Origin of the sequence: Victivallis sp. Marseille-Q1083, assembly GCF_903645315.1 — a bacterium.
Classification (GTDB): Bacteria; Verrucomicrobiota; Lentisphaeria; order Victivallales; family Victivallaceae; genus UMGS1518.
The window spans coordinates 1922058-2035669 of record NZ_CAHJXL010000001.1; the positions used below are offsets into that span (position 1 = coordinate 1922058).

The following is a 113612-nucleotide window of genomic DNA, read 5'->3' on the forward strand; positions in this document are numbered from 1 at the left end:
GTGGCGCACGGCCAGATGGAGGAAGGGGAACTGGAACTGATCATGGCCGATTTCCTGGCCGGCGTCATCGATGTGCTGATTTCGACGACGATCATCGAGTCCGGCTTGGATGTGCCCAATGCCAATACGATCATCATCGAACGGGCTGACCGTTTCGGCCTGGCGGAGCTTTATCAACTGCGCGGCCGGGTGGGGCGCTGGAGCAACCAGGCGTATGCCTATCTGCTGTTGCCGCCGCAGGAGGCGATTACCTCCGACGGCCGGAAACGGATTGCCGCCATCCGGCGTTACACGCATCTGGGCGCCGGGTTCCAACTGGCGTTGCGGGATCTGGAGATCCGCGGAGCCGGCAATATCCTGGGCGCGGAGCAGAGCGGCCATATCAACGCGGTCGGCTTCGAGTTGTACTGTCAGTTGCTGCGCAACGAAGTGGCGGCGCTGAAAGGGGAGAAGGTGGAATTCCTGCCGGATGTCGAGCTGGCGATCGATTTCATCCGCTTTGCCCACCGGGCGCCGGAACGTTATCTGGCGGTCGGCATCTCGCCGGAGTTTATCCCGAGCGAGCGGCTGCGGGTCGACGTTTACCGCAAGTTGAGCGTACTGTCCGGCGAGGAACAATTGGAGGCGTTCAGCGAAGAGCTGTCCGACCGGTTCGGCCGGCTGCCGCGCGAAGTGAAGGATTTGCTGACGGTGACCAGAATCCGGATTCTGGCGGCGCGGGCCGGGTTCGTATTGGTCAATGTCGTGGATGGCAAAGTGACTTTGCAGAACGCCCAGGGCAGTGTTTACCGCCATAACAATTTGCTGCCGGTGATCAATCCGGCGCTGCCGCCGGCGGCCCAACTGCTCAAATTGCTGGATATTCTGCAGCGGATTGTCTGGCACGGCTGAAAAGCCGGGGACGGGTGGCGGCCGATGATGAGCGGGATTTTTTTTCAAAAAAATTTCCGGCCGCGGCGGATTGAAAGTGGCGGCGCATTCTGGTATAGTTTGTAACTGCCGGAAAATTCCGGCAGGAAAGTCGATACCGGAAGAAGACAAATAAGGATTTTCTATCATGAGTCAAACCGCCCGCGAGATGGCCGAACAGTTCCTGAACGGGGAGAAACAGTTCCATCTCGGTATGCTGCCGACGGAGCAATCCAATCCGAAAACCCGTAATCTGGACCGCATTTTCGCTGCCGATCCGGCCCGGGGAATTCAAACCTTGCTCGCTGTCGATTTCGATATCGTGCCGATGGCGAAACGCGTGTTCCGGAGCCGGGAATACCGGCAGTTGGTCGATGATGGTTTGCGGACGTTGCGGAATGGCGGCCGGCTGGGATTTTCCGGCTGCGGCGCCACCGGCCGGCTCAGCATCCTGCTGGAATCGATGTGGCGGCAATTCTTCATCGGCCTGCGCCGGGAGCATCCGGAATTGGCCGCGAAGTGCGGCGCCTGGGAGGATCAGGTATTCAGCATCATGACCGGCGGCGATTTCGCGTTGGTCAAATCGGTTGAAAGTTTCGAGGATTACAGCATATTCGGCCGCCGGCAGGCGGCTGACCTGGCGATTTCCGGCCGGGATATGCTGGTCGCCATCACCGAGGGCGGCGAAACCAGTTCGGTGCTCGGCACTGCGGCGGAAGCCGCCGACCGGGGAGCCAAAGTCTATCTGCTGTTCAACAACCCGGCCGAGGTATTGTGCCGTTATATCGAACGCTCCCGGCAGGCGATCGAGGACGAGCGGATCACCGTGCTGGATTTGTTCTGCGGTCCGATGGGCATTGCCGGTTCGACCCGGATGCAGGCGACCACGTCCGAGCAGCTGATTGCCGGCTTTGCGCTGGAGGAGATCATCCTGGCGCTGCTGGGGGAAAAATTGTCCGCCGCGGAATTGGCCGCGCTCGGTTTCGACGCCTATGAGCCGGCGGCAGCCTTCGAAGCGATGGTGCGGCAGATTTCCGGCGACGGCAATGCTGCCGAGCTGGCCGGATATCTGAAATTCGAAGCGGATATTTATGCGAAACACGGTCTGGTCACTTATTATGCCGCCGGCCATCTGCTGGACATCTTCACCGATACGACGGAACGCTCGCCGACCTTCATGCTGCCGCCGTTCCGGAAATACGATGAAACGCGGCAGGTTCCCTCCTGGGCGTTCGTCAAGGACCCGCGCTTTTCGACCCGGGAAGCCTGGTTGCGGGTATTGGGCCGTCCGCCGCGCTGCCTGGAGTGGCGCGCCGACGATTACCGGGCGATGCAGGCGCCCGAAGCTCTGGCGGCCAACCCGCCGGCGATCGGCCGGGCGGAATTGTACAAATTTCTGATCGGCAATGAACCGGATGACTGCCGTTACGAACGGACGCCGAATGTCGCGGTCCGCTTCAATGCCGGCAGTGAATGCGGGCAATTGCAGGAGTTCTTGACCGCTTTCGAGCGGGAAGCGGCGCATTATCAGCAGACGAAGGCGCTCTGGGTCGGGGAACCGCCCGATGCCGCCGGCGCCGACTTTCGAATCGCCTGCCGTTCTCCGCGTTCTCCGCTTCATTTGATTGAGCGGCTGGCGGTAAAACTGGTGTTGAACACGATGTCGACCGGCACGATGGTCATGCTCGGCCGGGTCAGCGGCAACTGGATGAGCTATGTTCAGGTTTCGAACAAGAAACTGCGCGACCGCGGCATCCGGCTGGTGGCGGAACTCTGCGGCGTCGATTATCCGACTGCCTGTTATGCACTGCACGAGACGATCGAGGAATTCGGCCGGACCGATTTCAGCAACCGGGAAATGCCGTCGCCGGTCCAGTACACCATTGAGAAGTTGGGCCGCCGGAGCTGAGCATAAATCCCCTGAAAAGTATTCGCCCCGCGGCGGACAGGCCGCGGGGCGACGGTTGCTCCGGTTCGGCGGCCGGAAAATCGTTCGATTTTCCGTCGGCTTCGCTTAAACCGGTTCTGTCGGTGAAAGTTTTTTTATTCCGTCATTTTCTGGTGGTTGTCGCGCAGGAAATCGAGCATTTCCCGGATTGCCTCATCGGCGGCCGCCCGCCATTCGTGCGCCATGTCCGGCACGTCGATCATCTGTTTGTGCCGGGACGGAATGTTGTTATAGGCGGCGTAAACCGAACTCGGCGGGCAGACCGGATCGATCCAGCCGACCAGTACGACCACCGGATTTTGAATCCGTCTGGCGAAATTGGCCGCATCGACGTAACTGACGGCCTGCAGCACCGCCTGTTTCTCCTCTTCCGGCGCGCCCTGCGCCACCCGCGGCCAGCCGGAGGCACGTCCGGCCAGATAGCCGCCGTGGTCGCAGAGGGCGGGGACGTTGGCGACCGTGTACTTGGTGTCCGGATTCATGCCGCTTAAGATCAACGCCGAAGCGCCGCCCTGGCTGCTGCCGAAGATCCCGAGGTTTTCACCGTCATATTGCGGCAGGTGGCGGACATAATCGATCGCCCGGTTGATGCCGAGATAAGCGTCGCGGAAAAAGAATTTTTTCCGGTCGGTTTGGCCGATCGCCGGATAATTCCGGTGCTCATAAGTCGCGTCATGGCGCTGCTGGTTGGCGTCGCGGTCCGGCAATGCCTCGTATTCGTGGACGTTCATGAACAGGGTGATGATGCCGGGATAACGGAACGTCGGGCTGAAATTGGCCGGGCCGGCCCCCGGCACGGACACCACCGCCGGGAAGGTGCCTTCCGCTTTGGGGATGTTCAGGAACCCATAGATGCGCTTGCCGCCGACATTGGCAAAGCTGACTTGATAGGCGTTGAATTCCCCGTCGGAGAATTCCGGCAGCGGTTCAATCCGGGCATCGACCGGTATTTGCTGCAGTTCGGCCAGGCTCTCCTGCCAGAACTGATTGAAATCGGGCGGCATCGGATAACCCTGCTTGATTTTTTCCGGTTCGACGGCGGCTGCGGCTGCCGCCCGGGCGACTTCCTTGCCGTCCACGGTCAAAACCGCATCGCAGCGCAGAAAACCCGGCTGGGTCAACCTGGCGCTGAGGGTTGCCGGTTCGACTGCCAGCTCGTAGTTGCCGGTTTCCAGCCGGTCCAGATCGTCGTTGGTGACGGTCAGGGCAATGCTGCCGGCGCGCAGCGGCGCGCCGTCCGCGGTGGCTTGCGCCTGGAAGGTGGTCAGTTGGCCGCAGCGCAATCTGGGCTGGTCCGGTTCGACCGTCAATTGGTATTGGACATCGGCCGTCAGCACGATGCCGCAACAAAGAAGGAAAACAATCAGAAAACTACGCAACATTTTTTCATCCTCAATTGCTTGTTGGGAAAAACGATCGGATAATCCTTCGGGTCAATCGAACACCACCGGCGCGAATGACTCCGGCGCGTGAAAGTTGAGCTCTTCGACCAATTGCCAACTCGCCCAGTGCGGATGGCTGGTCTGGTCGCCGCATTTGAAGAGGTTGGCCCGCCAGGTCTGGTTGTGGACCGGCCGGGTGATGCCGACCCGGCCGGCAATCAGCGAGAAGGGAATGAAGAAGCCGAGACGCCAGGTAACCGGTTCGGCGAGTTCCGGCTCGACGCGGTCGGGCAGGGTATGGAATACCTTGACTTTCGCTCCCTCTTCGGCGGTCAGAGCGGAATAGTCGGCAAAGCCGGAACTGGTGCGTCTGGCATCGCGGACGTGGTAGATCAGGTATTGGCCGTTGCCGCTGAATTCAAAGTTGAAATATCCCTGGCTGCCGGGCGGTTCGATGAAAAGTTCGACGCAACTGTCCTGGCAGACGCTGTCCTGGAAATGGTCGGCCACACAGCGGACAAAACGGTCCTGCACCTGAAACAAGCCGTAGAGGCCGAAATCGTCGTGCTGCAGCTTGCAGCGGACGACCGGCCGGTGATCGCTGCTTTCGGGACGGAAATATTCGATTTTAATCGGTTCGACATCGGCCCAGCACGGACTGTCCCAGCCGGCGGAGAGTTCAACGATGTTGCGGGCGTTGCGAATGTGGTAGCTCATGGCGGTACAAGACTCCTTTATCTTTGGCGCTGAAAGACACGTTGCTTCAGCGGTTATTCATTGAGGTGCGGGACGGTGACCAGCTCATCCAGAACTGCTTCCGGTTTGCCGTCGGCGTCGACGATTTTTTTGATGATGACGCCGGCGGCGGCGTTGCCGTCCGGCAGCATCGAAATCCGGCCGGTCAACGCGTCGAAGTTGCGGATGCCCAGAAACGCTTCCAGCAGGCTTTCCCGGTCGGCCTTGCCGTCCAGCACACTGCCGACCAGACTCATCACGTCGAATCCCAGCGCCTCGCAGTTGCTCGGGACCCGCCCGGTCCGGTCGAACATGGCGGCATTGAAAAAGTTCAGCTGCGGACTGAATTTGAGCTGGGAACTGAACATGGCGGCATGGTAGAGCGGGCCGTCGGCCGCATGGGTCAGATTGTTCAGAAATTCCGGCTCATCCCAGCCGTCGGCGCCGAAGATGGTGCCGGTAAAGCCCTGTTCACGGGCCTGGTTGACGATTTGCGCCGCATCCTCCGGATAAACCGGGGCGAAAATGGCTTCCGGCTTGGCGGCGATCGCTTCCCGCATGACGTTGCTGTAGCCTTCGCCGTCGCGAAAACCGACCGTTTTGACCACGGTGCCGCCCTTGAGGGTGAAGAAACGACTGAACAGCCGGGCGAGCATCCGGCTGTAAGTGCCGTCGTCGTCCAGATCGAGCAAGACGGCGACGGTCCGGATGTTGCGTTTGTGCAGCGTATAGTCGGCCAGCGCTTCCGCCTGGTCGCGGTCGGAGAAGCAACTGCGCATCATGTAGCGGCTCCGCTCGGTCAAATCCTCGCCGGAAGCGCTCGGCGTCACCACCGGCAGTTTCAGCGCGTTGGCCTGGCTTCTCATGCTCAATGCCGTATCGGTCGTGTAACCGCCGATGACCAGCAGGACGCCTTCCCGGTCCAGAGCCTGCATTCCGCTGATCGCCTGGACGGACCGGCTGCCGTCGTCCTCGACGAACAGCCGGATCGGCTTGGCCAGAAACGGCTCCTGGCCGTTGAGCTGGTCTTTGGCCAGTTCGATTCCCTGCAGGATCCGCTGCCCGTAGGCGGCATTTTCCCCGGACAACGGCAGCAGTACGCCGATTTTGTAAACATCGGTTTGCTCGTCCTGCGGTTCGGAGCTCAGACAGCCGCCAAGCCCGGCGGCGCAACAAATTCCGAGCGCAGCGGCCCAGTGGCGGCAGCGCCGGCGGAAAGAATGCAATCGTTTCATATTTCGGTAATCCCCCTGTTTTCAGTTCCGGTTTCGATAAAATAATGCCGGAAACGGGACAATGCCAGACTGCCAACGCTTTTATATTAAAAAAAACGGCGGAAGACGTTAATATGCGTCCCCGGCCGATTGCAAAGCGCCGACTGGGGTGCTAAATTACTGAAATTTTGCAGTTTCCGTAGAAATCGGGCGGGGCTTTCGTTTTGTAACTGCCCGGCGGACGGTGCAGAAAATCTGGAACAGTTGAGAAAAAAATGGCTGAATATCGAAGCAACACATGTGCTGAACTGCGGAAAGCCGATGTCGGCAAGACCGTAAAACTGGCCGGCTGGATTCACAGCGTGCGTGACCACGGCGGCGTTATTTTTATCGACCTGCGCGACCATTACGGCCTGACCCAGGTGGTGATCGATCCGGAGCGGGAGTTTTATCAGGAGCTGGAGCGCTGGCGGGTGGAGACGGTCGTCTCCTTTACCGGCAAGGTGGTCGCCCGCGCCGAAGGAACGGTCAATCCGAAGCTGGTTACCGGTGAAATTGAAGTGGTGGCCGAGGCGATGGAAGTGCTCGGCGAGGCGGAGGTGCTGCCGTTCCTGATCGCCAAGGACGACCATGCGCCGGAGGCGCTGCGGCTGAAATACCGTTTCCTCGACCTGCGGCGGGAGCGTCTGCACCAGAATATTCTGCTGCGTTCCCGGGTGATTGCCGAGATGCGCCGCTATATGACCGGCATCGGCTTCAATGAGTTTCAAACGCCGATTCTGACCGCCAGTTCGCCGGAAGGGGCGCGGGACTACCTGGTGCCGAGCCGCCTGCATCCGGGCAAGTTCTATGCCCTGCCGCAGGCGCCGCAGCAGTTCAAGCAGTTGCTGATGGTGGCCGGTTTCGACCGTTATTTCCAGATCGCCCCCTGTTTCCGGGACGAGGACGCCCGTGCCGACCGCTCGCCCGGCGAATTCTACCAGTTGGACATGGAGATGAGTTTCGCGACGCAGGATGAGATCTTTGCGGTGGTCGAAGGATTGTTCGTCGATGTTTTCAGCAAGTTTTCCTCGAAGAAATTCGACGGCGCGCCGTTCGTCCGGATTCCGTACCGCGAGGCGATGCGCCGTTTCGGCTCGGACAAGCCGGATTTGCGCAACCCGCTGGAGATGATCGACGTCACCGAACTTTTCCGCCATTGCGACTTCAAGGCTTTCGCTTCGACGGTGGCGGCCGGCGGCGTAGTGCGGGCGATCAAAGCGCCGCAGGTGGCCGGCAAGCCGCGCAAATTTTTCGACGACATGATCAAATTTGCCCAGGAAAATGGCGCCCGGGGCATGGCTTACATCATCTGGACCGGCAGTGAAGAGAAGAGCCCGATCGTCAAATTCCTGAGCCGTGAAGTGCTCGACGGTTTGAAGGCGGCCGGCGGAATCGCCGACGGCGATGCGCTGTTTTTCCTGGCCGATCAGGAAAAGGTGGTTCAGAAACTCGGCGGCGCGGTGATTCCGGAATTGGGTCGCCAGTTGGGATTGATCGATCCGGAGGTGTTCAAATTCTGCTGGATCGTCGATTTCCCGATGTTCGAGACCGACGAGGAAACCGGCGAAATCTGTTTCAGCCACAATCCCTTTTCGATGCCGCAGGGCGGCATGGCGGCGTTGGAAAAGCAGGACCCGCTGGAAGTGCTCGCTTATCAATATGACATCGTCTGCAACGGCATCGAACTCTCTTCCGGCGCGATCCGGAACCATCGGCCGGAGATCATGTACCGGGCGTTTGAAATCGCCGGTTACGACCGTTCGGTGGTCGACGAGAAGTTCGGCGGCATGATCAACGCCTTCAAACTGGGAGCGCCGCCGCATGGTGGCATCGCGCCGGGGGTGGATCGCATGGTGATGCTGCTGGCGGATGAGCCGAATATCCGGGAAGTGATCGCCTTCCCGTTCAACCAGCAGGCGCAGGATTTGATGATGAACGCGCCGGCGGAAGTGACGGTCAAGCAGTTGCGGGAACTGCATCTGCAGGTGGTATTGCCGAAAAAAGAGAAAGAAAAGCTGGAAAAAGGCGGCGAATGACCGTATTGTTTCCAGTCGTTTAAATGAGAGGGGTGAAGCGGTTGATTGGAAGGAACAACTTATTGTTTTGAGTTGTCTATTTCCAAGTTAGCTGTTTTACCCCTGATAAATTTATTAGGAGATAGATGATGAAGAAAGTTTTGCTGGGTGCCATGGTTGTCGCTCTGGTGGTGATCGGTGCGTTCGAAGGACGTGGCAGCAATTCCGAATTGCTTGATTTCGTGCCTCGTAATTCGTCGGTGTTGTTTTTTATCAATCTGGAAGATTTCTTTCAGTCCCAGGCGGTTCAGGGCGTGCGCGATGAAAATATCGAGGTGGAGGCGGCGATGCAGGACCTCGAGAAAAAACTGGCACCCTTCCAGGTGACGCCGGATCAGCTCTGCCGGCAGGTGCTGATCGGCGCCAATGTGGCGAACATGAACGTTGCCGCACTGTTCCTGACCGATTTGCCGGAGGACAAGTGCAAGGATGTGCTCAACGCCATGCAGGCCGACGAGTCCGGACGGACGGTGTCGGAGATGGAGACCAATGGCCGCAAAGTTTTTGTTTCGACCGTCAATCCCAACGATCCGGCCGAGCTGGCGAATGCCCCGGCTTTGACTTACGTCACGCCGAATATCGTTCTGGCGACGCAGTACAGCCAGGTTGGCGCCGTGCTTTCCGGGCTTGGCAAGGTTCTGCCGCGCGACCGCGAGGTGCTGGAAGTGGCGGAGGATATGCCGCAGGAGGCGTTGTTCTTTTTCGTCCTGAAAACCCCGAGCGGCGCCCAGCGGGAAGCGATGCCGCCGAATCCGCTGTTCAACATGGTCGATTTGTTGCAGCTGTACGGCAAACTGACCGGTGACAACGGCCGGGATGTCGAGTTGGATTCCACCATTTATTGCCGTGATTTGCGCGGTTCCTCGACGCTCGCCACCCAGTTGCAGGCGTCGGCGGCGATGATTACGACGATGGTTTTCAGCGATGAGCCGGACTTGGGCAGGCAGTTGTTGGAGTGCATCAAGATCTCCCGCGACCGGGAGGATGTCACGGTAAAAGTCAAAGTGCCGGAGGCGCTGGGCAGCGAAGTGGCGGATTATATCGCCTACAAGGGCACCCAGATGCAGAAAAATGGGGAAAATCCGCTCCAGATGATGCCACTGCCCGGGTTGGCGCCGGCGGAAAATGCCGGAGAGGCGACGGTTACAGTCGAAGGCGACGGCACGGGCGAGATGAAGCTGGAAGATTTGCTGAATGAAATTCCGGTTCAGGATGCGCAATGAGTTTATCGAATCCTGCCGGTAGAAGATGAGGATCGGCGTCCGTCAGCGCCGCCGGTCCGGCAAACGGCGGTTCGGCTGCCTTTTTTATCTGCTTATGCTGACGTTGCTGGGCGGAATGGGCGTGGCCGGCTGGCTGGTCGCTCGTGATCTGCTGGATTATTGGGTGGATGACGACCGTTTCGATTCTTATATTCAGGCCGCCGCCGCCAAATACGCGGTGGACAGCCGGTTGATCAAAGCGGTGATCTTCGAAGAGAGCCGTTTCGATCCGGCGGCGGTCGGCAGTTCTGGGGAAATCGGTTTGATGCAGGTGTTGCCGTCCGGCGCCGTGGCGGACTGGGCGGAGGAGCAGCGCCAGGCGCCGCCTTCGACGGTGATGCTGTTTTCGCCGGAGTTGAATATCGAGATCGGCAGTTGGTATTTGGGAAAAGCGTTGCGGCGCTGGCAGCAGTATGAACACGGCACCGAACTGGCGCTTTGTCAGTACAATGCCGGCGGCTCGCGGGCCGAGAACTGGAAGCCGCCGACGCCGGATGGCGAGGTGTTGGACCGGATTGATTTTAAAAGTACGCGGCGATATGTGGAAAACATCATGGCGCGTTATCGGGATTATTGTGAAGAAGCCGAGCAATGAGGAGTAGATGGCGATGAAAGGCGGAAAGATTTGGCCGGGGCTGCTGACGGCGGCGTTGGCGTTTACCGGTGTTCTGGCGGCGGAAAGCGCCGCCTGGCGGGAGAATTTTGCCGATACCGAGAAAAAAGACGGCCGGCTCGAAGCGGTAGGCTGGAAACTGGATGCGACGAAGTTCGGCGTGCCGAAGACCAAATTTTACGTCGAGCCGGAGGAGAGCGCCGAGGACAAGCAGGTTCTGGTCATCGACAGTGAAAAGGCGACCGGCTGCATTTTGTATGATTTGTCCGACAAGGTCGATTTGCAGAAGACGCCGATCATGCGCTGGCGCTGGCGGGTCAAGACGCTGCCGGACGGCGCGGACGGCCGGGACGAGGACAAGGATGACCAGGCGGTGGCGATCTATATCGGAACCAATGCCCTGCTCGGCAAACGCAGCATCGCTTACCGCTGGGAAACCGATACGCCGAAGGATTATGCCGGGGAAGTCAAATATGCCGGCGGTTTGATGCGGGTCAAATATTTCGTCGTGGAAAATAAGGAGACGCCGGCGGGGGAATGGGTGACTGAAGAGCGCAACGTGGCGGAGGATTTCAAGGCTGCTTACGGGTCGGTGCCGAAGAAGTTTGCGATCAGCGTTTGCGGCAACAGCCAGTATACGAAGACGGATACCAGAGCCGAGATTGATTATATCGAATTTGTGGCGAAATCGGACCAGAAATGACGGGGCGTTGTTCCACGGCCGGGCGATCGGCCGTTTTTTGTATCGCAACAATCGTTCCCGAAGGAAGTTGAGGGCATGGACGACGGTGAAATGACGGAAGGGGCGGCGTCCGGCGCGGCTCCGGCGGCGGAATTGAGCCGGTTGGGCAAGCTGTGGACGCTGTTTTTCGTTTTTGCGAAGATCGCCACCTTCGTCATCGGCGGCGGCTATGCGATTCTGCCGGTGGCCGAGCGGGAGTTTGCCGAGAAGCGCGGCTGGATCAAGGATGAAGAGCTGTTGGATATGCTGGCGATCGTCCAGACGGTGCCGGGGATCATCGCCGGCAATACGGCGATTTACATCGGGTACCGGGTGGCCGGTTTCTGGGGCGCGCTCTGTTCGCTCATCGGTATTGCGCTGCCTTCGGTGGTGATCATCACCTTGATTGCGGCGTTTTTCTCGCGCACCCCGATGGATAACGTCTGGCTGCAGGGGGCTTTCATCGGCGTGCGTGCGGCGATTTGCGGCCTGATGCTTGCGACCGCCTGGAAGATGTGGGGCAAGGTCATGGACGGAGTCGTACCCTATCTGCTCGGATTGGGCGGGGCCGCCGGGATTGTCATGTTCTCGTGGAATCCGGCGCTGGTGATCGTGGCCGCCGCGCTGGTCGGTGCGGCGTATTATCCGGCCTGCTGGTATTGGACCGCCCGCCGGCGGGCGGCAGGGAACGGCGGCGAATGAGCTATCTGGAGATTTATCTTTGTTTTGTCAAGCTGGGCTGTCTGTGTGTCGGCGGCGGCAATGCGATGCTGCCGTTGTTCATCGAGGAGATGGTCAACAAGCGCGGCTTGCTCACCATCGAACAATTCGGCAACCTGGTGTCGATCGCCCAGATGACGCCCGGCCCGATCGGTGTGAATACCGCAACTTACGTCGGTTATCTGCAGGGCGGTATTCCCGGCGCGGTGATCGGAACTTTCGGACTTTTGACGCCGGGAGTGCTGCTGGTGATCGCGGCGGTCTATTACATCCGCCGCTGGGAGCACAATGCGCTGGTGCAGGGAGTGCTGACCGGCATTCGGCCGGCCTCGCTGGGGCTGCTGGTGGCGGCGATCGTCATTTTTTCGGAAATGTCGGTGTTCAGCGCCCGGCTGCCGTGGTCGTGGGTGTGCGATTGTTTCACCGGCACGATTCGCGCTTTTCCGGCCGTGAAAGTTCGTTTCCCGGCGCTGCTGATCTGCGTCGGCGCGGCGGTCGGTCTGTTGAAAACGAAAATCAATGTGGTGTATTTTATCATCGGCGGCGCGGTGCTGGGGGCGCTGATCTGCCGGTGAGCGATCAGGAACAAAGGAAGCAGTTATGAAGATCACGTATGGGATTTCCCTCTATGACTACATCGAAATTCCGGCGGGAGAGCTGGTGGCGATCTTGCGGGAAAACCGGGTGGAAGCGCTGGAATTCTTTCACGGGATGTTTGCACAGGGCGACATCCTGGAGACGCTGGAGTTGTTCCGGCAACTGGTCTTTTCCGGATCGGTCGTCAGAACCAGTTGGCATATGCCGTTCTGCTGCGGGTATGATTTGTCGACGGTGCCGGAGAATTACTGGAACCAGGAACGGCTCAACTTCGCCAGCCAGCTCGGGCTGGCCCGGCTGCTGAATGCCGGAATCGCGGTATTTCATTCCAGTTTGGAGCCGATTCTCAATTACGAACGAACCCGGAAGATCGGCAATGTGATCGCCAATTGCGAAGCGCTGGCGCCGGTGTTGAAGGCGAACCGGGTCAAGGGTGCCTTGGAGCTGCTGCCGCGCAGTTGCATCGGCAACACGGTCGAGGAACTGCAGTATATCATCGAGCGGCTCGACCCGGAGGTCTATGGAGTTTGTTTGGATTTGAATCATTGCATGGATCGTTACCGGGAACTGCCGGATGCCATTCGCGCGTTGGGCGGCCGGCTGCTGGAGCTGCACGTTTCGGATTACGACGGCGTCGATGAAAAGCACTGGGTGCCGGGGGAAGGCGTCAACGACTGGCCGGCGATCATGGCGGCGTTGAAGGAGATCGATTATGACGGCCAGTTTGTTTACGAAACCCGCTCGAAAGGCGGTACGGTACGGGACCGCATTGGAAAATTAACCGAAAATTATCGTTGGCTCAGTACATTATCGAAGTGAGTGACAGGAAGAAAAGATGCAGGAACGCGAAGTGACCGGTTCCACCCGGTTTCAGGGGTTGTCCGCCGCTCAGGTCGCGGACAGCCGTCGGGAACATGGCAGCAATGTTTTGAATCCGCCCGCCCGCCAGGTGTGGTGGAAGCAATTTCTGGGAAAATTCGACGATCCGGTCATCCGGATTTTAATCATCGCCGCCGTCGTGGCGATGGGCACCGGCGAGCTTATCGAAGGCGCCGGAATTCTGGTCGCGATTTTTCTGGCCACCGGACTGGCTTTCCTCAATGAATTCAAGGCGGAAAAAGAGTTTGACATCCTGAACAAAGTCAATGATGACGTGCCGGTCAAAGTGATCCGCGACGGCCGCTTCCAGGTGATTCCGAAAAAAGAAGTGGTCGTCGGCGATGTGGCGTTCATCGAATTGGGCGAGGAGTGCCCGGCCGACGGCAGGGTGCTGGACGCGGTCAATCTGCAACTCGATCAATCCCGGTTGACCGGGGAATCCGATCCGGTCGCCAAGCTGCCGTTCGACAGTCCGGAAATCGCGGCTGACGACGGCGATACTTATCCGGCTTATCTGGTGTTGCGCGGCACCCCGGTGGTCGACGGTTACGGTTATATCGAAGTGACCGCCGTCGGGGCCGGCACCGAAATCGGCCGCACGGCGCTGGCGGCCTCCGAAGAGACCGACGGCGATACGCCGTTGAGCCGACAGTTGAAAAAATTGGGCAAATTGATCGGGGTGATCGGCTTCGGGGTCGCGACGGTGACTTTTGCCGCCTTGGTCGTTCGCGGCGTGGCGTTGAAAACGTTGACGCAGAGCGCCGCCCAGTGGAGCGTTTCCGCCATTCTGCTGGCGGCGATCGTCGTCGCGCTGGCGCGGGTTTGGCTGCCGGTCTGTTTTGACGGCTGGGAGTTGTGGAAAGGCCGCGACGCGGCGCCGGGCTGGTTGAAGAAAGGAGCGGCGCGCGGCTGGGGACTGATGGTGGCGTTGGGCGCCGGCATTGCCGCGCTCGGTCTGGCAATCCTCTGGATTGGCGGCGTTCTGCCGGCGTCCCCGGCCGGCTGGATCAACGCGGCGGCGCTGCCGCACTTCATCAATTTCTTCATGATTGCGGTGACGCTGATCGTCGTCGCCGTGCCGGAAGGGCTGGCGATGAGCGTGACGCTCAGCCTGGCTTACAGCATGCGCAAGATGACCGCCGCCAACAATCTGGTCCGCAAAATGCACGCGTGCGAGACGATCGGTGCGGCGACGGTGATCTGTACGGACAAAACCGGCACTTTGACGATGAACCGGATGACGGTGATGACGGCGGAATTCGCGGCTCTGCAGGGGAAAACGCCGGAGAACGCGTTGAACTTTGTCGCCGTTGCGATGGCGGCCAACTCCAGCGCCAATCTGTCGCGCGCCGGGGATGGCCGGGCGACGGCGGTCGGCAACCCGACCGAAGGCGCGTTGCTGTTGTGGCTGGAAAAGCAGGACATTGATTATGAACCGGTGCGGGAGTCGTTCCGGATTCTGCACCAATGGACTTTTTCGACCGAGCGGAAATTCATGGCGACCAAGGGAATTCGTCATGGGGAGCAAACGGAACTGCTGCTGGTCAAAGGAGCGCCGGAAATCATCCTGAACCGTTGCGTGGCGATCGAACACGCCGATGCTGTGGCGGAGTTGACGGACGCCGAGCGGCAGGATATCCTTCGCCGGCTGCTGGAATTCCAGCAGCGCGGCATGCGGACCCTGGGATTTGCCTGGAAGGAGAATCCGGCGGCCGGCGATGAACTTGCCGACGTGGCGGTTGGCTTGACCTGGCAGGGGTTTGTCGCCATTGCCGACCCGGTCCGGCCGGATGTGCCGGCGGCAGTCCAGGCCTGTTACGACGCCGGCATCAAGGTGAAGATGGTTACCGGCGACAATCCGGAAACCGCCCGGGAAATCGGCCGCCAGATTCACCTGTGGGATGACCGGGAAGCCGGCGAGGGCGAAATCATCACCGGAGCCGAATTCGCCGCGCTGCCCGACGGGGAGGCGGTGGCCGCCGCGGTGAAATTGAAGATCATGGCCCGGGCCCGGCCGAACGACAAGTTGAAACTGGTCAAAGCGTTGAAGAGCGCCGGCGAGATCGTCGCCGTCACCGGCGACGGCACCAACGACGCTCCGGCGATGAATTATGCCGACGTCGGCATCGCGATGGGCAAAACCGGTACGGCGATCGCCAAGGAGGCGGCCGACATCATTTTGCTGGACGACTCGTTCGGCAGTATTGTCAATGCGGTGATGTGGGGGCGTTCGCTCTACCGCAACATCCAGCGCTTCATTCTCTTTCAATTGACCGTCAACGTCGTGGCGTTGTCGATTGCCATGCTGGGGCCGTTCATCGGCATCGAATTTCCGTTGACGGTCATCCAGATGCTGTGGGTCAATCTGATCATGGATACCTTTGCCGCGCTGGCGCTGGCGACGGAGCCGCCGAGCCGCGAGGTGATGAATCTGCCGCCGCGGCGGAACGACGCTTTTATCGTCACGCCGGGCATGTGGCGGGGTATTTTTGGGGTGTCGGCGATTTTTCTGCTGATGCTAGTCGGTCTGTTGAGCTGGATGGATTGCCGGGATTATGAAAATGACCGGTACTGGCAATCGATTTTCTTCAGCTTGTTCGTCTTTCTGCAATTCTGGAATATGTTCAATGCCAAATGTTACGGCAGCTGCCGGTCGATTTTCAGCCGTTTGTTCGACAACCGGGCCTTTCTGCTGATCGCCGGCGGTATTCTGGTCGGCCAGGTCATTCTGGTGGAAATCGGCGGCGAGGTGTTCCGGACGACGCCGCTGGGCTGGAAAGAGTGGCTGGCGGTGATCGGCGCTTCTTCGGTGATCCTGTGGTGCGGCGAAGCGGTGCGGTTCGGCGGCCGGCTGAAACGGCGAAAGACGGGACGGAGCGCATGAGCGGTCGACTGCAAACAATCAATTTTTTTTCGGAGAGAAACTGGTAACGATGGATATTACCGATTATTCGTTTACCCGGCCGCCGCAGGCCAGGGCATTGATCCCTTTCGGGGTTTTTCTGTTGTTTTATTTCGGTGTGTCGCTGGCGACCGGCGACTTTTACAAAGTGCCGATGCCGGTCGCCTTCCTGGTGGCTTCCGCGACGGCGCTGGTGATGAATCACAAGGCATCGTTGCGCAGCAAAGTCGAACTGTTCGCCCACGGCATGGGCAATGTCGACATCATGTCGATGTGCTTGATCTTTATTCTGGCCGGCGCATTTGCCAACACCGCCAGAATGATGGGCGCGGTGGACGGCACCGTCCACCTGGCCATCGCGATGATTCCGGGCAAATGGCTGCTGCCGGGGCTGTTCCTGGTCGGCTGCTTCATTTCGCTGGCGATCGGTACATCGGTCGGTACCGTGGTGGCGTTGGCGCCGATCGCGATGGGCTTGACCCAGAGTCTCGATGTTTCTCCCGGCCTTTGCCTCGGCGTGGTGGTCGGCGGGGCGATGTTCGGCGACAATCTGTCGATGATTTCCGATACGACGATTGCGGCGACCCGGACGCAGGGGGTGGAAATGCGGGAAAAATTCCGGGCCAATTTGAAAATCGCCCTGGCGGCCGCTGTGCTGACTCTGGTCATCTATCTGTTCCTGTCGCCGAAGGTGACGCAGCCGCTGCCGTCGGACCAGGCCGGTTCGGTTTGGGCGTTGCTGCCGTATCTGTCGGTGCTGGTGCTGGCGCTCTTCGGCGTCAACGTCATGGCGGTATTGCTGGTGGGGACGGCACTGGCCGGCGCCATCGGCATCGGCAACGGCAGTTTTTCGGCATGGGGGTTCCTGGACGCGATGGGGAAGGGCGTGCTCGGCATGTCGGAAACTTTGATCGTCGCGTTGCTGGCCGGCGGGCTGTTGAAGGTCATCCGCTACAACGGCGGCATCAGTTATCTCCTGAATGCCATCGAACGCCGGATTCACAACCGGCAGGGCTGTGAACTGGGCATTGCCGGCCTGGTTGCTGTCGTCAACGTTTTTACCGCCAACAACACGGTGGCGATCGTCGTCGCCGGACCGATTGCCAGGGACCTTTCCGATCGTTTCGGCGTCGAACCGAAGCGTTCGGCCAGCATTCTGGATGCGACCAGTTGCGTCGTTCAGGGAATTCTGCCGTATGGCGCGCAGATCCTGGCCGCCGCCGGCATCGCCGGCAGCACCCTGGTCAGCCCGCTGGATATCATGCGGTATATGTTCTATCCGTATCTGCTGGCGGTTTGTCTGCTGGCGGCGATTCTGTTCGATTTCAAATTGCTGTTCAAACGAGTGAAGGATGAAGGAAAATGAAAAAAATCTGGCAGGCTCTGTTGCTGTTGGCGCTGGGAATCGGCGGCGTGACCGCCGCCGAAGTGACCGATTTGATTCCGCAGGGCGCCGACGGCGCGATCTGGCTGCGCAACGAACGGCTATACGGCCACCCGGCGCTGCAGAGTTTGATGGCGTCCGGCGATATCAGCGGTTTTCGCGACGAGCTGCAGTTGTTCCGGTTCAATGCCGCCGGCACTTTGCCGGATGTCGTCGTCGCGTTGTTCGGCGCCCAGCGGACCGGCGTCGTTCTGGCGGCGATGGAGTACTCGCCGGAACAGTTGGCCGCCTGGCTGAAGCAACGCTATGCGGCGGCGAAAAATGTTCAGGTCAAACAATATCGGCAAGCGGACAAGCCGGTGGTGGAACTGGTGTTTCAGCGGCCGCAGAAAGCGGACAAAAGCTATTACGTCGTCTATCTGGCCGGGGACGTCGTTTTGCTGGCCGGCAATAAAAATCCGGTGCCGTGGACGGTGTTGAACGGTCAATATGACGAGGCTCTGGGCAGGCAGTTGGCCGCGATCGGCCGGGATGATCTGATTTTTGGCGTTTCCAACCGGCCGTCCGGTATGAACTTCGACCCGTTGGGCCTGACCCGGCAGATGGATCGATTGACGTTCCGGGTCGGCAGCGCCGAAAACGGCCAGGGGTTGAATGCCGAGGCGCTGGCGGCGTTTCAGGATGAGAAAGCGGCGCTGAATGCTGAAAAACAGGCGCAGATGCTGACTACGATTTTATTGGTGGCGCTGTTGGGACAGCAGCCGGAATTGTTTCGGGCGGTCAATGGCAGTTTGCAGTTTCAGCAGGAGGACGCCGGTCTGAAGGTGACTGGAAAATTGTCGGCGGAAGACCTTCGGCGGCTGCGGAATTTGTATGAGCGCGATCCGGAGCTGGGGGACAAACTGAAAACATTGCCGGGGAATCCGGTTCGGCAATGAAACCGGAAGCGTTCAGGAAGCGCCGGCGGAAATGGCGGTGGATTCCGGCCGGCGGCGGTCTGCTGCTGCTGTTGCTGCTGTTTCTGGGGCTGGGATTGCCGCGCGACTATCGGCTGCCGCCGGCGGACGAGGCGGAGATTGCCGCCGCCCAGTCGGTGGTGGAAAAATTGCATGGCGCGATGACCGACCGTGACGGCTATGTCGCCGAAGCGGGGCGTATCGTCCTGACCGGCGAAGAAATCAACGCGCTGCTGCGTGGGGCGGTGCGGGCTTACCAGTGGCGGAACCGGCCCAGTTTCGGGGTGGAATTTGAGGCCGGGATTTTTTATTGCCGTTTCAGTCAGCCGCTGGCGATTGGCTTGGCTGCCAATGGCGAATTGCGATTTACGCCGTGCCTGGAAAATCGGCAATTGCGCGTCGACTGGTTGGGCGGCCGAATCGGCTGGCTGCCGGTCCCGGCCGGTTTGATTCAGTCTTCGGCGGACCGGGCGATCGCGGAATTGACTGCTTCGGAAGAGTTCGCATTGGCCTTGCAAGTGGTCCGCACCATCCGGCTGAACGACCGGCGGGAGCTCGAAATGGAATTCAATCCGCGGGAAATCGGCCCGTTGCTTCAGTTGCTGAGCCGCCGGTGAGTTGCGGATTTGCCAGTTTTCGGGCGGAGTTTGCATGCTGGATTGCGTCCGGGTACGAGCAGCCGGAGCGGTTTTTATTTTTGGGTATTCAACTGCGATAACGACGGCGTACTGCAGTCGGCGTTTTACCGCAATGCTGGCGGATCAGCGCATTCAGATGGGTGACATTGCGCATGCCGGCGGCGAAGGCGATCTCCTTCAAGCTCAAATCACTGTAAGCGAAAAGGTGAAGGATTTTTTTCAGCCGCTTCTGAATCCGGTATTCGCCGGGGGTGATCCGGTAACGTTCGAAAAAGAGGCGGCGCAGATGGTCGCGGCTGCCGCCCGCCTGCCTGCTCAATTCTTCCAGTGAATGGTGCCACTGTTCGTCGGCGTCGATCAGCCGCCGCAGCCGGGCGGCCGGCGTATCCACCTCCGGTTCTTCCAGGAAGCGGGCCAGCAAACCGGCCAGCAGCAGATCGGCTGCCGCCAGATGACGCGGCAGCGAACTGTGAATGTAGTCGGTCAGCCGCTTAAAGGCCATGCGCAGCGTTGGAATTTCATCCGGTGCGATGGCGAGTTCGGCGGGAACCGGCAGCGGCCCGCTCGGCGTATCGATTCGGAAACAGTGCGACGCCGCGTCGAAGCCCAGCGCCTCCCAATCCAGCATCACGACCCAATTTTCCCGTTCCGGACCGTATTCGAAGTCGGTTTTCATGCCGGGGAAAGCCAGCGAGAGCCGGGCGCCGGCATCGGCGGAAAAAATATTTTTCAATTTGCCGTCCGGCCCGTAGACATAATCGCGAACCACCCCCCTGACATAAAAAACCAGCCAGCGGCAGGGGATGGTCTGGCAGGCTTTCTCCGGCTGCCGGTAGACGCCGGCGGCGATAATATGAGGCTGGAGCAACATGTCGCAATTTTATAATATTTGGTTTTATTCTGTAAATATAAATCGCTTCCGGCGGATTACAAATCTTTTTTCCGGAACTATAATGAATGACAAGCGGGAAGAAACGACGATTTCCCGTCTGCAATGCGGAACCATAAAAACGGAGTGTGAAATCATGGCAGGAAAAATCAGGGTTGGCGTTTTCGGCGCCGGTCGCGGGGCATATCTGGGTACCACCGTTGAACCGGCCGGCATGGAGCTGGTGGCGATTTGCGATCTCTTCGAACCGTTGCTGGCGCAGGCGAAGCGGACGTTGAAAAACAGTGCTGTAACTTTCTACACCGACTACGGTAAATTTCTCGAGCATGACCTCGATGCGGTGATCGTCGCCAATTATGCCACCGAACACGCGCCGGCGGCGATTCGGGCCTTGCAGGCCGGCAAGCATGTCTTGAGCGAATGCATGGCGGTTTTCACGCCGGCGGAAGCCGTCGCGCTGGTCGAAGCGGTAGAGACTTCCGGCAAGGTTTACATGTTTGCCGAAAATTATCCGTTTGCCGCGGCCAACCTGGAAATGCGACGGCTTTACCAGTCCGGCGAACTGGGTGAATTCCAATATGGCGAAGGAGAATACATTCACCCGATCCCGTTGTCGGAATCCGTCGGCCTGTGCTCCGGGCCGTCGCATTGGCGCGCCTGGCTGCCGATCACTTATTATTGCACCCATTCGATGGGACCGGTGATGTTGATTACCGGCACCCGGCCGACCCAGGTCGGCGGTTTCGTCGTTCCCTATGATGAGCACGATCCCCGCCGGACCGAACAGATCAACAAAATGGATACGGCGAGCATCCTGATGTGCCGGATGGACAACGGCGGCTGGGCCAAGATCATCCCGTGGGCCTTTCTGCGCGATCACGGCAACCGGGTGCGCATCTGCTGCAGCCGGGGTTCGATGGAGTGCAACCAGGCCGAGGACGGTTTGCTCCGGGTCCGGCGCGAACCGTTTGATTTTCCGGACGCGAAAGCGAGCACCGAATTTTACCGGCCGCGGTTTCCGGCCGAATTCGCTTCGGCGGCCGGGTTTTCGCACGGCGGCGGGGATTTTTTCACCGGTTACTATTTCGCCAAGGCGATTCGGGAGAACAGCCGGCCGATCATCGACGTCTATATGGCGCTCGATATGACTCTGATCGGCATCCAGGGGTACCGTTCGGCGCTGGCCGGCGGCATGCCGATGCCGATTCCGGATTTCCGCGACCAGGCGGTACGGGACGCCTACCGGCATGACGACTGGAATCCGGACCCGGCCCGGCCGTGCCGCGACAAGCCGTCGGCAAGCATCCGGGGCGACATCGCCGTTTCGCCGGAAACGGAACGGCATTTCATGGACTTGCGCCGCGACTATGAAAAGTCATTGGCGGAATGAACGGCCGATGCTTTTCCGGCCCGGCGGCGGTTGGAATGGGAAAAATGCTGGTGCCGCTGTGAAATCCAGGCTGGTTCAGAAATAAAACTGCTGCCATGTCAGGGCATGACTTGAGAAAATGCCTGGCCGGGGGGCGATGGGGCGGACGGAACATTGTTTCCGTCTGCCTTTTCAATTTTCCGCGCCGGGGAAAGTGAATAACAGGTGAAAACGGCTTTACGGTTTCGACGGCTTGAATATCGACTGGGAATATCCGGAAAGCCGGGAAGAGTGGGATAAGTATGCCGTCTATCTGGCGGAATTAAAAGATGAACTGCGCAAACACGGCAAACGGCTGGGCATTGCGGCGTCGAGCTGGGGAGTGAAGCAGCCTCATTCCAGCTTCCTGTACCACCGGCGGCGGCGCGGCGGAAAAGCGGCAGGCCGGAAATTTTGTTTTCCGGTCCGCTCTGATTTTTTGCCGGAAGAAGACTGGAATGCCGAAAGGGAAAATGATTGGAAAATGTGGAAAGTGGTTGTAGAGTAGAAGAGAAGAGATTTCTTTTTCGGAAATGGTGGGGGAAATAAGCGGATGCTCCAAGTATAAGGGGCCTGCCGGGAAGGAGCAGTGGGTGGTGGAGACGGCGACGACACGGGGTTTCTGGCGTCGAATCATGGTGGTCGGTCTCATCTGGTTGGCGATGGGAGCGATGACATCGTTGCGGGGAGAAGCGGCGGCCGGGGAGCCGGAGCCCAAACGAATCTTGTATCTCTGCTCGTACAATGCCTTTTTCCGGTGGACCCGTGACATGGTGGAAAGTTTCCAGCAGTTTTGGCGCGGGGAGGACATTCCGGTCGAAATCGATGTTGTCGAATTGAACGTCGCGCGCAATCCGGACTGGAAACCGCTGGCGCGTGATGTGGAATGGAGCCGGGAGCGGATTTTATCCGGCAATTACGATTTGGTGGTGGCCAGTGGCAATGCGGCCGTCGAAATGTGCCTCGAACATTACGAGGAGCTGCCGGAAACGACCTCGCTGTTGGTTGCCGCCTGCATCGGCGACGTCGGGAATTTGCCCCGGCTGCCGCGTATGACCGGGCTGTTGTTGGATTTTTCCTCGGTGGAGCGCAATATCGAGCTGGGAATGCGGTTGCTGCCGGAAACCGGGCGGGTGGTGGTCGTCACCGACGGCGGTCCGGACGGCCTGGCGGTTGCCGGGCATGTCGAATCACTGCGCGGCCGCTGGGGGGATGCCATTGAGCTGGAACAGATTAACGGCGCCGATTGCACGACCGGGGAAATGCTTGAAGCGTTGGAATCGTTACCGTCGAATGCCCTGATTGTGTTCGACAACTGGTGGGAAGAGCGGACGAAATCATTTCAACCTTTTTCCGCCGTCGGCGGCCGGGAACGGCCGGCAATAACCTCTCCGGTACTGGTGTCCCGGGATACGGCTTTTGACGAAGGAGTGCTCGGCGGCATCATGACCACCGGCCGCAATTACGGCCGGGAAACCGCCGCGCTGGCAAAACGCATTCTGGCCGGCGGGCGTGCCGATGATATTCCTTTTGAAGTCGGTTCATCGCAGGCGGTGTTCCAGTGGCCGCAGGTGGAGCGCTGGCGGCCGGATCCCGCCGCGCTGCCGTCCGAAGCAATATTTCTGAATCGTCCGCCGTCGTTTTTGACGCTCTATTTCTGGCCGGCGGTCGCCGGAGCGGCGACGATCGGCGGTCTGGTTTTGGCCGTGGTTTTCCTGGCCGTACATTACCGGAACAACCGCAAATTGCAGGCTGTTTTCGACTTGCTGCCGGTCTGCGTGACGGCGGTGGACGCCATGGGACGGGTGCGTCTTTTGCAGGGCCGGGATAGGCCCGTCCGGAATGAACCGGGGCGAATCGGCCATTTGACGGATCTGCCGGCCGGCGGCGAAATTTTTCAGGCGCCGGTCCGGCAGGTATTGGAGACGATGCAGCCGGTCTCGAAGGAATACCGGCGCGATGGTCGGTACCGCTATGCCGAATTCCGCCACTTGCCGAAAAAAATTTTCGGTGTGGAAACGGTTCTGTGGGTGTCGACCGACATCACGGAACTGCACCTGGCCCGGGAGGAGATCGTACGCACCGCGGAGCGTTTCCGGTTGACGCTGAATTCGATCGGCGACGGCGTGCTGGCCACCGATGCCGAGGAAACGGTGACGATCTGCAATCCGGTTGCCGCCCGGCTGACTGGGTATCCGGTCGAAAAGATCGTTGGCCGGAAACTCGATGAAATTTTCCGTATCGTCCATTATCCGGACGACGGGCCGGTCGAATCGCCGGTGGCCCGGGCGCTGAGGACCGGCCGGACCGTTGAATTGGCCAACCATACCGATCTGCTTGCCGGCGACGGCCGGCGGTATCATATCGCCGACAGCGCCGCGCCGATCGTCGACCGGGCGGGACGGATCGACGGGGCGGTGCTGGTATTCCGCGATGTGACGCAGGAATACGAAGGGCGGGACCGGATGCAGATGAACAATATTTTCCTGAACAGCGCCGCCGACATTGCCGCTTTGACTTATTTTCGCTGCGATGCCGACGGCCGGGTGCTTTCCGCCCGGGAAGGGTATGAGGCGCTCTGGCGGAAATGCGGCGACCGGCCGGCGGCGGTCGAGGACTGGGTGCTGCCGGAGGATTTGCCGGAATTTCTGGACGGCTGGCGCCGGCTGCTGGCTGGCGAGAAACATGAATTGCGGATGGTCTACCGTTCCGCCGCCGAGGGGAAAATGCGTTATTTTGAAATGCGGGCGGTGGAGGACGAAACGCCGGTTGCCGGCCGGAAAGTCTATTTCGGCATCATTCAGGATATTACCGCCGACAAGGAGAATGAACTGAAATACCGCGATACGCTGACGTTGCTGCAGAATATCATGGCCAATCTGCCCTGTTACATTTTTGTCAAAGATGTGGATGCCGGATTGCGTTACCTGATGTGCAACCGGGCGTTTGCCGAGATCGTCTCCCATCCGGAGGAGGAGATCATCGGCCGGACCGACGCGGAAATCTTCGGCCAGCCTGAAAATGCGGAAAAATTCCGGGAGGACGACCTGAAACTGGTGCAATCCGGCCGGTTGCTCGATGAACGGGAACAGTTCATCGCCGGTGACGGCAGTCCGCATACCGTGCGGATCCTGAAATGCACCTGGCGCCAGGCCAGCGGCCGGCGTTTGCTGCTCGGCATGGGGTTGGATATTTCCACGCAAGTCAGGATGGAAGAGGAGCTGAAGGAGAACAACGCGCTGCTGTTGGGAATACTGGATCATCTGCCGGCGCTGATTGCCACGAAGGATATGCGGGATTTCCGCTACGCGCTCTGGAATAAAAAGGCCGAGGAGATCACTGGAATTCCGGCTGCCGAGGTGATTGGCCGGACTGATTTCGAGATCGACCATTTCGTCGGCGATCCCGGACGGTTCCGGGAGGAGGATCTCGAAGTGCGTGCCAGCGGGCAACTGAAAAATATCGTCGGGGCGCTTCAGACGGTGCGGGACGGCAGGAAGTATGTTATGCAGACGATGAAAACGCCGCTGGCGCTCGGCGACGGCCGGTCGCTGCTGTTGACGATGTCGGTGGACATTACCGAACGGCAGCGCCTGGAGGAGGAGCAGCGGCGCCTGACCGAAACGCTGCAGTTGTATGCGGAGCAGCAGCGGCTGGTCAACAGTTGTCTGGAGCGGATTCTGCTGCGGGAGGATGCCGAAGAGGCCGTCTCCGATATCCTGAGCATCATCGGCAGCCAGATCGGTGCCGACCGCTGTTATATTTGCCGATACGATTACCGGCGTGCCGTTTGCGACAACACTCACGAATGGACGGCCGCTGGCATTCTGTCGGAACAAAACGAATTGCAGGGGGTCCCGATTGAGATGACCGAAGACTGGAACCGGCTGCTGCGTTGCCGGCAACTGGTCTGCTGTGGCAATCTGGCCGGAGAAGGAGTGCCGCTGAAAAGCGCGACGCTCGAATTGCTGCGCCGGCAGGGCATTCAGTCGATCATCGCCGCCGGCATCTGGCTGGATGAGGAGCTGTGGGGCTTTCTGGGCGTGGACTTTGTCCGGAGTCGCCGGGCGTTTTCAGAGGGCGACAGGAACATCATCGCCGCCGCGGCGCATATCATTGAAATTTATCTGGAGCGGCGGCACGGCTTGGAGGAACTGCTGCAGAGCGAAAACGAGAAACGGCAGATTTTCGACAACATCGATACGCCGATTCTGCTGTTCGACGCCGATTTCAATTTCATCCGGGCCAACCGGGCCGCCTATCGCGCCTACCGGGCGGAGGAGCGAGCGGGTGAACAACGGCCGTGCTATGAGATTTTCTGCAAGCAGTCGGCGGTGCCGGACTATTGCCCGGTCAGAAAGACGATCGAAACCGGAACGGTGCACCGGCGGTCGCTTCATGTCGACAATTCCGATTATATCATTGTCACCAAACCGATTTTCGATGCCGACGGCAAACTCGCTTATGTGCTGGAGAGTGCCATGGACGTTTCCGAACTGAACGCCCAGCAGCGGCGGCTGCAGGCGGCGATGGAGGCGGCGCAGGCGGCCGACCGCACCAAGAGTTCTTTCCTGGCGACGATGAGCCATGAATTGCGGACGCCGCTGAATGCGGTGATCGGTTTCAGCGAATTGATGCAGGCTGGCGGGATGACGCCGGAGGAACAGCAGGACAGCCTGAAAGCGATCAATTTCGCCGGCAATACATTGCTCAAGCTGATCAACGACATCCTTGATTTGTCGAAACTGGAAGCCGACCAGTTGGAAATTTCGCTGCAGCCGGTCGATCTGCGTAAATTGGTTCAGGAGACGGTGCAGTTGTTCAAACCGGGCTGCCGGGAGCACCGCAGCCGAATCGAGCTGGAAGTGCCGGAGCGGTTGCCAATGCTGCTGCTCGACCAGATCCGTTTGCGCCAGGTGCTGCTCAATCTGATCGGCAATGCGGTGAAGTTTACCGATGACGGCGTCATCCGCATCGGCGTAACGCTGGCAGGTCCGGCCGACGGCTCCGGCGGCGTGCTGACGCTATGGGTCAGCGATACCGGGTCCGGTATTGCCAAAGCCTACCAGGAGAGCATCTTCGAGCCGTTCAAGCAGCAGCATATTCCCGGCAACCGGATTTATCAGGGTACCGGGCTGGGTTTGCCGATCACCAAACGGATGGTTGCCAAAATGGGCGGTGAAATTTCGTTGCGGAGCGAGTTGGGCGAAGGCAGCACCTTTACCGTCGTGCTGCGGGGCGTACAGTGTGCCGAGCCGGCGCCGGTGGCGGACGCGCGGCCGGAAAAAGCCGCCCCGGCCGGCCTGCCGGGCGGGAAAATCCTCATCGTCGACGATGTGCCGATGAATTTGAAGGTATTGGCGGCAATGTTGAAAAAACTGGGTTGGGAAGCGGTCGCCTGCCAGTCGGCGGAGGAGGCGCTGACCCGGGCGGCCCGGGAAACTCCGGCAATGGTGCTGACCGATCTGTGGATGCCGGGAATGAACGGCGGCACGCTGGCGGCCCGGCTGGCGGCCCATCCGGCGACGGCGGGAATTCCGGTCGTCGTCATCACGGCGGACACCCAGATGGATTTTGTGCCGGCGGAGCGTTTTGCCGGCGTTCTGTTCAAGCCGCTGACGCTGGAAAAACTCCGGGCCGCCATCGGCAATGCCGCCGGCGGTATCGCTTTTGCCGAGCGTGCCGACCGGTAATGCCATTTCGTTTTCGCGATCATGACGGCTCAAAAGCGAAAGTCCGCCAGGAGGCGGACTTTCACAATACGCTTGAATGCCGGCTGGATCAGTAGCGGTAGGATTCCGGCTTGTACGGCCCTTCGGGCGGCACGTTGATGTAGGCTGCCTGTTCCGGAGTCAGAACCGTCAATTTCGCCCCCAGTTTATCGAGATGCAGCCGGGCGACTTCCTCGTCCAGTTTTTTGTCCAGCAGGAAAACGCCTTTGCGGTCCGGATGCCGCGCGATGTCGAGCTGCGCCAGCGTCTGGTTCGTGAAGCTGTTGGACATCACGAAGCTGGGATGGCCGGTGGCGCAGCCCAGATTCACCAGCCGGCCTTCCGCCAGCAGGTAGATCGAATGGCCGTCGGCAAAACGGAAGCGATGCACCGGGCAGCTGCTGCCTTTGATCTCCTCCTTGACGACGCCGGGTTCGCGTTCCAGCTTGGACACTTCGATCTCGTTGTCGAAGTGACCGATATTGCAGACGATCGCCTGGTCTTTCATATGGCGCATATGCTCGATGGTGATGACATTGCAGTTGCCGGTGGTCGTCACATAAATGTCCGCTTCCGGCAGCGCGTCCTCGACCGGACAGACCCGGTAACCGGCCATGCAGGCCTGCAGCGCGCAGATCGGATCGATTTCGCTGACCAGCACCCGGGCCCGTTCATTGCGCATCGCTTCGGCACAGCCTTTGCCGACGTCGCCGAAACCGCAGATCATCACCGTCTTGCCGGAAAGCATCACATCCATCGCCCGCTTGATGCCGTCGGTCAGCGAATGGCGGCAGCCGTAAATGTTGTCGAATTTGCTCTTGGTGACCGAATCATTGACATTGATCGCCTGAAACAGCAGCTCGCCGCGTTCGGCCATCTGCAGCAGCCGGTGCACGCCGGTGGTGGTTTCTTCGGAGACGCCTTTGACCTTGGCCGCTACTTTGTGCCAATGGCGCGGATCTTCGGCCAGCACCCGTTTCAGCAGCCGGTCGATCACCTGCAGCTCATAACTGTCGGACGCCTCGTCGAGGATATCCGGATTGTTTTCCGCCGCGACGCCGCGATGAATCAACAGAGTCGCGTCGCCGCCGTCATCGACGATCTGGTCCGGACCGCTGCCGTCCGGAAAGGTCAGCGCCCGGTAGGTGCATTCCCAATACTCTTCCAGCGTTTCCCCCTTCCAGGCGAACACCGGCACGCCGTCGGCGGCAATCGCCGCCGCCGCATGATCCTGCGTCGAAAAAATGTTGCAGGAGGCCCAGCGCACCTCGGCTCCCAGCGCCACCAGCGTTTCGATCAGAACGGCGGTCTGGATGGTCATATGCAGACTGCCGGAAATTTTGATTCCCTTCAACGGCTGCTGCGGACCGTATTTGGCCCGGGTCGCCATCAATCCGGGCATTTCCTGTTCGGCGATACTGATCTCCTTGCGACCGAAATCGGCGAGATTGATGTCTTTGATCTGATATTCCATAAAAATGTTTCCGTTGGTTCGAATTTTCAATTATTGTAAGGCTGGAAGCTCCGGCACAACGCTTCCCAGCGCTGTTCCGGGATCTTCGAGCCGACTACCTGCACCACTTCCCTGGCCGTCATCGACGCATAGCGGCCGCACTCACTCAGCGGCCGGCCGTGAAGGTAGCCGAAAAGAAAACCGCTGGCCCACAAATCTCCGGCCGCGGTGGTATCGACCGCCTTGACCACATCGGCCGGGACATGGCACAACATGTCGCCGGAGGCGATCAACGAGCCGCGCGGCCCCAGTTTTACCGCCGCGATTTCACAGAACCGCGCCAGTTCCCGCGCCTGCTGCTCTGCCGGTTTGTCTCCGAGCAGCGCCGTCGCTTCGTCCTCGTTGGCGAATACCAGATCGACGTATTCCTTCAACAGCTCCAGCAGCCGTTCCCGGAACAGGCCGACGACTTCGAACGACGCCAGATCCAGGCCGATCCGGCAGCCGGCCGCTTTGGCTTGCCGGAAAACCGCTTCGATCATCGCCTGATGAAACAACTGGTAACCTTCGATATAAACCAGGTCGTAAGCGGAGAAGTCCACCGTTTCGACCTCCTCGGCGGTCAAATCCGACGAGGCGCCGAAAAATGTCCGCATCGTCCGTTCGCCGTCCGGTGTAATCAAAGCCAGACAACGGCCGGTCGGCAGTTGGTCCGTCTCGAAGAACGCAGATTCGGAGCCGCCCAGCCGGACCAGGCTGCTGCGATAAATTTCGCCGTAAGCATCTTTGCCGGTTTTGCCCAGCATGCCGACCGGCACGCCGAGCCGGGCCAGGCCGAAAACCGTATTGCCGGCGGCGCCGCCCGGCACGACGGCGTATTCATCCGCCAACTGTTCGAGCAGCCGGTCCATCACTTCCGGCGCCAGCAGCTCCATGCCGCCTTTGGCACCGGGCACTTTCTCCAGAAACGGCTCTTCCACCCGCGCCAGCAAGTCCAGCAGCGGCGAGCCGACTCCCAACACCCGCATCGCCGTCGTTTTCACAGATATTTGGCCGCCGCGGCTTTGACGGCTTCGACCTTGTCGGTCTTTTCCCACGGAAACTGCGGCCGGCCGAAATGGCCGTAAGCGGCGGCATCCTCGTAGGACCAATGGTTGGCCGCCGGATATTTGAGCTGCAGCGCTTCCAGGATGGCGGTCGGGCGCAGACTGAACACTTCGCGAATGACTTTTTCCAAACAGGTGTCGTTCGACAGCTTGCCGGTGCCGTAGGTGTCGACATTGATGCTCAACGGTTCGGCGACTCCGATCGCGTACGCGACCTGTACTTCGCACTTGTCGGCCAAGCCGGCCGCCACGATGTTTTTGGCGATGTAGCGGCACATATAAGCGGCCGAGCGGTCGACCTTCGACGGATCTTTGCCGGAGAAAGCGCCGCCGCCGTGCGAACCGACGCCGCCATAGGTGTCGACGATGATCTTGCGGCCGGTCAGGCCGGTGTCGCCGTGCGGCCCGCCGATTTCAAACCGGCCGGTCGGGTTGATGTAATATTTGATGTGATCGTTCAGCAATTCGGCCGGAATGACTTTACGGACGACTTCGCGCACCAACTGTTCCAGCGCCTCCAGTTTCATCTCCGGGGTATGCTGGTGGGAAACGACGACGGTTTCCACCGCCACCGGCTTGCCGTTGCGGTAACGGATCGACACCTGGCTCTTGGAATCCGGACGCAGGAAATTGTACTTTTCCGGTTCGCTCTTGCGCAGCCGCGCCAGTTCTTCAACGATTTTATGCGCATAGAGGATCGTCGCCGGCATCAGCTCCGCAGTTTCGTTGCTGGCATAGCCGAACATCATGCCCTGGTCGCCGGCGCCCTGTTCCCGGCTCCGGCTGGTTTCCGCCGTAACGCCCATCGAAATATCCGGCGACTGCCGGTGGATGCAGACCATCACCTTGCAGTTGTCGGCGCAGAAACCGACATTGTGGTCGACATAGCCGATTTTGCGGATGACCCGCAGCGCCACGTCCTGCCAGTTGACGACGGCGTTGGTGGTGATTTCACCGGAGATGACGACCAGGTCGGTCGTCGCCAGCGTTTCGCAGGCGACCCGGCTTTCCGGGTCCTGCGCCAGGCAGGCGTCGAGGATCGCGTCGGAGATCTGATCGCAGACTTTATCGGGATGTCCTTCCGAGACGGATTCGGAGGTGAAAACGTGTTCAACGTTGATTTTGCTCATGAACCTTTCCTTTCAAGAAACTAAAATAACTGCCATGTCGTAGAGATTCGGCGCCGCAACGCCGAAGAAAAAACGAAAGCTTCGGGGAAGTATCGCCATACGGCGCCCCCGAAGCCAGAAAAAATCCTCATTCAATCCATGCGTCGGCGAACTGTTTATTTGATCTTTTTGGCGGCCAGCAGTTCGCCCCGGCGATTCTTCGCATAAGCGGCTTCATCGTGGCCGCTCACCGCCGGCTTGTCCTCGCCGTAGCTGATCGTCCGGACATGGTCCGCCGCCATGCCGCGGCCGGTCAGGTAATTCTTGACCGCAATCGCCCGGCGTTCGCCCAGCGCCCGGTTGTATTCGTTGGTGCCGCGCTCGTCGCAATGCCCCTCGACGATCAAATAAAGCTCCGGCGCCTGATTCATATATTCGGCCACCGCATCCAGTTTGGCCTGTTCGGACGGGTTCAGGCTGTCGGCGTCGAAATTGAAGTAGATGACCGGGAAATTGATGTCGGTCAGCACCGACAGATCCTCCATGCCGATGTAAGCCATGCCTTCCTCAGTCGGCTCGCCCCAGTCCGGACTGGGCGTTTCCGGATTGCCGGCGCCGCCCGGGCCGAAGGTGCCATTGCCGAAATCGTCGGGATTGAAGCCGGGATCCATCTCGGCCTGGGGCACCGGATAGAGGTCTTCCGTCGGCGTTGAATTATCGAACAGACCGCAACCGGCCGCAAATAACAGGGCACCACTCAACGTGATTCCGCGGAAAACTTTCGAAAAGAGCATTTGCCTTCCCCCCTAATAAAGTTTGGCTGAAAAGTTTTATTTTTAGTTAATTCATGTCAAATGCTATAAGATAAATGCCTTCAACACATTTTTCAATCAAATATTCTGCAATTGAAATATTTTTTTGAACTCTTTCTGTTGCGAAATCGCTTTCGGGCAATTATAGTACATTTCTGGTAAGTCAACCGGCGGCGAATAAGCCATCCGTTGACGGTTTTAATTTCAGTCAGGAAAGCAAGCAATGAACATTGAATGGGAAAAACTCGGATTTGAGTTTCGGCCGACCAAATCCAACATTCGCTATGTCTACGACGACGGCAAATGGGACGACGGCAAATTGTACACCACCTACGACATCACGCTTTCGGTAGCCTCCAACTGTCTGCATTACGGTCAGGCTGCCTTTGAAGGACTGAAAGCCTTTCGTTGCAAAGACGGCAAAGTACGAGTTTTCCGGCCGGAGGAAAACGCCAAGCGCTTGAATTCCACCTGTCGCCATATCCTGATGCCGGAAGTGCCGGAAGCACTGTTTCTCGATGCGGTCAAACGGGTCGTCCGCGACAACATTGATTATGTGCCGCCGTATGGTACCGGCGGTTCGCTGTACATCCGCCCGGTGATGATCGGGACGACGCCGCAGATCGGCATTTCGTCGAGCCGGCGTTATGAATTGATCCTTCTGGTCGTGCCGGTCGGGCCGTATTACAAAGGCGGCATCAAGCCGGTCAACGCGATGATTTCCGACGATATGGACCGGGCGGCGCCGCACGGTACCGGCCACATCAAAATCGCCGGCAATTACGCGGCCAGTCTCTATCCGAGCAAAGTCGCCAAGGAGCACGGCTGCCAGGTGGCGCTGTTCCTCGATCCGAAGACCCATGAATTCATCGACGAATTCGGCACCAGCAATTTCCTGGCGATTACCAAGGACGGCAAATACGTGACGCCGAAATCGGCGTCGGTGCTGCCCAGCGTCACCAACAAGTCGCTGATGCAGTTGGCCGCCGACCTCGGTATGCCGGTCGAGCAGCGCCGTATCAACAAGGCGGAACTGGCCGACTTCACCGAAGTCGGTGCCTGCGGGACGGCGGTCGTCATCACTCCGATCGGCAAAATTTTCTATCGCGACCAGGTTTTCGACTACGGCGACACCATCGGACCGGTGTTGAAAAAGTTGTACGAAGTGATGACCGGCACTCAATATGGAGAACTGCCGGACCGATACGGTTGGCTTATGGAGTTGTGAATCGGGAGCCATCCTTTCGAGCTATTTTTCTACCCGGCTTCCGCCGGGTTTTTGTTTTAAATTCAACCTTAATTTACCGGGTAAATTGAAATGGAAATTTTCAAAACCGTTTCGGAAATGCAGCAGTTCGCGCTGGCCGCCCGCCGGGCCGGCAGGACGATCGCCGTCGTGCCGACGATGGGGTATCTGCACGCCGGGCATTTTTCGCTGATCGACCGGGCGGTGGCGGAGGCCGACTTGGTCATCGTCACCATTTTCGTCAATCCGACCCAGTTCGGACCGAATGAAGACCTTGACAAATATCCGCGTGATTTCGAGCGCGATGTCGTCAATTGCGAAGCGCACGGCGCAACCGCCGTTTTCGCGCCGTCGCCGGAGGCGATGTATTGTCCCGACCACAGCGTCTGGGTTGCCGAGGAAACGCTCTCCAGGGAGCTGTGCGGTCGGACCCGGCCGGTTCATTTCCGCGGCGTCACCACGGTGGTGACGAAATTGTTCAACATCACGCAGGCGGAAATCGCCGTATTCGGCCGGAAAGATGCCCAGCAGGCGTTGATCATCCAGCGGATGGTCCGCGATTTGAATATGCCGGTCCGGATTATCGTCGCGCCGCTGGTCCGCGATGCCGACCAACTGGCGCTGAGCTCCCGCAACCGTTATCTGTCGCCGGAAGAGCGGAGCCGGGCCCTGAGTATTTCCCGGTCGCTTTTGGCCGCCGAAGCGAAATTGAAGGGGGCTGGGCCGGCGCTTGCCGAGGCCGCCGCGGCCGAAGTCGCCGCGGAGATCGCCGCCAACGGCGGCAGAATCGATTATGTCAGCGCGTTGGATGCCGACACATTGCAGCCGGTGACGCCGGCGACCCGCCGGCTGCTGCTGGCGGTGGCCGCTTATTTCGGCGCCACCCGTTTGATCGATAACATTTATCTGGAATTTTGAGGAGGAAAAGCATGCAGAAACTGGATTGTCGCGACCGGAATTTTGCCGACCGTTTGCAACAGCTTTACAACCGGCCGAGTTATCCGCCTGAAATTGAGGAGAGCGTTCGCAAAATCATTCTCGACGTCAGGGCCGACGGCGATGCCGCATTGTGCAAATATGCCAAAATGTTCGATCATGTCGATCTCGAACCGGCGCAGATTCCGGTCGGCGAGGAGGAAATCCGCAAGGCCGCGTCCAAAGTCGATTCCGAAGCCAAGCGGGCGATCAAGGCGGCGTTGACCAACATTACCGACTTTTCCCGGCAGCGGATTCCGCAGCCGTGGAGTCATTCGCCGCGTCCCGGCGTCGTGGTCGGCGAGCGGTTCGAGCCGATGGAACGCATCGGCGTCTACATTCCCGGCGGCACTGCGCCGCTGGTCTCCACCGTGCTCCACACTGCCGGTATCGCCAAGGCGGCCGGGGTCCGGGAGATCGTCGCGGTGACGCCGCCGAATGCCGCCGGCGAAATTCATCCGGCGGTGCTTTATGCGATGAGCAAAGCCGGCGTTTCCGAAATTTACCGGCTCGGCGGCGTCTACGGCATTGCGGCGATGGCTTACGGCACTGAAACGGTCCGCAAGGTCGACAAAATCGTCGGCCCCGGCAATGCGTACGTTACCGCCGCCAAGAAACTGGTGTACGGCGCGGTGGCGATCGATATGGTCGCCGGACCGTCGGAAATCATGATCATCGCCGACGCCAATTGCAATCCGGAATTCATCGCTGCCGACATGTTGTCGCAGGCGGAGCACGGCAGCGGGCTGGAACAGGCGGTGCTGTTGTGCGACAGCGAAGCGTTGATCGAAGAAGTCGAAGCGGCGATTCTGCGGCAGAAAGCGCAGTTGTCCCGCCTGGAGACCGTCGACAAGGTGTTGAATCACGGTACATTCCTGATCCGGGTGGAGGATTTCGATCAGGCGGCGGAAATTGCCGGGGCCTACGCGCCGGAGCATCTGGAGATTTCCTGCAAGGGCGCCGGCATGGTCGCCAAGAAGGTCAAGGCCGCCGGCGCGATTTTCATCGGCCAATGGACGCCGGAACCGATCGGCGATTTCTGCGCCGGTCCCAGCCATGTGCTGCCGACCGCCGGCAGTGCTCGCTTTTTCAGCGGCCTGACCGTCGAAGGTTTCTTTCGCCGGATGAGCATCATCAATTATCAGCGCGGCGCGATGCGCAAAGAAGTGCCGGTCGTCGAGAAATTCGCCGAAATGGAAGGCCTGGCGGCGCATGGCCGCAGTGCGGCAATACGGATTGAGGAATAGCGGCTGTCCGGCGGAAAATAGATTATTTTTGTTTTTTTCTCCGGCCAGGAACCAATCCATTGCTTGCAATGTCCAAAAGTGGTAGTATTTATTTTTTAACCGTCTTGGTCACAAGCGAAGCAATTTCGGAAAAATTTTTCGGGACGGTGAAAAAAGTGATGGTAGAAAACAGTATGGAAACAACAGCAATTTAGATTGCAGAAAAGGAAGTTCTTATGAAAAAATTCTCTTATGTTATGCTGACTGCCGGTTTTCTCAGCGCGGGCGGTTCGCTGGTGGCTGCCGAAGAAGCGGCGCAGACCGCCGTACCGGAACAACCGGTCGCCGCTCCGGCCGCTCCGGCCGCTCCGGCCGACCCGGAGGCGATTTGGAACGTGTTGCCGGAAGTGGTTGCGGAATACAACGGGCAGAAAGTTACCCGTGAAGATATCAAAAATATGATTTTGGGCGGTTCTCCGGACGGCAAGCTGCCGCCGGAATTGACGGCGGAAATGTTGGAACAGGCGGCATACCAGCTCGTCCACCAGTATGTCCAGACGCACTTGCTGCTGGAGGAAGCGGCCAAAGCCGGCATCAAGCCGTCCAAGGAAGCGGCGCTGAAAGTATTTTCCGAGCAGCTCGAATCGCTGTCGCCGGAGCAGTTGGAGCCGTTGAAGGCCTATCTCCAGCAGCAGGAGAAACCGCAGACGATCGATGAATATGTCGAAACGATTGCCGGCACGAAAGAAGCGCAGGAGCAGATTGCCATCAACGAATTCCTCCAGAAGGAAATCATCGACAAACTGCCCGATAGCGATACAGCCCTCAAGGAATTTTATGAAGCGAACAAGGACAAACTGGTTGAACCGGGAGATCCGGAAGGCTCGTTGCGCGCTTCCCATATTCTGGTGAAAGTGGACAAGGACGCTTCCGCCGAGGACAAGGCGGCGGCCAAGGCCAAAGCTGAAGATTTGCTCGGCAAAGTCAAAGGCGGCGAATCCTTCGAGGCGGTGGCCAAGGCGAACAGCGATTGCCCGAGCAAGGTGAAGGGCGGTTCGCTCGGCATGTTCAAGGAAGGCGATATGGTCAAAGAGTTCGAAGATGCCGTGAAAGAAGCCAAGGATGGTGAAATCGTCGGACCGGTGGAGACGCAGTTCGGTTACCACATCATCCGTCGCGATGCGTCGGTTGCCGGCGGAAAAACCATTCCGTTCGAAGAATTCAAGCAGAAGGCGGCCGATACTTTCCGGCAGCAGGAGCAGCAGAAAGCGGTCGGGGAATATCTCGAAAAGCTCGACCAGGCTGCCAAGGTCCAGTATTTCGTCGAAAAACCGCAGATGCCGATGTTCAACATGCCGCCGGCGGAGATGCAGTAAGCGAAACGCCTGTAGGACCGAAGCTGTAACAAGCGTTGCGGCTTCGGACTGTTGACAGAGTCCCTGATTTCTTCATGAAGTCGGGGATTTTTCTTTTGTGAAATTGTTCGATTGGCCGTTGAGCCAAAGCCCGGCGCGCAACCGGGGAGTCTCCCCCCTCGGAGGTTGGCATAGGCGATTGTTCTCAATATGATATTGCGAAAAATGCGACGATAAGTTCTGCGCATTTCCGGCGGCTTCAGCCGGAAAACGTTTCCTGCCGGTTTTCGGTGACGACGATCTTGAAGTCACGATTGGCCAGGGTCAACTGTTCCAGCAGCGTCGATTTGCCGAGCAGGCGGTCGAGCCACGAGAGTTTCCGGGCGGAAGGGCCGATCACGATATGGCCGACCCGGTGTTCACGCGCAAATTGCAGGATGGTTTCGACGATGTTGTCGCTTTTGAAGGTGAAAACCGTCGCTCCCACCTGACGCGCCAGTTCCAGGGTATTGGCTAACCGGCGCTGGGTTTCGGCGTTGATCCGGATGGCGCTCTCCTTTGATGTCTGTACGTACAGCGCGTACCAGTTGCGGTTCAGCCGTCCGGCCAGCCGCGAACCGTAACGCAGCAGCGCGTCGGCGTTCGGACTGTGCGAAGAGAGGCAGATCAGCACCTGATCGGGATTGGCGCTGTCTTCCCGTTCGACGCTGCCGGTTTTCTCGCGGAATTTCAAATCAAGCTGGGCGGCAAGCTCCCGCAGCGTCAGTTCCCGAAGCTGCTGGAGATTGCTGTCCTGAAAGAAATTCGCGAGAGCCGCATCGATCCGGTCTGCCGCATAGACGCGGCCGGAACGGATGCGTTCCCGCAGATCAGCCGTCGAAACATCTACATTGACCACTTCGTCGGCGCGGGTTACTACCCAGTCGGGAATCCGCTCCTTGACTTTGACGCCGGTGTTTTTCTCGACGATCTCATAGAGGCTTTCGAGATGCTGTACGTTCAGGGTTGAAATCACATGGATTCCGGCGTCCAGCAGCTCCTCCACATCCTGATAGCGCTTGAGATGTTTCGAGCCGGGCACATTGGTGTGCGCCAGTTCGTCGACCAGCACCACCTGCGGCCGGCGCGCCAGAATTGCCGGGACGTCCATCTCGGTGATCTCGATCTTGCGGTAGAGAATCTTCCGGCGCGGCACCGCTTCCAGATCGCCCCGGCAGGCGGCGGTTTCGGACCGCCCGTGGGTTTCCAGAATGCCGATCACCACGTCGAGCTTTTCCACGTCCCGGAGCCGCAGCGCTTCCTTGAGCATCTGACAGGTCTTTCCCACCCCGGCGCAATAGCCGAGGTAGATTTTGTGCCGTCCGCGCCGGGCGTTGCGGATCATGGTGAGAAATTTGTCCGGAACGTTATTCAATTCAGTTGATCCAGTTTGAGGTTGAGTTCAAGCACGTTGACGAACGGTTCCGACCGGATGAAACCGCCCGGATAAGATACACTTTCGCGCACGATTTTGCCAACCGCTTCTTCCGGAACCGAACGGGCTTCGGCAATGCGCGGAATCTGGCAGCGGGCGGCGGCAAGCGAGATGTGCGGGTCGAGGCCGCTTCCCGATGCGGTGACCAGGTCGGCCGGCAACGGATTCGCGGCCGTCGCTCCGTATTCGGCGATCAGTTTTTCGGCTCGTTCGCGCAGTGCCGGCGAAGTCGAGGCCAGATTGCTGCCGCCGGCTCCGGCACCGTTGTAATCCACCGCCGACGGACGGTTGTGGAAGTAACGGTCCGCGGTGAACTTCTGGGCGATCCGTGAGCTGCCGATCACCTCTCCGGCGGAATTGCGAATCAGCCGGCCGTTGGCGCTTTCCGGTACGAAGAGCTGAGCGGCGCCCCAGATGAACAGCGTATAGACCACACAGCAGACGAAGATTGAAAACAGTGCGAGCCGCAAGGCCCCGAAGATTGAAGAAATCATGACAGCTTCTCCTTAAGCCAGACCGGCGGCAGTCAGCGCCAGGTCGATGAGTTTGATGCCGATGAAGGGGGCGATCACGCCGCCCAGTCCGTAGATGAAGATATTGCGCGCCAGCAGCGCGTCCGCTCCGAGCGGACGGTATTTCACTCCTTTGAGCGCGATCGGAATCAGCAGCGGAATGATGATCGCGTTGAAGATCAGCGCCGAAAGAATCGCGCTCGCCGGGGTGGCGAGTTTCATCACGTTCAGCACCGCCAGTTCCGGAATCGCCAGCAGGAAGATTGCCGGGATGATCGCGAAATATTTCGCCAGATCGTTGGCGATCGAAAAAGTGGTGAGCGCGCCGCGGGTCATCAGCAGTTGTTTGCCGATCTCGATGACTTCGATCAGTTTGGTCGGATCGCTGTCGAGATCGACCATGTTGCCCGCTTCCTTCGCCGCCTGGGTGCCGGAGTTCATCGCGATGCCGATGTCGGCCTGGGCCAGTGCCGGAGCGTCATTGGTGCCGTCGCCCATCATGGCGACCAGGCGCCCCTGCGCCTGTTCCTTGCGGATATAGGCAAGCTTGTCCTCCGGTTTCGCTTCGGCGATGAAGTCGTCGACACCCGCCTCCGCCGCGATGGCCTGGGCGGTCAGCGGATTGTCGCCGGTGACCATCACCACCCGCAGGCCCATGGCGCGCAGCCGGGCGAAACGGTCCCGGATGCCGGTCTTCAGCACGTCGGAGAGCGCTACCACGCCGAGGATTTCCCGGTTTTCCATCACGACGATCGGCGTGCTGCCCTTGCGAGCGACTTCCTCCACGAGTTCCCGCAAATCTGCCGGTACCGCACGGGCCTGCGCGACAATCGCATCGGAAGCGCCTTTGCGGTATTCGCGGCCGTCGTCGGTTCCGGAGAGCCGGGTTTGGGCGGAGAACTCGATCACCTTGCCGGAGTGCCGGTCGAAGGGGGCGCGGGTTCCCAGCTCTTTTTCTCCGAGCCTGACGATGGATTTCCCTTCCGGGGTGGCATCGCCGAAGCTCGCCCGCATCGCGCTTTCAATCAGCCGTTCGCGGGAAACCTTCGCTACCGGGAAAAAGTCGCTGGCAAGGCGGTTGCCGACGGTAATCGTGCCGGTCTTATCCAGCAGCAGCGTGTCGATGTCGCCGGCGAGCTCGACTGCTTTGCCGCTTTTGGCGAGCACATTGGCGGAGAGCGCGCGGTCCATGCCGGCGAGGCCGACCGCCGCCAGCAGGGCGCCGATGGTGGTCGGAATCAGGCAGACCAGGAGCGCGATCAGCGTCGGCAGCGGAATCGTCACCTCGAAATAACGCGCAATCGGATACAGCGTCACCGTCACCAGCAGGAAGCCGAGCGTCAACCCGGCCAGCGTCACGGCCAGTGCCAGTTCGTTCGGCGTCTTCTGCCGGACCGCGCCTTCCACCAGCGAGATCATCCGGTCGAGGAACGATTCGCCCGCCCCGGCGGTGATCCGTACTTTGATTTCGTCGGACAGCACCCGGGTGCCGCCGGTGACGCCGGAACGGTCGCTCCCCGCTTCCCTGACGACGGCGGCGGATTCGCCGGTGATGGCGGATTCGTCGATGCTCGCGACCCCTTCGATCACTTCGCCGTCGCCGGGAATCGCTTCTCCGGCAGCGACCAGCACCACGTCGCCGGCCTTCAACTGATCCGAGTCGATCCGGCGGATTTCGCCGGATGGCGTCACCAGCCGGGCCGGGGTTGTCCGGCGGCTGTCCTTCAAGCTGTCGGCCTGCGCTTTGCCGCGCGCTTCGGCCAGTGCCTCGGCAAAGTTGGCGAAAAGCACGGTGAGCCACAGAATGAAGCTCACTGCACCGGTGTAAAGGCTGGATGGCTCCAGAACCCAGACCAGCGAGGTCAGAACCGCGCCGATTTCGGTGACGAACATCACCGGGTTGCGGGCCATTTGGGCCGGATTGAGCATTCGGAACGATTGTTTGAATGCCACACGCATCAGGGCGGGATCGAAAATCGTTGCCCGGCGGCTGTTTTTACGAGTGAGTTTGCTCATTTTCGTTACCATCCCATGTTAGTCAGATATTCCGCGACCGGTCCCAGCACGGCGACCGGCAGGAACAGCAGCGCTCCGATGAACAGGACCGTTCCGGCCAGAACGCCGCCGAAGAGCCCGGTATCGGTTTTCAGGGTGCCGACGGTTTCCGGCACGAATTGCTTGGCGGCGAGGCTTCCGGCGAGCGCCAGCGAGAGCACGATCGGAATGAAGCGTCCGAGCAGCATCACGACGCCGGTGGCGATGTTCCATGGCGCCGTGTTGTCCCCCAGTCCTTCGAAGCCGGAACCGTTGTTGGCCGAGGCGCTGGTGAACTCATAAAGCATTTCGGTGAAACCGTGGAAACCCGGATTCAGCACGGTGTCGCGGCCCCAGGCCGGAATCACGCAGAAGAGCGCTACGCCGCCAAGGATGCACAGCGGATGCAGCAGCAGGATCGGCAGCGCGAATTTCATCTCCCGCGTTTCGACTTTCTTGCCGAGGTACTCCGGCGTGCGTCCGACCATCATGCCGGAGATGAACACCGCGACGATAATGTAACTGAACATGCCGAGAAATCCCACGCCGATGCCGCCGAAAGTCGTATTGAACCACATGCCCGCCAGCGGTACCAGGCCGGTCAGCGGATTCAGGCTCGAATGCATGCTGTTCACCGATCCGTTGCTGGTACAGGTGGTAAACGTCGCCCAGATCGGGCTTTGCGTCACGCCGAGCCGCAGTTCCTTGCCTTCGAGGTTGCCGCACTCCGCGACCGCGAGGCCGCGCAGGGCCGGCGCGGGAGATTGTTCCAGCGAAATTGCCAGACTGATTTTGACCAGCAGAAACGCCAGCATCACCAGAAAAATCACCAGCGCATGGCGTTTGTGTCTCGTGATATGGCCGTACAGCCAGACGCAGGCCATCGGGATTACCACCAGTGAGACGCATTCGACCAGGTTGCTGTAGAAGTTCACGTTTTCCAAAGGATGCGTGGCGTTCGGGCCGAAGAAGCTGCCGCCGTTGGTGCCGAGCTGTTTGATCGAAACGAAAGCCGCCACCGGGCCGCGGGCGATCGTCTGCACTGCTCCTTCCAGCGTCCGTGCGATTGCCGCGCCTTCAAAGGTCATCGGAACGCCGCAGAAGACCAGCAGCAGCGCGGCGACCGCCGCCACCGGGAGCAGCACGCCGCAGGTCGAACGCCCGAGGTCCAGGTAAAAGTTGTTCGGTTGCCGCGAGCCGCCGAGCCAGCGCGCCAGCGCCGTCAGCGCCGCCATGCCGGTTGCCGCGCTGACGAACTGCAGCCACATCAGTCCGAAGAGTTGCGAACCGTAACTCAGCGCGGACTCCCCGGAATAGTGCTGCAGGTTGGTGTTGGTCACGAATGACGAAACCGTGTTGAACACCAGATCCTGATTCAGCGCGCCCATCCGGTCGGGATTCAGCGGCAGAAGCTGCTGGAATGACAGCACCAGCCAGACGAAGACGAACATTACCAGGTTGAACAGCAGCAGCGCGGCGCTGTACTGTTTCCAATTCTGATCGCTTTGCGCCGCCCGGCCGATGACGCCGTGCAGCAGTTTTTCGAATTTCGTATCCGTTTCGGGACACAGAACGCGGTACATCCATTTCCCGAGCGGGATGGAGAGCGCCACCGCGATGCCGATGGTCCCGATCATCAGAATGACATTCATCGGAACACCTCAAAACCTTTCCGGTTTGTAAATGACATAGCATAAATACCCGAAGCAGCCCAATGCGGCCGCCGATGCGATTAAGAGCATGATTGATCTCCTCCGGTTGGCAGGGTAAAGGTGAATACGGTACCGGTATTCTCTTTGCTCCGCACGTTGATGTTGCCGCCGTGGGCGGTGATGATTTCCTTGACGATCGCCAGTCCGAGGCCGACGCCGCTGACGGCATCCTGCCCGGGGCCGCGGTAAAACGGCTCGAAAACGTGGGTTGCCACCTCTTCGGACATGCCGCACCCGGTGTCAGAAACGGCGAATTCGACGGCATTGTCCCGCGCTTTGGCCGAAAGCCGGATTTTCCCGCCCGGGGGAGTGAACCGGACCGCGTTGCCGATCAGGTTGTCAAACGCGTAATTGATCCGGTTCAACGCCACCGGCACGGCCGGCGCCAGCGGATCGCAATCGGTTTCCAGCGTGATGGAATGCGATTGGCATTCCGCCAGGAAACGGTCCTTCGCATTCAGCAGCAATTCATTCGGCGCATGCGGTTCGGTGACGAGTTTGCCGGGTTTGGAGGCTTTGTTGAGGTCCAGGAGGTCGCCGATGATCTCGGTCAGCCGCTGGCTGTCGTCACGCATGGTCATGATCAGGTCGAGTTGGTCGGGATTGAGCGCGCCGCACTTTTCTTCCAGCAACAGGTAAATCGACATCTGCAGGCTGGTCAGCGGCGTTCTGAGCTGGTGCGACACGGTGGAAATCACGCTGCGCTTGAGTTCCTGCTGTTCGTGGGCCAGCGTGACATCTTTCAGGATCACCACGACGCCGGTGAGCTGTTCGACCTGGGCGTCGGCCGGAAGCGGCACGGCCATGGGCTGAAAGAAGAATTCCTTGCCGTCGATGAAATGCTGGATGATGCCGTCGTTTTTGCCGGAAATGCTGACGACGCCGTTCTGGCGGACCTGCCGGAATATGTCCGGCAGCCATTCGAAGGAAAATTCGCCGAGCTTCCGCCCCTCTTCCAAACCGAAATATTGGCGCGCGCTCCGGGTCGCCAGCTCGATCCGTTCGCTGCGGATATCGAAAACCGCGATCGGAGTCGGCAGCTCGCTGAACACATCCTTGTTCATCTGCTCGGAACGGTGGAGTCGCCCGACCAGCTGGCTGCGGGCGTTGCGCAGCGCGATCGCCATCGCGTTGAACGAACGCGCCAGCTGGCCGATCTCGTCGTTGGATTTTGAATCCGGCGCCAGTGCGAGATTGCCGTTGGCGATCTCGTTGGTCATATCGATCAGTTTCTGCAGCGGCCGCTGAATCCAGCGCGTCAGAAGCAATGAGAAGACGATGATGAACGCGAAACAGCCGATCAGCAGCCCGATCCCGCGCCGGAACAGGTGGTCCGCTTCCGTACGGGCGAGGTTGTTGGCTTCGGTCATATTGTTCTGGTTCACGGTCAGAATACCGCCGATTTCCTGTTTCAGTTCCTGAAAGAGCGGAAAGGCCTTTTCACGATAGAAGCTCATCCGCTCCGTCGAAGGGCGTTCCGGTTTCCGGAGCTCCGGCAGCAGTGCGATGTATTCGGCCAGCATCCTGGCGACTTTTTCCGCCCGCGCGCCCTCGGTCGGAACGGTGATGTTGTCCAGTTCCGCTTTCCACTCCCGTTCGATCTTGTCGACCTGCTCGGAGAAAAAGCCGGGGGCGGCGGTCTGGCCTGCGAAAGAGAACAGAAGACCGCTGTCAATGCGTTCCAGCGCCTCGTTGACATTCTGACAGATGATGACACTCTGGTAATTTTCGCGAAGAATGACATCCACGGCGCGGCCAAGCTTATCCACCTGGCGGAGCATCAAAATCCCCGGGACCGCGAACGCCAGCAGCAGGATTCCGAACGAGATTAGAAATTTCTGTTTGATATTCATATTCGAACCTTTGTTGAATCACCGGCAATAATTAGCAAAATTCATGCCATGTCTATTTTCCGGGGCAAGACGGACCGGAAACCGGCCGATCTATTGCAAAATGCAATATTCCCGGCTTGCAACCTGCAATTCACAACCCGTATTGTTTGCGTTTGCGCCACAGGGTCGTTTGGTCGATGCCGAGCTTTTCCGCCGCTTCCTGAAGCGAAGCGGTCGCTTCGATCATACGGCCGATATGTTGCTTTTCCAGCTCTTCGAGGGTGCAGGCTCCGCAATTTTTCGGCGGATTCCCGGCGGTCCGGAGCGTATCCGGCAACGCGCCGGGAAGAATTTCCGGGCCGTTGGAAAGAATCACGGCGCGTTCCACCGCATTGCGCAGTTCACGCAGGTTTCCCGGCCACGCATAATTCAGCAGCGCCTCCCGCGCCGCTTCGGAAAACCCGGCGACTTTCTTGTGATTGGTCCGGGCGAAAAATGCCAGCATGCTGTCCGCCAGCGTCCCGATGTCCTCAGGTCGTTCCCGGAGCGGGGGAAGCGTCAGTTGGAAGACGTTTAGCCTGAATGTTGCATGAAACTTTCGAATCGTCGAGAAATGTTCAGAAGATTCGGAAGTTTTTATTTTCAGAGTCGGATATTGTCGTTTTTTTGCAAATTGAGCATATTCCCCCTTTCCCCCGTTGTTGTTCGGCGAGCCGGGGACAGCTCTCCAAGGTTTTATTCCCAAGCGATGATTTTCGCAGCGATCAAGCGGAGGAGTTCCTGATTTGGACAAGCACTTGAAAGAGCAACATAAATTTTTCTGGTATTCCGCCGAATAATGGCACCGATTTTCACCAGGTATAAGCGAATGCTGCCGCAGGTAGCCTCGGCAAATTGAGTTCCTGTCAACAACAATGCCCGAAACCGTTCCATGAGAATATAAGCCAAACTTGAAAGCAGAAGCCGGAATTGATTTGCCGCAAAGTCATGGCAGCTCGTCCGATCAGCGAAAAGATCCAGCTGCTGTTCCTTGATCCTGTTTTCCATCTCACCTCGGGCGCAATAGACTTTTTCATAAAGATATTGTCCATCATCATCAAGATTGGTGACGATAAAACGATTATTCGGTCCGGGGGAGTTGAATTCCGCTTTGGCAATCACCCGGCGCGGGTATTTCCAAGTTCCTGCCGCATATTCGAACTGAGTAAACAGTTTTGCTTTTTCATGTGTTTCGTTGTAAAGTGCTTCCGCTTTCACTTGAAGATCTTTTGATAATTCCAGCAAACGTGGATTTTTCGCCAATCCGACAATATATTTGACCTCATTTTTATCACACCAGTTCAGCATTTTCTGCCGACAAAAGCCACTGTCTCCCCGGAAAATAATCTTAACCTTCGGCCATTTCTGCCGAAAGCGCTTTACCAGTAGCGAGAGAATCGCCCAAGCATGCTTGGCCGCATCAATTTTTGATGGACGCAAATAAGCCACAAGCAATTGATCCCCGCAGAAAACATACAACGGCAAAAAGCAATAGTGGTCATAATAGCCATGAAAAAAGCGATTTTCCTGCATCCCGTAAGTGAGGTCATCGGTAGCATCGAAATCAAGAATCAATTCTCGAGGCGGCGTGGAGAAACTTTCGATAAAGAATTCGACAAACAATCGGCTCAAATCTACGCAAGCACGACGATCGATTCCATTTTCGAATCGACATAAAGTGCTTGGAGTGGCGAGTTGACGATCACGACCGACAACAGTTTGAATCAGCGGATCAGTTCGCAATTCATGATGGTCATTGAGATCTTCATGGCCGGCAACCAAACCAAAAACTCGTTGACGAAGCATGCTCAGATAGGAATGCTCAACTTTTCCGGGCTGTCGAATATCAAAAGAATCCAGCAGGTTACCGGCGCGCCGGGTCAAACCGAGTTTGCGGTCGAATTCTTTCACAAAAAGCAACCCGCCGTCACTGCTGATATCTCCACCGGCGAAATTGAATTCAATTTTTCTGCTTTTCGGACCTTGAAAGACCGGAATCGAAACATTACATTTTGTCATTGGCAGACCTCGGCGTTATATTGTGATGTAAGATATTACAATATAATACGTTAGTCGAGAATCTGCCTCTTTGTTTTTGAAAATTTACGCAATATTCAGGTTAGCCGGAAAAACAGGTCTTCGCGGAACCGTTTTTCCCGCACCGCCTCCTCCAGCTCAAGGTTGGTCGCGGCGATGATCCGTACGTCGGCCCGGCGGGTCTCCGCCGCTCCCACCGGCTCGTATTCCCGGTCTTGAAGGAAACGCAGCAGTTTGGGCTGGACCGCCGCCGGCAGGTCGCCGATTTCATCGAGGAACAGCGTCCCGTGATCGCATGCCGCAATCCGTCCCGGGTTGTCCTTGACGGCTCCGGTAAACGCCCCCCGGATATGGCCGAACAGTTCGCTGGACAGCAGTTCCGGCGACAGCGACGGGCAGGAGATTACCCCGAACGGCGCATCGGCGCGCCGGCTCCAATGGTGAATGGCTTTGGCCAGTACGGTTTTGCCGGTGCCGCTTTCGCCGCGCAAAAGAATGATGGCATCGGAATCCGCCACCTGGTGCGCCATTTCAAGCGTGCGGCGCATGGCCGGATTGGCGGAGTCGAAGATGCCGTCCGGATACAGGGATTTCAAATCGGCGGCGAGGGATGATATCCGATTTTCCATCGAACGGAGTTTTTCGGCTTTACCGAGAATCACATCGATCTGCGCCGGATTGAACGGTTTGCCGATATAATCGAACGCTCCGAGTTTCATTGCCGAGACGGCGGTGTCCACCGAAGAAAAGGCGGTCATCACGACAATTTTGAGGTCGGGATTGTCGGCGAGCAGCACCGGGATCAGGTCTAGGCCGTTTTCCGCGCCGAGCCGCAGGTCGAGAAATACCGCGTCAAAGCGTTCCTTGCGGTTCAGACGCGCCGCCTCGTTCGCGCCGGAGGCCGCCGCCGAGGTGTGTCCGTTTGTTTTCAAGTACATTCCAAGCGTTTTGCGGATGTTCGCTTCGTCATCGATAACCAGAATATTCATGGCAGTTGCTCCTTAATTCGGATCATGAAATTAGCAAAATCCGTGCCAATCCTTTGGGGGAGGTCGCGGCAACCGGAACCGGCGCTTGTTGCATTGCATTTTGCAATACAATATAAAGCAGATCAATTCATTTTGCAATGTCATTCAAGACCGTATCGCCGGATTGCTTCTTCCGCCAGGCGGTTGATTCCCTGTCCCGGTTCGATCCCGATGATTTTGCCGTCGAATTCAGCGCGGAATTTTCCCAGCTCCCTGATCGACCGGACCGGAATATCCTCCGGGACTGCGATGCCGAGCCGGGCGCCATGCAGATTCGGACCGATTATTTCAACCCGGTCGGCGATGGCGGCGAATTCCTGTTGATAATAACGCGGCAGCCAGACCGACAAGTGGACATCCTGCGTTCCGCCGGCGAGTGCTTCGAAACCGATCGGCAGTGTGGTCGTGGTCAGCACGACTTCGCATTTGAGCCGTTCCTCCAGCAGCACTTTGATCAGATTTCCGGCGGTCAGTTCATTCAGAAAACCGTTGTTGACGATCCGGATTTCCGCCCCCGGCTCCGGCTGTACGCCGTCGAGGAAGCGTCCGATCAATTCGGGATGTTCGGCGATCCATTCCCGGGCATTGGCTTCGTACTCGCCTTTGCGCACGGTGCTCTTCCAGGTCAGCGACTCCAGGTCGGCCGGTTCCCAGCGGAATTGACGCAGGAATTTCATCACCTGCGGGTGGTCTTCGCCAAATCCCCGACGCACCACCGTGCAGATATCTTCCTCCTGTCCGAAGACGTTCAATGGATCGTCGAGGTAGCGTATTTTGAGTTTGCTGTTCATCCAGTGCGGCCGCCAGGCGGTTGCCGCCAGGTATTTCCGGTTTTTTATGGCATATTCCATCTCCTGGATCATGGCCGGAGTCGTGGAAGCGACCACCCGGAATCCTTTGGCCGCGGGAACGTTCCGGCCGTTCCGGAGGTTAAAATACAGCAGCGTGCCGAAACAGAGGATGACGAGAATCAAATCTGTTTTGTGACGTTTCAGAATGTTCATTTTTGCTCTCCTTTTTTTGATTGCCCGGCTTGATTTTCTGTCAATATCACGATATTTTATTTACGTTGCGAGTGGAATCGCGACTGCCGAAAAGTTTTCAGGTTTAGCAAACCAAAGCGGCATAAAACAGAAAACATTTTTTTTGTCCGGAAATTTTGGGCTTTTGTGTGAACCGGGTAACGGGTGCTGCCGACTCGGAAGGTGTTCCACCACCGACCACAAAAGCCCTCTTTGTTTCCGGACGGAGGAAATCACCATGAAAAACCATTTCCCCCACTGGCAGCCCTCGTTCCGGGAGCTGGTCGCGCTGAAAGCCGAACTGTCCAAACTCCGGAAGCAGACCGCGCGGCTCCGCGAACAGCTTGCGGCGCTCGGCCTGGCGGACGCGGAACTGCCGGAACTCTCCGACGTGCAGCCCGCATACGCGGCGATCGGCCGCGAAATCGTTTCCCGGAGGCTCTGCCCGTGTTTCAGCGTTTGCGCGAAAGCGCAGGGAAAGGCGGTGGCGAAATGAGCGGAAACAAACTCATGGAAGCGGCGCGGCTGCTGGACGACATCACGCCGGAAGAAAAGGCAAAACTGGAGGCGTTCGGCGACCGCCTGTCGCCGATATTGGAGCCAACCGGCCGATCCACTATCAAAATCACTTACCATTTCGCGCCGAAGTTGTCCGGTCATGGCAAGGCTTTGAAGCGGTTCCGCCGCAAAATCGCCGCCGCCTATCCCGGTTTGCGCGAGCTGCGCCACGATCAGTTGGCTGAACTGGCCGATCTGGTACTGCGCTCCTGTGCCGTCAACCGGAAAAATTTGGCCGACGCGGTTTGGAAATGCGACGAGTTGCCGGACAAAATTCGCGCTTATCTGTACGCGTTTCTGACCGATATCCGGGAGGCAAGGCATGAATGACCCGCTGGTGAAAGGCGGCTGCGGCCATTCGGACGCGGAAGCCGAGTTTTCCGGGCTGGCCGGCGGCTGGTGCCTGATCGCGGCGGCCGTGTTCGTCATCGTCGCGGCGTTTTTCTCCTGAAATTTTTCAATCAACCCCGGGCGGCCGTGAATGGCCGCCCTTTTTTTATGCGAACTCGAGCCCCAATCTCAATGTTTCGGCCGTCATGTTGACGGTGGTGATTTCCTGCGCGGCCGAATCGCCGATCCGGATGATCATGCCGGGCCGCAGCGCCGGCATGAACGCGCAGTCGGCCCCGGTCGCGGACAAATTTGTAAACACTTTTGGATCGAACCGCAGCACCTGCCGCCGCCGTTTGACCTCCGCGGCGCTGCCGAGATAGAGCGCTTTGTCCGGCTGCTCCAGCGCGATCCAGTCCGGCACTCCGGACAACTGCCCGATCAACTGCAAAGCCTCCCAGCCGGGGCCGAGGTTGACGAAATGCGGTACCGGCCGCTGCGGCCAGTCGCCGGCGGTGCGGAACGCGACGCCGGAAAGCCGCTGCAATTCGCCGATAATTTCGGCCAGCTTGGAATTGCGCCTGGCGATCGGCGCGCGGCCGGCCAGCTTTCCGGCCGCCGCCCGGATCACCAGCCGCTGCTGTCTGGCGTCGATCCGGACGCACTGTTCGACGTAGCCGGCGAAATAAAGCGCCGCTTTGCCGTTGATCCCGGCGTAAATCTGCACGTCGCCGGCCAACGGTTCCGGCGACTGCACCGCGACAATGCCGCGCCCCGGCGCGTCGCGGTCGAGCACCAGCGCGATCGAGACGATCGGCAATTCCCGCCCGTTTGCCTTGAAAATCTGGTGAATCTTCATTGCACCGCCTCTTCTATTGCGGCGTTAAGTTCGGCCGGATCGGTTCCGGGTAATACCGTTTCGCCGTCGGCGTCGGGTTCGACGGTTTCCGGCGCGGCGTTTTCCTCAAGCCGTTCCGATACCGACCGTACCTCCTGCAGCTTGAATGAAACGGAAAAGGCGCGCAAGCCGTCATGTTCCTGGACGTCGAGCGAGCCGGAAAAAATCACCTGGTGAATTTTCAGCAGCCCGGCCAATTCGTCGACGATATCGTAAACGACCGGATCGCCGGCGTCGTCGATCGCGGTCGCGAAGTCGAGCAGCTCGGACAGTCCGGTTTTGTCGGCGATCGGCAGCACCAGCGACACGGAAAGCTCCTGCGGCTTGTTGCCGGCGGCGGCCGTCGCGGAGCCGCTGCCCTGTCCGGACAGGTCTTTGCGCTCCAGCGGCAGCGACGAATTTATTTTGATGTTTTTACCGGGAACGGTCAGTTCCCGGCCGTTGGCCGACAACAGCATAAAAACCTCCGATTTTTGCCGATACGGCAGTTGCAATATATCAAATATGATATATATTGATTGTTGAAAGGAGTGCGGGAATGGCTTGGGAAGTCAAATACTACAATAATTCGGTGGCGGAGGAAATTTATAACCTGCCTGACCGTACGGTTGCGAAATATCAGCAGATTGTCGAGCGCCTGAGCCGTTTCGGCCCTTCGGAACAGCGCCTGCCGCACTTCAGGCATTTGACCGGAAAATTGTGGGAAATCCGGGCGATTGCCCATGATGGTTCGGCGCGGATTTTTTACTGCCTGGCGGATCAAAATTGTTTTATCATATTGCATTCTTTTTTGAAAAAATCGAATGCAACCCCCAAAAAAGAGCTTGAAAAGGCGCTGAAGCGTCTGAAGGAGGTGCAGAATGACTGAAGACAAGTACAATCCGGTGCCGCATGACCATGAAAAATTCATGAAAAAGGTGATGTCAACCGAAGAGGGACGGCAGGCATATGCCGAAGCGCAACGGGAATTTGCGATACTCGACGCCCTGCGTGAGGCCATCGCCGAATCCGGCTTGACCCAGGTGGAACTGGCGCGGCGCATGGGCACCAGACAATCCAACATTTCCCGTCTCCTTAACGGCAGCGTCATTCCCGGCTGGAAGACGGTTAACAAGGTATTCCGGGCGACCGGGCGCGCCATTGTGAAAATTGAAACCAAACCCATTGCGGATACTCCCGTCACTTCCCGATGACCGACACGCCGAGGCTTTTCCCCTCCGACCAGTCCGGCAACCCGTCATGGGAGGTTTCTTCCTGGACCGCGCCGTAAGCGCGGCCGTCGATCCGGGTCATGGTGACGTCGTTCGGCTCGTAATAGGTGCGGTGCGAAAACGACTGGCAGCCGGCCAGGAGCAGCACGGCGCAGAAAACGGCCGGCAAGAGCCAGAACTTGAATTTTTTCAGATGGTCGAGAAACAGCCCGTGCAGCAGCGCCAGCACGCCGCGCGCCGAGTATCCGGCCAGCGCGATCGCGGCGGTGCGGAGGTTCTCGCCGACGTCGTATTCAAGCAAAACGTAATGGATCAGCAGTCCGGAAAAAATCGCGATCACAATTTCGGAAATGGCCTTTTTCATATTGTACGGTTCTCCTTCCTTACGGTTGACCAGCGTCCCTGCAAAGCCGCCGAATGCGGCCAGCGCGATCACCGGCAGCAGCTCCAGAATTTTTCTCATTTTTCCCCTTTCAAAACTTTTTCAGCGTATTGCCGGGCGTGTTCGATCAGGCCGTTCTGATCGCTCCAGGCGAACAATGACGACGGGAACGGCGGCACGTGGATCATCGTCACATTGTCGAGTTCAGGCCAGCCTGCTTCGTAAATTTGCGTGGTTTCGCGTTCCATCGTCGCCAGCATTGCGGCGGCAGCCCGTCCGATTTTGTTGTCCGGCATGGCCGCGGCGACGGCGTCGTCACAGCACAGGATCATGTAAATCCGTTCATAGCCGCCGATTTCGGAAATCTTCGGCGTCGGGATCATATTCTTGACGCCGCCGTCGATAAAATAATCGTCGCCGATTTTGACCGGCGAGAAGATTTCCGGGAACGCGGCCGACGCCATGACGGTCGCCGGCGTCGCGTCGCACATCATTGCCGCGTAGTCCGGCAGCCGCGTCACCGCGACCCGGACATGCCGCAGCGGCCCGGCCGGCAGCCGGCTTTGCAATAATTCAAACATGCCGTCGGCGTCATAAATGTAATCGCGACGGCCGACCGGCAGCAGCGCCGAAACCGCCGGGCGGAACAGCTCTCCGACCGGCGTCGATCTGATCAATTTGGCCATCGCTTCGGCGGTCAGGCCGGAGCCGTGCAGCGCGGCGACGATCGCGCCGGCGGAGCTGCCGCGATACTCGTCAAATTTGACGCCGGAAGCGTCGAGCGCCAGCAATACGCCGGTTGCGCATTCGATCTGCCGGCAGCCGCCGCCGTTGATGATACATAATGTTTTCAAAACAACCTCCTTATGGTAAGAAAACGTAGCCTTCCAGCTCTTTGGGATCCGTCACCGGCGTCCTGGCGCTCCAGCTTGCCTCCGGCGTCCAGTTGTCGGCCAGCAGCGGCGCCAGCAGCAGCGTATTGATCGATACCGTTTCCCAGACGGTGAACTCGTTTTGATCCACCGCATAATCCTGGATCGGCACATGGCTGCGCCAGAGCGGCAGATTGTTTTGCAGGTAAACGGCGATGGCGCCGGCGTTGGGGCTGACCGTGGAGCGCAGCCGGCCGGGCATCAGGCTCTTGTTGACTGCGGAGAAATTGGCGTCGCCGCGGGCGCTTTTGTTGAGCATCCAGACGTATCCGACCGCGGAAGAGGCCAGGCCGTTGTTGCCAAAGGTGTATGCCGTAATGCCCGGCACCGGGTCGAAGGTGCCGTTGGCCCGGTTGAGTTCGTCGATTTTGGACAAAAACCGGCACGGCGAGACTTTGCCGACGCCGGTGGTCATGGCGCGGCCGAGCGCGTTGGCGCCGGTCAGGTTGTTGACGCTGTGCTGGATCGCCGTTTTGTATTTTTCCTCGCCGGTCAGGTAATAGGCGGCCGCCCAGAGCTGGCCTCTACAGCCCGGATGGCAATTGCCCCAGGCGACGGCGGCGGTGTAGTAGTTGCCGGGCGGAAAGGTGACGTCACGGTAGGCAAATTGCGCCTGGGCGGAAATCCAGTAGTCGGCTTTGGCGATGATCCAATTGCGCATATAGTCGCGGTACGCCGGCAGGGCGTCCAGCTCGGCCAGCTCCCAGAAAACGTTGCGGAAAAAAGCGTCGTCGATATCGAACAGCCGCTGGTATTCCGCCCATGCTTCCCCGGTCATATAGGTCAAATACTTGGCATCGCCGGTCAGCAGATAGAGCTGTCCCGCTGCCCAGAATTGATATTGCATCCGGTAGGTCAGCCAACCGCGATCCGGGTTGTAATTTTCCGGCTCGTCAAAAGTGTACGTCTGACCGCCGAGCGATACCTCGAAGTGGGCCAGGTTGTCAATTCCCCAGTCAAAGGCCCGGATGGCGCTGTCGGCGTACAGATCGGCCTGTTTGACCGCGCCGGCCAGCTTGAGCGCCCGCGACAACTGCGCGGCGGTCAGCGCATAGTGCAGCGAGCTGCAGGCGGTCGGCTCGGACATGCAGAACGGCTCCATTTCGGCGGCCGCGTCGGCCTGGGTCGGATGGCGCGAACACTCGATCCAGCCGGATATCCCGCCGTGCGCGCGCTGGGTGCGCCGCCAGACATCGCACCCCCACATCGCCTCGCTTAAAATATCCGGGATCCCGTTGCCGCTCTCCGGCAGATTGAGCTGGTTGTCGGTAAACTTATCCGGATACATCAGATAGGCGCCGGCGAGCGAGCGGACGCCGCCCATGTGCATATCGCGGCGGTCCCAGTCGGCCGCGTCCCACCAGCCGCCGTAAACATCGCGGTGCGGCACATTGCGCCACTGATAGCGGATGATGTTAAAGGCGCTCAAGCTCGCCCAGTTGCCGGCCGAATCCTTGAACGCCTCCAGGTTTTTGTAGTCGCCCGGAAACGGCGCCTCATAGGTGATATCGTGACTTTTCGCCATCGGCCAGCCGGTGTGCGGCGCGGCTTTGGCGATGCCGGACCGCTGGTGATACAGTCCCCGCGCGTGGATAAAAAACAACTTTTCAGCGACTTTCCGGCCGATCGAAAACGGCCAGGACCAGCCGACGCCCGGCACGTGGATGCGATAAGTTCCCTCCGTCGTCAGTGCCGAAAAATCCATCTCATAGACAATTTCGCCGCTGATTTTACGGGTGGCGCCGAGCGTATAGCCGCTGTCTTCGACGTCGCGCAGCACCGGCGTCCCGGTGTGGACGGTCTCGCCGGCGGCGTTGACGACGGCAAAGCCGGCCGCGCCGACCTGATAAGTCCCATACGATCCGAGCCAGGCGCCGAGGTAAGCGACTTTGGCGGCCGAATCGGCCGGATACCCCTCCTGGTTGACCTTGATTGCCCGGCTTGGCGTCGCCTGGCCGGCAACAAACGTCACCGTGTTGCCGTCGCCGTCGGAGATTGTGTAACCGGTTCCGTCGACCATGTCGAACGGCAACCGCAGATAGGCGAAATGGGTGATGTTGGCCGCCTCGATCCGGTAGCGCCGGGTCTGATCGTAAACATCGGGCACTTCCCAGGCGCCGGAGGCGCTGGACCAGCTGCCCAGCCAGGTTGTCGCCTGGTTGTCAATCTGAAAATAGTCGTCGGCGTCATAGTTGTCCAGGATACGCGGTTCGTAATCGGCCTGCAATTCGATCATCGAGTAGCGATAGTAAAAATCATGCAGGTATTCGGCTTTGTAGCCATTCCGGAAATTCTGCTCCATAGCCGGCAGCGTGCCGGTATACTCGGCCCGCAGCCTGGCGTTGTAAAAATCCTCATAATTGCCGCCGACGGCGACAGTGTTTTTGTCGATCACAAACACTTTCAGATCGGCGGTCAGCGGGACGGCGGCGATATCGGCCGGCTTGCCCTCGCGGGCGCGCGGCGAATCATTGAGCTGCGGCGGCTTGGGCGTCGTTTCGCCGCCGCCCGGATCGTCCTCGAAGACGTAGCCGGCCAGCGACGCCTCCGATTGCACCTCGGCCAGCGTCAGCGGCCGGTCAAAGATTTTCACTTCATCGATCAACACATTGTCCTGGGTTTTGTTGTCGTGCATGCCGATGCCGAACGAGTGATCGGCGCCGCCGATGTTGGTTAACCGCGAGGCATGGCTTTTATAAACCAGCACCCGGCTGGTCTGTTTGGCGACGCCGTTGATGTACAATTGCGTGTCGAAATACCAGGCGTTGTTGAGTTCTGCGGCGGTCAGGCCGTCCGCCTCGGTCAGCGGCGGAGTGACGGTCAGGCAAAGATGGCTCCAGGCGTTTTGCGTCGCCCAGTCGCCGGTATAGGTCGGCGAGGTGTTCATCCAATACAGGCAAACCGCCTGATAGCTGAGGCTCAGCCCCAGGCAGGTTGTCGCGGTCGTCCCGTCGTACCAGCGTACTTTGGTGCTGTTGTTGCGTCCCGCGGATGCGGTTTTGACGAAAAACGACAGGCTGAAACCGCCGGCCGAGGGATCGATTTCGACGCCGTCGGTCCAGATGCCTTTTTTGCCCGGATCGGTCGTGTAAAGTTTGGTCTGATAAGAGGCGCCGCGAACGCCGTCGAGCGAGTAGTCGATCGCTTCACCCTCGACGGCGTTGGCGCCGGCCAGATGGTGGACGATTTCCTCGGCGGAGTTGTTCAGCGGCCAGTGATAGGCCGGCTGCAAAGCGCTGGCGGCCCGGACCACCCGGTAAAAAGTCAGTTTGGCCGCTGCGTCGCCGTAGCCCCAGACGGTCGATTGGTCCGGCGTGACCGGCCTGGCGTAAAGATGCCCGAGATGGGCGCCGACGCCGAGATCGGCCGGCAGGTTGATTGTGACGGTCTGTGTCCCGGTATAGACCGTGGCCGGCAGATCAAAAAGATCGCATTCCAGCGTCCAGCACCCGGCCGGCGGGTACGGCGTCACGGTGACGGTAAAACTGTTTTCATCGACCGGAACGATTTTGGCCGGGTACTGCTCGCCCTCGACGGCCCGTTCGCCGGATACGCCGTCCAGCGACGACGACATCGACAACCGGTCATAGGCGGCCGGCGGGTACACCTGGGTATCGTCGTCGGCCTGTACCCGGACAACATCGCTGCGGATGCCGTCCCGGTAGATAAAAACATCGACAATCGGCCGGGCAATGCCGCCGGTAAACGCCAACAGCGCGTTTTCATCGGTGACGCCGGCGACCGAATAGCCTTTGCCCTTGCGGACGGTGCCCAGCGTCGCCCAGTCGCCGGCGAACCAATAGACGGCGCGGCCGCCGGCGCCGTTGACCAGCGCCGGCGCGGCGTCAAGATCGACGGTGATATCCAGCGGCGCGGCCAGGGTGATCGCCTGTCCGTCAACCGCCAGGTTCAGCCCGGAGCCGGCCAGGGTGATTTGTCCGGTCAGGTCGCTGCCGCCGCACCGGATCGCCGACATCGCCACATGGGTATGACCGGCCGCCGCTTTGCCGTCCAGCAACGTTTGCAGATTGGTCACATCGGCAATCGGATGATCATGGACGGCGTTCGCCAGGCCGAGCATTTCGGCCGTCAGCGTAAAATTGCCGTACTGATCGGGATAGTACCCTTTAATCGTATAAATACGCATCGGTCAACTCTCCACGATAAAAACTTGATACTTGACGCCGGCAACTTTGGCAAACGCCTCCCATTGCGCCGCGGTGCCGACAAAGACCTTGAGCGTCGTGCCGTCAGCCGTCGCCAGGTTCTGTACCGCCGCCGCCGCGCCGGCTGCCGCCGCGTTGACATTGATCGTGATGGTGTTGCCGACGACGTCAAAGGCGACATTATCGCCGGGCGCCACCTGCACCGCGCCGGATATCACGCTGTTGCCGATCTGAATGCCGGAGACCAGCTCGTGCGTATGTCCGGAGTCCGCCTTGCCGGACAGCGCCGCGGAGAGGCCGGTAATCGAGGTGACGGCGTGTTGATGTGCGGCCGGCGCCGCATTGAGCAGTTCGGCGGTCAGGTTGAAATTGCCGTTTTCATCCGGAGAAGTGTGATTGACCGTGTAGTCAAGTGTCCCGCCGCCGGTGGCGCTGATGATTTTGGCGCCGGTTTCGGCATTGTCGGAGATTGAGATGTTGGCGCCGGCTTCCAGTTTCGGCGCGGCCGTCAACGCCTGCTGCGCTTTGTTCAATGCGTCGCCCGATTCGGTTTTGGCCGCCTGGGCCACCTGGGCCGCGCCGGTCGCCGCCGTCACCGCCGCCGTCGCCTCCTGCCGGGCGGCGCGGATATCCGCTGCCGACTGTTCGACCGCCGCCGTCGCTGCCGCCGCTGATTGTTCGATTGCCGACAGATCCTCCGCCAGCCCGGATACCTCGCTGATAGCATGCCGGTGCTCCGCCGCCGCTTTGCCGGCCAACGCCCCCTCCAGGTTGACGATATCGCTTTGCGCGTGACGGTGGGCCGGGATCGTGCCATCGCCGGCAGTCGGGCCGCCGCTCGGCACTTCAAATTTTACATCACTGGCCATAAACAATCTTCTCCAAAGTAATTTTTTTTACGCCGGCCAGGCTGTCTTTTCTGGCCCAACCATCCTCGATAACACCCCGGATGAATTTAACCGCGGCGGCATAGAGCGCCAGGTAATCTGCCGGACAGTCGATCGTCAGATAGCCGTCCTGGGTCTTGATTTTGACCGGGTATATCAATGCATGGCGCAAATCGCATTCGGCCTTGAGATTGCATTGATTCTCAAGGCTCAGCCAAAAACGATGATCTCGATAAACAAAGCCGGATAGTATCTTGGCATCGGTTTCGGCGTCAATCCGGCCGGAGGCGCGGCGCAGCAGCTCCGCCCGGTCGGAGGTCCAGCGGCCGTTGGTCAGGCGGTGACAGTCCGACGGCGGCGGTTCGGCCGAGCAGTCAGCCGGAAGCGGCCCGGGCGCATCGATGACGATGCCCTCCCGGTGTTCCTCGGAATAGACGGTTTTACCGCGGTGGTCCTCCTCCTGCAGCCATTCCCGGCCATTCCACCGCGCGACGTGTCCCACCTTGCGGCGCGGACGGACGGTGACGGCGTCAGGCGGAATCAGGTAACATTCCCGTTTCTCAACCCGGCTCAGCTCCGGATCGGTCGCGGCGTCACCGGAGCCGGAATAATACCCGTTTTTGTCAAAATAATAGAGCTTCATATTAAAAAAGCCTCCTTCAGTAGCGGATTATGAATTTAACAGCGGCGTAGGGCGGCAGCACTTCGGCGGAATTTTCTTGGAGTGCGACATCGAAAGCGTACGCGTTCCCCTCGCGCCCGGTTGGGATGTGCGCGGAGCGGCCGCCGCCGGACGGGACCGTGACGACGCGCCCCGGGGAATACCCGTATTCGGCGTCCAGCTCGCGGAAGGTCAGATCCAGCCCGGCTCGCGGCGACTGTCCGCCGCCGGTTTCGCCGGAAGCGGCGCCGCCGCGCAGAAACCGGGTTCGCAGATTCGGCAGATTGAAGGTTGTGGCCCCGTCTCCCGCACCCCATGCCGTACCGATTGCGGTGAAAAGCGCCGCGTAAAGTGTCCGCGACACCGCCGCGCCGGCACACTCGAGGAAACCGGCCGGGATAACGTTCCCGGCGTAAGGCATGATCGCGCCTGGCGGCATGGCCGAGAGCGGAGCGTAGAGGTCGCCGTGGGTATGCCCGATTGGCGAATAGCGGCTATCATGGCCGTGCCCGATTGGCGAATAGCGGTCGTCGTGGTTATGATTGAGCGGCGCGTACAGTCCGGACAAATCCTGCTGCCAGGTTTCAGCGTTTACGGTGATTCCGGTCAAGTCTGCGACGTTGACGATCTGCAGCCCGAAATTTTTGATGATTACATTGCCGGTTGAAAAGCCGGAAGTCTTGACTTTGTGCTGCGCCGGCTGCACCGCCACCGCCACCAGCGTCGAACCGGAAGCCAGGCCGACGATATTAAACGAGAAATCGCCGACCGCGGCGTCCAGCACCGCCGACCAGACCGCGCAATCCGCCGCCAGCAGCCCGGAAGTAAGCGCCGTGGCGGTGTGTCGGGTCTCCGCCGCGGTCAGCGTGAAATCGGCCGGCGGCGCCGCCGAGACGTCGAGGCCGTCGCGATAGCCGAACAGCATTTTGTCGATGGCCAGCGCCTGGCGGTTCGCCTGGCACGCGGCGATCAGCGCCCGCCCGGCGGTGGTGATAATACAGTTACTCATATTGGCTCCCCCAAAAGTTGCCGCCCATCGGCCCGGTGCCCCGGGTCTTTTTTTCGCTTCGCGTCAAAAAGCCGCGGGTACTTTTCGCGGCCCCTGCGAGTATGGTTTCATTCATATTCTTTCACCTCGAAATTAAACTTGAATTGCAGATTTTTCGGCAAACGGCTGTTCAGATCCAGATAATTCTGGGCCAGCGCCACCACTTCGGTCGAGACGTACACTTTCGCCACCTTGACCGGGTCGCCGAGGCTGCCGGCTCCCTCCGGAGCCAGCCCCATCAGCACCGGCGGCACCCGGTGCGCGGCCCGCACGTCGTCGGCCGAAATGTTTTTCACATTCGCAAATTCGTCTTTCTGCGAAATGTCGCCGATGTTCATCAACTGAAAAGCGTTTTCGCCGCCGTTCGGAATATGCAGAAAAACCGATTTGAAGTTGCCGACGCCTTTGCCGTCGCGAAATTTTTCCAGCAAAGCATCGCGCAGCGCCGGCTGCAGCTTCGGATCGCGTGAGTAGAGGATATACCCCAAATGAGCGCCGTTGACGAAATAGCGACGCCGGAACAATGTGGCGTCTTGATTCAGCAGCGCCGACTGCAATCCGCCTATCCAGTCCGGAATCCCGTAAATCTGCTGGCAGGGATCGTACTCTTTCAGGTGCAGCACCTGGTCGGGCGTATAGTCCTGATACCGGCCGCCGTTCAGCAGCCGGCGCAGCTTCACTCCGTCGGCCTTGACCCGCATGTTCAGTCCCGGCAGATGGCGCAATCCGGCAATGCCGCCCAGCCGGTTGCGTTCCACCAGCAAGTATGAATTGCCGAACGTCAATAAATCAATCAAGTTCGCGCGCAAATCCGCCACCGGCAACGGCCCGGAAATATAGGTTTTTGCCGTTTGATTGCGCCGGAACACAATGCAACTGCCGTGCTGGCCGTTGGCGCTGCGCATTTTCGCCAGGCCCCACAGGTCGATCGGCGGCACGTAGTATTCGCCGCACGGCGTCGGGAATACCCCCAGATAGTCCAGGATCCGTTCGCCGTGCACCGGCTCCGGCTCCCCGAATGTGAAACACGCCTTGTCAATGTCAATATCCATCAATCAAATTCCTTTCCCGCAGTTGCGGGTACGGCGCAAGCCGCACGCAATGACGGAGGGTGTGGCCTCCGAAAAGTACCCGGAGCTTTGCGGAGCAAAGACCCGAGCCTCAAATGGCGAGGGCAACTTTTTGGGAGAATCAATATGAACATCCATTCTCGAAGTTGTGAGTACGGCGCGAGCCGCACGGAACAACGAAGAGCGAGGCTCCGAAAAGTACCCGGAGCTTTGCGGAGCAAAGACCCGAGCCTCAAATGGCGAGGGTGGCAACTTTTTGGGAGAATCAATATGAACATCCATTCTCGAAGTTGTGAGTACGGCGCGAGCCGCACGGAACAACGAAGAGCGAGGCTCCGAAAAGTACCCGGAGCTTTGCGGAGCAAAGACCCGAGCCTCAAATGGCGAGGGTGGCAACTTTTTGGAGAACATCAATAAACCGCCTTGAAATTATTGGTTGTGCAATCAATAACGAACGGCCGGACGCCGAGCTGCCCCGGCGTCGCCGGCTGTTCAAGGATATAACGGCGGCAGGTGCGGCCGTAAAGCGCCACCAGCTGTTCAAACAACCCACGGTACGGCGCGAATTTCGCGTCGTCAAGCTGTACGACGATCACGTCCCAGTCCCGGCCGTCGGTGCGCTCATGCTGCACCAGGCTGCCGAGCTCCAGCCGTTCCCAGATCCGCATGAAGCCGACGACGCTTCCGGCGTCCAGCGAATTGGCGAACGCGTGTTTGACCCGGCGCCGGAAAAGCGCGTCGCCTTCACCGGACAGCCTGGTGACGCCGCGGTGCCAGGCGAGCAGCGCCAGCACCGGCTGTGGACAACTCTCCGCATCGGCCAGCGCCGACAGCCGATCGAGCGCCGCCCGCAACCGGTCGAACATCGCGCCGGCGACCGCCGCCACGTTCCGGAGCACCGGCCCGTTCTGCCAGAATTTCAGTTTGATATCCACTATTCAGCCTCCGTCACCGTTACGCTGGACAGCTTCGGCAACTCCAGAGCGGACGCAATGTCGCCGCGGTTGAATTGGATGCTCAACAGCCCCGGTACCGCCGCATGCAATTCGCTGGCCAGCCGGGAAAAACTGAACGTCGAGAACGGCCAGCAATGAGTCATTGTAAAATTTGAATTATCCCAGAACGCGCATTTTATCCGCTGTTGAATTTCGGTCTTTGCCGCAGCAGCGGCGGCGGCGTCCAGCGCGGTGTCGAGCCGGACGGTCGCGGTCAACTCGTAGTACGTAACCGGGATGGTCTTGCATTGCAAATCGTCGCCGTGGCCGTGGTTGCCCCGGGCCGCGATGTAATCGTTGAGATCGGCCAGATAATCGGTAGGCACGGTGCCGGCGTCGAAAATGATAAAACAATCCGCCGAGCCCGGCCCGCGCGGCGCCGAATGGTCGAAGTACACCCGATCCGGCCGGACGCCGGCGCGTTCGGAGATCATCGCGCGATACTTCGCGTCGGTGTGCCAGTCGCCGACGCTCAAAAACCGGTCGCGGATCCGGAGCCGCAGCTCCCCGTCGGTCTCCTCGTCCGCCCCCGGCTGCGCCAGATAGTCGGCCGCGTTGGTCACGGCGCCGAGCCGCGGCACGTCCGAATCCAAAATTGAATAATAACCGGCGCCGAGGTTGTAGCCGCTGCCGGCCGCTTCGGCTTCGACCGGCACGACGGCCGTTTCGGCGTCTTCGGCGATCACCGCCGCCGCGGTGGTGGCGACGCGGTAAATTGTGCCGTTTACGGCAATCGTCCGGACACGGGTTCCGGCCGGGATTTCGACGGGGCCGACCGCGCCGGCCGCGCGTGAAAAGGTAATTTTGCCGGTCATCTTGACCGCCGGCTTGCGGGTCAGCCCATGCAGCCAGGCGTGCAGGTCAAGCGCCGCGCCGGTCGCGGTCTTGACATAAAAGCCCGGAACCGCCGCCGTCACCAGATAGCGCGCCAGTTCGCGCGCCGGCGCCGCGACCGCCGACCGGACGAAACACCAGAACGCCGAATATTTCGACGGGTTGGCGATCGGCAGATGCGCGGCGTCGGCCAACTGCCGCATGTCGGATTCAAACGCCGCGTCGTCGGCCGGAAAGCCCGCCGCGATCACGCCGTCGAAAAAGATTTTCTGCTCCGGCGTCAATTTGCTTCGATCAATCATGAAAAAAACTCTCCTTTCCGCACCGTTGCGGCTTGACAAATCGCCGATTCAGCGTTAATTTGCTGTATAAACCTAAACGCTTGGGTTTTAATTATTATGTTTTGCAGGAAAGGTTTTGAGAACAATGCCGACGATACTGCGGATCGGGCCTTATCGGTTCTTCTTCTACAGCAATGAGGATGGCGAACCGATCCATGTTCACGTGATACGCGATCAGGTCGAGGCGAAATTCTGGATAAAACCGGCGCGTCTTGCCACAAATAAAGGCTTTCCCGAGCATGAATTGCAGAAAATCGCCCAACTGGTTGCAGAAAATGAGGAGACCATAGAAAATGAGTGGAATTGTCGAAAAAGCCGCTGAAGTGCGGTTCATCAGCCCCGAAGGGCTGTATCTCATCGTGGAGGGGCGCGGTTATTTCGCGGCTTTCCGCGACTTTCCATATTTGGCCGACTTGCGCGGGCGTGAAGTGTTCGACCTCGAATATTGCGGAAACGGCCATATCCGCTGGGATGCCGCCGATATCGACTTGAGCACCGAAATTTTGTCCGCGCCGGAGAAATTCCCGCTGGTGATGCACCCGGCGGCGAATCCCGCCGCGCAACTTGGGAAACGCGGCGGCGCCGTCCGTTCCGGACGCAAAGCTGCCGCCAGCCGTTCCAACGGGGCCAAAGGGGGCCGTCCGGCTAAAAAGAAAATTCTCGCGTAACGCCGCATAAAAAGCCAGTCCCAACCCGACGGCCAGCAAAACGGCCGCCGCTTTTCTTTTATTCATATTGTAAAGCCTCCGAAAAAGTTCCAAATTCATACGTGCGCCCGGCCAGCAGATAGCCGCCGGCTTCGGCCGTCAATATCACTGAACCGGGAACAATCCGCTTGTCATCTTCGGCCAGCGCGACAATCTTCTGCTCCGCCAGCTTGCGCCGCGCCGGCGACCGTTCGCCGATCAGCGCCGTCAGCAGCCCGCTTTCCCGCAGCGCATGTTGCAGATCCTGCAAAATCACGTCGCGGTCGTAGATGATCCGCGCCTGCACATCGTCCAGCGCCAGGTCGTCATCCAGAATTTCAATATCCGAATAAATCATTTCAGTTAAGAGTTGAAAGTTTGAAAGTTGAAAGTTATGGGAATCCGGACTACAGTATCCATATGAGCAGTCCGATTCAGGAAAAATCTTATCAGTTTGCGCTTCGCGTGGTTAAAATGTATCAACATCTGACCGTGGAGAAGCGGGAATTTGTGTTGTCCAAACAGGTGTTGCGCTCCGGTACCGGAATCGGCGCCAACGTCCGGGAAGCCAATGGAGCGCAATCCGATCGGGATTTTCTTGCCAAGCTGACGATCTCGTATAAGGAAGCGTTGGAAACCGAATACTGGCTGATGCTTCTCCGTGACACGGATTACCTCTCTGGAGAAGCCGCTGAAAGTATTCTCAGAGACTGCCGCGAACTCATGCGCATGCTCGGCAGCGCCAAAATCACACTTCAAAATAAACTTCACAATACCACCTCCTGACATTTTCTCAACTTTCAACTTTCAAACTTTCAACTCTCAACTCTACCCTCTCTCCGCCTTTTCTCCCCCAACTTTCAACTTTCAAACTTTCAACTCTTAACTCTACCCTCTCTCCGCCTTTTCTCCCCCAACTTTCAACTTTCAAACTTTCAACTCTTAACTCTACCCTCTCTCCGCCTTTTCTCCCCCAACTTTCAACTTTCAAACTTTCAACTCTTAACTCTACCCTCTCCTCTTAGCTTTGCAGCATCATATAGTCTTCAAGTTCGCCCGGCCCCGGAAACGCGGTCGTGTTGATTGTAACGCCTCCATAGTTGGTGGTTCGATTGTTGACGCTGCTCCGGATGCCGCCGGCTGCCACGTCGGGATTGCGGCGCTGCGCGGTCGCCTGGGCCATCACCGGCTCGTTTTCGCGCATGTCCCGGACTTCGACGCTGCCGCCGCCGGTGATCCAGCTCCAGAATTTGCCGATCGCGCCGGTAACGGCGTCGATCACGCCGAGCACCGTATCCAGCGCCGCCCGGACGCCGCCGGCGACACCGTCCCAGATCCAGCCGAAAAAGTCGCCGATCGCCGTTCCTATCGCCCGGATTTTCTCCCACAGCCAGGCGAAGCCGGCCGCGACAAAGTTCCAGACGCCGGAAGCGATATCTTTTATGACGTCCCATTTCCGGAACGCCAGGACAATCCAGCCGACCGGCCCCAGCAATGCCAACAGCCATTCACCGAAGCCGGCAAAGAAAGCCTTGAGCTTCTCCCAGCACCACGCCGCCGCGCCGACGACCGCATTCCAGCAATCGACGGCGGCCGCCGCAAGGTCATCCCACCAGTAAACCAGCGCCGCAATCGCCGCAATCAACGCGACAATGCCGACGACCAGCCAAGTGACCGGGTTGGCCAGGAGAGCCGCCGTGAACGCCCAGACCGCCGCAATCGCCGGCAGCAGCGCCGCGTTCAGCAGCCAGACTGCGCCGGCGTAAACCAGCATGCCGACTTTCTGGGCGATCATCACGGTATTCTGCCACACCAGCGCACCGGCCAGCTTGATGTTCGTCCAAGTGAACATACGGCATAATTTCACCGCCGGCCCCATTGTTTTGGCCCACAACATTTGCGTAACCGCGTTCAGGCGCTGGGCGAAAGTCATCGAATGCGTCGCCGCCGAATTTTTCAGGCACCAGGCCCAGACAATCCGAAGTTCCATTCCCAAAGCACGGATAAATTTAATTACGCCCATAACAGTCATTGCCGCGCCCCATGCCGTGGAAAAACCGGTAATGGCGATTGCCGTCAACGCGAAAGCCCAGCGCAGCGGCGGCAGATTGTCCAGCAGCCAGGCAATCATCGACATGAATCCGGACGCCGCCCATAGCGCGGCATTGACCGCCGGCAGCAAAGTACGCCCCAACGTGACCCGGATTGAATTCAGCATTCCCTTGAAAGAATCCAGTTGATCGGTCAGATCCTTTGCCATCTTCTGCGCCGGGCCGGTGTCGGACACTTTTTGCAATGTGGCGATATTGTCGCGCAACGCGGAGGTTTTGCCGAGCATGGAGGTGATCGCCGCCACCGCCTCGTCGGAGCCGAACGCTTTTTTCAGCTGCTGCGCCTCCATGATATCGATCGTGTCGCCATAGCGCGCCTGAATTTTGTCGAGAATATCGGCCATCGGCAGCATGTTGCCGGAGGCGTCGGCAAAATTCATGCCGAGCTTTTGACCGGCTTCGCCGGCCTTGCCGAGAAACGCCCGGTACTGCGTCGCGGCGACGCTGCCGGAGCCGGTCACGGTCTGCAGCATGCCGAGCACGCTCATCTGTTCGTCCATGCCGACGCCCTTGCTGGCGCCGGCCGCGCCCAGTTGCGCGAAAGCCGCCTGCATGTTCATGCCGTCGGTGCGGAACATCTTGACCGCCTCGGCGGTCTTGCCGGTCAACCGGTCAATCCACTCGGCCCGGCCGATTTTCGCCGCGTCTTTCTCGAATACGCCGAGCATCGTCGACATGTAGCCGGTGATCGTCCCGGCGTCGGCTTTGGTCGCCCTGGCCAGCAGCGCGCTGTTGACGGTGAACTTGGCCAGTTCGCCGTTCTCCAGTCCCTGAAACGCGCTTTGAATCGCATAACCGGATTCGACGATATCGGCCGCGCTGCCGCCGAACTCGCGGGAGAATTTCAATGCCTCTTTGCCGAGTTTCTGAATCTCATCTTCCGCCGCCCCCAAGGAACGGATGCCGCCGAGCGCTTTCTCAAATTCCCGCGCCGGGCCGGTCAGGCCGTTCAATGACAGGACTGCTCCGGTTAACGCCGCACTGCCTTTGCCAAACATTACAAATGCTTCGCGGCTTTTTTCCTGTACCTTTTCCAGCGATTTGCACAACCCTTTCGACGGGCCGCTCAATTTATCCAGCAGCAATACGCTGAACGTTAATTTTTCCAATGCCGAGTTCATATTTGACTTTTTCGGAATAGCGTTATATAGTAATGTCAGTTAAGTATTTGGCGCTTGTTAAACAACGGTGGTGAAACATGGGCATTTTAATAGTTTTTATAGGACTTGTTTGTCCGATTTTGTTCATCATCCTTGCTCCTATTATGAAAAAGTCAAGAGACTGACTCTTTCTTTGTTTGTATTTTTCCTGTTATTTGTTGTTATTTGCGAAACTCCGCCTCAAAGGGCAGAGGACTTCCATCTGTAAATATTTTTACAGTCTTCCAATTAAAGATTATCTTCTGGTTGCGGTTCGGGCAAAAATCGGACACTATTATTGACGACAACTCTTGAATGAATTCAAGGTTTCGCATTTTGCTGTTCCACTCTGAAATAGCACTCGCAAACTGTTTTACATGATCCCCTCGGATCAAGGAGCAAACGAACGACGTGCTAAAAAGAACCGAATTTCACAGTCACAGCAAACAGAATCTCCGAAACTACTTAAATCTTATTCACTTGCGGATACCATGTAATCACGTTCCTGGAGCCACACGGCCCGAAGCGCATAGAGCAATTTCTTGCCGATGATCGAAATAGCCCGTTGTGGACTGGCCCCCTTATGAAGCAAGGCTCCATATCTGGCCCGAATCTCCAGATTGTACGACACCGACCTCCACGCCGACTGGATCAGGATGGCATGCAGTTGCTTTTTCTTGCGATTCCCGGCGGATTTGACGGCCTCGTGTTCGCCGCTGCCGACCAACCTCGGTGCGAATCCCACATACGAGCTCAGCGAATCCTTGTCTTCAAAGCGCAGCAAGTCCCACAATTCGGCCTGCAGCATCACCGCCGTATGAAACCCGACGCCAGGTATACTCTGTAGATGCTTCTGTACTTTGTCGCGCTTCAAACGCTTCAGACACCGCCGTTCATCGCGGATCACATGCAGTTTCTCTTCTCTGAGAAAACGCAGTTCCCGCAACATGCTCTGCAAGGCATAATCGTAACGCTTTGCCGCGTCCGCATACATCATTTTCAAAGAACTTCCAGACCAACTTCCAAACTTCAACCCCATGAAATTCAGGTGTCCTTTGATCCGGTTTTTGACCCTGGTTATATTGCCGGTCAGTTTCGTTTCACGTCTGACCAGGTTTCTCAATTCCAAATTATCTTCAGGCGGAATATAGATCCCTTCCAATGTCCGGTTCTCCAGCTTCCGCGCCAATTGTCGGCTGTCCACGGCATCGTTCTTGCGGTCGCGCTCCTTGCCGCTGGTCGGCACGTCCGCCGGGTTGATTACGATATTCTCAATCCCGAGCTCACACAATCGCCGGTGCGCCCAGAATCCGCTGAATCCTGCCTCGTAAACGCTCCGGTACTCGGCGCCCGGATAGTTCATCTTCAGATACTTCGCCAACATCTCAGGGCTCGGATTCATGCTGAACTTGTCCAGTTCACGGTGGCAATGCCGCAAATTCACCACCCAACTTTCCTTGTGCACATCAATTCCGACAAATATCACTTGACCTTCGAACGATACCGTGCTACATTTTCTCATGGCTGATGTCTCCTTTTGTGATGTTTTAACTGTCTGCATGACTCTGTCCGTCAGAGCCGATGTCTTATTTTACAGTATCACATCTTTGAGAATCAGCCTCTTTCATTTCATAACCGCTACCTCATTCCTTTTTACCATAGCAACTGTTTTTTTCATTGCCGGAATCCGCATGGTTTATCATACCGTTTTCTGTCCGCCTAACCACCCGGCCAATATCGCATTCCGCCGCCGCCGGTGGCTGGATGATCACCCGAACGCGTCTAAAACTCCGTTTGACGAAACACTGGCGAAAATCAAATCCGGCAAATAATCACCCGCCGAACATCGTTTTCAACCGTTCCCAATAATCCCATTCCAGGAATTGCGCTTCGGCCAGGCAGTCCGCGTCGATCGGCCGGCCCGGGAACCATTTCCGGGCGTAGACGCAGAGCAACGCGTAACTGCCTTTGTCATTTTTCAATTGCTCGAAGCGCCGTCCGACTTTTTTAATTCAATCTCGACTTTCGGCCGGAACTCCTCGATCAGTTTGCCGGCGATATCCACCGCCAGCCCCTGGCCGATCAATTCGTTCAGCGCCGCGAGCTGCGCCTTGTCGGCCAATGCCCGGCGGACAAAATTCGTCGCCGGCACCGTCTTGCTGGTCGCCTGGATCGCGTCGACAAATTCGTTATAAAGAGCCAGCGAAACATTAAACGCAAAATCAATCTTCCCGATAATCAGAACAATACTTTTTTCTTTCATGGTCTTCACTTTCAACTTTCAAACTTTCAACTCTCAACTCTCAACTCTTCCCCAACTTTCAACTTTCAAACTTTCAACTCTTAACTCTTCTTACTCTTCCTCGGCCGGAACGTAGGGTACGCCGTCGATCTTCACGAAATCCGGGCTGGTCACGTCGAACGGCAGTTCGAAAGCGGCTTCGTCCGAACTCGACTTGTCGATATCCAGGAGCTTGTTGACTTTTACCAGGCAGCCGAACACCTCGATCTTCAATTCGTCGTTGTCGCCGGCGGTGGCGAACGCCACAATGTCGAACGTGTCCATCTCCTGCCAGCTTCCGGCCGCTTTTGCCAGTTCGGTAAACGCCCGGAGGCCGTCGCGGTCGACGGTGATGGTTCCGGAGGCTTCCACGTCGCCGCGCAGCCGCCCGTTCGGCCGGCCGTTCCGCTTGGCGGTGGTCGAGTTGTCGGTAATGTCGAGGGTGAATTTCTGCACTTTCAGCGCCGCGACGCCGAGGTCGAGCGTGAAGCTCATGCCGTTGAATCTTTTTACAGTCATAATATCGGGTTCTCCTTATTAGTCGTTGGACAAATCCAATCCCAGATACACAGTAATCTTCTTCGGGCAGTTGTAGGGTTGCGCGGTGATGGCGATCGCCACCTCGGTCTTGCCCGTCCAGGTGATGGCGATCGCGTCGTCGCCGGGCGGATAGATCATCGCCGGAAATTCAATCCCGCCCATCACGAAAGATTTTGCCGCGTCGCGCAGCGGCCCGGCGAAATAAGTCTTATTCTGGGCAATCGACGCGGCGGTGCTGTTCAGCCGCCGGTCGCCGATCCGCCGGATCGCCCGGATTCGGACGCGGCGCGCCAGGTAGTCGATAATCCGCCGGTACTCCACCACCTGGAAGTCGCCGCCCTCGGCGTCGAGCATCGGATGGTCAGCCCAGTAAATGCCGTCGTAGCCCGGATACCACTGGGGGACGCTGAACCGCGCCTCGGCCAGCGCCTTGATCGTCGGCATATCCAGCGGCGCTCCCGGCCCGTCGACCGGAGCCGCGCCGAGGCCGGTCACCGCGCCGGTCATCGTCCGCATCGGCGTGTCGGCGATCGAGGCGGACGGATTGCACAAGCGGCCGCACACCGCGCCCAGGTTGTTGCCGTGCAGCAGCGGCACGATCGCCACCCGGTCGGCGGCGACGCCGGTATTCAGTTCTTTGAGCTTGGCCAGGTAGGCCGACCAGCTTTCGGCCGAACCGATCGAGGCGCAACAAAGGTTCACAAAAACGAATTTCGCATAGCGCGAAACGATGCTTTCGGCGCAGCTCTGCGCCGCCAGGACTTCCGCCTGGCTGCTTACCGGGTCACAGACTGCGATCGCTTCGACGTTCAAATCGTGCGGTTTTTCCAGCGCGGCCAAAACCGCGGTTTTCCAGTCCTCGTCCGCCTCCAGCGCGATCGCGTAGGCGAAAAATTCCGTGTCTTGCGCGTTGGCGACCGCCGCGGCGAGTTGCGTTTTAAGGTTGCTCGCCCCGGCGCCGAACAAACTGTCCAGGTCGCTGCCGGCGCCGACGGTCAGAATGCCCGCCTGTGCGCCGTCCGCCGCCGTCCCCACGTACAGAAAAGTTTTCTCGCACTGCTTGAACGCGCCCTGCGAATCGTTGACCTGTGTTACCGTAACGCTGCCGATTGCCATAATTTTTTCCTTTTTTTTTAAGATTTTTCCTTGAAAAACCTAACGTTTGCTTATATATTTTATGAACTGAGCTTAAGGATTGCATCATGCCGATAATATTTTATTTTAAAGGATTCGCCATCAAGTTTTGGTTGAACGAGGAATCGCGCTGTCATGTCCATGCCGTAAGTCCCGAGGCCAAAATAAAAATCTGGCTGGAGCCGAAGATTGAAGTGGCGCAGATTGCCGGCAACATAAATCCATCGTTGTTGAATGAACTACTGAAAGAGGTGAAAAAGCATGAACGGGAATGTCGAAAAAAGTGGAATGAACGTTTTCCAGGCTGAGTTTCTCAGTCTCGACCAGGAAGGAATTCATGTTGTGATTCACGGGCGGAACTACCACCTGAAGCACGCGGATTATCCTTGGTTCCGTTATTGCACTCTGGAAGAACTGTGCCATGTCACCGCCGACCGTTGGGGCGTTTACTGGCCTCAGGCCGAAATCGACTTGGAAATCGAATCCCTGGAACATCCGGAAAATTATCCGCTCAAGGTCAGCGTCGACAAGTGGATGGAAATCCGCCGCCGCAAGGCTGCCGCCGTCATGGGCCGGATGACTTCCGCCCGCAAGGCTTCCGCCAGCCGCGCCAACGGCGCCAAAGGCGGCCGCCCGAAGAAGACCGCCGCTCCCGCTCCGGAATTGGCCGGTCATTAATTCTTCCGCGTTTCCGCATACCGCGGCTTGACAAACGTCAAATGCCGCGGTATTTTTATTTCCAGTTGCGATTAACGTCGCAACTCGCCAAGTCAACCGCGGAGCTACCAACTCCGGAAAATGGCGTGAGGTTGATTTTTTTATGTATGTTGCAAAACAGCATAAAAAGGGTACAATTTTAGGCTTTTGGAGGAAACCGTTACGGGTGGTGCCGGCGGGATGGTGCGTTAACACCGAATCCAAAAGCCTTTTTTGCGCCCGCGGAGGTTTTCTCATGAGAAACCGTTTCACCAGTTGGCAGCCCTCGTTCCGGGAGCTGGTCGCGCTGAAAGTCGAACTGTCCAAACTCCGGAAGCAGACCGCGCGGCTCCGCGAACGGCTTGCGGCGCTCGGCCTGGCGGACGCGGAACTGCCGGAACTCTCCGACGTGCAGCCCGCATACGCGGCGATCGGCCGCGAAATCGTTTCCCGGAGGCTCTGCCCGTGTTTCAGCGTTTGCGCGAAAGCGCAGGGAAAGGCGGTGTCGAAATGAGCGGCGGAATCATCGACTCGTGCAAACCGGGCATTTTCGCCGGGCCGAACGAACTGGAACGCCTCGCCGGCATCCAGCGGAAATTGACGCTGGTCGGAGTTGCGGAACGGCGGCACGCCTCGCTCTATTTTGAATCCCGGATGGTGCCGGCCCATACGCTGGTCGACGTCCCGATGGACAAGCTGCGCCGGCTGCTCGGCAGCGATTATCCGGAGCTGGACAAGCTCAACGACCGGCAAATCGCCTCGGTCTGCGCGCTCCTGGCCAACTCCTGCAACGACCTCAAATACCGCCTCGGCGAAGCGGTGCTGGAATGTCCCGGGCTTGCCGACGCCGAACGGTCGGTGGTTTACCTGGCGATCATCAACGCCTGAACGGAGATAAAAGCGATGAAAAATCAGACCGAAAACTTGTTGGCCGCCGACTTCAGCGGCGAAAACCGTCAGGAAATCATGCACCGCTTCATCACCGCGCACCCGATGCTTGCCGGGCTGCGGCCGGAGCAGACCGTTGAAATCGTCCGGCTGGTCGATTACGCGAACGGCGTTTTGAAAGAGCAGCTCCGCGGCGAATTGCGGAAATCCGGGTTGAACACCCGTCAAATCCGGCTGCTGCTGCCGATGCTGTTCAGTTAGGAGCCCGGCCATGAATGACCCGCCGGTCAAAGGCGGCTGCGGCCATTCGGACGCGGAAGCCGAGTTCTCCGGGCTGGCCGGCGGCTGGTGCCTGATCGCGGCGGCCCTGTTCGCCGTCGTCGCGGCATTCGCGGCATAAGCCAACCATTCCAACCCGGCGGCCAATAAAACGGCCGCCGTTTTTCTTTTCGCATCGCCCACTTCAGTTCACCAGATGTTGATAATTTTTCTTTTTGAACTTCACCTCAAGGTCGCGCAGCATGGCGTCGCCCCACAGCTTGCGCTGCTTCGGGTTCGCGCCCAGGAACGGCCGCGCCGGCGTTTTAATGTTCCAGGACGCTTTCACTTTCTTCAGATAACCGGCGGCCAGCGACACCGGAACATTCTCCATAATCCATTTCAGCGGCCGACGAAATCCGCACCGGATCAATTCGGCGGCCAGCTTTCTATCGCACTTTTCCAGCCATTGTTTGCCAGGATCCGCGACGAGGTTCTCCAGCTTTGCCCGCTGGTATTCTTCAATTCCGCCATACTGCTGCCGATAAGCGACTTCGCCGACCGAGATTTTGCGCCGGCCGCCGTCTTTCATTTTGGTCGGCTTGTACGGGAAATACACTTCGGCGGCATTGTCGCCGACCATCCGGACGCCCATCCAGCGCCCTTTGGCGATTTTTTTCAGCATCGGCCCGGTCTTGCCGGAACGCGGACTGCGCGGCGCGAACGGCGCGCCGTCCACCGTCTTCTGCCGCTCGGTATTCTTGCGGGCCTGCATTTTCGCCAGGTAGCCGACCCGCTTCAGGTACCGCCGCTTTTCCGCCGGCGACAGCTGCAGCAGTTTCACCGCCTCCAGCGCCTCCTTCATGCCGATCATTTTCATTTGTACGGCGTCAGCCATCGTGTTATTCCTCCGACTCGGTCGGCGCCTGATTGACGGTGCCGCGCTCGGCGTAATCGACCAGGTATTCGGCGACGCTCCATTTGCGGCCGCACCAGTCCAGCGCCTCCGGATCGTCGTCACCGGCCGGCGCCAGGTAGACCGGGTCGACAAACTCGACCGGCAACAGCACATCGATCAGCGTGTCGTCGTCCAGCGGGATGATTTCAGCCTCCGGATCCGGCAGCTTGTATGCGCCGCGGGTGTCGTCGTTGTCGTCGAGCCACGACCGCACGTACAGCGCCAGCAGCGACAACTGCGCTTCGGGCAGGCGCTCAATATAAATCCGGCCCGTGTAACGGAAATTGCAGAGGTGGTAGCCGTCTTCCGTTTCGTTGTGCCCGCCCTCCGGCAGCGCCAGCTTGTCGATCCAGGCGTCGAACTGCTCCGGCCGAATGCCGAGCAGAGTTAATTTTGTTTTGAGATACTTCCGCAATTCGTCAAATCGGTTTCTGATCATGATTCCCCCAAAAGTTGCCACCCGTCGGCCACGGGCCTCGGGTCTTTTTTTCGCTTCGCTTCAAAAAGCTGCGGGTACTTTTCGTAGCCCCTTGTGGGGTGCTGGCAACCCTTCGGGTTCCCATCCCCGCTCTCCGGTGTTCCGTGCGGCTTGCGCCGGACTCGCGCCCGCGAGATTTGAACTTTTAACTTTCAAACTTTCAACTTTGAACTCCTTTCCCAAGCCGGAGGAGGCAACTTCATTTTTTTTTTCATTCCTTTCCCGCCGTTCCGAGTACGGCGCAAGCCGCACGGAGGAACAGAGGGCGTGGCCTCCAAAAAGTACCCGAAGCTTTCGGCTTTGCTGAAAGTCCCGAGGCTCAAACGCCGAGGGAGGCAACTTTTTGGAGATTCATATTAGCTCCACATAAATCCGGTTGTTGCCGATGATCGCGGCGATCGCGTCGGCGGCAAATTCCCGGTATTTTTCTTCGGTGGCGTCGCCGCTTTTCACTGCGTTTTCGGCTTCCTTGCGCCGGTCGGCCTCATCGTTTCGCGCAGCAGTTCCGCTTTCGCCTCGCAATAAACCGCCCGCTCGAAATAGAGCGTCAACGCGCCGACGCCATCCACCGCATCCTGCGCGATCTCCGCCATCGTCGCGGCCGTCTGCCGTTCGCGCCACCGGCGCAACTGCCGGCAGACGGTCAACCCGGCCAGCCGCAGCTGCTCGATTACAATCTCATTCGGCAATTCGGCCGGGATCCGGTACAGCCGGCGAAACTTCCCGCCGCTGATGGTCGGCCAGAACCCGCCGAAATCCACATCCGGCAACGCGTCCGGCGCGCTTTTTTCGCCCCATTGCACCATTTTAACCTTTCCCGTCAGCCATCTTCCCGGCTTTCAATTTTCAAACTTTCAACTCTTAACTATCTTCCCTCTTCCCTCTCCCCCAACTTTCAACTTTCAAACTTTCAACTTTGAACTCGATAAGGGCGGCCGGCGGTGACGGCGCGGCAGGATCAGTTCTTAAAAGGCCGATCAAGCCATCCGTCAACCGCCGCCCGCGGGGTGAGTTATTCTTCCCCGAAAAGTTGCCACCCTCGCCGTTTAAGGCTCGGGTCTTTTCGCTCCGCGAAAAGCTGCGGGTACTTGTCGGGGGCCCCGCTCTCCGCCATTCCGTGCGGCTTCGCCGTACTCATGGCTTCGAGCAAGGTACTTTTTCATTATTCTTCCGTTTCCGTACCGCCGCCGCCGGCGTCCGGTTCTTTCGGCGCGCGCCGTCCGGCCTCGGCTTTTGCCGCCGCCGCCTTTTCCAGCCGGGCGATCAGGGTTTTCACCTTGACCGCTCCGGCGCCGACGTCCCGCGCCGCGACCGCATAGGCCAGCGCCTCGTCGATCGCTTCATTTTTTTCAGCGATCAGCGCCGCCAGCTTGTAGTATTTGGCCTTTATCACATCGTGCACCGGCCATTCCATCACCCGGCCGAACATGTCCGGGAAATACGGGTTCACGCTGCGGCCCGCGGCAAACTCCAGCGTCGCCCAGGTCAATACCGAATCCGCCCAGAACAGTTTCACGGTGTAGTCCTTGCCGAACGGCGGATGCGGCATCGCCTGATTGCGTTCGATCGCGGCGTCGGCCAGCCGCTGCGCGCCGGCCAGGTCGCCGATATCACAGCTCCAGATCAGACACCACATCAACACCGGGTTCTGATAATTTTCCGGCCCGGCCAGAAACGCTTCGACCATCGGCAGATATTGCGCGAGCAGCCGCTTTTTCCGTTCGCGCCTGGCTTCGCCCTGCGGCAGCTCGTGCAGCGCTTTCCGCGCGTTTTCGAGTTCCACGGTCAACAGCTCGAACGCGGCGTTTCCTTTGGCGGCGTCGGCCAGCGCCGCGGCGTCCTGCCGGCGCAGGATTTCAAGTTGCCGCCGGGCCGCTTCCTCGGCCCGCACCCGTTTCTGGTGTCGCATTCCGATGCTCATGATTACACCGCCGGGTCTTCGACTTTGGCGTGATCGAGCGCGGCGATCGCGTCGAGGTCGCCGATCTGGTAATCCATATTCTGGCTCTGATAGGTCTCGATCTGGTCTTTGGCCGGTTCGTCCTTGATCTGCTTGCGGATCGTGCCGTCCTGTACATAATACTGCAAATTGACCGGGTCGGTCACCATCATCCCCAGGTCGGGGAAGCCGGCCGGCGTCACCGCCTCCATGCCGGCAATGCCTTTTTTCAGCACCTGCATCGCCTGTTTTTCGGTCGGCTTCTGGCCGTACAGCTCAAACAGGATATCGACCTCCCAGGCCAGCAGGCCGCGGCCGATCAGCACGATTTCGCGGCCGGTGCGGTGTTCGATCGGGATCATCGACAAGAGGTCGTTGCCGGCCTGGTCGAGATTCTTGTAATCGCCGGACGCGCCGAAAGTGATCTTCGGCGACGGCACGCTCTCGGTCGCCGCCGGAGAAACGAAATTCGCCGGCTTCTGGGTTTTCAGCCGCTCGAACCAACCGGTCAAAACATCTTCCAGCAACGGATTACTGGTGATGTCGGTGTCGGCCGCCGCGCTTTTGCCGTACCAGCCCATGCACAAAAGATCAAGCGCCATCTGCCGGTTGACCATCGCGGCGATCCGGGCCGCGTAATCGGAATACCGCCGCCAGACGTCGATTTCGTTGTAACGCAACGCATAGTCGAAGTTGGTCTGCGTGACCAGGTATTTGCGCCCGTCTTTTTTGGAGATCGGCAGCGCCTGCCGTTTGCCGGAGCCCGAGGTGTCGGTGCGGCCGGCCAGCCGGCGCGATAATCCGAGCGTCACCACTTCGCCGGTCGTGTCGGTGGTCGAAATCAGCGCGCAGCGGCTCAAAAACGCGTCGGACTCCTGAACGGCGTTCAGCAGCCGCTGCGCCATCGGCGTGGTCACCTCAAAACTTTCACGGACGTCGGCGACGCCGTAAGTAACGGCGAGCTGTTTCTGCATCGCCTCGAATTGCAGTCTGGATTCAAAACGCATGATAAATTGCTCCTTACATGATGAACGGCGCCGCGCCGTCGGCCGCGCCGGTCGAGTTTTTTTCCGTTTCGCCGGGAACGTCTTTCAACGCCGCTTCAACCTTGCCGGCCAGTTCGGCATACTTGCCTACCAGTTCGGCGTATTTGCCCTCCAGCGCGGCGTACTTCGCCTTGTAATCATCGTCGGGCGCAACCGGGGATTTTCCGGCTCCGGCGGCGGCGTCGCCGTTGTCCGGCGCCGAAAATTTTTCTTCGAGCTTCTCCAGCCGTCCGGCCAGCGGGTTCACCGCCTCGGCCACGGCCGCCGTCAATTCTTCTTTCGTCATGTCGTCTTCCTTTGGTTCATGGTTGAAAAAATCCTTCAACGCGCCGAGCAGCGCGCTTTTCAGGGATTCGCGGGCCGGAAGGCCGGCGTCGGCCAGCCGGACGGATTCTCCGCGCATATAATTGTCGCGGTCGGCGTCGGCACTGAAATGCAGTTCGGTGGTGCCCAGGCTCGCCGGGTTGTCCGTCGCCGCCAGGCCGATCAAGTAGGGTTTTTTGGTTTCGGCAAAATTTTTGACCAGCTCCATCGAGAAGAACAGCCCCATTTCGTTGCTGTTGAACATGTAGTAATACAGGTTCGGCCGAAGCCGGGCCTGCAGCTCGACATAGTCGCCTTTGTCCGCCGCCCGCAATTCGCGGACACTGCCCAGATTGCCGTAAAGATGGTTGTAATTGATAATCGCGGTATAGGTTTCCGGATTGTAATTTTTCGCCGCGGCCTTCAGCGCTTCAGGATCAATTTTCCGGCCGTCCACCGTCGGGCCGCTGCGGCCGATCGTCACCCAGTTGGTCAAACACATTCCAGGCATTGCTGCACCTCGCAAAAAAGTTGATTTTTCATGTATCGCAATGAAAGATCGCCCGATGGAACCAAGTTTGCAATTCATTGATTTTGTGCGTTTTTGTGATAATCGGAAAATCACAGGAAATCACAAAAAATCTTGCTTTTCTTCCAATTTATCGGCGGTAATTTTGCGATATGAAATATTCCGAAACACAAAAGGCGGCGGCGCGAAGCCGGTATTTCGACGGCGAAACGGTCGAGGTGATCGCCGACGCGCTGGCGATTGAGCGCCGCACGCTTTACAACTGGATCAGAACCGGCGGCTGGCGGCCGGCGGCCGGCCGGGAGAACGTCGACGGCCTGATCGAATGCCGGATATCGCAGCTCCTGCGGCAGGAAGAAAAGAGCCTGCCGCAATTGCTGGAGCTTGAACGGCTGCTGGAGCATGTTGAGCGCCGCAAACTCAATGCCGCGCGCCTGGCCGACAAACGGCGGTCGGCCGCCGCCGCCGAAAGCGACGCCGAACCGGCGGCCGCCGCGCCCCCGGAAACGGCGCCGCGGAAAAAACGCGGCCGCAAACCGGGCAAAAACGACTTCACCGCTATCGACGAAATCGACCTGATGGACAAGTTCCGCGACGGGCTGTTCGCCTATCAGCTCCAGCTCTGGGAAAAGCGGCGGGAGCGGACGCGGAATATTCTGAAATCGCGCCAGATCGGCTTGACCTGGTATTTTGCGCGCGAGGCGTTCACCGACGCATTGTTGACCGGCCGCAATAAAATCTTCATTTCGGCCAGCCGGGCGCAGTCGGAGATTTTCAAGGACTATATCCGGGAGCTGGCGCTCGAATGGTTTGAAATCGACCTCAAGGGCAGCGACAAAATCGTCATTCACACGCCGCACGGCGTCGCCACCTTGTATTTCCTCTCCACCAACAGCGCCACCGGCCAGGGCCGCCACGGCGACGTCTACATCGACGAATATTTCTGGATCCCGAATTTCAGCAAGGTCAAAAAACTGGTCGGCGCTTCCTCCGCCCAGGCGCAATGGTCGCGCACCTTTTTCTCGACGCCAAGCGCCACCACCCATGAGGCGTACCCGTTCTGGACTGGCGACGAATACAACGAACGGAACCGGAAAACCAATAAAAAACTGGCGGAATTTCCGGGCCGGAAAGAATTGCGCGACGGGTTCCGGCTCTGTCCGGACGGCCAGTGGCGGACGATTATCACGCTGGACGACGCCGAGCGGATGGGCTGCACGCTGTTCAACCGCGCCGACCTCGAGCTGGAATACTCCCCGGAAGAGTTCCGGCAGTTGTTCGGCTGCGAGTTCATCGACGACGCCGGCAGCGTTTTCTCGTTCAGCCAGTTGTGCGCCTGCCTCGGCGACAAAAACCTGTTCCCGCCCGGCCTCGACAAGCAACCGGTCTGGATCGGTTACGACCCGTCGCGCAACCGCGACGGCGCCTGCATCGTCGTCGTCGCGCCGCCGGGCACTTATCGCGGCACGTTCCATGTGATCGAAAAAATCACGCTGCACGATGTGAGCTGGCCCGCGCAGGCGGACTTCATGAAGGGGTTGACCAAAAAGTATCATGTCCAACGGATCACGATGGACGCGACCGGCCCAGGCTCCGGCGTCTCCGAATACGTGCAATTGTTTTTCCCGCGCGCCGACGGTATCGTCTACACGCCGGAGCAGAAAAATCAGCTGGTATTGAAGGCGCAGCAGGTGATCGGCGACGGCCGGATCAAATGGGACGCGTCATGGTCGGATATCGCCGCCGGCTTTTTGCAGGTCAAGCGCGCCGTCGGCGCGAAAAGCGACAAAATCCTGTACTACGCCAACCGCAGCGAAAAGACCGGCCACGCCGACGCCGCCTGGGCGATCATGCAGGCGATTTCCAACGAAGGTTTGATCCTGCCGGACCAGGAGCGCAAAAGCCGCTGGTCGATCGGCGCTTGACATAAGCTGTTATACAATATATTGTATAGCAATCCCCAAAAACAGGAGATCAATACAAAATAATGCGCATCACTTGCCCGCATTGCCAATCCCGGGCCCTGATTACCCACAGCTCCCGTCTCTCCCGGACGGTGGCCGAAATTTACTGCGTCTGCAAATCGGACGATTGCGCCGCGCGCTTTGTGATGCGGATCGCTTTTTCGCACGACGTCACCCCGCCGGCTTCGACGCTCACCAACTCGCTTTATGAGCAGATTGCCAATTTACCCGAACGCGACAAGGCCGAGCTGCTGCGCACATTCGCGCCGCATCAGCCCAAATTGCTTTAAAATAAAAAAGGCGGCCCCGGTCAAAGGCCGCCCGAATTGCTTATTTTCAAGCTGTTTCGCGGCGCAGAAACTTCCGCCAACGCCCGGCCACGATGCCGGCCGCGCCGCTGCAGTGCTGCAGCACCCGGTAGACCAATGCGCGCGGCAGCTCCCTGCAGCGGCCGGTTCGCCAAGCCAGTTGCAGGTCATGGCAGCAGCCGCCCGGAAGCCGCCAGAACAGATGCCGGCAAATCGACGTGTGCCGGCCGATTTCCACATGGGCCAGTTCTTCCCGAAAACAACGGCGGCAAAAGGCCCGGAACGGGTAATTGTGAGAATGTTCAACCACCGCGCCCGGCACGTAAACGACGCGCCGCCCGGCGGCCCGCAGCCGCAGCGCCCATTCGGTATCTTCCGCATAGCGCAGATCCTCGCGAAACGGACACGCGAGTAAAGTTTCGCGCCGCGCCGCCGCCGATACGATTGAAAAAAAGTCATCGGCGCCCGGCCCGTCGCCGAACACGCCGCGGTAATCGACCACCACCGGCAGCCAGGCGTCCGCGCGCGGCGTCTGCCGGGCATAGACCGCGCCGACGCCCGGAGCCGCCAGCGGCGCGATCAGCGCCCCCAGCCAGCCGGGAGCCGCCACCGCGTCGTCGTTCTGGAACACCAGTATTTCCCCGGCCGCGGCGGCCGCCGCGCGGTTCATCACCCGGCCCGGCACGTATTCGGACTGTTTGACCGGCAAATGATGTATATCCGGATAATCGGCCAGAATCGCTAAATTGCGGCTGCCCGGCTCGCAGTCTACGGTCATCACCTCGCAGCCGGCCGGCAGTTCGGCATACAGCGCCGCCAGCACCCGATCCAGCAGCCGGGTTTCGCCGCCGACGCGCAAAATCACCGTAATTTTGATTAACTCTTTCATTGTTCGATAATTAAATATATGTTTGACAAAATGAACTTGCAATTGTAGAAAACAATGGTTTTCAAGAAAAATTAAGTTTTTTTGACAAAAAAAGCGGCCCCGTTAAGAGCCGCCCGGTTAAGAGTTTATTTACTTATACGATCAGCGCCGCCGGCAGCGCCAGAACCGGCGCCGCGATCAGGCAGGCCGCGCCGGCCAGTCCGGAAAACCCGGCTTCCGCGTCCGAATGGCCGCAGCCGCCTTTCACCAGTGGTTCGTTCATGGCCGGGCTCCTAACTGAACAGCATCGGCAGAAGCAGCCGGATTTGACGGGTGTTCAACCCGGATTTCCGTAATTCGCCACGGAGCTGCTCTTTCAAAACGCCGTTCGCGTAATCGACCAGCCGGACGATTTCAACGGTCTGCTCCGGCCGCAGCCCGGCAAGCACCGGGTGCGCGGTGATGAAGCGGTGCATGACCTCCAGCCGGCCGGCGCCGCTGAAGTCGGCGGCCAGCAATTTTTCGGTTTCGCCGCCCGAACGGATCGCGGTTTCTCCACTCATTTCGCCACCGCCTTTCGCTGCGCTTTCGCGCAAACGCTGGAACACGGGCAGAGCCGGCGCAAAACGATTTCGCGGCCGATCGCCGCATAAGCGGGCTGCACGTCGGAGAGTTCCGGCAGTTCCGCATCCGCCAGGCCGAGCGCTGAAAGCTGTTCGCGGATCAGCGCGGTCTTCTTCCGGAGCTTGGACAATTCGACTTTCAACGCGACCAGCTCCCGGAACGAGGGCTGCCAATGGGGGTAACGGTTTTTCATGGTGATTTCCTCCGTCCGGAAACAAAGAGGGCTTTTGTGGTCGGTGGTGACACACCTTCCGGCGGGTAATGAATCCGCCGGTTCACACAAAAGCCCAAAATTTCCGGACAAAAAAAATGTTTTCTGTTTTATGCCGTTTCGCTGGTCATTACTCCAGCTGAAAACTTTTCGGCAGTCGCGATGTCACTCGCAACGTGAATAAAATAGCACCCGGTTCAACGTTTGTCAAACCGGGCGCCGGAAATAGCCGGGAGCGCTGGTGTATTGTCAATACACCACAAAATAAATTGTGTATAGTAAAAAGTATTTCGCCATACACAAAGTTTCTTATCCGAGCGCGTCCATAAACTTTTCCGGATAGGTGTTCAACGCTTCCGCCAGCTTTTCGGCCGTCTTGCGGGTGATTTTGCGCTTGCCGTTCTCGTACTCGCTAAGCATGGATTTCCGAATGCCGGTGCGCTCGGCGAGCGCCTTTTGCGTCAATCCAGCCCGAAACCTTGCCCCGGCCAGAACCCGGTGCTTGTTCTCTTTCCAGAACTGAGTGTCTTCAAAATCAATTGCTTTATCGTCGCTCTCCGGAGAGGTGACAACATTCACCTGGCAGTGCTGCTCCAGCAATTTCATCAATTCGTCGGCTCCGACTCCGGAGCAGCAGATTTCCAGATCAATATGGGGCGCTTTCACGACTGCCAACATAGTACACCTCAATGGTTATGGTTTCTTCCGTCGCCGTCCAGCAGGCGACGTAATGGTGGTTTAAATGACAATGATATTTTGTTTTATTCAATTTCGAGTAATTCGGCCATTCCGGCTGTTCAGCCCCTTTGTATTTCAGATCAAGCAGAAGTTCGGCAAACAGCGCCCGGACTTTTGGCGGCATGAGACGACTATTTTTATCCGCCTTACGTTTTACTGTCACTTGCCATGTCATTGGCCGTTCCTTTCCTGTATGACATATTATATCGCAAAGTGTTCACTTTTTCAAGATAAAAAGTGAACTAAAATCACTTTTTATTATTTATTCGCCCAGCTTCGACGATCACTTTATAAGTTTTCCGGTCGGCAAATTCCGCCTGCTTGCCTTTGTTCCAATTGGACACCGGCCGAAAGTAACCGCAAACCCGGCTGTAAATCTCACACTTTTCGTTGCATTTCGTCATTTTCCGCTGTTCCTTGCATTTATATTTCATTTATGATATTGTATTCACCGGCGGAGTCATCCATGCCTGGGCCCGGCTCCGCCATGCGCAGCGGCGGAGTGTAGCCCGCCGCCGCGCTCCTTTTTACTCGCCCTCGTCGTCCGCGCGTTCCAGCACAACGTCGGTGCCGCCGCAGGTCAGCCGGATCACGCCCTGCTCCGAATCGTCGAGGTGCGGGCAGCACAATCCGCATAACCTGTTTGGCACGCTGCTGCAATATGATTCATACTCAACACCATTGCGGATAATACTCATTCCCCCGAATCTATTAAATTTCACTTTCATCTTTTCTCCCTTTCTGGTTATTCCGCGTCCGGTATTTCGGCCGCCGCTTCGTCGTTGGCCAGTCGCCCGATTTCGTCGCGCGACAACTCGCGGTTGTCGACGCATCGTATCTCGTTCAAGTTAATCATCGCCCGGTCCCTTCGGTTATTTGTTCCAGAAGCGTTTCTCCGGCCTCCGTTAAGGCCAGCGACCGTTTCCGTTTGTCCGCAAAATTTTTGTCCTCGGTGATAAAGCCGTAACGGCTCGAGCCCGGCCGGGTCTTGCGGCCGCCGGACAAGAGCGCGATCCGCAGCTGCGCGGTCTTGCGCGATATCCCGGCGATTTCCGCCGCGCTGGCGACCGTCAGCCCCGGCAGTTCGGCGATTATCTGCAACAGCTTGATATCCAACAGATCAAGCCGCGGATATACCGACGCGAGTTTGCATATGTTGTTCACGAATACCCCTGTAATTTCCGTAATTTCTGTCATAACCTTTGCAATCAATGGTTTATGATTACAAAACAATGTAATTCGGCGTAATTTTTTGTAATTTTCCCCGAAAAATAAATGTAATTTAATTACGGGTAAATTACGGAATAATTACAATTTAAATTATTTGTAATATATTGATTATAAACATATAACATTCATTATAAAATTGAGATTACAAAAATTACACGTTTTTTTGCATACCATCTTTTTTTATTTCATCCCGTTTCAAAAACAAAAAATTATTCGCTATCACCTTTGGCGGAAAATACATAGCATCGAACCGACTGGCCAGGGCGAATCGCCGAATTTACCGGCTTGTTGGCGATCAGCCGATAACGCTTGCCGATCGGAAACAGCCGTTTCAATTCATTCAAGGGCAGCATTTCCAAACGATAATTCAAAGCGAGGTTTTGAAAGTGCTGCAGATTGATCGCGATTTCACCCGGCGTTTTGGAATGGTTGAGCTGGTTTTTCGTCGAACCGGCCTCCAGTTGCGCCGTCTGGATAAACTCGTACTGTTCCCAGAATTGCGCCAGCAGCGGGTGGTCGGCCGCGCAGCGCGCCTGGCGATCCTGCGCCCGGCTCCATAGATAGGAAGTCAGATAGTCGAGCCAGTCGCCCCGCATGCGATTGCCGAACAGTTCCGGCAAGGTGTGCAGCCAGGCCGCCACCATCGCGTGATTGTGGACGATGCGGTTCTGAATATCGTGGTTGGCCAGCCATTCGCCGTCGAGCTTTTCAAAGTTGGCCCGGAAAGACCGTAAAAGCCGTCTTTCATTGGTTACGGCTGCGCCGATGAACCCGCACAAGTCGGCGGTCGGCATTCGATTCAGCCGCAGCGCCATCTGTTCGCCCTCCGGCGTGAAGTGTTCCTTGGTGCAATGGACATGCACGATGCGGGCCAGCACCGCGTCCGACTCCGTGGCCACTGTCGCGTTCTGGGCGATCATCACGCCGCCGCGGAACACGCCCTCGATCGTTTCGTTGCCGCTGGTCTTGACGCCGATCGCCCGGCCGTAGCGGCCGTTATACAACATTTTAATTTCGTTGTAATCCCAGGTCTTGCCGCTTTCCCGGTCGCCCTCCAGCAGCACCACCGGCAAATTGGCCACCTGCTGGAACGTCCGGCTTCGGCCGACCAGCGTCGACTTTGACGGGTCGAACCCTTCGTATTCGCTCCGGCCGCAGCAGCGCCACAGAAATTCGATCATCTGGGTTTTTCCGGTGCCCTGTTCGCCGGTTACTTCCATCACCGGCCAATAGCCGAATTCGGCGCGGATCTGCTCGGCGAACAAGGTGCCGAGCCACCAGGCCAATACCACCATGCCGTTCCACGAAAATGCGCCCTGGTAATCGGTCAGCCAATCCGGCGTGAAAGCGCCGGGCTTCATGTATGAGTTCATTTCATTACGCTCCTGTCCTTTGGGGGTTTTCACTTTCAAACTATGTTTGCCTGCTTCAAAAAAATCGTTTTCGTTCTTGGCCAGGATCCGGCCGTTATGGCACGCCCAGTCATGAAACACATAGACGCCGGTCGATTTATCGTATCCGACGAACGGCAGGCTCCGGACGTATGTAGTCCCATAATTAAACCAACGGTCTTTCAGAATGGCGAGGTCGACTTTTTTTCCATCGAAATACCGGCCGGAGGTCAGCGACATCAACGTCTTGCTGAAGGTATCAGGCGACGCCAGAACGCTGCCGTCCAGCGCAATCGTTTCATTCTCAATACGGCCGTAGCGGCGGAGCGGCGCCCGGAAGAAATATTCCTGCGCGCCGGTCACCGAATCGCGCTCAAAATACAGAAATTCCGGCGTTGTGTTGGCGATTTCGTCGATATCGTCGACAACTTCCCGGAATGCGCCGATCTCAAGCGGTATATCGAACCGGCCATCGAGGCCGTTAGTAAATCCGCTGGTGTCGCTGTTCATCTTGCAGGAAAACAGCCGGCAGTCAAAATCAAACAGAAAATAGCCGGAGCGTTCACGGGCGAAAATCCAGGCCGCTTTTTCAACCCGGCTTTTGGCCATGTCGACCCGGCCGCGCCAGACGCTTTCCTGGTACATTTTCGGACCGAGCGCCCCCTTGCGGAAAAGGTCGTCCCAATCCTCCCCCTTGCGCCGCGGAAAGGCGACCAGATATCGCTGTTTCAAGTCGGTCATGATCTGGACGAATTTTTCGGCGTTTTCATGACCGGCCGTGTCATTGTCCAGCGCCAATACCCAAAGGATATTTTTGTCGGCGTGCTCCTTGATCGTTTTGACCGGGATATTGCCGGCGCTCATGCCGGTAATGGATTTATACGGCTTGCCGGTCTCGTCCTTGACATGCAGCCAGGCCATCGACTTGAAAATTCCTTCGGTGATAATAATCCGGTCGTCCCGGCAAATCTCCATGCCCGGCGGGATCCAGGCTCTTCCCTTGATCGCGCCGGCGCTGCCGTTGCTGAACATCGCCTTGCGGCCCTCGTTGGCGTCCACCGCGTCGGCGTCGATCAGGCGTTCCCAATAGTGCCCGTCCCACAACTGGACGCGGACGGTTTCGTACCATTTACCGCGGATATGCCGCGCGCCCTGCTGATACATACCTTTTATAATGTCGGAAGAAAACCCGCGGTCGAAACACATATATCCATCGGCGACGGCGTCGCGGTTGTCGCCGCCATAGAGGCGGGAAAAAATCAGAAAAAAATCCGGGGAAAGTTTTCCGGCGGGTTTACTCCCACCCCAAATCCCGGATCCGCATTTGACGAAAAAAAATTTTTCCGGCGTGATAAAGCATTTTTTCTTGCCGCATTCCCGGCACATTCCATTGCGGAGCGGTTGCCCGCTTTTTAAGTTGAAACGCTGATCGTCCAACAACCGCTGCCGCACCAGCCGAACCAATTCCGGTGGATAATCAGGCATTTTGACCGCCTTTCCGCTGCAATTTTTCCGCGATTTCGCGAATATTGTTTTCTTCGGAATACTTCAGGCATGCGGCCCAGGCGTCTTCGCGTTCTCCCGGCGTCAGACGCGGGACATAGCCCGTCACTTTGGCGTCGGGTTTGTTGATGTCGGATTTCTTCCCGGTACGGGATGCGGACGGTTTGGGGACACAATTGTCCTTCATGGTCGACCTCCTTCTTGTTAGGCCGTTAATTTTGCGCCCCTTTCCGGTTTCGACGCCGGAAATAAGAAGGGCCTGCAGGGTTCGAAACACGCAAGAAGTCGTGCCCGGCTTGCGCCGGCCCTGCAGGCCCACAATGCAATGGGACTGTAAATTACGGGAGTCCGCCGTATTGACGGTACGACTGCCGCTTCTTGCATGGGTTTCGAAGCCCATGCCTTTACAATAGGCGGCTTTCATTGTTGATTCAAGCGGAATATCAAAAAAAGTCGGATAATCAGGCATTTTTCACCCCCTGAACCGCTGGCAGCTCCGGATGATCGAGCGGGTAAATACAACACCAGCGTTCCGGGCGGTCTTCCCGCCAGAACGTGATCGCGCCGTCGCGGTCAATTTTATTTCGGATAATGTGACGCGCTTCTTCGGCGTCCAGATATTTTCTTACACGGCTCAATATTCCGTCTTCCGAAACGGAGAACGCCTTGCCGTCAGACATTTCAAATATATTAACCTTCATTTTTCCCGCCTGTTTCGTTGCGCTTCGAGCGCGAAATGATAAAGACGTTTCCGCGCCTGGAGCATCCGCTGCTGTGTGGCTGCCGGAATTTTGTCCATACCGGCAATTACGACCCTGATGTGCAGGGTAGCTGTTATTGTCTTCATTTTTTAAATGAATTGGTCTTTGGCTTCCTCTATAGATTCGGCAATTAACATACGTGCAATATTTGCTTGATGGTGTATATTATCATCATGGAAACTCAAGATGCCCGAAAACTCGATAAGGTCGCTCTTGAAGAGCGGCGCAAGCAGGCCGTGAGATTGTATCAAAGCGGCAAATGTAATAATTGTACAGAAATCGGAAAAATCGTCGGAGCGCACCGCAACACGGTGGGCAAGTGGATCAGCAGGTGGAAAAAAAGCGGCTTGCCTGCTTTGAAAGTAAAGAAATGCGGTCGTCCATTCGGCTTTGGACGCCGTCTGCTTCCGCATGAGGAGACCAAGATACGGAAAGATTTGGTCGATCATTGTCCGGATCAGTTAAGATTGCCATTTGCGCTTTGGACTCGTCAGGCGGTACGGTTGCACATCAAGATTTCGTTTGGAATCGAAATACCAGTCTGAACCATGGGGGAGTACTTGAAACGCTGGGGATTTACGCCGCAAAAACCAGTTAAGAAAGCTTATCAGCGCAATGAGGCGCACGTTCAAAAATGGCTGATTGAGGAGTATCCCCGAATCAAAAAGCTGGCAAAATCAGAAGATGCGGATATCTTTTGGGGGGATGAAACAGGAATTCGCAATGACGAGGCTAAGGGCCGCAGTTATGCGCCGAAAGGCAACCCCCCGGTGCAAGCAGTCAATCCGGTACGCGAAAAAGTTAATATGATCAGCGCGATTACCAACCAGGGGAAAACTCATTTCATGTTTTACAGCGAAACGATGACAGCTCAACTCCTGATCCAATTCATGGAACGTCTGATTCGTCAAAATGAGCGGAAAGTGTATTTGATTCTGGATAACCTGCGGGTTCACCACAGCAAAACGTTGACTGGTTTTCTGCAGGAAAACGCGGCTTTCATCAGGCTATTTTACTTGCCGAGCTACAGTCCCGACCTGAACCCGGATGAATATCTCAACCGCGACTTGAAATCAAATCTGAGCAACAAGCCCTTGGGGCGCGCCAAAGGAAAAATAACCGAACATGCCAAGCTACATATGGAAATGATAGCTGAACAACCGGAACGAATCAAGAAATTATTCCATTCCAAGACTGTTTTATATGCAAGTTAGTTAGTTGCCGGTACAATAAAGACGTTTCCGTGCCTGGAGCATCCGCTGCTGTGTGGCTGCCGGAATTTTGTCCATACCGACAATTACGACCCTGATGTGCAATGATGCATCAATTATCTTCTTTGTCATAAAAATACTACTGTAATATTTTATGGCAAAAAAAGATTATCTTGACTATTTATGGCGCGCTCTAAACCACGATTGATCATTTCCATCATTTTTAAGCCGTTTTCCTTTGCAAATTTTTTCAACTTATCCCTTACATTTCCATTAATTCGAATAAGTGCGTATTCTGGGTTTTCAACTTTTTTGGTCATTCTTACATACCTCCTTTCAGGCTATCTCTCATATAACGATAACATGTCAATAGTATATTACAAGTATAAATGTAGCATAAAAATTGATTTTTTGATGTTTTTCTGTATTCTAATCATAGAAAGGAGTCACCATATGTCTGTAAATGCCATAAGAAAACCGCAGGACATGGAAACAATCAGACAAGCCTGGAAAAAATACGAAGATATCGAAGGGCGTGGCGCACAAGCTAAAATAGTAGAGCGGACAAGATTAAAGCAGCCGTCATTAACTCGGTATTTTACCGGCAAGACAAAGTCGCTTCCATGGGATACATTTTTAAAGTTGGAGCCTTTTCTAAGAAAATATCTGCCAGCCGGATATCTTGAGAAACTTGCCAAAGATTTGCACATTCCATTGATCTCTCAACAGACCAATGCCAGCCAGAATTCTGGAATTATCCAAAACAATATATCAGGCATAAATCATGTGGATTATAATCCTGCTTGTGCCGAAGCGATAGACAAGGCTATCAAAAAATACCGAAATGATATTATCGATAGACTTATCAAATCGAAATTGACCCCAGAACAGAAAGGCATATTTATTGAATTTTTAGGGGATGATTCCAAATGAAATATAAATTTAATACTATACCCGGCAGATATAATTCTTATGTCTTTGATAGATTCTATGATGAACGTATTAAAAATGGCGGTCTAACTGTCGTTATTTTCAAAACCGCTAAAAAAGCGGAAATAAAGTTTGATTGGGATGATGATTCATCGGATGAAATGCGTTATCTTCAGAAAAAACACCACAAATTCGTTTATGACATTGAAAAAGAAATAATTTTAACTGCACAAGAATTTGTCCCTGAAAAAAATATCATCAGCTATGGCTCGGTAGGACGTATTAAGAATATTCCATTAGATCGAGTGGAAGCCTTAGCATCCAGAATATGTTATATTTACGAAAAATATCTTGATTGGATGCCGTTTGAAAATTCCGTGGCGCAATAGACTATGAATAATCAAGCTAAAACATATTTATTGTATGCGCGAGTATCACCTAAAGGATCAAGCTGGCATGGTGGCGAAACATCCGTGCCGCTCCAATTGGCAGAATGCCGCGATTATGTTCTGCGCCGCGATCCGGCTGCACGCTTTATTGAAGTAACCGATGAACTGAGATCCGGCAAAAGTTTGGATCGCCCAGGTATACAGCAAATCATTGCTGAACTGGATTCCGGAACTTGCGAGTGGGATTGTATCGTAGTCTGGCACCTCGACCGCTTAACACGGTCGCTTGCCGATTCTATCCCGCTTTTTCAACATCTCTATGATGCCGGCAAAGGCTTAATGTCAGTCCGGCAGAATATCGACATGTTCAGCGCCGGCGGCCGCTTTATGCTAAACATTTTTGTCGCAGCAGCCCAATACGAGCGAGAAATGATATCGGAGAGAACCGCCATGAAAATGACCAGTATCGCCCAAAAAGGCAAAATCCCATACGGCCGTATTCCCATTGGCTATAAGCGGACAGCCGGTAATCGTATTGTCGTTGATCCGGACGGCGCCGCCGTAGTCCGCGACATTTTCGATTCTTATGTTTCAGGAACGGCAACCAACGACGAGCTGTTCCAGCGTTACCATGACCGGATAAAATCCAAAAATACCTTTTATAAAATTCTGCGCAACCGGCTCTACATCGGAGAAGTCGAATACGACGGTAAAATTTTCAAAGGTGAACATGAGGCCATTATTGATCATGTTGTATTTGACCAGGTACAAAATATGCTCCCTGGGCACAAGTACAAGGCGCCTCGGCCAGGCGCCCAAAAGTATAAATATTTATTGGCAGGTTTGGTAAAGTGTTCTTGCGGTCGGCAAATGACCAATATATCCGTCCTTAAAAAAGGCCGGCGCTACGCTTATTATAAATGTACGGAACCAAGCTGTAAAAATGCCATCAATGCGGAAAAATTGGACACGGCGATTCTGGAAAAAATTAAATCCATTGCTCAAGATACCGATTTTTTACTACAGTTGTCAAAAGAATGCGAGCAAGAGCAAAAAGACAAAAAGGTATCACTTTTACCGGAAATGCGGCAAATTGAGCAACAGCTTGCCAGCGCTCACGCAAGCGAAGTCAATATCGCTAATATGTTTAAAAGTGGGCTGGTCACGCGGGAAAATATGGTATATTGGAATGCTGAATTGTCTGCGGTCGTCCAACAGCAGACCGAGCTCCGCGAAAGGCAATCCCAAATTCAGCGCAATATCGACTATCAGGAAAATGACCTGTCAAAACAAATCCTGCAGACGGCTTCCGGATGGGCGCAGCTCCTCGATAATTTAAGCGATGAAGAAGAATCTTATTCAATCAAACGAAACTTAATTCTGGCCATCGTTCAAAATGTCGTCTGCACTGCAAAAGGCAGCTTTGATTTGAATTTGGTTATGTCTAAGAGTATAGAGTGGTACCCGGGAGAGGAATCGAACCTCCGACGCAGGGTTTAGGAAACCCACGCTCTATCCACTGAGCTACCCGGGCCGATGGCAAAAACAATATTTTATATTATATCACCGGAATACCGACATTGCAACCCGGCAGCCGCGTTTCAGGCAATTGATCCGATCGAAACACTCCGCGACAGCCGATAAATTCAAGACGTTTTACCGGTGTTCAACGGTTCCGGATGAATCGTGGCGGCAATGCCGAGTTGCCGCTGCAGGGCTTCTTCGAGCCGCTGCGTACAGTCATGCACTTCGCGCAGCGGCCGCTCACCCGGCAGCCGGATGTGAAAGGTCAATTCGCGGTGCTGGCCGTATTCATGCAGATGAAAGTGGTGCGTTTCCAGGTTTCCGCCGCAACATTCCCGGCAGATGTCCCGAACCTGGGCAATCAATTCCGGCGATGGCTGTTTGCCCAACAGATGACTGACTGCCGCTTTCAAAATTCCCCAGGCCGCCCAACCGATCAGCAATGCCACCAGCATACTCAAAACACCGTCCACCCACCAATGGCCGCGCCCCAGCCCAATGCCGATCAGCACAATCAGGGAACTGACCGCGTCGCTGCGGTGATGATGGCCGTCCGCCACCAGGGAACTCAGCTTTGTCCGCCGGCCGGCCCAATAGGCATATTGCGCCATCGCCTCCTTGACGACGACACTGATCACCATCGCCCAGACGGCTGCCGGTCCGTAGTCGGCCCCGGCATGCGCCCGCAATTGCGCGATGCCGCGCCCGAAGAATTCGACCGCCACCGCCGCCAGCATCACGCCGATCAGCAGAGCGGCGATCAATTCCGCCCGGCCATGGCCGAAAGGATGCTGTTTATCGGCCGGCCGCTCGGAAATTTTCAGACCGATCAGCAATACCACCGAAGAAAGAATATCGCTCAACGTATGCCAGGCGTCGGCGATGATTGCCACCGAACCGCTCAGCCAGCCGACATAAAACTTGAAGCCGAACAGGACGAAATTGCCGAATACCGAAAGATAACCCTCCAGCTTCGCCAGCATCAAATTCTGCTTATTCCATTCCGGCATGGACAGCCCCTCCTTTTTCAAAGAAAAAAACAGCCGGAAACCGCCAAGCGCCTCCGGCCGAACCGATCATTTTTTTCAGAATGCGAAATTAGTGAGCCGTATAATTCGGCGCATCTTTCAGCATCGTCACGTCGTGCGGATGCGCTTCCCGCAAACCGGCTGCCGAAACCCGGATGATTTTGGCCTTGGCGTGAAACTCCTTCAACGTTTTGGCGCCGCAGTAACCGAACGCATAACGCAGCCCGCCGACAAACTGATGGATGACATTGCAGACCGGGCCGCGGAACGGCACCAATCCCTCAATGCCCTGCGGCACCAGTTTGGTATCGTCATCGACATCGCTCTGCCCGTAACGTTCGCGGCTGGCCTTGCCGTGTTTCATCGCTTCCAGGCTGCCCATGCCGCGGTAGATGACATAGCTGCGGCCTTGATGCAGCGTCACTTCGCCGGTGCTCTCCGCCGTCCCGGCCAGCGCCGAACCCATCATCACCGAAGAAGCGCCGATCGCCAGCGCCTTGGCCACATCGCCGGACTGCTTGATGCCGCCGTCGGCGATCACCGGCAAATCCGCCGGCACCGATTTGACCACCTCGTAGACTGCCGTCACCTGCGGAATCCCGACACCGGCGACTACCCGGGTCGTGCAGATCGATCCCGGTCCGATGCCGACTTTGATACCGTCCGCGCCGGCGTCCGCCAACGCTCTGGCCGCCTCCGCCGTCGCGATGTTGCCGGCTACCACATCCACCCGGTCGCCGTAGGTTTTTTTCAGCATCGTCAGCGTCTCGATGACGCCTTTGCTGTGGCCGTGCGCCGTATCGAGCACCAGCACATCGACGCCGGCGTCAATCAACGCTGCCGAACGTTCCTCGTCATACGGTCCGATGCCGGCCGCGACGCACAGCTGATGCTGGGCATCGCGGTTATAATCGGGTTCTTCGTTGTCGATCAGCGACTTGACATCCTGGAAGCTGTACAAGCCGGTCAACACGCCGGCGGCATTGACCAGCGGCAATTTGCCGACCTTGCGCTCCAGCATGATCCGATAGGCCTCAGTCATCGAAATGCCGTCCTGGGCCATCACCGGCGATTTGGTCATCACTTCGCGGATTTTCAATTTATAATCGGTCAGAAATTTGATGTCGCGGGCAGTGATGATGCCAATCAGTTTACCGCCGTCATCGACGATCGGGAAGCCGGAAAATGAGAATTTCTTTACCCATTTTTCATTGAGCATCTCTTCGATCGTCTGGTCCGGATGAAAACAGACCGGCGATTTGATGATGCCGTTCAAATACAATTTGACCTTGCGGACCTCTTCCACCTGGCGTTCCAGCGACAAATTTTTGTGAATGACGCCCAGCCCGCCGAGCCGCGCCATCGCGATGGCCATCCTGCTCTCGGTCACCGTGTCCATCGCCGCGCTGACGAATGGAATGTTCAATTTCACATGACGGGAGAACCGGCTCTGGATATTGGCAGCATCCGGCAGGAAATCCGCATATTGCGTCACCAGCGAAACATCATCAAACGTCAAGCCTTCGTAGGGGAAAGCCGCCATAAATTTATCAATATACTCGTTCATTTGCCGGACCCTTCGTCGTTCTCTTGGGATAAATCTTGGATAAGTAATTAAACTTTTAATATAGACAAATTTCCGGCTTTGTCAAATTTTATTCGCCAATAATTTTAATTAAAATTCGTTTCGGCCGTTTCCCGTCGAATTCTCCGTAGAAAATCTGTTCCCAGGTACCGAAATCCAACTTGCCGCCGGTTACCGCGACGACGACTTCCCGCCCCATCAACTGCCGTTTCATATGGGCATCGGCATTGTCCTCGAAACCGTTGTGCGCGTACTGCTCGTGCGGCTTTTCCGGCGCCAGCCGTTCAAGCCAGCGTTCGAAATCGCCGTGCAAGCCGTCTTCGTCATCGTTGATGAACACCGACGCGGTAATGTGCATGGCGTTGCACAGCAGCAACCCTTCCCGGATGCCGGACGCGCGCAACGCCTCCTCCACCTGCGGGGTAATGTTCAGGAAAGCCCGCCGCGTCGGCGTATTGACCGTCAATTCCTGCCGATAACTTTTCATCGTCGTCTCCTCCAGCTTCAGTATTGTTGAATCATTATTACCATTCATTGCGGTCGGCGCTGCGATAGCTGACCGCTTCCAGCAAATGCCGCTCCTGAATCGCCGTTTCGCCGGCCAGGTCGGCAATCGTCCTGGCCACCTTCAAAATCCGGTCATAGGCGCGCGGGCTGAGTTTGAAACTGCTGATCGCCTGCCGCAGCAGCAGTTGCGCCGCCGCCGTCACCCGGCAAGACGCCTGCAATTCCCGGCTGCCCATCATCGCATTGCAGTGACACGACCGGCCGTGGAAACGGTCCTGCTGCACAAGCCGCGCCGCCGTCACCCGATTCAGGATCGTTTCGCTATTTTCCCCGGATGGCGCCGCCAGCAGCTCCTCCTGCGTCAATTGCAAAACTTCCACATGCAGATCGATACGGTCCAGCAACGGCCCGGAAATTTTCCGACGGTAACGTTTCTTTTCGTCCGGCTTGCAGCGGCATCCCAGTTCGGCATCTCCCATACCGCACGGACACGGATTCATCGCCGCCACCAGCATGAAACGGGCCGGAAACGTACAACTGCCGTTGGCGCGCGACACGGTGATCCGGCCATTTTCCAACGGCTGCCGCAGCACTTCCAGCACATTGCGCTTGAATTCCGGCAGCTCATCCAGAAACAGCACGCCGTTATGCGCCATGCTGATCTCCCCCGGCATCGGATTCCTACCGCCGCCAACCAGGCCGACATCGCTGATTGTGTGATGCGGCGCCCGGAACGGCCGCCGGTTCAACAACGGCTGCCCGTCCGACAGCAAGCCCAGCACGCTGTGAATTCGGCTGGTCTCCAGCGTTTCCGCCCATGTCATCGGCGGCAGGATTCCAGGCAACCGGCTGGCCAGCATCGACTTGCCGGTGCCGGGCGGACCGATCATCAGCACATTGTGCCCGCCGGCCGCGGCAATCTCCAACGCCCGCCGCGCCAGGTTCTGACCTTTGACTTCGTCGAAATCGCCGCCGGTTTCCCGATGGACCGCCAAATAATTTTTCACATCCGCCCGGTACGGCAATGGCGGCGTCCCTTGAAAAAACCGCACCGCCTCCGGCAGCGTATCGATCGGAAAGACCTGCAGACGGTCGCCGGCCGCCAGCGCCGCTTCTTCAACGTTGGCCCGCGGCACCAGCAGGAAATGCAAGTCCCGGCAGCTGCCGGCCGCCACCGCCACCGGCAGTACGCCGCGCACCGGCCGGACTGCGCCGTTCAAGGCCAATTCACCGACCGCCAGCGTCCCGTTCAGGCGTTCCCGGTCGAGCAGGCCGACGGCGGCCAGCATGCCCAGCGCAATCGGCAGATCGAACGCCGCTCCTTCCTTGCGTAAATCGGCCGGCGCCAGGTTGACCAGCGTCGCCCCCTCCGGATGCGGGAAGCCGCAGCTCTGCAGCGCCGAACGCACCCGGTCGCGGCTCTCCTTGACCGCCGTGTCCGGCAGCCCGACAATCGACACAAAACTCTGTTCGCCGCGGCCGGTCGCATTGACCTCCACTTCCACCGGATAAGCGTCGATGCCGATGACCGCCGCCGAAAATGTTCTGGCCAACATGGTAGTTGCAACCACTCCTGAATGAAATGCTGATAAATCACCGATAATATTAGCTCGGGAGAACATTAACCGCCTCAACGGCATTTTACAAATTGCCAATTGAATTTTTTTCGGAATGATTGCCTTCAATTCCCATTTTTCATTAAATTTAATTTATCAAAGAATAAAAATTTTTTTAAAATAACATTGATTTTATTGGTTACTGCATTACTCTAATCGATAGCAGGCAAAAATATGGAGGCCCGACCAAATGACCGACGAACTTTACTTTTATCACGGAATTCTGCAATTTATTGCCTGTCAATTGCCGCTGGGGGCATTGTTCGTCGTCGCGACAGTGACGTTGTATCTGGTATTGAAACCCCGTTGCCGGCGGCAGTTGCACTTCGAAACACCGCCGGAACCAAAAGAACTGGACAGACTTGCCGTTTCCGGCAGGATCGAGGCCGAAGCTCCCCGACGGCTGGCGGAGCAGTGCAATGCGCTGCCGGAATCACCGGAATCCTCGCCGGTCCCAGACCTGCCGCTGAAGCTGGCATCGGCGCTGACGCGGATTTACAGCCTGATGAAGCTATTGCTCTTTGCCGCCCGCGGCAGCGCTTTTCTGCTGGCCTGGCTCTTTTATCGGCAGGCCGCCGCCACCGACGGGTTCTCCTATCAGTTCAACAGCCGGAACGCCGGTTTGCTGCTGATGTTTTCGCTATTGGTCGTCCTCCTCTCGATCCTGGAATTCTTTGCCGCCAGAAACATCTGCCGCGGCAGCAAGTGGAGCCGCAATTACCTGATTTTCAATTGGCTGTTCGATTTCGCCTTTCTGCGTCTGGCGCTGGTCGGCTGCAATTCGCCGATCTATCTGCTGCTGGCGGTCGGCTGCGGCGTCTATACGCTGTATGTGCTGCTGTTCCGCCGCCGGGCGGTCGGGCAATTGGTGACGGACGGGCGGGAAACCTCACCGGCAGGCAAAGGAGTCCTTGCCGCGGCCGCACTGCTGGCGCTCTGCTGCGGATTCGGCGTCACCGGCTCAGAATACAAATATTGCTTCAACCGGGTCTCGACGATCGTCCTTTCACAATCCTCCTCCAGCAGTTCGGGTCCGACCGCGCCGAAGCTTGAAACCCTCCTGCTGATCGAAGGCGCCCCGGATGCGACGACCCGGCAACTGACCCGGCAACTGGCTGCCCTTCTGGAACAACAAACCGGTCTTTCCTGCCAGATTCAAACCTTCGAGACGACGCCGGAGTTGCGGCAAACCAATGATTTGCTGCCGCTGCTAATCCGGCAGGTCAGCTTGATCAAGCCGGAACCGCCGAGTTTCCACCTGCCGGGCAACTTGCCGGATAAAGCGGATATTGAAAAACAGATCCTGAACCATCTGCGGCTCACTCTGCCGCCGGAAACATTGAGTTTCCAGGATGCCCTGGATTCCCTCGCCGGAGATGCCGGCCATGAGCTGGCGTTCGAAGTGATCACTCTGACCGGCTTCGGTTCGCGCAGCGGTTCATTTCACCATCTGCGCCTGCCTTCCCCGGGGATCACGTTCCGGGCCAAAGCCGTCACCGGCTGCGATTCCGGTTCCGAGTCGGCGGCCATCGAACGGCTGGTGCAGCAATTTGCCGACGATTTCAGCCGGGCATACCGCCGCCAGCAGGAAATGCCGACCGTCCGGATTCCCGCCATCGATACTCCCTTTCAGCCGTTTCCGGCTCTCGATCTGAGCAAGCTGGCCAATTGTCAGTTGATTTATCAGAGCCACAATCTCGAATATCAGACTTTTGCCGTTTACCGCTTCGACAAGCAGAATTATCGGCAGGACCTCGATTGCATCATCACTGCCATGCAGCAGATCGGCTTAACGCCCGGAAAAAACAAGATTGCCAACGATCGGCTCCTGTTCGAATCCCCGGAGCTCTTCGACCTCACGGCGGAGCTGCAGATGGGGCCGCCGCCCGGAGCCAACCGGATTATGGGCGACCTTGCGACTGCATCACCATATGGTTTATTGCTTTGCAAATCATTTCAAGGGTACGACAATACGCCGGACCCGGAACTGGTGCAGCGCTTCCGCCAGGATGATTTACGTTCTTTTGCGCTTGCCCGCGGCCTGGAGCTGCTGGAAAGCCCGGAATTTTCCGTCACTTTCGATGAATTTTTCGCGCTGCCGGATTTGACGTTCGAGGAGAAGGCCTTCGTCTGGTCCAATTTAAGCGAAGCGCATCGCCGGGAACTGGGCGAACGGGAATTTCAATTATTCCGGCAGTTGGTCGACGAAGCCATGGCAAGGAAATACGAAACCAATTTTCCGGAATATATGAGAACGCTGTTTCGCCAGTTGCCGGCCGAAGAACGCGCTTACCTGATCGAACAGCTCGGCCCACTGTATCACCGGGTGAAATTTCCGGCCGAACCGGACGGGGAGGGAATCTATCAGCTTCACTGTCAATTCGCTCTGCCGGGCCAGCCGGCCGCGCCGCTGGTGCTGGAGGTTGAATTGCCGGACCGCGATTATTGCAACTACACCGCTTTTTTCACGCTGGTCCCGGAAGCGGACGACCTTTATTATGTCGGACTGCCCCACAGCAGCCGCAGCGGGATTTCCGCTGAAGCGCTGGCCGGAGAAAAATATTATTACACTCGCCGTGCATCCGATTTCCGCGGCAAACCTTACAACTGGGATTTCGGCGGTTCAACTTCCGGAATTTATTCCGAGCTATTGCAGCGATCATTGCGGGACGGCGAGTTATCGACCGTCGTCCAAGTCGATCCGGCCGTCAATGGTTACGATTTCGACATCCGTTTCCGGCCGCTGGCCGTAACAGAACCGGATTGTACGATTTCTTCGCCTGGTCCTCAATAAGCAAGCGGCCGGACTGCTGCGAACCCGGCTGTGGCGCGTACGTTTGCGACCGGGTTTCCCGGAATCGGCTCGCAATCCTGCCAATTCCGGGAAACCTCCTCATGAGCGTTCCGCTTGCTTCGGGAGAGGCCGCTTCGCCGGCGGTGCAAGCAAGCCATTGATACAAAAAACGGTACATGGCGTTATTCTTTATAGAGGCGTTGCTTCCGTCAGCCGGACCGGTGCGCCGGTCGCGGCACACTGGTAAATTGCATCCAACAGCCGGCTGATCAGGATTCCCTGTTCCGGGGAGCAGGGCACCGGCGTATCCTGCAGAATCACCTCCAGAAATGCCTGCCGAATCGTCGGAACCGGCGGCAACGTTTCCACCGCCGGTATCATATCGCACAATACGCCGTCCTGTTCCAGAAATAATTTTACCCGGATTTCAGAATTCGTTCCGACCTCAGTCTGAATCAGCGCGCCGCCTCTTTCTCCGTACAGCCGGACGGAAATCTCCTCATTTTCACGGTTGGACGCCCAGGAAGCCTCCAGCATCAGCAGCATACCGTTCCGCATCCGGATTGCCGCCGCGCCGAAATCTTCAAGTTCGAACGGAGCCAGCTTCCGCCGTTCCGCTTCCCGGGCGGCAATGCCGCAATAGGTGTTGCCGAGCACCCATTCCGGCTCCGGAAAACCGCACCACCACATCGCCCGGTCGAGAACATGGACGCCCAGATCCACCAGCGCGCCGCCGCCGCACATCTCGCGTGACAGCGGATACCACCAGGGTACCCCCCGCCGGCGTGACCAGCGACTTTTGACATAATAGAGTTTCCCGAAACGGCCGGCATCAAGCCACTCCTTGAGCAGTGAATAAACCGGCGACTCGAACCGCTGATTGAAGTTGATCATCAGCTTCCGTTCACAGCGCTCCGCCGTCCGGGCCATCGCCAACGCCTCTGCCGCATTGCGCGCCATCGGCTTTTCACAGAGGACATGACACCCCGCCTCCAACGCCTGTATGGAGAAAGAACGATGCAGTTTGTTCGGCAGGGCGATGCTGACCGCATCGGGGCGTTCCTGCCGCAGCATTTCGGTAAAATCGGCATAACCGCGCGCGCCGGGGTATTGATCAACCGCTTCCGCCAGCAAGGCGGTGTTGCAATCACAGAGCAGCAGTTCTCCGACGGCATCGCTGGCCGCGTAATCGGCCGCGTGCGCCCGGCCGACCCGCAGACCGACCACCGCAACTTTCAATTGTTTTTTCGACATAGCCGCTTTCCTTTCACGCTTCCTGGCCCGCCGTCCGGCATGGAGAAGCACAGATGACGATGATGCGCATCGCTTCGCTGCCGGTGTTGCGCAAACCGTGGCAACCGCCGGCATAGCAGACGGCGAGGTCGCCGGCCGTCATTTCATGTTCCCGGCCGTCAAGCATCATGACGCCTCTGCCGGACAGACAGTAATACCACTCCTCTTCCGGGCCGCCGGCATCGCCGCCATGACAATGAGCGCCGAACGTCGAACCCGGCGGAATGATATCGTCGTGAATGAATTTAATGAACAAAACTTCCGAAGCCGCCAGCGGAGCAAGCAAATCCCTGAAATACCACTCACCTTCACCGCCATGGCACGGCGTTGTCATTTTCCGATGGGTTTGGCCGTCACCGGACAGAAATAGCGTTGTCGTCATCGTTTTTGACCTTTCTGATTACAGGTTCTGAAAATGATTTTTTCGGCGCCGGTTGTTACTATACGCTTGACCTGCGAACGGAAAAAGGCTATATTGGGCCACTTTTTAGGCAATCACCGACTGGAATTGGGCAAAAATCGACTTATGGACCCATCAAAAATTTTTTACGGCGGTCATTGTGTGCCACACTGGACATGGCATGTGCCGCCCGGCCGGCATCCCGGCCAAACCCTCTGGGGCGTTTTTGCCGGTGCCGGCCGACTGCGCGTCGGCGATGAAGAATTTTCGCTGAGCGCTGGCGATGTTTTCCGGCTGGATTACCAGCAGGAGGTGCACGGCATTCAAGATCGGGATGATTGGCTGAGAATTCGTTATGTCGATTTTGAGCCAGATGATGCGCTGCCGGTTCAGGCCATGCCGACATCCCGGCATTTCGACCATCTGCAGTTTCTCGGTGAATTGTTCGACCGGCTTGAGCGGGCCTGCCGCCCGGAACAATCGGCGGAAAAAATAGTCTGGCTGGAGGCGCTGATGACGGAATACCAAATGGAAGCATCGCCACACCGTATGACGCTTTATTCGGCAAAAATCGACGCGCTGTGCCGCTTATTTCAGAGCCATGCCGGACCGGCCAGGCTCCGGGCCGGTTCGCCCGGACCGGTCGGCAGACATAAAAAATCCCGGACGGGAACTGATTCCCGTCCGGGTGCCTGCATATTCAAGCGGCAGCGGCCTGTCCTACTGTTCGGCGCTGATTGCGAAGAGATAGAACGGATAGCGATCCTCGCCGCCGCGCACGTCCAGTGTCCGGATTTCTTTATCCGGATAGGGGTTGTCGAAGGTCATATACCACATCCGGCAGGTATCGCCGTATTTCGACTGCCATTCCAGGGCTTCCCCCGGCTTCATGTATTTTGAATAGTCCGATTCCGGCATGTCGATATCGCGGCGGAACCGGACCGGAACCTCCACGCTGCTGCCGTCGGCATAATGAATTTTGTAATAGGCGATATGCTTGTTTCCCGAACTCCACTCGCCGTCCTGGCCGTGCAGCTCCTGGCTGCGCAGGAAATGCAGGAAATAGAGCTTTTTGGCCTTGACGTTCAGTTGAATGCCTTCCACTGCGGCCGGGAAATCCGGGTTGCTCTTCGACTGCAGCGCCACTGCCGCCAACTGGCCGTCGCGTTTGGCCAGCTCGAACTTCACCGTGCCGGTGTCGCCGGAGTGGTCAACCAGCCGGTCGATGTCCAGCGGATCTTCGAGCAGGAACGGCAGGCTGTTCGGCCGCAGCTCCAGGTTGGCGACATTGGAAAGATCGAATTTGATGCCCGAAGCGTGTTTGTTTTCCGGTTCGGCGAACATCTGGTCGTACAGCGCCTTGCCGGCCGAAGTTCCGGCCGGGAGACCCTTTTCGGCGTTCCACATCCAGCAGGCGGCGTCGATGTACTGGGCGATCTGTTTGAAGTTTTTCTCCTCCATCACATAGCTGTTGGTATAACCGGCCCAGGTCGTCGCCATCATGCCGAGCGCCTTCTTTTCCGCCGCCAGTCTGGTGAAGTTGGCGATATTCTGCGGTTCGTACCAGGTGCAGCCGAGCAGCTTGAAGCCTTCATCCGCCATCCGGACGAAATCGCCCGACCAGCCGAGCGCCTTGCTGTAATCCCAATAGCACATGATGATGTCCTTCGGCAGTTGATCGCGCACCCCGGCCAGTCCGAAAATGCTGTCGCCGTCAGCCGAACCCTTCATGAACATGTCCTGCCACATCATCGTGCCGATGCCGCGTTCCTTCAGATAGTTGTAATAGAACATGATGTCGTCCATGACCAGCTTCTGGCCGCCGATCGCCTTATTCTCCTCGCGGTACGGGAACGGCGCGCCCAGCGTCACTTCGTCGTGGCCGATGTGCACGTAGGCCGGATGGTTGAACACATCGATAACCTCTTCGAGCACCGCCGTCATTAGCTCATAGGTGCGCGGGTTGGAAACGTTGTAGGCATACGGCTGCTCCGGGCATTCCGCCAGGTCGAGATTCTGGCCGTAAGCGAACAGCCATTCGCAGTGGCCGAGCGTCTGGAACAGCGGGTAAACGTCGATGAAGTTGTCGTTGGCCAGCGCGATCAATTTGCGCAGGTCGTCCTTGCTGATCGCCCACGGCTGATGAATGTTCTTCGTCGCATCCCAGGCGGCATACTCCGTTTCGATGATGATCGTGTTGTAACGCAGCGGCGCCAGCAGTTCGGTGATCTGCCTGCCGTGGTAATCCAGCGAACCGTTGTCCACCATCATCAGCATGCTGCGGAAGTCGAAATCCGGCCAGTCGGTCACTTCGACGCCGTCGAAACCCTGGCTGTTGCGGTAGCTGCGCAGGCTCTGCAGCCCGTAGAACGCTCCCCGCGCCGTCCGCGACACAATGGTGATGCCGTCCGCGCCGATTTTCAGACTGTAACCTTCCGGCTGTTCCGGTGCGGTAACGCCGTTGACTTCCCGGTCGGTGACTTCAATCGTGATGTTTTTACCGAATTCGGCAGCGTCCTCCGCCATCGTCACCGGCAGCACAAAATCGTTCAGCAGCAACTTTTCGGCGGCGCGTTTCAAGCGGCCGGCGTCCTGCTCCGAGGCCGCGCCGGGGCGCACCACCACTTTATCCATGCCGCCGATGATATACGGCGTTTCGGTCCGCTCCAACCGCTGCGGCGTCGGCAGCACCGGCAACGCCGGCTGGTAACCGCTCACCAGGTTGGCTTCCGGCACTTTTCGGACCTCCTTGGACAATTCCGGCAGCGGTTCCACCGCCTTGAAGCTGTCGGCATAATCGAATTTCAGCTCAAGCTGGTGATCGATATGCCGCTGCGCTTCATTGAACTCCGAGAACAGGCCGACCCACAACCCCGGATAACTTTCGCTGGTCGGCCCGAAACCGGTTCCACGATAGTCGACCACGCTGAACGACGGACCTTTTTTCAGGGTCAGGGTCAGTTTGCCGACTTTGCTGTCGATGACGAATTCGGTCAAGTTTTCGCCGACTGGTTCGGTGCCGGTCCCTTCGAACTGAGCGCTGATCTGGCCGGAACCGCTCCGGCCGTCGGCTGATTTCCAATGGTATTGGCTGCCGTTGATCAGCACCTGCGGCAAAAACAACATCGAATATTCGATCTTGCCCGGTTCGTCGCCGAGCGCTTCGCCGTCCAGCGTGATCGTCACCGTGTCGTCATGCACCACCGCCGAATAATCGTTCAATTTGAAATTCGGCATCTCCTGCGTCTGAATCATCCGCGCGTAGGCGTCGCCTTCCGGCGATACGCCGTTTTCAAAACGCGCCGGCGCCGTCACCGTGTAAAACCAGTGTTTCGTCCATCCCTTGTCCACGGCAACGAACCGCGAGAACGGTGAAATTTCGCCGAAATTGCCGATCTGCAGTCCGCGGTTGCTCATTGAAACGCCGATTTCCCCGGCACTCAGCCAGGAGGTCAGCCCCAACAGAGCCAACCAGGAAAGCTGTTTGAACATGATTCTTGTTTCCTTTTTGTTGTTCTTGCGGTTGTGTCGTTTTATCAATATCCGATAAATCATACACAAGAAATAAACATTTGTCAAGCGCTTTACTTTTGTTTACTTAAAGTTTACCAATATTTTTATTTATTTTCCGATAAATGCTTTCGTCGCAATGCGCTTCAATTGCGTTCCGATTCTCCCGGCGGCTTTCCGACCGACCAGCCGCCGTTTTGATTGCGTTCCGGCATTTTCCGGCAATTTTGTTTGGACGGCGGAGTTGTTTTCCGCCAAAACGCTCTTATACTATTTTGAAGGAAAAACGAAAAGGAAACAATGCGAATGAAAAATTATATTCTGGCCGGATTTTTTCTGGCGCTCGGCCTGTTCTTCGGCAACCGGGCCGTGGCGGACAACGCCGCCCGGCTGCTGCAATCGCTGGCGCCGCAATACGTCGGCAAACTTGAACTCGAACTGGTGGAAAGCCCGGAAGAATATTTCGAAATTTCCGGCCGCAGAATTTCCGGCAGTACGCCGGTTGCGCTGGCGGCCGGTTTGAATCACTACTTCAAATACGCCTGCCAGGCGCATCTTTCCTGGTGCGGCGACCAGTGGGCGCTGCCGCCGGAACCGCCGGCGATGGCGGATTACAAACAAGTTTTTCCGTTGCCGCTGCGGCCATACCTGAACTTCTGCACCTTCGGCTATTCGATGCCGTGGTGGGACTGGCCGCGCTGGAAGCGGGAAGTCGATTTCATGGCCTTGAACGGCATCAACATGCCGCTGGCGGTCACCGGCATTGAAAAAGTCTGGTTCAATACCTTCGTCCGCCTGGGCGTCCCGGAGGAGGAGATGCTGAAGTTTCTCTCCGGCCCGGCTTTCCTGCCGTGGCAATGGATGATCAATCTGGACAGCCATGCCGGACCGATGCCGCGTCACTGGCTGGAAACCCACGCCGAGTTGGGCAAACAAATTGTCGAATACCAATTGAGCTGGGGCATGCAGCCGATCCTGCCGGCGTTCAACGGGCAGGTGCCGGCCTACTGGGCCAGGCAGCATCCGGAAGCGGCGGTGCGTTCCAGCATGACCTGGTGTAATTTTCCCGCCTTGCAACTGCTCGATCCGACCGATCCGCAGTTCGCCGAAATCACCGCAATCTTTCTCGAAGAACTGCATAAGCTCTACGGCGATTCGATCCACCATTACGCGCTCGACCTCTTTCACGAACAGGCGGCGCCGGACGAATCGCCGGAATATCTCGCCAACTGCGGGCGCCTGACCTTCGAGAGTCTGCGGCGGGCCGATCCCGAAGCGGTCTGGGTCATGCAGGCCTGGACGGAACGGCGCCCGATCATTGAAGCGATCCCGAAGGAGGGTTTGCTGCTGCTGGATATCGGCAAAGAGCGGCTGAAAACGACCGGCGGCCTCTACGGTTATCCGACCGTCTGGGGAACGATCAACAGCTTCGGCGGCCATACCTTCGTCGGCGGTGATCTCGGCGCCATCGTTGCCGGCATCAACGAGCAGCGCCGGACTTTTCCGAACCTGGTCGGCGCCGGTGCCTTTCCGGAAAGCATTTTCAACAATCCGGTGCTGTTCGAACTGGTGTTCGAAACGGCGCTGCGCAGCGAACCGTTCGAGGTCGCCGACTGGGTCGCCGACTATCAGGCGCGCCGCTATGGCCGGGATACGCCGGAGGGACGCGCCGCCTGGCAATTGCTGTTGCGTGATGTCTACTCCAGTTGGCGCGGCGACACCATCTTCGGCGCCCGCCCCTGGACGCACATCGACCGGGCCAACGCCTGGTCGGAACTGGCGCCGGGCGACACGCCGGAACGCTTCTTTCCGGCCTGGGGCCAGTTGCTTGCCGCCGGGGACCGGCTGGCCGACCGCGACGGTTATCAGTTCGATGTCATCGACCTCGGCCAGCAGGCTCTCGCCGCCCTGGCGGTCCCGGTCTACCGCGCCGCGATGGAGGCATTCCGGCGCGGCGATGCCGTACAATTCCGTCTGCACCGTGACCGTTTCCTGCAGCTTTTGAAGGATACCGACCAATTGACCGGCACCCGGCCGGAATTCCGGCTCGACTGCTGGGTCGGCGACGCCCGCCGCTGGGGCATCGACGAGAAAGAACGCGACTTTTACGAATACAATGCCAAATTGCAGTTGACGCACTGGGGGCCGATTCCCGGACCGCAGCCGCTGTTCGACTACTGCGCCCGCAATTGGAACGGGTTGTTGCGGGAATATTACCTGCCGCGCTGGGAGATGTTCTTTCAATTGCTGGACGACAAACTGGCGGCCGGCGAATCCTATGACGACAGCCGTCTGCCGCTGTCCGGCAACCGGCCGGCTTTGGAAGCCGACGACTTCTACCGGCGGATGTACCGGATGGAGTGCGACTGGCTCCGCCAAAAGACCGCTCCGACACCGGAAGTTTTAGAGCCGGGCGTCCCGCTGGCCGCCCGGCTGTATGAACACTACGACCGTTTGCGCCGCGAATACCGAAGCGAAAGCGCTTCGCCGACGCCGTCGCAGCGGGGCCTGCTCGGCGGCGGGGCGACCGAGGACATCGGCGACTTTTTCCATGAATGACATTCCGTGTCCCGAACACAGCTCAGCCGCCGTCCGGCATTTTCTTCCGGAACCGGAAAAATTGGTGGTTCCGCCGTCCCAACTGGCGCCGGTCTCAATGGCCGGCCGCCGTTTTTATGCATTGTCTGGCCGTACTCGCAATGCTTTGTCTTTTTGATGAATGGATTTTTCAATGGAATTTCCCTATAATTAATGATAGAATTTTTGTTTTATGATCGTGAACTGATTCCAAAAAGGTTGGTGACAAGTCAATTCCCAATGAAAAGGAGATTCCGAAATTGAAAAAATTCACTCTTATCGAACTGTTGGTCGTGATTGCGATCATCGCCATTCTGGCCAGTATGCTGCTGCCGGCGCTCGCCAAGGCGAAGGCGAAAGCGGTTGAAATCAAATGCGTCGGCAACCTCAAGCAGATCGGCCTGGCGGCATTTCTGTATTCCGACGATTCCGATGACTGGTGCGTCGCCGCCCATGAACGGGCCGACGGGATGTCGCCCTGGCCGGTTACCTTGCTGGACAACCAGTATCTGGCTCCGCTCGAAGTAATGCAGTGTCCGAGCTCCGAGACGACGGTTTCGGGTAAAGATGACAGCAACTGGGGCGATTTCCTGTGGGGCTTGAAGACGAGTTACGGTTTGAACTGGCGTTCGTTCGGATACAATCATGGCTATCCGGAAAAATTGCAGTGGCAGGGATGCAAGCGCAGCCAGATCGGCAGCTTCGGCAGTGAAAGCAATCTGATCATGTTCGGCGATGCCACCAATGTTTCCATACCGCCGGGCAAAAACGACAACGGCCATGTCATCGCCTGGGGCGGCGTTTATCCTTATGAGGACAACGGCCAGTGGTACATGCCTTATACCCGCCATGGCCGCCGGGCGAATTTCGCCTTCGCCGACGGGCATGTGAGCGCATTGTATACTGACGAAATCATGCAGGCGGCGGACCACTGGAATCCCTGCCGGAACAACGAAGGGGTGTTCTGCAACTTTTATTGAATTTTCGGCCTGGAATCCATTGCCGCTCCCGGCCGGTCGTCAAACTTTTCCCGGCCGGGAGGGATTCTTTTATTTTCATTCGGGATTTTCAGTGATACATTGTCCCGGTTCAACGAGAGGATCAATGATGAACTATGTGCCGTACTGTGTCGGACTGTTGAGTCTGATGTTGTCGATGTCCGCCGCCGAACCGTGCTGGCAGGAAACGTTTGAAAACGGCCTTTCCGGCTGGCAACTGCCGCCGGAGGCGCAAATCAGCAGCGAAGCGGCCTGTTCCGGCACTCACAGCCTGCGCCTGAGCGGTACGGGCCCGTTGGAAACTTTCGTCAATCTGCCGCTCGAGAGCGGCAGGCGCTACTGGGTTTCGATGCGGGTCAAAGTTGCCGACTGGGTGCCGGCCGGCCGTAATTTTTCGTTTGCCGTCGAATGGAATGACGCCGTTCAGGGCTTTTCCGACGACGGCGATTGGCGGACGCTGCGCTATCTGACCGGAGCCATGCCGCGCGATGACTCGCAACTGGGTCTGCAGAATTTCATGGGGCTGAAGCTGTATTTCGACCAGGGCGCTTCCGGTACGGTCTGGGTCGACGACATCACTTTGACGCCGCTGGAGGAAGAACCGCTGGCATTGCAGGTCGAACCGGAAATTGTCGTCGGCAGCGATGACACCGGACCGGTTCGCGTTTCGGTAACGGAAGCGCCGGCCGGAATGGCCGGTGAAGCGTGGACTGTCAAAGCCAGATTGACTTCGCCGCCGTGGCAGCGGATTTTGCAGGAGCAAGTCCTGACCGCGGCGGAACCGGCCGCCTCCTTCGACACCGCTTCGCTGCCGGCCGGCAAATACAACATCCTCTACACCTTCTGTTCGCCGGACGGCCGGGAACAGGCGCAGTATTTTTCACACAGCATCTGGAAGAAGGAGCCGCTTGAATGCCGGCCGATCCCGCACAGCGGCATCGTCGCCGAACGGGATCTGCCGCTGAACGTTCAATTGCGGGCCAACCGGGCCGGCCGGGCCGCCGCATCACTCTTCGACGCCGCCGGCAAGCTGGTCGCCCGCACCACTGCCGACCCGGCGGCCGGCGACAGCCTGACCTTGCCGCTGGCCGAAACGCTGACGCCCGGGCAATACCGGCTGGAAGCCACCCTTGATGACCGGTTTCTCTCCGAGCAGGTCATCAACGTTCTGGCCGACGAGACCTTGCCGGACTGCATGTATCTGGCGCCGGACGGTTTTTTCCACCGCCGCGGCAAACGCTATTTCCCGCTGATCGTCTACGTGCATACCTGCGGAGAAACAATCGCCTGGGAGGGCGAGTTCGACCACCGCAACTGGCCGCTGGCGGAGCGGGTTCTCGATGACCTGGAAGGGACGCCGTTCGGTTTGCTCGATTACGGCACCCCGACCGGCGGTCTCGACGATACGCTGCGGTTCCTCCAGGAGTGTTCCCGGCGGAACATCCCGGTTGTTTTCGCCCTGAAGGATCTCTATGAGCGCCAGGGCTTTTTCCGCTTGAAACAAAAAGCCTACGGCGACGCCTCTCCGCAGCGGATCGTCGAAACTGTGCTCGCCGCAGTCAAAGACGACCCGAACGTGCTCGCCTATTATATCAACGACGAGTTGAGCAGTGAATTTTTCAACGAACTGCGTTCGATGCGGGAGCTCTGCCACCGGCTCGACCCCGGCAAACCGGTGCTGCAGGTCCATTTCGAGCACGACTGCGTTGACGAACTGGCCCAAAGTTATGACATCTGGGGCACCGAACAATATCCCTGGGCTTACCAGACGATCACCGCGGTATCCAACTGGGCCAAAGATACCATCGCCCAGCTGCCGCCGACCGCCCAATACTGGGGCTGTCTGAAAATTCAGGTGGATCACCGCGCCTCCGAACGGGACCGGGCGCTGGCCTACAGTTCGATCGCCGACGGAGCCAGGGGCCTGCTGTTCTACTCCTGGTTCGATGTCCAGGGGCTCGACCCGAATCCCCGGGAACGCTGGCGGGAATTTATCGAGATCGGCCGCGAACTCGAACGGGACCGGCCGATTTTTCTGCTCGACGCATCGGGCCGGCCGGTCACTTCCGATACGCCGGAACTGGCGCTGCGCACCTTCGAAAATGAAGCCGGCCGGTTCCTGCTGCTGGTCAACACCGCCGACCGCGACAACGAAGTACAACTGACCGTTCCCGCCTGCCGGACGCTGACCGACCGGGCCGGGTCCACGCTTGCCGTCCCGGATGGAGGCAATTTGTCATTGCTGCTGAAACCGCTGGAAGTCAAGATTTTCAGCTTGGATGGCGCGCCATTTCCAACCCCGTGAAGTTTCCGATGCGCGTCCCGGCCGGCCGTTTTCACCGCCGGCTGGGAATTCCGCTTCCGTCGTCCGATTCCTACCGGTTTGACCATATTCGCAACGGTTTGGCTTTTTGCTGAATTGACTTTCCGGCGACATTCCACTATAATTAATCCTGTAATCAGTATGGTTGGTATGACCATAACAAAATGCCGGCCGGCAAATCAACTTCATAACGGGAAGGAATTCTTGCATTGAAAAAATTTACATTGATAGAATTGTTGGTTGTGATTGCGATCATCGCCATCCTCGCCAGTATGCTGCTGCCGGCGCTCGGCAAAGCCAAGGCGGCAGCCCAGGGCATTCGCTGCCTCAACAACCTCAAACAGATCGGTTTGGCCAACGCCTTTTATCAGAACGATTATGAAGACTGGGTACTCAGTCCGATCGTCATCGAAGGCAACAATGCCCAGCGGCTGTTCTATGACGTACTGATGAAAGATTACGGTTTCGGGCTGGATTCGCTGATCTGTCCCGTCGCCAGCGGCGACACCTCCAACGGCAATCTGTACGAGACCAGTTACGGCATCAATTACACCAGCTTCGGCATCGTCTGGACTTACCAGAACGGCCAGTCGCCGTACAATAAGCCGCACAAAGTGTCCGAGTTCGACCGCTTCGGCAACAACTCCGGGGTGATGTTCGCCGCCGACAGCTATCCGACCAGCGAAGGCAAGGCCGCCGGCATGCAGTCCTGGCATGAAAACAGCCTGCTGAGCGCCGACGGCGGCTGCTGGCCGAACAACAAAGGCTCCAGCAACTGCTATGCGGTCGTCGCCCGCCATAACAACCGGGCCAACATGACCGCTCTCGACGGCCACGCCGAATCCATTCCCTCCGCCGCCTGGGTACCGTGGAATCCGCACTGGACGCCGCTGAACGGCGCCAATGGATTGTATATGGTGGATTGAGATCTTCCGGCCGTCATCCGACGGCCTTTTCAATCGATTTTATTCGACTTTCAGCCTGAATTGTGGAAAAGTTTCATCCATGAAATATATCTTCTTGTCTTTTGCTCTTTTGCTTGCCGTTGCCGGCTTCGCCGCCGACCGCGGCACCAACGAATTGTCCGATGCCGGTTTTGAGAACCTCGACTCCGGCGTCTGGGAGGGGTTCCAGGCCGGGTTCACGGTGGACCGGACCGACCGCCACAGCGGTGAAATCGCGCTGCGGCTTGACCGCGGTACCGCCGGCGAACAGGATACCGGTGTCTGGCAGACCATCCGCTATGAACAGCCGGACACCCGGCCGATTTTCGCCGCCGGCTGGAGCCGGACCGACGGCCTGGCCGGTTCGGAGGGCTGTCTCTATCTGGACATTTTTTATGAAGACGGCTCCGCCACTTACGGCGTTTCGGCCGCCTGGAGCGGCATGACGCCGGACTGGGAATACACGGCGCTCTATTTCGAACCGCCGCAGCCGGTCAGGGAAATCCATTACTACATCCTGCTCCGGCGCGGCGCCGGGCGGATTCAGGTAGACGATTTCGAATTGTCGCGTGACGTGCCGGTGGAACAGGGCGGCATCATTCCGACCCGGCTGCAGGTGGTTTCCGACCGTCCCCGTTCTGGCGGCTGGCTTGTTCAGGCCGAATTGACCGGTTACTGCGGCGACTGGGATGGCGAACTGCTGCGGCAGGGCAGCCCTCTCGCCGTCTACCGCGGTTCGGGCCGGGAAATCCGTTTCCTTCACCGGCCCGCGCCGGCGGAACCGCGGCCGGATGAACTCCGCATCACCACGGCACGGGACGGCCGTACCGAACGGTTCCGCTACCGTTTTCCGGAGCGCATTCCCGGTGAAGAAACGGTTCCGGACCTGCCGGAAGCGAGCTGGTGGATTCAACCGGCGACGGAAAAGGTGTATCCGGGCGCGCTGCCGCCGGCCGAGCCATGCCATAAAATCGATGTGGCGCTGGCCGGCAATGAACGGGAAAATGTCCAGATCGCCTTGCGGCTGCCGAACGCCGAATCCAGGGAAATCGCCGTAAAAGTCAATCCTTTGCAGCATGATTCCGGGACGGCGGTCATTCCGGCCGACAACCTCAGAATAGCGTTGGCCGCCAACGTCTGGAATGCGCTGCCGACCAAAAATCCGCTGGTCGAAGAAGCGCAATATCCGGCCTGGACGCCGGAAATCCTGATTCCGCAGCGTTCGTTCCGACTGCCCGGCGGCCTGACCCAAACCGTCTGGCTGGAAATCGCCGTTCCGGCCGGCCAGGCGCCGGGCTGCTACCGGGGGGTGCTCGAACTGGAATCTGCCCGGCCCGATGCGGCAATCGTCATTCCAATCGAAGTCGAAGTGTTCGATTTCGCCTTGCCGGTCCGGCCGTCGCTCCGGACCGCTTTTGCCCAGATGGATTCGTTCACTCGTTGCGTTTATCCGGAGATCACGCCGGAACTGCGCCGGAAAATGCTCGATATCATGCTCGATTACCGGCTCAATCCCACCGACATCTCCCGCATCAATCCGCCGGAACCGGCCGACCTGCAATATGCCGACAAGCGGGGCATGAACGCCTTCTGCGTCGCCAACCTGGTCACACCGATCCGTGCCGGGGAAAATCAGTTGTGGAAATGTTTCAGCCCGCTGTCCGATTACGACGACGCCTTTTTCGAGGAGTTGCCCCGCCGGCTCGACGATTTCGTCGCCTGGCTCGACCACTCCGGACTGGAAGCGCAGGGTTATGTTTACGGGTTCGACGAACGGCCGCTTTCCTACGAAAGCGCGCTGAAACGGACGTTCGGCTTCATCAAACAGCGCTATCCGAATTTGAAAACCTTCACCACCGCGATCGGTTTTTACCGCCAGATGGCCGACAAGCCCGACGATTATCAGGATTACATCGACTGGTACTGTCCGCTGACTTCCGGTTACGACCTCGAACTGTCCCGGCGGCTGCGGCGGCTCGGCAAGGAAGTCTGGTGGTACGTCATGCTCGGGCCCTACTACCCGTACGCCAACTTTGCGATGCTTGACCATCCGTCGATCGAAGGCCGTCTGCTGCCGTGGCAAACCTGGCAGTTCGAGAGCGACGGGTTGCTGTTCTGGCACGTCAATCTCGGCTGGCATCTGGCGGAAAATCGGCCGATCTCCGCCTGGCAGCCGTTCTGCGACTGGAATACCGGCTTCAGCGGCGACGGCAACCTGATTTATCCGGCGCCCGACGGGCCGCTTCCCGGTATCCGGCTGGTCAATCTGCGCGACGGCAGCGAGGATTACGAATATCTGACCATCTATGCCGCATTGAAAGGCCGCGAGGCGGCGTTGGCGTTCGCTGAACGGCTGTCCCGCTCGCTGACCGACTTTTCGCGCGACCCGGCGCTGCTCGAATCGGTCCGGCGGGAACTGGGGCATGCCATCGAACAAGCCAATCGGGAAAAAGCTTTTTCCGGAAAATAGATTGCATAACATCTGAAAAAATGCTATTATACGACGGCGCGGACGAATACCGTCCGCGCCGCCGCGATCGCGGCAAAAAATTTGCTGAAAGTATTTTTTCAACGATGACACGCAAACGAATTTTACTCTATCTGGACCGCTCTTTTCAGGAACTGAAGTCCGCCATTTTCAACTATGCGGAACAGACGGATTGGCAATTGGAGGTGGCGACGATCCATTTTCCGTCCCGCTGGCACGGCGACGGCATCCTGACCGACTACCTCGAACCGGAGCAATTCGAATCGCTGTCGAAAGATATTCCCATCGTCGCCCGTTCCGCTTTTTTCGCGCCGAACGTCTACAATGTCATCGGCAATATGCGTTATTCCGCCCAACTGGCGGTGGAATATTTCTACAATCGCGGTTTTCGCCATTTCGCCACCGTCGAAGAAAACCGGCAGTACTATCCGGGTTTCCAGATGATCGAGGAGGAGATGGAGCGCCTGCTGCAGCGCTACCACCTGCCGCTGCATCTGCTCTACTGGAGCGGCGAGAATCGCGAATACGGCAAACTCTCTTACGAGCAGATTTATGAACGGGTCTGCAGTTTCCTGCGCGGCCTGCCGCTGCCCTGCGCGCTTTTTTCGCCGAACATCTCCTACGTGCCGATGCTGTCGCGG

Annotated in this window: 109 protein-coding genes, 1 tRNA gene and 2 pseudogenes (2 of these 112 cut by a window edge); 49 read left to right on the plus strand and 63 right to left on the minus strand. The window is 57.9% G+C overall.

The window, feature by feature from the left end:
- Both mfd and HWX74_RS07765 read left to right on the plus strand, forming a co-directional pair.
- On the plus strand, positions 1-891 hold the 3' portion of the coding sequence (gene mfd, locus HWX74_RS07760) for a transcription-repair coupling factor (protein WP_176013000.1). It extends 2316 nt beyond the left edge of the window; the window shows 891 of its 3207 coding nt (coding positions 2317-3207); its start codon lies off the left edge, out of view; the stop codon is at positions 889-891.
- A gap of 166 nt (positions 892-1057) precedes the next feature.
- Positions 1058-2818: a sugar phosphate isomerase gene (locus tag HWX74_RS07765; RefSeq protein WP_176013001.1), complete on the plus strand. Its 1761-nt coding sequence runs from the start codon at positions 1058-1060 to the stop codon at positions 2816-2818.
- A gap of 134 nt (positions 2819-2952) precedes the next feature.
- On the opposite strand, the gene HWX74_RS07770 is transcribed toward HWX74_RS07765, so the two are convergent.
- Genes HWX74_RS07770 through HWX74_RS07780 form a run of 3 tightly spaced genes read right to left on the minus strand, consistent with a single transcriptional unit; the run spans position 2953 to position 6209 of the window.
- Positions 2953-4239, minus strand: a complete 1287-nt coding sequence (locus HWX74_RS07770; RefSeq protein ID WP_176013002.1) for an acetylxylan esterase — start codon at positions 4237-4239, stop codon at positions 2953-2955.
- 51 nt (positions 4240-4290) lie between these two features.
- Positions 4291-4956: a carbohydrate-binding family 9-like protein gene (locus HWX74_RS07775; RefSeq protein ID WP_176013003.1), complete on the minus strand. Its 666-nt coding sequence runs from the start codon at positions 4954-4956 to the stop codon at positions 4291-4293.
- Between the two features lie 53 nt (positions 4957-5009).
- Positions 5010-6209: an ABC transporter substrate-binding protein gene (locus tag HWX74_RS07780; RefSeq protein WP_176013004.1), complete on the minus strand. Its 1200-nt coding sequence runs from the start codon at positions 6207-6209 to the stop codon at positions 5010-5012.
- Between the two features lie 254 nt (positions 6210-6463).
- Here HWX74_RS07780 and aspS point away from each other — a divergent pair, with 254 nt between their 5' ends.
- From aspS to HWX74_RS07835, 11 genes are all read left to right on the plus strand, one after another.
- On the plus strand, positions 6464-8266 hold the full coding sequence (gene aspS, locus HWX74_RS07785; RefSeq protein WP_176013005.1) for an aspartate--tRNA ligase: 1803 nt from the start codon (positions 6464-6466) through the stop codon (positions 8264-8266).
- A gap of 125 nt (positions 8267-8391) precedes the next feature.
- A complete protein-coding gene (locus tag HWX74_RS07790) occupies positions 8392-9528 on the plus strand; it encodes a hypothetical protein (RefSeq protein WP_176013006.1) in 1137 nt (378 codons plus the stop codon).
- A 25-nt stretch (positions 9529-9553) separates the two neighbouring features.
- The gene (locus HWX74_RS07795) at positions 9554-10162 is read left to right on the plus strand and encodes a lytic transglycosylase domain-containing protein (protein WP_176013007.1); all 609 of its coding nucleotides are present in this window, start codon (positions 9554-9556) and stop codon (positions 10160-10162) included.
- Positions 10163-10175: 13 nt separating this feature from the next.
- Positions 10176-10883 (plus strand): DUF3047 domain-containing protein, encoded by a 708-nt coding sequence (locus HWX74_RS07800; protein ID WP_176013008.1) that lies wholly within the window; start codon positions 10176-10178, stop codon positions 10881-10883.
- A gap of 75 nt (positions 10884-10958) precedes the next feature.
- Positions 10959-11603 carry a chromate transporter gene (locus HWX74_RS07805; protein WP_176013009.1) on the plus strand — a complete coding sequence of 215 codons (645 nt, stop codon included), beginning with the start codon at positions 10959-10961 and terminating at the stop codon, positions 11601-11603.
- A complete protein-coding gene (locus tag HWX74_RS07810) occupies positions 11600-12196 on the plus strand; it encodes a chromate transporter (protein ID WP_176013010.1) in 597 nt (198 codons plus the stop codon). The genes HWX74_RS07805 and HWX74_RS07810 overlap by 4 nt, the downstream gene beginning before the upstream one ends.
- Before the next feature lie 25 nt (positions 12197-12221).
- Positions 12222-13037, plus strand: coding sequence for a sugar phosphate isomerase/epimerase (locus HWX74_RS07815; RefSeq protein WP_176013011.1), 816 nt, complete (start codon positions 12222-12224; stop codon positions 13035-13037).
- Between the two features lie 16 nt (positions 13038-13053).
- Positions 13054-15981 (plus strand): calcium-translocating P-type ATPase, PMCA-type, encoded by a 2928-nt coding sequence (locus tag HWX74_RS07820; RefSeq protein ID WP_176013012.1) that lies wholly within the window; start codon positions 13054-13056, stop codon positions 15979-15981.
- Between the two features lie 49 nt (positions 15982-16030).
- Positions 16031-17365, plus strand: a complete 1335-nt coding sequence (locus tag HWX74_RS07825; protein WP_176013013.1) for a Na+/H+ antiporter NhaC family protein — start codon at positions 16031-16033, stop codon at positions 17363-17365.
- Positions 17362-18321, plus strand: a complete 960-nt coding sequence (locus HWX74_RS07830; protein ID WP_176013014.1) for a hypothetical protein — start codon at positions 17362-17364, stop codon at positions 18319-18321. Before HWX74_RS07825 ends, HWX74_RS07830 begins: the two co-directional genes overlap by 4 nt.
- On the plus strand, positions 18318-18956 hold the full coding sequence (locus tag HWX74_RS07835) for a hypothetical protein (RefSeq protein WP_176013015.1): 639 nt from the start codon (positions 18318-18320) through the stop codon (positions 18954-18956). The genes HWX74_RS07830 and HWX74_RS07835 overlap by 4 nt, the downstream gene beginning before the upstream one ends.
- An 88-nt stretch (positions 18957-19044) precedes the next feature.
- Here the strand turns inward: HWX74_RS07835 and HWX74_RS07840 are convergent, their stop codons facing one another.
- Positions 19045-19848: an AraC family transcriptional regulator gene (locus HWX74_RS07840; RefSeq protein ID WP_176013016.1), complete on the minus strand. Its 804-nt coding sequence runs from the start codon at positions 19846-19848 to the stop codon at positions 19045-19047.
- 82 nt (positions 19849-19930) lie between these two features.
- Here HWX74_RS07840 and HWX74_RS07845 point away from each other — a divergent pair, with 82 nt between their 5' ends.
- The 3 genes and pseudogenes from HWX74_RS07845 (at position 19931) to HWX74_RS07855 (ending at position 26967) form a co-directional block, all read left to right on the plus strand.
- The gene (locus HWX74_RS07845; protein WP_176013017.1) at positions 19931-21256 is read left to right on the plus strand and encodes a Gfo/Idh/MocA family protein; all 1326 of its coding nucleotides are present in this window, start codon (positions 19931-19933) and stop codon (positions 21254-21256) included.
- A gap of 229 nt (positions 21257-21485) precedes the next feature.
- Positions 21486-21782 (plus strand): annotated as a pseudogene (locus HWX74_RS07850) (hypothetical protein); the annotation flags it as partial.
- Positions 21783-21867: 85 nt separating this feature from the next.
- Positions 21868-26967: a PAS domain-containing protein gene (locus HWX74_RS07855; RefSeq protein WP_176013019.1), complete on the plus strand. Its 5100-nt coding sequence runs from the start codon at positions 21868-21870 to the stop codon at positions 26965-26967.
- 88 nt (positions 26968-27055) lie between these two features.
- Here the strand turns inward: HWX74_RS07855 and ahcY are convergent, their stop codons facing one another.
- The 4 genes from ahcY to pal all read right to left on the minus strand — a co-directional run bounded on the left by ahcY (position 27056) and on the right by pal (position 31447).
- Positions 27056-28459 carry an adenosylhomocysteinase gene (gene ahcY / locus HWX74_RS07860; RefSeq protein ID WP_176013020.1) on the minus strand — a complete coding sequence of 468 codons (1404 nt, stop codon included), beginning with the start codon at positions 28457-28459 and terminating at the stop codon, positions 27056-27058.
- Positions 28460-28485: 26 nt separating this feature from the next.
- Positions 28486-29481: an adenosine kinase gene (locus HWX74_RS07865; RefSeq protein ID WP_176013021.1), complete on the minus strand. Its 996-nt coding sequence runs from the start codon at positions 29479-29481 to the stop codon at positions 28486-28488.
- A complete protein-coding gene (gene metK, locus HWX74_RS07870) occupies positions 29478-30674 on the minus strand; it encodes a methionine adenosyltransferase (protein WP_176013022.1) in 1197 nt (398 codons plus the stop codon). The genes HWX74_RS07865 and metK overlap by 4 nt, the downstream gene beginning before the upstream one ends.
- Positions 30675-30829: 155 nt before the next feature.
- Positions 30830-31447 carry a peptidoglycan-associated lipoprotein Pal gene (pal, locus tag HWX74_RS07875; protein ID WP_368506806.1) on the minus strand — a complete coding sequence of 206 codons (618 nt, stop codon included), beginning with the start codon at positions 31445-31447 and terminating at the stop codon, positions 30830-30832.
- Between the two features lie 241 nt (positions 31448-31688).
- Here pal and HWX74_RS07880 point away from each other — a divergent pair, with 241 nt between their 5' ends.
- The 4 genes from HWX74_RS07880 (at position 31689) to HWX74_RS07895 (ending at position 36288) form a co-directional block, all read left to right on the plus strand.
- On the plus strand, positions 31689-32693 hold the full coding sequence (locus HWX74_RS07880) for a branched-chain amino acid aminotransferase (RefSeq protein WP_176013023.1): 1005 nt from the start codon (positions 31689-31691) through the stop codon (positions 32691-32693).
- Between the two features lie 90 nt (positions 32694-32783).
- On the plus strand, positions 32784-33629 hold the full coding sequence (gene panC / locus HWX74_RS07885; protein ID WP_176013024.1) for a pantoate--beta-alanine ligase: 846 nt from the start codon (positions 32784-32786) through the stop codon (positions 33627-33629).
- Between the two features lie 11 nt (positions 33630-33640).
- Positions 33641-34933, plus strand: coding sequence for a histidinol dehydrogenase (gene hisD / locus HWX74_RS07890; protein WP_176013025.1), 1293 nt, complete (start codon positions 33641-33643; stop codon positions 34931-34933).
- A 215-nt stretch (positions 34934-35148) separates the two neighbouring features.
- Positions 35149-36288 carry a peptidylprolyl isomerase gene (locus HWX74_RS07895; RefSeq protein WP_254872305.1) on the plus strand — a complete coding sequence of 380 codons (1140 nt, stop codon included), beginning with the start codon at positions 35149-35151 and terminating at the stop codon, positions 36286-36288.
- 238 nt (positions 36289-36526) lie between these two features.
- On the opposite strand, the gene HWX74_RS07900 is transcribed toward HWX74_RS07895, so the two are convergent.
- The 9 genes from HWX74_RS07900 to HWX74_RS07940 form a co-directional block, all read right to left on the minus strand.
- Positions 36527-37681, minus strand: coding sequence for a universal stress protein (locus HWX74_RS07900; protein ID WP_217704890.1), 1155 nt, complete (start codon positions 37679-37681; stop codon positions 36527-36529).
- A complete protein-coding gene (kdpC, locus tag HWX74_RS07905) occupies positions 37678-38235 on the minus strand; it encodes a potassium-transporting ATPase subunit KdpC (protein ID WP_176013026.1) in 558 nt (185 codons plus the stop codon). Before kdpC ends, HWX74_RS07900 begins: the two co-directional genes overlap by 4 nt.
- A 12-nt stretch (positions 38236-38247) precedes the next feature.
- A complete protein-coding gene (gene kdpB / locus HWX74_RS07910) occupies positions 38248-40269 on the minus strand; it encodes a potassium-transporting ATPase subunit KdpB (protein ID WP_176013027.1) in 2022 nt (673 codons plus the stop codon).
- Between the two features lie 5 nt (positions 40270-40274).
- The gene (gene kdpA, locus HWX74_RS07915) at positions 40275-41939 is read right to left on the minus strand and encodes a potassium-transporting ATPase subunit KdpA (protein ID WP_176013028.1); all 1665 of its coding nucleotides are present in this window, start codon (positions 41937-41939) and stop codon (positions 40275-40277) included.
- A gap of 80 nt (positions 41940-42019) precedes the next feature.
- Positions 42020-43852, minus strand: coding sequence for an ATP-binding protein (locus HWX74_RS07920; RefSeq protein WP_176013029.1), 1833 nt, complete (start codon positions 43850-43852; stop codon positions 42020-42022).
- Positions 43853-43982: 130 nt separating this feature from the next.
- Positions 43983-44336, minus strand: coding sequence for a helix-turn-helix domain-containing protein (locus tag HWX74_RS07925; RefSeq protein WP_176013030.1), 354 nt, complete (start codon positions 44334-44336; stop codon positions 43983-43985).
- A gap of 230 nt (positions 44337-44566) precedes the next feature.
- Entirely contained in the window at positions 44567-45889 is a 1323-nt protein-coding gene (locus HWX74_RS07930; RefSeq protein WP_176012100.1) for an IS1380 family transposase, read from the minus strand.
- Positions 45890-45984: 95 nt separating this feature from the next.
- Positions 45985-46896: a sigma-54 dependent transcriptional regulator gene (locus HWX74_RS07935; RefSeq protein WP_176013031.1), complete on the minus strand. Its 912-nt coding sequence runs from the start codon at positions 46894-46896 to the stop codon at positions 45985-45987.
- 140 nt (positions 46897-47036) lie between these two features.
- Positions 47037-47939 (minus strand): glycine betaine ABC transporter substrate-binding protein, encoded by a 903-nt coding sequence (locus HWX74_RS07940; RefSeq protein ID WP_176013032.1) that lies wholly within the window; start codon positions 47937-47939, stop codon positions 47037-47039.
- A 256-nt stretch (positions 47940-48195) separates the two neighbouring features.
- Here HWX74_RS07940 and HWX74_RS07945 point away from each other — a divergent pair, with 256 nt between their 5' ends.
- The 3 genes from HWX74_RS07945 to HWX74_RS20475 are packed head-to-tail and all read left to right on the plus strand — an operon-like array spanning position 48196 to position 48966.
- Entirely contained in the window at positions 48196-48453 is a 258-nt protein-coding gene (locus HWX74_RS07945) for a hypothetical protein (RefSeq protein WP_176013033.1), read from the plus strand.
- Positions 48450-48845 carry a hypothetical protein gene (locus HWX74_RS07950; protein ID WP_176013034.1) on the plus strand — a complete coding sequence of 132 codons (396 nt, stop codon included), beginning with the start codon at positions 48450-48452 and terminating at the stop codon, positions 48843-48845. The genes HWX74_RS07945 and HWX74_RS07950 overlap by 4 nt, the downstream gene beginning before the upstream one ends.
- On the plus strand, positions 48838-48966 hold the full coding sequence (locus tag HWX74_RS20475) for a hypothetical protein (protein WP_303048094.1): 129 nt from the start codon (positions 48838-48840) through the stop codon (positions 48964-48966). Before HWX74_RS07950 ends, HWX74_RS20475 begins: the two co-directional genes overlap by 8 nt.
- Positions 48967-49011: 45 nt before the next feature.
- Here HWX74_RS20475 and HWX74_RS07955 read toward each other — a convergent pair whose 3' ends face one another.
- Entirely contained in the window at positions 49012-49704 is a 693-nt protein-coding gene (locus tag HWX74_RS07955; protein ID WP_176013035.1) for a hypothetical protein, read from the minus strand.
- Positions 49701-50201, minus strand: coding sequence for a hypothetical protein (locus tag HWX74_RS07960; RefSeq protein ID WP_176013036.1), 501 nt, complete (start codon positions 50199-50201; stop codon positions 49701-49703). The genes HWX74_RS07955 and HWX74_RS07960 overlap by 4 nt, the downstream gene beginning before the upstream one ends.
- Positions 50202-50281: 80 nt before the next feature.
- On the opposite strand from HWX74_RS07960, the gene HWX74_RS07965 reads away from it, so the two are divergent.
- Positions 50282-50611, plus strand: coding sequence for a type II toxin-antitoxin system RelE/ParE family toxin (locus HWX74_RS07965; RefSeq protein WP_176013037.1), 330 nt, complete (start codon positions 50282-50284; stop codon positions 50609-50611).
- Positions 50604-50936 (plus strand): helix-turn-helix domain-containing protein, encoded by a 333-nt coding sequence (locus HWX74_RS07970; protein WP_176013038.1) that lies wholly within the window; start codon positions 50604-50606, stop codon positions 50934-50936. Before HWX74_RS07965 ends, HWX74_RS07970 begins: the two co-directional genes overlap by 8 nt.
- On the opposite strand, the gene HWX74_RS07975 is transcribed toward HWX74_RS07970, so the two are convergent.
- The 9 genes from HWX74_RS07975 to HWX74_RS08015 form a co-directional block, all read right to left on the minus strand.
- A complete protein-coding gene (locus HWX74_RS07975) occupies positions 50923-51417 on the minus strand; it encodes a phage holin family protein (RefSeq protein ID WP_176013039.1) in 495 nt (164 codons plus the stop codon). The genes HWX74_RS07970 and HWX74_RS07975 overlap by 14 nt on opposite strands.
- Positions 51414-52190 (minus strand): patatin-like phospholipase family protein, encoded by a 777-nt coding sequence (locus tag HWX74_RS07980; RefSeq protein ID WP_176013040.1) that lies wholly within the window; start codon positions 52188-52190, stop codon positions 51414-51416. Before HWX74_RS07980 ends, HWX74_RS07975 begins: the two co-directional genes overlap by 4 nt.
- 10 nt (positions 52191-52200) lie before the next feature.
- Positions 52201-56415 (minus strand): glycoside hydrolase family 9 protein, encoded by a 4215-nt coding sequence (locus tag HWX74_RS07985; RefSeq protein WP_176013041.1) that lies wholly within the window; start codon positions 56413-56415, stop codon positions 52201-52203.
- A gap of 3 nt (positions 56416-56418) precedes the next feature.
- On the minus strand, positions 56419-57303 hold the full coding sequence (locus HWX74_RS07990) for a hypothetical protein (RefSeq protein ID WP_176013042.1): 885 nt from the start codon (positions 57301-57303) through the stop codon (positions 56419-56421).
- Positions 57293-57964 carry a hypothetical protein gene (locus tag HWX74_RS07995; RefSeq protein ID WP_176013043.1) on the minus strand — a complete coding sequence of 224 codons (672 nt, stop codon included), beginning with the start codon at positions 57962-57964 and terminating at the stop codon, positions 57293-57295. Before HWX74_RS07995 ends, HWX74_RS07990 begins: the two co-directional genes overlap by 11 nt.
- A gap of 16 nt (positions 57965-57980) precedes the next feature.
- Positions 57981-58991: a tail fiber protein gene (locus HWX74_RS08000; protein ID WP_176013044.1), complete on the minus strand. Its 1011-nt coding sequence runs from the start codon at positions 58989-58991 to the stop codon at positions 57981-57983.
- A 107-nt stretch (positions 58992-59098) separates the two neighbouring features.
- Positions 59099-60082, minus strand: a complete 984-nt coding sequence (locus HWX74_RS08005) for a phage portal protein (protein WP_176013045.1) — start codon at positions 60080-60082, stop codon at positions 59099-59101.
- Positions 60083-60510: 428 nt separating this feature from the next.
- A complete protein-coding gene (locus HWX74_RS08010) occupies positions 60511-61035 on the minus strand; it encodes a phage tail protein (RefSeq protein WP_176013046.1) in 525 nt (174 codons plus the stop codon).
- Positions 61035-62231, minus strand: a complete 1197-nt coding sequence (locus tag HWX74_RS08015) for a baseplate J/gp47 family protein (protein WP_176013047.1) — start codon at positions 62229-62231, stop codon at positions 61035-61037. Before HWX74_RS08015 ends, HWX74_RS08010 begins: the two co-directional genes overlap by 1 nt.
- 124 nt (positions 62232-62355) lie before the next feature.
- On the opposite strand from HWX74_RS08015, the gene HWX74_RS08020 reads away from it, so the two are divergent.
- Positions 62356-62592, plus strand: coding sequence for a DUF4160 domain-containing protein (locus HWX74_RS08020; RefSeq protein WP_176013048.1), 237 nt, complete (start codon positions 62356-62358; stop codon positions 62590-62592).
- Positions 62564-62938, plus strand: coding sequence for a DUF2442 domain-containing protein (locus HWX74_RS08025; protein ID WP_176013049.1), 375 nt, complete (start codon positions 62564-62566; stop codon positions 62936-62938). The genes HWX74_RS08020 and HWX74_RS08025 overlap by 29 nt, the downstream gene beginning before the upstream one ends.
- A gap of 58 nt (positions 62939-62996) precedes the next feature.
- On the opposite strand, the gene HWX74_RS08030 is transcribed toward HWX74_RS08025, so the two are convergent.
- Positions 62997-63314: a DUF2590 family protein gene (locus HWX74_RS08030; RefSeq protein ID WP_176013050.1), complete on the minus strand. Its 318-nt coding sequence runs from the start codon at positions 63312-63314 to the stop codon at positions 62997-62999.
- Between the two features lie 56 nt (positions 63315-63370).
- On the opposite strand from HWX74_RS08030, the gene HWX74_RS08035 reads away from it, so the two are divergent.
- The gene (locus HWX74_RS08035; protein ID WP_368506820.1) at positions 63371-63742 is read left to right on the plus strand and encodes a four helix bundle protein; all 372 of its coding nucleotides are present in this window, start codon (positions 63371-63373) and stop codon (positions 63740-63742) included.
- 7 nt (positions 63743-63749) lie between these two features.
- Here HWX74_RS08035 and HWX74_RS08040 read toward each other — a convergent pair whose 3' ends face one another.
- The 7 genes from HWX74_RS08040 to HWX74_RS08070 form a co-directional block, all read right to left on the minus strand.
- Positions 63750-63947 carry a hypothetical protein gene (locus HWX74_RS08040; RefSeq protein WP_176013052.1) on the minus strand — a complete coding sequence of 66 codons (198 nt, stop codon included), beginning with the start codon at positions 63945-63947 and terminating at the stop codon, positions 63750-63752.
- Positions 63948-63977: 30 nt separating this feature from the next.
- Positions 63978-66188: a phage tail tape measure protein gene (locus tag HWX74_RS08045; protein ID WP_176013053.1), complete on the minus strand. Its 2211-nt coding sequence runs from the start codon at positions 66186-66188 to the stop codon at positions 63978-63980.
- Between the two features lie 490 nt (positions 66189-66678).
- A complete protein-coding gene (locus HWX74_RS08050) occupies positions 66679-67728 on the minus strand; it encodes an IS110 family transposase (protein ID WP_176013054.1) in 1050 nt (349 codons plus the stop codon).
- A gap of 310 nt (positions 67729-68038) precedes the next feature.
- Positions 68039-68188: a hypothetical protein gene (locus HWX74_RS08055; RefSeq protein WP_176011558.1), complete on the minus strand. Its 150-nt coding sequence runs from the start codon at positions 68186-68188 to the stop codon at positions 68039-68041.
- The gene (locus tag HWX74_RS08060) at positions 68185-68469 is read right to left on the minus strand and encodes a putative phage tail assembly chaperone (protein WP_176013055.1); all 285 of its coding nucleotides are present in this window, start codon (positions 68467-68469) and stop codon (positions 68185-68187) included. Before HWX74_RS08060 ends, HWX74_RS08055 begins: the two co-directional genes overlap by 4 nt.
- Before the next feature lie 90 nt (positions 68470-68559).
- Positions 68560-69006: a phage protein gene (locus tag HWX74_RS08065; RefSeq protein WP_176013056.1), complete on the minus strand. Its 447-nt coding sequence runs from the start codon at positions 69004-69006 to the stop codon at positions 68560-68562.
- An 18-nt stretch (positions 69007-69024) separates the two neighbouring features.
- Positions 69025-70143: a DUF2586 domain-containing protein gene (locus tag HWX74_RS08070; RefSeq protein ID WP_176013057.1), complete on the minus strand. Its 1119-nt coding sequence runs from the start codon at positions 70141-70143 to the stop codon at positions 69025-69027.
- 86 nt (positions 70144-70229) lie between these two features.
- On the opposite strand from HWX74_RS08070, the gene HWX74_RS08075 reads away from it, so the two are divergent.
- From HWX74_RS08075 to HWX74_RS20480, 6 genes are all read left to right on the plus strand, one after another.
- Entirely contained in the window at positions 70230-70469 is a 240-nt protein-coding gene (locus HWX74_RS08075; protein WP_176013058.1) for a DUF4160 domain-containing protein, read from the plus strand.
- A gap of 34 nt (positions 70470-70503) precedes the next feature.
- Positions 70504-70839, plus strand: a complete 336-nt coding sequence (locus HWX74_RS08080) for a DUF2442 domain-containing protein (protein ID WP_176013059.1) — start codon at positions 70504-70506, stop codon at positions 70837-70839.
- A gap of 274 nt (positions 70840-71113) precedes the next feature.
- Positions 71114-71371, plus strand: coding sequence for a hypothetical protein (locus HWX74_RS08085; protein WP_176013060.1), 258 nt, complete (start codon positions 71114-71116; stop codon positions 71369-71371).
- Positions 71368-71745: a hypothetical protein gene (locus tag HWX74_RS08090; protein WP_176013061.1), complete on the plus strand. Its 378-nt coding sequence runs from the start codon at positions 71368-71370 to the stop codon at positions 71743-71745. Before HWX74_RS08085 ends, HWX74_RS08090 begins: the two co-directional genes overlap by 4 nt.
- Before the next feature lie 15 nt (positions 71746-71760).
- Positions 71761-72006, plus strand: a complete 246-nt coding sequence (locus HWX74_RS08095; RefSeq protein ID WP_176013062.1) for a hypothetical protein — start codon at positions 71761-71763, stop codon at positions 72004-72006.
- Between the two features lie 10 nt (positions 72007-72016).
- Entirely contained in the window at positions 72017-72145 is a 129-nt protein-coding gene (locus tag HWX74_RS20480; RefSeq protein WP_303048095.1) for a hypothetical protein, read from the plus strand.
- Between the two features lie 63 nt (positions 72146-72208).
- Here HWX74_RS20480 and HWX74_RS08100 read toward each other — a convergent pair whose 3' ends face one another.
- From HWX74_RS08100 to HWX74_RS08125, 6 genes are all read right to left on the minus strand, one after another.
- Positions 72209-72901 (minus strand): hypothetical protein, encoded by a 693-nt coding sequence (locus tag HWX74_RS08100; RefSeq protein ID WP_176013063.1) that lies wholly within the window; start codon positions 72899-72901, stop codon positions 72209-72211.
- A gap of 4 nt (positions 72902-72905) precedes the next feature.
- On the minus strand, positions 72906-73400 hold the full coding sequence (locus HWX74_RS08105) for a phage tail protein (RefSeq protein ID WP_176013064.1): 495 nt from the start codon (positions 73398-73400) through the stop codon (positions 72906-72908).
- A gap of 488 nt (positions 73401-73888) precedes the next feature.
- Positions 73889-74245 carry a head completion/stabilization protein gene (locus tag HWX74_RS08110; protein WP_176013065.1) on the minus strand — a complete coding sequence of 119 codons (357 nt, stop codon included), beginning with the start codon at positions 74243-74245 and terminating at the stop codon, positions 73889-73891.
- A gap of 356 nt (positions 74246-74601) precedes the next feature.
- Entirely contained in the window at positions 74602-75360 is a 759-nt protein-coding gene (gpM, locus tag HWX74_RS08115) for a phage terminase small subunit (RefSeq protein ID WP_176013066.1), read from the minus strand.
- 2 nt (positions 75361-75362) lie between these two features.
- Entirely contained in the window at positions 75363-76385 is a 1023-nt protein-coding gene (locus tag HWX74_RS08120; RefSeq protein WP_176013067.1) for a phage major capsid protein, P2 family, read from the minus strand.
- A 13-nt stretch (positions 76386-76398) separates the two neighbouring features.
- Entirely contained in the window at positions 76399-77238 is an 840-nt protein-coding gene (locus tag HWX74_RS08125) for a GPO family capsid scaffolding protein (RefSeq protein WP_176013068.1), read from the minus strand.
- A 170-nt stretch (positions 77239-77408) separates the two neighbouring features.
- On the opposite strand from HWX74_RS08125, the gene HWX74_RS08130 reads away from it, so the two are divergent.
- Both HWX74_RS08130 and HWX74_RS08135 read left to right on the plus strand, forming a co-directional pair.
- On the plus strand, positions 77409-79181 hold the full coding sequence (locus HWX74_RS08130; protein ID WP_176013069.1) for a terminase family protein: 1773 nt from the start codon (positions 77409-77411) through the stop codon (positions 79179-79181).
- Positions 79182-79243: 62 nt separating this feature from the next.
- On the plus strand, positions 79244-79510 hold the full coding sequence (locus tag HWX74_RS08135) for an ogr/Delta-like zinc finger family protein (RefSeq protein ID WP_176013070.1): 267 nt from the start codon (positions 79244-79246) through the stop codon (positions 79508-79510).
- 46 nt (positions 79511-79556) lie between these two features.
- Here HWX74_RS08135 and HWX74_RS08140 read toward each other — a convergent pair whose 3' ends face one another.
- The 12 genes from HWX74_RS08140 to HWX74_RS08190 all read right to left on the minus strand — a co-directional run bounded on the left by HWX74_RS08140 (position 79557) and on the right by HWX74_RS08190 (position 86731).
- A complete protein-coding gene (locus HWX74_RS08140) occupies positions 79557-80417 on the minus strand; it encodes a glycosyltransferase family 2 protein (RefSeq protein ID WP_176013071.1) in 861 nt (286 codons plus the stop codon).
- A gap of 133 nt (positions 80418-80550) precedes the next feature.
- Positions 80551-80679: a hypothetical protein gene (locus HWX74_RS20485; RefSeq protein ID WP_303048096.1), complete on the minus strand. Its 129-nt coding sequence runs from the start codon at positions 80677-80679 to the stop codon at positions 80551-80553.
- 10 nt (positions 80680-80689) lie between these two features.
- A complete protein-coding gene (locus HWX74_RS08145) occupies positions 80690-80959 on the minus strand; it encodes a hypothetical protein (protein WP_176013072.1) in 270 nt (89 codons plus the stop codon).
- On the minus strand, positions 80956-81213 hold the full coding sequence (locus HWX74_RS08150) for a hypothetical protein (RefSeq protein WP_176013073.1): 258 nt from the start codon (positions 81211-81213) through the stop codon (positions 80956-80958). Before HWX74_RS08150 ends, HWX74_RS08145 begins: the two co-directional genes overlap by 4 nt.
- 327 nt (positions 81214-81540) lie before the next feature.
- The gene (locus tag HWX74_RS08155) at positions 81541-81837 is read right to left on the minus strand and encodes a helix-turn-helix transcriptional regulator (RefSeq protein ID WP_176014564.1); all 297 of its coding nucleotides are present in this window, start codon (positions 81835-81837) and stop codon (positions 81541-81543) included.
- A gap of 40 nt (positions 81838-81877) precedes the next feature.
- A complete protein-coding gene (locus tag HWX74_RS08160) occupies positions 81878-82144 on the minus strand; it encodes a hypothetical protein (protein ID WP_176013074.1) in 267 nt (88 codons plus the stop codon).
- 73 nt (positions 82145-82217) lie between these two features.
- Positions 82218-82373: an anaerobic ribonucleoside-triphosphate reductase gene (nrdD, locus tag HWX74_RS08165; RefSeq protein WP_217704892.1), complete on the minus strand. Its 156-nt coding sequence runs from the start codon at positions 82371-82373 to the stop codon at positions 82218-82220.
- A 123-nt stretch (positions 82374-82496) separates the two neighbouring features.
- On the minus strand, positions 82497-82697 hold the full coding sequence (locus HWX74_RS08170; RefSeq protein ID WP_176013076.1) for a hypothetical protein: 201 nt from the start codon (positions 82695-82697) through the stop codon (positions 82497-82499).
- Positions 82698-82821: 124 nt separating this feature from the next.
- Positions 82822-83133, minus strand: a complete 312-nt coding sequence (locus HWX74_RS08175) for a hypothetical protein (RefSeq protein WP_176013077.1) — start codon at positions 83131-83133, stop codon at positions 82822-82824.
- A 275-nt stretch (positions 83134-83408) separates the two neighbouring features.
- Positions 83409-86075 (minus strand): toprim domain-containing protein, encoded by a 2667-nt coding sequence (locus tag HWX74_RS08180; RefSeq protein ID WP_176013078.1) that lies wholly within the window; start codon positions 86073-86075, stop codon positions 83409-83411.
- Positions 86068-86562: a hypothetical protein gene (locus HWX74_RS08185; protein ID WP_176013079.1), complete on the minus strand. Its 495-nt coding sequence runs from the start codon at positions 86560-86562 to the stop codon at positions 86068-86070. Before HWX74_RS08185 ends, HWX74_RS08180 begins: the two co-directional genes overlap by 8 nt.
- Positions 86555-86731, minus strand: a complete 177-nt coding sequence (locus HWX74_RS08190; RefSeq protein ID WP_176013080.1) for a hypothetical protein — start codon at positions 86729-86731, stop codon at positions 86555-86557. Before HWX74_RS08190 ends, HWX74_RS08185 begins: the two co-directional genes overlap by 8 nt.
- 296 nt (positions 86732-87027) lie before the next feature.
- On the opposite strand from HWX74_RS08190, the gene HWX74_RS20655 reads away from it, so the two are divergent.
- Entirely contained in the window at positions 87028-87399 is a 372-nt protein-coding gene (locus HWX74_RS20655; RefSeq protein WP_176013081.1) for a helix-turn-helix domain-containing protein, read from the plus strand.
- A 3-nt stretch (positions 87400-87402) separates the two neighbouring features.
- Positions 87403-88068, plus strand: a complete 666-nt coding sequence (locus HWX74_RS08200) for an IS630 family transposase (RefSeq protein WP_176013082.1) — start codon at positions 87403-87405, stop codon at positions 88066-88068.
- Between the two features lie 149 nt (positions 88069-88217).
- On the opposite strand, the gene HWX74_RS08205 is transcribed toward HWX74_RS08200, so the two are convergent.
- Positions 88218-88385 (minus strand): hypothetical protein, encoded by a 168-nt coding sequence (locus HWX74_RS08205; protein WP_176013083.1) that lies wholly within the window; start codon positions 88383-88385, stop codon positions 88218-88220.
- Positions 88386-88518: 133 nt separating this feature from the next.
- On the opposite strand from HWX74_RS08205, the gene HWX74_RS08210 reads away from it, so the two are divergent.
- From HWX74_RS08210 to HWX74_RS20660, 3 genes are read left to right on the plus strand one after another with little or no spacing between them, the layout of a single operon-like run.
- Positions 88519-88998, plus strand: coding sequence for a hypothetical protein (locus HWX74_RS08210; RefSeq protein ID WP_176013084.1), 480 nt, complete (start codon positions 88519-88521; stop codon positions 88996-88998).
- Positions 88995-89384: a hypothetical protein gene (locus tag HWX74_RS08215; protein WP_176013085.1), complete on the plus strand. Its 390-nt coding sequence runs from the start codon at positions 88995-88997 to the stop codon at positions 89382-89384. Before HWX74_RS08210 ends, HWX74_RS08215 begins: the two co-directional genes overlap by 4 nt.
- A gap of 3 nt (positions 89385-89387) precedes the next feature.
- A complete protein-coding gene (locus HWX74_RS20660; RefSeq protein ID WP_368506821.1) occupies positions 89388-90884 on the plus strand; it encodes a recombinase family protein in 1497 nt (498 codons plus the stop codon).
- Here the strand turns inward: HWX74_RS20660 and HWX74_RS08235 are convergent.
- The 5 genes from HWX74_RS08235 to HWX74_RS08255 all read right to left on the minus strand — a co-directional run bounded on the left by HWX74_RS08235 (position 90843) and on the right by HWX74_RS08255 (position 95584).
- Positions 90843-90918, minus strand: a tRNA-Arg gene (locus HWX74_RS08235). The two genes, HWX74_RS20660 and HWX74_RS08235, sit on opposite strands and share 42 nt — an antisense overlap.
- 112 nt (positions 90919-91030) lie before the next feature.
- A complete protein-coding gene (locus tag HWX74_RS08240) occupies positions 91031-91918 on the minus strand; it encodes a cation diffusion facilitator family transporter (protein WP_176013087.1) in 888 nt (295 codons plus the stop codon).
- Between the two features lie 88 nt (positions 91919-92006).
- Positions 92007-93503: an IMP dehydrogenase gene (gene guaB, locus HWX74_RS08245; RefSeq protein WP_254872307.1), complete on the minus strand. Its 1497-nt coding sequence runs from the start codon at positions 93501-93503 to the stop codon at positions 92007-92009.
- 88 nt (positions 93504-93591) lie between these two features.
- Entirely contained in the window at positions 93592-94008 is a 417-nt protein-coding gene (locus tag HWX74_RS08250) for a secondary thiamine-phosphate synthase enzyme YjbQ (RefSeq protein WP_176013088.1), read from the minus strand.
- Positions 94009-94045: 37 nt separating this feature from the next.
- On the minus strand, positions 94046-95584 hold the full coding sequence (locus tag HWX74_RS08255; protein WP_176013089.1) for a YifB family Mg chelatase-like AAA ATPase: 1539 nt from the start codon (positions 95582-95584) through the stop codon (positions 94046-94048).
- Positions 95585-95834: 250 nt separating this feature from the next.
- Between HWX74_RS08255 and HWX74_RS08260 the strand changes: the two genes are divergently transcribed.
- On the plus strand, positions 95835-98438 hold the full coding sequence (locus tag HWX74_RS08260; protein WP_176013090.1) for a hypothetical protein: 2604 nt from the start codon (positions 95835-95837) through the stop codon (positions 98436-98438).
- Between the two features lie 189 nt (positions 98439-98627).
- Here HWX74_RS08260 and HWX74_RS08265 read toward each other — a convergent pair whose 3' ends face one another.
- Both HWX74_RS08265 and HWX74_RS08270 read right to left on the minus strand, forming a co-directional pair.
- Complete coding sequence (locus HWX74_RS08265) at positions 98628-99692, minus strand: Gfo/Idh/MocA family protein (protein WP_176013091.1); 1065 nt, start codon at positions 99690-99692, stop codon at positions 98628-98630.
- Positions 99693-99705: 13 nt separating this feature from the next.
- Entirely contained in the window at positions 99706-100113 is a 408-nt protein-coding gene (locus tag HWX74_RS08270) for a cupin domain-containing protein (RefSeq protein ID WP_176013092.1), read from the minus strand.
- A gap of 144 nt (positions 100114-100257) precedes the next feature.
- Here HWX74_RS08270 and HWX74_RS20665 point away from each other — a divergent pair.
- Positions 100258-100575 (plus strand): annotated as a pseudogene (locus HWX74_RS20665) (AraC family ligand binding domain-containing protein); the annotation flags it as partial.
- A gap of 276 nt (positions 100576-100851) precedes the next feature.
- Here the strand turns inward: HWX74_RS20665 and HWX74_RS08280 are convergent.
- Positions 100852-103623, minus strand: a complete 2772-nt coding sequence (locus HWX74_RS08280) for a glycoside hydrolase family 20 zincin-like fold domain-containing protein (RefSeq protein ID WP_176013093.1) — start codon at positions 103621-103623, stop codon at positions 100852-100854.
- A 324-nt stretch (positions 103624-103947) separates the two neighbouring features.
- Between HWX74_RS08280 and HWX74_RS08285 the strand changes: the two genes are divergently transcribed.
- The 6 genes from HWX74_RS08285 to HWX74_RS08310 all read left to right on the plus strand — a co-directional run.
- On the plus strand, positions 103948-106200 hold the full coding sequence (locus HWX74_RS08285; protein ID WP_176013094.1) for an alpha-N-acetylglucosaminidase: 2253 nt from the start codon (positions 103948-103950) through the stop codon (positions 106198-106200).
- A gap of 278 nt (positions 106201-106478) precedes the next feature.
- Entirely contained in the window at positions 106479-107198 is a 720-nt protein-coding gene (locus HWX74_RS19985) for a prepilin-type N-terminal cleavage/methylation domain-containing protein (protein ID WP_217704893.1), read from the plus strand.
- Positions 107199-107322: 124 nt separating this feature from the next.
- On the plus strand, positions 107323-109521 hold the full coding sequence (locus HWX74_RS08295; protein ID WP_176013095.1) for a hypothetical protein: 2199 nt from the start codon (positions 107323-107325) through the stop codon (positions 109519-109521).
- A 227-nt stretch (positions 109522-109748) separates the two neighbouring features.
- Positions 109749-110465, plus strand: a complete 717-nt coding sequence (locus HWX74_RS19990) for a type II secretion system protein (protein ID WP_217704894.1) — start codon at positions 109749-109751, stop codon at positions 110463-110465.
- Positions 110466-110544: 79 nt separating this feature from the next.
- Positions 110545-112953 carry a glycoside hydrolase domain-containing protein gene (locus HWX74_RS08305; RefSeq protein WP_176013096.1) on the plus strand — a complete coding sequence of 803 codons (2409 nt, stop codon included), beginning with the start codon at positions 110545-110547 and terminating at the stop codon, positions 112951-112953.
- 104 nt (positions 112954-113057) lie between these two features.
- Positions 113058-113612, plus strand: partial view of a helix-turn-helix domain-containing protein gene (locus tag HWX74_RS08310; protein WP_176013097.1) — the beginning only. 576 nt of this gene lie beyond the right edge of the window; the window shows 555 of its 1131 coding nt (coding positions 1-555); it begins with the start codon at positions 113058-113060; its stop codon lies off the right edge, out of view.

Coding starts and splice junctions, on each gene's coding strand:
- HWX74_RS08270 (WP_176013092.1), bottom strand. CDS start 100,113: ATGACGACAACGCTATTTCTGTCCGGTGACGGCCAAACCCATCGGAAA.
- HWX74_RS07970 (WP_176013038.1), top strand. CDS start 50,604: ATGACTGAAGACAAGTACAATCCGGTGCCGCATGACCATGAAAAATTC.
- HWX74_RS08065 (WP_176013056.1), bottom strand. CDS start 69,006: ATGACTGTAAAAAGATTCAACGGCATGAGCTTCACGCTCGACCTCGGC.
- HWX74_RS07945 (WP_176013033.1), top strand. CDS start 48,196: ATGAAAAACCATTTCCCCCACTGGCAGCCCTCGTTCCGGGAGCTGGTC.
- HWX74_RS07965 (WP_176013037.1), top strand. CDS start 50,282: ATGGCTTGGGAAGTCAAATACTACAATAATTCGGTGGCGGAGGAAATT.
- kdpC (WP_176013026.1), bottom strand. CDS start 38,235: ATGATTTCTTCAATCTTCGGGGCCTTGCGGCTCGCACTGTTTTCAATC.
- HWX74_RS08200 (WP_176013082.1), top strand. CDS start 87,403: ATGGGGGAGTACTTGAAACGCTGGGGATTTACGCCGCAAAAACCAGTT.
- HWX74_RS20485 (WP_303048096.1), bottom strand. CDS start 80,679: ATGAACGAACCACTGGTGAAAGGCGGCTGCGGCCATTCGGACGCGGAA.
- HWX74_RS08050 (WP_176013054.1), bottom strand. CDS start 67,728: ATGAGAAAATGTAGCACGGTATCGTTCGAAGGTCAAGTGATATTTGTC.
- hisD (WP_176013025.1), top strand. CDS start 33,641: ATGCAGAAACTGGATTGTCGCGACCGGAATTTTGCCGACCGTTTGCAA.
- HWX74_RS08005 (WP_176013045.1), bottom strand. CDS start 60,082: ATGGATATTGACATTGACAAGGCGTGTTTCACATTCGGGGAGCCGGAG.
- HWX74_RS08205 (WP_176013083.1), bottom strand. CDS start 88,385: ATGACCAAAAAAGTTGAAAACCCAGAATACGCACTTATTCGAATTAAT.
- HWX74_RS08075 (WP_176013058.1), top strand. CDS start 70,230: ATGCCGATAATATTTTATTTTAAAGGATTCGCCATCAAGTTTTGGTTG.
- HWX74_RS07925 (WP_176013030.1), bottom strand. CDS start 44,336: ATGCTGGCATTTTTCGCCCGGACCAATCACAAGAAAGTCGCCGGGTTT.
- HWX74_RS08180 (WP_176013078.1), bottom strand. CDS start 86,075: ATGCCTGATTATCCACCGGAATTGGTTCGGCTGGTGCGGCAGCGGTTG.
- HWX74_RS08000 (WP_176013044.1), bottom strand. CDS start 58,991: ATGAGTAACTGTATTATCACCACCGCCGGGCGGGCGCTGATCGCCGCG.
- HWX74_RS08265 (WP_176013091.1), bottom strand. CDS start 99,692: ATGTCGAAAAAACAATTGAAAGTTGCGGTGGTCGGTCTGCGGGTCGGC.
- HWX74_RS08155 (WP_176014564.1), bottom strand. CDS start 81,837: ATGAAATTGCTGGAGCAGCACTGCCAGGTGAATGTTGTCACCTCTCCG.
- HWX74_RS07810 (WP_176013010.1), top strand. CDS start 11,600: ATGAGCTATCTGGAGATTTATCTTTGTTTTGTCAAGCTGGGCTGTCTG.
- guaB (WP_254872307.1), bottom strand. CDS start 93,503: ATGAACGAGTATATTGATAAATTTATGGCGGCTTTCCCCTACGAAGGC.
- HWX74_RS07780 (WP_176013004.1), bottom strand. CDS start 6,209: ATGAAACGATTGCATTCTTTCCGCCGGCGCTGCCGCCACTGGGCCGCT.
- HWX74_RS07825 (WP_176013013.1), top strand. CDS start 16,031: ATGGATATTACCGATTATTCGTTTACCCGGCCGCCGCAGGCCAGGGCA.
- HWX74_RS07765 (WP_176013001.1), top strand. CDS start 1,058: ATGAGTCAAACCGCCCGCGAGATGGCCGAACAGTTCCTGAACGGGGAG.
- HWX74_RS08280 (WP_176013093.1), bottom strand. CDS start 103,623: ATGTTCAAACAGCTTTCCTGGTTGGCTCTGTTGGGGCTGACCTCCTGG.
- HWX74_RS20475 (WP_303048094.1), top strand. CDS start 48,838: ATGAATGACCCGCTGGTGAAAGGCGGCTGCGGCCATTCGGACGCGGAA.
- HWX74_RS07995 (WP_176013043.1), bottom strand. CDS start 57,964: ATGAAGCTCTATTATTTTGACAAAAACGGGTATTATTCCGGCTCCGGT.
- HWX74_RS07935 (WP_176013031.1), bottom strand. CDS start 46,896: ATGAATATTCTGGTTATCGATGACGAAGCGAACATCCGCAAAACGCTT.
- HWX74_RS08030 (WP_176013050.1), bottom strand. CDS start 63,314: ATGATTTATTCGGATATTGAAATTCTGGATGACGACCTGGCGCTGGAC.
- HWX74_RS08025 (WP_176013049.1), top strand. CDS start 62,564: ATGAGTGGAATTGTCGAAAAAGCCGCTGAAGTGCGGTTCATCAGCCCC.
- HWX74_RS08090 (WP_176013061.1), top strand. CDS start 71,368: ATGAGCGGCGGAATCATCGACTCGTGCAAACCGGGCATTTTCGCCGGG.
- HWX74_RS07820 (WP_176013012.1), top strand. CDS start 13,054: ATGCAGGAACGCGAAGTGACCGGTTCCACCCGGTTTCAGGGGTTGTCC.
- HWX74_RS08240 (WP_176013087.1), bottom strand. CDS start 91,918: ATGCCGGAATGGAATAAGCAGAATTTGATGCTGGCGAAGCTGGAGGGT.
- HWX74_RS07845 (WP_176013017.1), top strand. CDS start 19,931: ATGAATGACAAGCGGGAAGAAACGACGATTTCCCGTCTGCAATGCGGA.
- HWX74_RS07775 (WP_176013003.1), bottom strand. CDS start 4,956: ATGAGCTACCACATTCGCAACGCCCGCAACATCGTTGAACTCTCCGCC.
- HWX74_RS07800 (WP_176013008.1), top strand. CDS start 10,176: ATGAAAGGCGGAAAGATTTGGCCGGGGCTGCTGACGGCGGCGTTGGCG.
- panC (WP_176013024.1), top strand. CDS start 32,784: ATGGAAATTTTCAAAACCGTTTCGGAAATGCAGCAGTTCGCGCTGGCC.
- HWX74_RS07815 (WP_176013011.1), top strand. CDS start 12,222: ATGAAGATCACGTATGGGATTTCCCTCTATGACTACATCGAAATTCCG.
- metK (WP_176013022.1), bottom strand. CDS start 30,674: ATGAGCAAAATCAACGTTGAACACGTTTTCACCTCCGAATCCGTCTCG.
- HWX74_RS08305 (WP_176013096.1), top strand. CDS start 110,545: ATGAAATATATCTTCTTGTCTTTTGCTCTTTTGCTTGCCGTTGCCGGC.
- HWX74_RS08135 (WP_176013070.1), top strand. CDS start 79,244: ATGCGCATCACTTGCCCGCATTGCCAATCCCGGGCCCTGATTACCCAC.
- aspS (WP_176013005.1), top strand. CDS start 6,464: ATGGCTGAATATCGAAGCAACACATGTGCTGAACTGCGGAAAGCCGAT.
- HWX74_RS08215 (WP_176013085.1), top strand. CDS start 88,995: ATGAAATATAAATTTAATACTATACCCGGCAGATATAATTCTTATGTC.
- HWX74_RS07975 (WP_176013039.1), bottom strand. CDS start 51,417: ATGAGAAAAATTCTGGAGCTGCTGCCGGTGATCGCGCTGGCCGCATTC.
- HWX74_RS08130 (WP_176013069.1), top strand. CDS start 77,409: ATGAAATATTCCGAAACACAAAAGGCGGCGGCGCGAAGCCGGTATTTC.
- HWX74_RS07840 (WP_176013016.1), bottom strand. CDS start 19,848: ATGTTGCTCCAGCCTCATATTATCGCCGCCGGCGTCTACCGGCAGCCG.
- HWX74_RS20480 (WP_303048095.1), top strand. CDS start 72,017: ATGAATGACCCGCCGGTCAAAGGCGGCTGCGGCCATTCGGACGCGGAA.
- HWX74_RS07985 (WP_176013041.1), bottom strand. CDS start 56,415: ATGCGTATTTATACGATTAAAGGGTACTATCCCGATCAGTACGGCAAT.
- HWX74_RS08160 (WP_176013074.1), bottom strand. CDS start 82,144: ATGACATGGCAAGTGACAGTAAAACGTAAGGCGGATAAAAATAGTCGT.
- HWX74_RS07940 (WP_176013032.1), bottom strand. CDS start 47,939: ATGAACATTCTGAAACGTCACAAAACAGATTTGATTCTCGTCATCCTC.
- HWX74_RS07950 (WP_176013034.1), top strand. CDS start 48,450: ATGAGCGGAAACAAACTCATGGAAGCGGCGCGGCTGCTGGACGACATC.
- HWX74_RS07835 (WP_176013015.1), top strand. CDS start 18,318: ATGAAACCGGAAGCGTTCAGGAAGCGCCGGCGGAAATGGCGGTGGATT.
- HWX74_RS08105 (WP_176013064.1), bottom strand. CDS start 73,400: ATGATCAGAAACCGATTTGACGAATTGCGGAAGTATCTCAAAACAAAA.
- HWX74_RS08295 (WP_176013095.1), top strand. CDS start 107,323: ATGATGAACTATGTGCCGTACTGTGTCGGACTGTTGAGTCTGATGTTG.
- HWX74_RS08110 (WP_176013065.1), bottom strand. CDS start 74,245: ATGGTGCAATGGGGCGAAAAAAGCGCGCCGGACGCGTTGCCGGATGTG.
- kdpB (WP_176013027.1), bottom strand. CDS start 40,269: ATGAGCAAACTCACTCGTAAAAACAGCCGCCGGGCAACGATTTTCGAT.
- HWX74_RS07795 (WP_176013007.1), top strand. CDS start 9,554: ATGAGGATCGGCGTCCGTCAGCGCCGCCGGTCCGGCAAACGGCGGTTC.
- HWX74_RS08070 (WP_176013057.1), bottom strand. CDS start 70,143: ATGGCAATCGGCAGCGTTACGGTAACACAGGTCAACGATTCGCAGGGC.
- HWX74_RS07960 (WP_176013036.1), bottom strand. CDS start 50,201: ATGCTGTTGTCGGCCAACGGCCGGGAACTGACCGTTCCCGGTAAAAAC.
- HWX74_RS08250 (WP_176013088.1), bottom strand. CDS start 94,008: ATGAAAAGTTATCGGCAGGAATTGACGGTCAATACGCCGACGCGGCGG.
- HWX74_RS08145 (WP_176013072.1), bottom strand. CDS start 80,959: ATGAGTGGAGAAACCGCGATCCGTTCGGGCGGCGAAACCGAAAAATTG.
- HWX74_RS08260 (WP_176013090.1), top strand. CDS start 95,835: ATGACCGACGAACTTTACTTTTATCACGGAATTCTGCAATTTATTGCC.
- HWX74_RS08210 (WP_176013084.1), top strand. CDS start 88,519: ATGTCTGTAAATGCCATAAGAAAACCGCAGGACATGGAAACAATCAGA.
- HWX74_RS07770 (WP_176013002.1), bottom strand. CDS start 4,239: ATGTTGCGTAGTTTTCTGATTGTTTTCCTTCTTTGTTGCGGCATCGTG.
- HWX74_RS08255 (WP_176013089.1), bottom strand. CDS start 95,584: ATGTTGGCCAGAACATTTTCGGCGGCGGTCATCGGCATCGACGCTTAT.
- HWX74_RS07805 (WP_176013009.1), top strand. CDS start 10,959: ATGGACGACGGTGAAATGACGGAAGGGGCGGCGTCCGGCGCGGCTCCG.
- HWX74_RS08015 (WP_176013047.1), bottom strand. CDS start 62,231: ATGATTGATCGAAGCAAATTGACGCCGGAGCAGAAAATCTTTTTCGAC.
- HWX74_RS07920 (WP_176013029.1), bottom strand. CDS start 43,852: ATGAATATCAAACAGAAATTTCTAATCTCGTTCGGAATCCTGCTGCTG.
- HWX74_RS08185 (WP_176013079.1), bottom strand. CDS start 86,562: ATGCCTGATTATCCGACTTTTTTTGATATTCCGCTTGAATCAACAATG.
- HWX74_RS08085 (WP_176013060.1), top strand. CDS start 71,114: ATGAGAAACCGTTTCACCAGTTGGCAGCCCTCGTTCCGGGAGCTGGTC.
- HWX74_RS07955 (WP_176013035.1), bottom strand. CDS start 49,704: ATGAAGATTCACCAGATTTTCAAGGCAAACGGGCGGGAATTGCCGATC.
- HWX74_RS08020 (WP_176013048.1), top strand. CDS start 62,356: ATGCCGACGATACTGCGGATCGGGCCTTATCGGTTCTTCTTCTACAGC.
- HWX74_RS08100 (WP_176013063.1), bottom strand. CDS start 72,901: ATGGCTGACGCCGTACAAATGAAAATGATCGGCATGAAGGAGGCGCTG.
- HWX74_RS07930 (WP_176012100.1), bottom strand. CDS start 45,889: ATGACAAAATGTAATGTTTCGATTCCGGTCTTTCAAGGTCCGAAAAGC.
- HWX74_RS08060 (WP_176013055.1), bottom strand. CDS start 68,469: ATGAAAGAAAAAAGTATTGTTCTGATTATCGGGAAGATTGATTTTGCG.
- HWX74_RS07790 (WP_176013006.1), top strand. CDS start 8,392: ATGATGAAGAAAGTTTTGCTGGGTGCCATGGTTGTCGCTCTGGTGGTG.
- nrdD (WP_217704892.1), bottom strand. CDS start 82,373: ATGACGAAATGCAACGAAAAGTGTGAGATTTACAGCCGGGTTTGCGGT.
- HWX74_RS08045 (WP_176013053.1), bottom strand. CDS start 66,188: ATGAACTCGGCATTGGAAAAATTAACGTTCAGCGTATTGCTGCTGGAT.
- HWX74_RS08095 (WP_176013062.1), top strand. CDS start 71,761: ATGAAAAATCAGACCGAAAACTTGTTGGCCGCCGACTTCAGCGGCGAA.
- HWX74_RS07880 (WP_176013023.1), top strand. CDS start 31,689: ATGAACATTGAATGGGAAAAACTCGGATTTGAGTTTCGGCCGACCAAA.
- HWX74_RS08120 (WP_176013067.1), bottom strand. CDS start 76,385: ATGCGTTTTGAATCCAGACTGCAATTCGAGGCGATGCAGAAACAGCTC.
- HWX74_RS08140 (WP_176013071.1), bottom strand. CDS start 80,417: ATGAAAGAGTTAATCAAAATTACGGTGATTTTGCGCGTCGGCGGCGAA.
- HWX74_RS07895 (WP_254872305.1), top strand. CDS start 35,149: ATGAAAAAATTCTCTTATGTTATGCTGACTGCCGGTTTTCTCAGCGCG.
- kdpA (WP_176013028.1), bottom strand. CDS start 41,939: ATGAATGTCATTCTGATGATCGGGACCATCGGCATCGCGGTGGCGCTC.
- HWX74_RS07830 (WP_176013014.1), top strand. CDS start 17,362: ATGAAAAAAATCTGGCAGGCTCTGTTGCTGTTGGCGCTGGGAATCGGC.
- ahcY (WP_176013020.1), bottom strand. CDS start 28,459: ATGGAATATCAGATCAAAGACATCAATCTCGCCGATTTCGGTCGCAAG.
- HWX74_RS08170 (WP_176013076.1), bottom strand. CDS start 82,697: ATGAAAGTGAAATTTAATAGATTCGGGGGAATGAGTATTATCCGCAAT.
- gpM (WP_176013066.1), bottom strand. CDS start 75,360: ATGAGCATCGGAATGCGACACCAGAAACGGGTGCGGGCCGAGGAAGCG.
- HWX74_RS20655 (WP_176013081.1), top strand. CDS start 87,028: ATGGAAACTCAAGATGCCCGAAAACTCGATAAGGTCGCTCTTGAAGAG.
- HWX74_RS07990 (WP_176013042.1), bottom strand. CDS start 57,303: ATGGCCAGTGATGTAAAATTTGAAGTGCCGAGCGGCGGCCCGACTGCC.
- HWX74_RS08125 (WP_176013068.1), bottom strand. CDS start 77,238: ATGCCTGGAATGTGTTTGACCAACTGGGTGACGATCGGCCGCAGCGGC.
- pal (WP_368506806.1), bottom strand. CDS start 31,447: ATGCTCTTTTCGAAAGTTTTCCGCGGAATCACGTTGAGTGGTGCCCTG.
- HWX74_RS20660 (WP_368506821.1), top strand. CDS start 89,388: ATGAATAATCAAGCTAAAACATATTTATTGTATGCGCGAGTATCACCT.
- HWX74_RS08150 (WP_176013073.1), bottom strand. CDS start 81,213: ATGAAAAACCGTTACCCCCATTGGCAGCCCTCGTTCCGGGAGCTGGTC.
- HWX74_RS08285 (WP_176013094.1), top strand. CDS start 103,948: ATGAAAAATTATATTCTGGCCGGATTTTTTCTGGCGCTCGGCCTGTTC.